Source organism: Franzmannia pantelleriensis, from assembly GCF_900102875.1.
Taxonomy (GTDB): Bacteria; Pseudomonadota; Gammaproteobacteria; order Pseudomonadales; family Halomonadaceae; genus Franzmannia; species Franzmannia pantelleriensis.
This window is the reverse complement of record NZ_FNGH01000012.1, coordinates 56,865-160,402: the sequence shown is the minus strand read 5'-3', so window position 1 is coordinate 160,402 and position 103,538 is coordinate 56,865. Positions and strand designations below refer to the sequence as shown.

At 64.3% G+C, this 103,538-nt stretch carries 107 protein-coding genes, 3 tRNA genes and 2 rRNA genes (1 of these 112 only partly in view); 72 read left to right on the top strand and 40 right to left on the bottom strand.

From position 1 onward, the window contains the following. Both BLT16_RS15795 and rrf read left to right on the top strand, forming a co-directional pair. A 23S ribosomal RNA gene (locus tag BLT16_RS15795) occupies positions 1–108 on the top strand; the annotation flags it as partial. Positions 109–189: 81 nt separating this feature from the next. Further along, positions 190–305 (top strand): 5S ribosomal RNA (gene rrf, locus BLT16_RS15790). A gap of 480 nt (positions 306–785) precedes the next feature. Here rrf and hisC read toward each other — a convergent pair. Beyond that, a complete protein-coding gene (gene hisC, locus BLT16_RS15785) occupies positions 786–1,850 on the bottom strand; it encodes a histidinol-phosphate transaminase (RefSeq protein WP_089659471.1) in 1,065 nt (354 codons plus the stop codon). A 126-nt stretch (positions 1,851–1,976) separates the two neighbouring features. Here hisC and BLT16_RS15780 point away from each other — a divergent pair, with 126 nt between their 5' ends. The 6 genes from BLT16_RS15780 to mnmH all read left to right on the top strand — a co-directional run bounded on the left by BLT16_RS15780 (position 1,977) and on the right by mnmH (position 8,296). Next, on the top strand, positions 1,977–2,861 hold the full coding sequence (locus BLT16_RS15780) for an AEC family transporter (protein WP_089659470.1): 885 nt from the start codon (positions 1,977–1,979) through the stop codon (positions 2,859–2,861). Between the two features lie 74 nt (positions 2,862–2,935). Next, positions 2,936–4,045, top strand: coding sequence for an alkene reductase (locus BLT16_RS15775; protein ID WP_089659469.1), 1,110 nt, complete (start codon positions 2,936–2,938; stop codon positions 4,043–4,045). A gap of 105 nt (positions 4,046–4,150) precedes the next feature. Further along, positions 4,151–4,600, top strand: a complete 450-nt coding sequence (locus BLT16_RS15770) for a copper resistance protein NlpE N-terminal domain-containing protein (RefSeq protein ID WP_089659468.1) — start codon at positions 4,151–4,153, stop codon at positions 4,598–4,600. A 115-nt stretch (positions 4,601–4,715) separates the two neighbouring features. Further along, on the top strand, positions 4,716–6,095 hold the full coding sequence (gene radA / locus BLT16_RS15765; RefSeq protein WP_089659467.1) for a DNA repair protein RadA: 1,380 nt from the start codon (positions 4,716–4,718) through the stop codon (positions 6,093–6,095). 45 nt (positions 6,096–6,140) lie between these two features. After that, a complete protein-coding gene (selD, locus tag BLT16_RS15760; RefSeq protein ID WP_089659466.1) occupies positions 6,141–7,178 on the top strand; it encodes a selenide, water dikinase SelD in 1,038 nt (345 codons plus the stop codon). After that, on the top strand, positions 7,175–8,296 hold the full coding sequence (gene mnmH / locus BLT16_RS15755) for a tRNA 2-selenouridine(34) synthase MnmH (RefSeq protein WP_089659465.1): 1,122 nt from the start codon (positions 7,175–7,177) through the stop codon (positions 8,294–8,296). Before selD ends, mnmH begins: the two co-directional genes overlap by 4 nt. Here the strand turns inward: mnmH and BLT16_RS15750 are convergent. Then, positions 8,249–8,941: a type 1 glutamine amidotransferase gene (locus tag BLT16_RS15750; protein ID WP_089659464.1), complete on the bottom strand. Its 693-nt coding sequence runs from the start codon at positions 8,939–8,941 to the stop codon at positions 8,249–8,251. The genes mnmH and BLT16_RS15750 overlap by 48 nt on opposite strands. Positions 8,942–9,006: 65 nt before the next feature. Here BLT16_RS15750 and BLT16_RS15745 point away from each other — a divergent pair, with 65 nt between their 5' ends. Both BLT16_RS15745 and BLT16_RS15740 read left to right on the top strand, forming a co-directional pair. Next, complete coding sequence (locus BLT16_RS15745; protein ID WP_089659463.1) at positions 9,007–9,303, top strand: MGMT family protein; 297 nt, start codon at positions 9,007–9,009, stop codon at positions 9,301–9,303. Positions 9,304–9,353: 50 nt separating this feature from the next. Next, positions 9,354–9,956 (top strand): YjaG family protein, encoded by a 603-nt coding sequence (locus BLT16_RS15740; protein WP_089659462.1) that lies wholly within the window; start codon positions 9,354–9,356, stop codon positions 9,954–9,956. On the opposite strand, the gene BLT16_RS15735 is transcribed toward BLT16_RS15740, so the two are convergent. The 5 genes from BLT16_RS15735 to hisB all read right to left on the bottom strand — a co-directional run bounded on the left by BLT16_RS15735 (position 9,953) and on the right by hisB (position 13,384). Then, positions 9,953–10,468 (bottom strand): hypothetical protein, encoded by a 516-nt coding sequence (locus BLT16_RS15735; RefSeq protein ID WP_089659480.1) that lies wholly within the window; start codon positions 10,466–10,468, stop codon positions 9,953–9,955. The genes BLT16_RS15740 and BLT16_RS15735 overlap by 4 nt on opposite strands. Positions 10,469–10,487: 19 nt before the next feature. After that, entirely contained in the window at positions 10,488–11,261 is a 774-nt protein-coding gene (gene hisF, locus BLT16_RS15730; protein ID WP_089659461.1) for an imidazole glycerol phosphate synthase subunit HisF, read from the bottom strand. A gap of 3 nt (positions 11,262–11,264) precedes the next feature. Beyond that, positions 11,265–12,023, bottom strand: a complete 759-nt coding sequence (gene hisA / locus BLT16_RS15725) for a 1-(5-phosphoribosyl)-5-[(5-phosphoribosylamino)methylideneamino]imidazole-4-carboxamide isomerase (protein WP_089659460.1) — start codon at positions 12,021–12,023, stop codon at positions 11,265–11,267. 76 nt (positions 12,024–12,099) lie between these two features. Next, the gene (gene hisH, locus BLT16_RS15720; RefSeq protein WP_089659459.1) at positions 12,100–12,741 is read right to left on the bottom strand and encodes an imidazole glycerol phosphate synthase subunit HisH; all 642 of its coding nucleotides are present in this window, start codon (positions 12,739–12,741) and stop codon (positions 12,100–12,102) included. A gap of 49 nt (positions 12,742–12,790) precedes the next feature. Continuing rightward, positions 12,791–13,384, bottom strand: coding sequence for an imidazoleglycerol-phosphate dehydratase HisB (gene hisB / locus BLT16_RS15715; protein WP_089659458.1), 594 nt, complete (start codon positions 13,382–13,384; stop codon positions 12,791–12,793). 169 nt (positions 13,385–13,553) lie between these two features. Here hisB and BLT16_RS15710 point away from each other — a divergent pair, with 169 nt between their 5' ends. From BLT16_RS15710 to BLT16_RS15680, 7 genes are all read left to right on the top strand, one after another. Continuing rightward, positions 13,554–14,009, top strand: a complete 456-nt coding sequence (locus BLT16_RS15710; protein ID WP_089659457.1) for an acetyl-CoA sensor PanZ family protein — start codon at positions 13,554–13,556, stop codon at positions 14,007–14,009. Then, positions 14,006–16,357: an AsmA family protein gene (locus BLT16_RS15705; protein WP_089659456.1), complete on the top strand. Its 2,352-nt coding sequence runs from the start codon at positions 14,006–14,008 to the stop codon at positions 16,355–16,357. The genes BLT16_RS15710 and BLT16_RS15705 overlap by 4 nt, the downstream gene beginning before the upstream one ends. Before the next feature lie 77 nt (positions 16,358–16,434). Continuing rightward, positions 16,435–17,517, top strand: a complete 1,083-nt coding sequence (gene mutY / locus BLT16_RS15700; RefSeq protein ID WP_089659455.1) for an A/G-specific adenine glycosylase — start codon at positions 16,435–16,437, stop codon at positions 17,515–17,517. A gap of 23 nt (positions 17,518–17,540) precedes the next feature. Beyond that, the gene (locus BLT16_RS15695; protein WP_089659454.1) at positions 17,541–17,813 is read left to right on the top strand and encodes an oxidative damage protection protein; all 273 of its coding nucleotides are present in this window, start codon (positions 17,541–17,543) and stop codon (positions 17,811–17,813) included. Positions 17,814–17,896: 83 nt separating this feature from the next. After that, positions 17,897–17,972 (top strand) — tRNA-Phe (locus tag BLT16_RS15690). A 6-nt stretch (positions 17,973–17,978) separates the two neighbouring features. Beyond that, positions 17,979–18,053: transfer RNA gene (locus BLT16_RS15685), tRNA-Gln, on the top strand. 58 nt (positions 18,054–18,111) lie between these two features. Further along, positions 18,112–18,187, top strand: a tRNA-Thr gene (locus BLT16_RS15680). 29 nt (positions 18,188–18,216) lie between these two features. Here the strand turns inward: BLT16_RS15680 and BLT16_RS21235 are convergent. The 3 genes from BLT16_RS21235 to BLT16_RS15665 form a co-directional block, all read right to left on the bottom strand. Continuing rightward, positions 18,217–18,435 (bottom strand): BrnA antitoxin family protein, encoded by a 219-nt coding sequence (locus BLT16_RS21235; RefSeq protein ID WP_218124462.1) that lies wholly within the window; start codon positions 18,433–18,435, stop codon positions 18,217–18,219. 149 nt (positions 18,436–18,584) lie between these two features. Next, entirely contained in the window at positions 18,585–18,902 is a 318-nt protein-coding gene (locus BLT16_RS15670; RefSeq protein WP_218124461.1) for a helix-turn-helix domain-containing protein, read from the bottom strand. Continuing rightward, positions 18,899–19,264, bottom strand: coding sequence for a type II toxin-antitoxin system RelE/ParE family toxin (locus BLT16_RS15665; protein WP_089659452.1), 366 nt, complete (start codon positions 19,262–19,264; stop codon positions 18,899–18,901). The genes BLT16_RS15670 and BLT16_RS15665 overlap by 4 nt, the downstream gene beginning before the upstream one ends. Before the next feature lie 436 nt (positions 19,265–19,700). Here BLT16_RS15665 and thpD point away from each other — a divergent pair, with 436 nt between their 5' ends. Together thpD and BLT16_RS15655 are read left to right on the top strand one after the other, a co-directional pair. Further along, the gene (gene thpD / locus BLT16_RS15660; RefSeq protein WP_089659451.1) at positions 19,701–20,642 is read left to right on the top strand and encodes an ectoine hydroxylase; all 942 of its coding nucleotides are present in this window, start codon (positions 19,701–19,703) and stop codon (positions 20,640–20,642) included. Positions 20,643–20,776: 134 nt separating this feature from the next. Continuing rightward, the gene (locus BLT16_RS15655; RefSeq protein ID WP_089659450.1) at positions 20,777–21,442 is read left to right on the top strand and encodes a fumarylacetoacetate hydrolase family protein; all 666 of its coding nucleotides are present in this window, start codon (positions 20,777–20,779) and stop codon (positions 21,440–21,442) included. Between the two features lie 79 nt (positions 21,443–21,521). Here BLT16_RS15655 and speA read toward each other — a convergent pair whose 3' ends face one another. The 3 genes from speA to BLT16_RS15640 form a co-directional block, all read right to left on the bottom strand. Then, a complete protein-coding gene (gene speA, locus BLT16_RS15650; protein WP_089659449.1) occupies positions 21,522–23,444 on the bottom strand; it encodes a biosynthetic arginine decarboxylase in 1,923 nt (640 codons plus the stop codon). Then, positions 23,441–24,403: a homoserine kinase gene (locus BLT16_RS15645; protein ID WP_089659448.1), complete on the bottom strand. Its 963-nt coding sequence runs from the start codon at positions 24,401–24,403 to the stop codon at positions 23,441–23,443. The genes speA and BLT16_RS15645 overlap by 4 nt, the downstream gene beginning before the upstream one ends. 85 nt (positions 24,404–24,488) lie before the next feature. Continuing rightward, the gene (locus BLT16_RS15640) at positions 24,489–24,785 is read right to left on the bottom strand and encodes a DUF2782 domain-containing protein (protein WP_089659447.1); all 297 of its coding nucleotides are present in this window, start codon (positions 24,783–24,785) and stop codon (positions 24,489–24,491) included. A gap of 247 nt (positions 24,786–25,032) precedes the next feature. Here BLT16_RS15640 and polA point away from each other — a divergent pair, with 247 nt between their 5' ends. Continuing rightward, positions 25,033–27,813 (top strand): DNA polymerase I, encoded by a 2,781-nt coding sequence (gene polA / locus BLT16_RS15635; protein ID WP_089659479.1) that lies wholly within the window; start codon positions 25,033–25,035, stop codon positions 27,811–27,813. A 26-nt stretch (positions 27,814–27,839) separates the two neighbouring features. Here polA and BLT16_RS15630 read toward each other — a convergent pair whose 3' ends face one another. The 3 genes from BLT16_RS15630 to BLT16_RS15620 form a co-directional block, all read right to left on the bottom strand. Then, the gene (locus tag BLT16_RS15630; RefSeq protein WP_089659446.1) at positions 27,840–28,919 is read right to left on the bottom strand and encodes an ABC transporter ATP-binding protein; all 1,080 of its coding nucleotides are present in this window, start codon (positions 28,917–28,919) and stop codon (positions 27,840–27,842) included. Then, positions 28,916–30,412: an ABC transporter permease gene (locus BLT16_RS15625; protein ID WP_218124460.1), complete on the bottom strand. Its 1,497-nt coding sequence runs from the start codon at positions 30,410–30,412 to the stop codon at positions 28,916–28,918. Before BLT16_RS15625 ends, BLT16_RS15630 begins: the two co-directional genes overlap by 4 nt. 225 nt (positions 30,413–30,637) lie before the next feature. Further along, a complete protein-coding gene (locus BLT16_RS15620; RefSeq protein WP_089659445.1) occupies positions 30,638–31,633 on the bottom strand; it encodes an iron ABC transporter substrate-binding protein in 996 nt (331 codons plus the stop codon). A gap of 184 nt (positions 31,634–31,817) precedes the next feature. Between BLT16_RS15620 and BLT16_RS15615 the strand changes: the two genes are divergently transcribed. Beyond that, positions 31,818–33,971 carry a tRNA(Met) cytidine acetyltransferase TmcA gene (locus tag BLT16_RS15615; protein WP_089659444.1) on the top strand — a complete coding sequence of 718 codons (2,154 nt, stop codon included), beginning with the start codon at positions 31,818–31,820 and terminating at the stop codon, positions 33,969–33,971. 143 nt (positions 33,972–34,114) lie between these two features. Beyond that, on the top strand, positions 34,115–35,611 hold the full coding sequence (locus BLT16_RS15610; RefSeq protein WP_089659443.1) for an aminoacyl-histidine dipeptidase: 1,497 nt from the start codon (positions 34,115–34,117) through the stop codon (positions 35,609–35,611). A 1-nt stretch (position 35,612) separates the two neighbouring features. Here BLT16_RS15610 and BLT16_RS15605 read toward each other — a convergent pair whose 3' ends face one another. The 3 genes from BLT16_RS15605 to BLT16_RS15595 all read right to left on the bottom strand — a co-directional run bounded on the left by BLT16_RS15605 (position 35,613) and on the right by BLT16_RS15595 (position 37,922). After that, positions 35,613–35,954 (bottom strand): hypothetical protein, encoded by a 342-nt coding sequence (locus BLT16_RS15605; RefSeq protein WP_089659442.1) that lies wholly within the window; start codon positions 35,952–35,954, stop codon positions 35,613–35,615. Between the two features lie 202 nt (positions 35,955–36,156). After that, a complete protein-coding gene (locus BLT16_RS15600; protein ID WP_089659441.1) occupies positions 36,157–36,630 on the bottom strand; it encodes a Dps family protein in 474 nt (157 codons plus the stop codon). 155 nt (positions 36,631–36,785) lie between these two features. Further along, positions 36,786–37,922, bottom strand: a complete 1,137-nt coding sequence (locus tag BLT16_RS15595; RefSeq protein ID WP_089659440.1) for a glycerate kinase — start codon at positions 37,920–37,922, stop codon at positions 36,786–36,788. 136 nt (positions 37,923–38,058) lie between these two features. Here BLT16_RS15595 and BLT16_RS15590 point away from each other — a divergent pair, with 136 nt between their 5' ends. From BLT16_RS15590 to BLT16_RS15575, 4 genes are read left to right on the top strand one after another with little or no spacing between them, the layout of a single operon-like run. Further along, entirely contained in the window at positions 38,059–38,649 is a 591-nt protein-coding gene (locus tag BLT16_RS15590; RefSeq protein ID WP_089659439.1) for a hypothetical protein, read from the top strand. Beyond that, the gene (locus BLT16_RS15585) at positions 38,646–39,017 is read left to right on the top strand and encodes a hypothetical protein (RefSeq protein ID WP_089659438.1); all 372 of its coding nucleotides are present in this window, start codon (positions 38,646–38,648) and stop codon (positions 39,015–39,017) included. The genes BLT16_RS15590 and BLT16_RS15585 overlap by 4 nt, the downstream gene beginning before the upstream one ends. A 51-nt stretch (positions 39,018–39,068) precedes the next feature. Continuing rightward, positions 39,069–39,746, top strand: a complete 678-nt coding sequence (locus BLT16_RS15580; protein ID WP_089659437.1) for a DUF1007 family protein — start codon at positions 39,069–39,071, stop codon at positions 39,744–39,746. Further along, positions 39,734–40,795, top strand: coding sequence for a nickel/cobalt transporter (locus BLT16_RS15575; protein WP_089659436.1), 1,062 nt, complete (start codon positions 39,734–39,736; stop codon positions 40,793–40,795). Before BLT16_RS15580 ends, BLT16_RS15575 begins: the two co-directional genes overlap by 13 nt. On the opposite strand, the gene BLT16_RS15570 is transcribed toward BLT16_RS15575, so the two are convergent. Further along, a complete protein-coding gene (locus BLT16_RS15570) occupies positions 40,792–41,217 on the bottom strand; it encodes an HIT domain-containing protein (protein ID WP_089659435.1) in 426 nt (141 codons plus the stop codon). The genes BLT16_RS15575 and BLT16_RS15570 overlap by 4 nt on opposite strands. Positions 41,218–41,258: 41 nt before the next feature. Between BLT16_RS15570 and BLT16_RS15565 the strand changes: the two genes are divergently transcribed. The 4 genes from BLT16_RS15565 to BLT16_RS15550 all read left to right on the top strand — a co-directional run bounded on the left by BLT16_RS15565 (position 41,259) and on the right by BLT16_RS15550 (position 42,394). Beyond that, entirely contained in the window at positions 41,259–41,480 is a 222-nt protein-coding gene (locus BLT16_RS15565; protein WP_089659434.1) for a hypothetical protein, read from the top strand. 97 nt (positions 41,481–41,577) lie between these two features. Beyond that, the gene (locus tag BLT16_RS15560; RefSeq protein ID WP_089659477.1) at positions 41,578–41,709 is read left to right on the top strand and encodes an entericidin A/B family lipoprotein; all 132 of its coding nucleotides are present in this window, start codon (positions 41,578–41,580) and stop codon (positions 41,707–41,709) included. A 125-nt stretch (positions 41,710–41,834) separates the two neighbouring features. Beyond that, positions 41,835–41,966, top strand: a complete 132-nt coding sequence (locus BLT16_RS15555) for an entericidin A/B family lipoprotein (protein ID WP_089659433.1) — start codon at positions 41,835–41,837, stop codon at positions 41,964–41,966. A 95-nt stretch (positions 41,967–42,061) separates the two neighbouring features. After that, positions 42,062–42,394: an I78 family peptidase inhibitor gene (locus BLT16_RS15550; RefSeq protein WP_089659432.1), complete on the top strand. Its 333-nt coding sequence runs from the start codon at positions 42,062–42,064 to the stop codon at positions 42,392–42,394. Here BLT16_RS15550 and BLT16_RS15545 read toward each other — a convergent pair. Beyond that, complete coding sequence (locus BLT16_RS15545; protein WP_089659431.1) at positions 42,391–42,996, bottom strand: LysE family translocator; 606 nt, start codon at positions 42,994–42,996, stop codon at positions 42,391–42,393. The two genes, BLT16_RS15550 and BLT16_RS15545, sit on opposite strands and share 4 nt — an antisense overlap. 95 nt (positions 42,997–43,091) lie before the next feature. On the opposite strand from BLT16_RS15545, the gene BLT16_RS15540 reads away from it, so the two are divergent. Continuing rightward, positions 43,092–44,483 (top strand): aminotransferase-like domain-containing protein, encoded by a 1,392-nt coding sequence (locus BLT16_RS15540; RefSeq protein ID WP_089659430.1) that lies wholly within the window; start codon positions 43,092–43,094, stop codon positions 44,481–44,483. Positions 44,484–44,487: 4 nt separating this feature from the next. On the opposite strand, the gene BLT16_RS15535 is transcribed toward BLT16_RS15540, so the two are convergent. Together BLT16_RS15535 and BLT16_RS15530 are read right to left on the bottom strand one after the other, a co-directional pair. Then, positions 44,488–45,483 carry an ion transporter gene (locus BLT16_RS15535; RefSeq protein ID WP_089659429.1) on the bottom strand — a complete coding sequence of 332 codons (996 nt, stop codon included), beginning with the start codon at positions 45,481–45,483 and terminating at the stop codon, positions 44,488–44,490. Positions 45,484–45,513: 30 nt separating this feature from the next. Next, positions 45,514–46,044: an acyl-CoA thioesterase gene (locus BLT16_RS15530; RefSeq protein ID WP_089659428.1), complete on the bottom strand. Its 531-nt coding sequence runs from the start codon at positions 46,042–46,044 to the stop codon at positions 45,514–45,516. A 206-nt stretch (positions 46,045–46,250) separates the two neighbouring features. Here BLT16_RS15530 and BLT16_RS15525 point away from each other — a divergent pair, with 206 nt between their 5' ends. The 10 genes from BLT16_RS15525 to BLT16_RS15480 all read left to right on the top strand — a co-directional run bounded on the left by BLT16_RS15525 (position 46,251) and on the right by BLT16_RS15480 (position 55,569). Next, the gene (locus BLT16_RS15525) at positions 46,251–47,177 is read left to right on the top strand and encodes a LysR substrate-binding domain-containing protein (protein ID WP_089659427.1); all 927 of its coding nucleotides are present in this window, start codon (positions 46,251–46,253) and stop codon (positions 47,175–47,177) included. A gap of 148 nt (positions 47,178–47,325) precedes the next feature. Further along, entirely contained in the window at positions 47,326–48,360 is a 1,035-nt protein-coding gene (locus BLT16_RS15520) for an ABC transporter substrate-binding protein (protein WP_089659426.1), read from the top strand. A gap of 81 nt (positions 48,361–48,441) precedes the next feature. Beyond that, a complete protein-coding gene (locus BLT16_RS15515) occupies positions 48,442–49,506 on the top strand; it encodes an ABC transporter ATP-binding protein (RefSeq protein WP_089659425.1) in 1,065 nt (354 codons plus the stop codon). After that, on the top strand, positions 49,499–50,401 hold the full coding sequence (locus tag BLT16_RS15510) for an ABC transporter permease (RefSeq protein WP_089659424.1): 903 nt from the start codon (positions 49,499–49,501) through the stop codon (positions 50,399–50,401). Before BLT16_RS15515 ends, BLT16_RS15510 begins: the two co-directional genes overlap by 8 nt. A gap of 14 nt (positions 50,402–50,415) precedes the next feature. After that, entirely contained in the window at positions 50,416–51,210 is a 795-nt protein-coding gene (locus BLT16_RS15505) for an ABC transporter permease (protein WP_089659423.1), read from the top strand. A gap of 9 nt (positions 51,211–51,219) precedes the next feature. Further along, positions 51,220–52,338, top strand: coding sequence for an NAD(P)/FAD-dependent oxidoreductase (locus tag BLT16_RS15500; protein ID WP_089659422.1), 1,119 nt, complete (start codon positions 51,220–51,222; stop codon positions 52,336–52,338). Continuing rightward, complete coding sequence (locus tag BLT16_RS15495) at positions 52,313–52,615, top strand: (2Fe-2S)-binding protein (protein WP_086510886.1); 303 nt, start codon at positions 52,313–52,315, stop codon at positions 52,613–52,615. The genes BLT16_RS15500 and BLT16_RS15495 overlap by 26 nt, the downstream gene beginning before the upstream one ends. Next, positions 52,615–54,009: an FAD/NAD(P)-dependent oxidoreductase gene (locus BLT16_RS15490; protein ID WP_089659421.1), complete on the top strand. Its 1,395-nt coding sequence runs from the start codon at positions 52,615–52,617 to the stop codon at positions 54,007–54,009. Before BLT16_RS15495 ends, BLT16_RS15490 begins: the two co-directional genes overlap by 1 nt. Continuing rightward, positions 54,006–55,127 (top strand): NAD(P)/FAD-dependent oxidoreductase, encoded by a 1,122-nt coding sequence (locus tag BLT16_RS15485; protein WP_089659420.1) that lies wholly within the window; start codon positions 54,006–54,008, stop codon positions 55,125–55,127. Before BLT16_RS15490 ends, BLT16_RS15485 begins: the two co-directional genes overlap by 4 nt. 97 nt (positions 55,128–55,224) lie before the next feature. Further along, positions 55,225–55,569, top strand: coding sequence for a RidA family protein (locus BLT16_RS15480; RefSeq protein WP_089659419.1), 345 nt, complete (start codon positions 55,225–55,227; stop codon positions 55,567–55,569). Positions 55,570–55,688: 119 nt separating this feature from the next. Here the strand turns inward: BLT16_RS15480 and BLT16_RS15475 are convergent, their stop codons facing one another. From BLT16_RS15475 to BLT16_RS15455, 5 genes are all read right to left on the bottom strand, one after another. Further along, on the bottom strand, positions 55,689–56,999 hold the full coding sequence (locus BLT16_RS15475; protein WP_089659418.1) for a short-chain fatty acid transporter: 1,311 nt from the start codon (positions 56,997–56,999) through the stop codon (positions 55,689–55,691). A gap of 63 nt (positions 57,000–57,062) precedes the next feature. After that, on the bottom strand, positions 57,063–58,400 hold the full coding sequence (locus tag BLT16_RS15470; protein WP_089659417.1) for an MATE family efflux transporter: 1,338 nt from the start codon (positions 58,398–58,400) through the stop codon (positions 57,063–57,065). A 37-nt stretch (positions 58,401–58,437) separates the two neighbouring features. Then, positions 58,438–58,686, bottom strand: coding sequence for a YfhL family 4Fe-4S dicluster ferredoxin (locus BLT16_RS15465; protein WP_089659416.1), 249 nt, complete (start codon positions 58,684–58,686; stop codon positions 58,438–58,440). A 44-nt stretch (positions 58,687–58,730) separates the two neighbouring features. Continuing rightward, on the bottom strand, positions 58,731–59,210 hold the full coding sequence (coaD, locus tag BLT16_RS15460; protein WP_089659415.1) for a pantetheine-phosphate adenylyltransferase: 480 nt from the start codon (positions 59,208–59,210) through the stop codon (positions 58,731–58,733). A 38-nt stretch (positions 59,211–59,248) separates the two neighbouring features. Continuing rightward, a complete protein-coding gene (locus BLT16_RS15455) occupies positions 59,249–61,129 on the bottom strand; it encodes a beta-ketoacyl synthase (RefSeq protein WP_089659414.1) in 1,881 nt (626 codons plus the stop codon). Between the two features lie 302 nt (positions 61,130–61,431). Here BLT16_RS15455 and trmB point away from each other — a divergent pair, with 302 nt between their 5' ends. The 5 genes from trmB (at position 61,432) to glnE (ending at position 67,537) form a co-directional block, all read left to right on the top strand. Next, positions 61,432–62,142: a tRNA (guanine(46)-N(7))-methyltransferase TrmB gene (gene trmB, locus BLT16_RS15450; RefSeq protein WP_089659476.1), complete on the top strand. Its 711-nt coding sequence runs from the start codon at positions 61,432–61,434 to the stop codon at positions 62,140–62,142. A 29-nt stretch (positions 62,143–62,171) separates the two neighbouring features. Then, the gene (locus tag BLT16_RS15445) at positions 62,172–62,501 is read left to right on the top strand and encodes a DMT family transporter (RefSeq protein ID WP_089659413.1); all 330 of its coding nucleotides are present in this window, start codon (positions 62,172–62,174) and stop codon (positions 62,499–62,501) included. Positions 62,502–62,517: 16 nt separating this feature from the next. Continuing rightward, positions 62,518–63,993 (top strand): D-alanyl-D-alanine carboxypeptidase/D-alanyl-D-alanine endopeptidase, encoded by a 1,476-nt coding sequence (gene dacB, locus BLT16_RS15440; RefSeq protein WP_089659412.1) that lies wholly within the window; start codon positions 62,518–62,520, stop codon positions 63,991–63,993. Between the two features lie 84 nt (positions 63,994–64,077). Next, the gene (locus BLT16_RS15435) at positions 64,078–64,449 is read left to right on the top strand and encodes a diacylglycerol kinase (protein ID WP_089659411.1); all 372 of its coding nucleotides are present in this window, start codon (positions 64,078–64,080) and stop codon (positions 64,447–64,449) included. Positions 64,450–64,543: 94 nt separating this feature from the next. After that, positions 64,544–67,537, top strand: a complete 2,994-nt coding sequence (gene glnE, locus BLT16_RS15430) for a bifunctional [glutamate--ammonia ligase]-adenylyl-L-tyrosine phosphorylase/[glutamate--ammonia-ligase] adenylyltransferase (protein WP_089659410.1) — start codon at positions 64,544–64,546, stop codon at positions 67,535–67,537. On the opposite strand, the gene BLT16_RS15425 is transcribed toward glnE, so the two are convergent. The 4 genes from BLT16_RS15425 to BLT16_RS15410 form a co-directional block, all read right to left on the bottom strand. Further along, positions 67,534–68,202 carry an HAD family hydrolase gene (locus BLT16_RS15425; RefSeq protein ID WP_089659409.1) on the bottom strand — a complete coding sequence of 223 codons (669 nt, stop codon included), beginning with the start codon at positions 68,200–68,202 and terminating at the stop codon, positions 67,534–67,536. The two genes, glnE and BLT16_RS15425, sit on opposite strands and share 4 nt — an antisense overlap. Positions 68,203–68,298: 96 nt before the next feature. Then, entirely contained in the window at positions 68,299–69,801 is a 1,503-nt protein-coding gene (locus BLT16_RS15420) for a tripartite tricarboxylate transporter permease (protein ID WP_089659408.1), read from the bottom strand. A 35-nt stretch (positions 69,802–69,836) separates the two neighbouring features. Beyond that, entirely contained in the window at positions 69,837–70,310 is a 474-nt protein-coding gene (locus tag BLT16_RS15415; RefSeq protein ID WP_089659407.1) for a tripartite tricarboxylate transporter TctB family protein, read from the bottom strand. 63 nt (positions 70,311–70,373) lie between these two features. Next, positions 70,374–71,381 (bottom strand): tripartite tricarboxylate transporter substrate binding protein, encoded by a 1,008-nt coding sequence (locus BLT16_RS15410; RefSeq protein ID WP_089659406.1) that lies wholly within the window; start codon positions 71,379–71,381, stop codon positions 70,374–70,376. A 255-nt stretch (positions 71,382–71,636) separates the two neighbouring features. On the opposite strand from BLT16_RS15410, the gene BLT16_RS15405 reads away from it, so the two are divergent. From BLT16_RS15405 to BLT16_RS15365, 9 genes are all read left to right on the top strand, one after another. Continuing rightward, positions 71,637–73,481 (top strand): bifunctional sugar phosphate isomerase/epimerase/4-hydroxyphenylpyruvate dioxygenase family protein, encoded by a 1,845-nt coding sequence (locus BLT16_RS15405; protein ID WP_089659405.1) that lies wholly within the window; start codon positions 71,637–71,639, stop codon positions 73,479–73,481. 22 nt (positions 73,482–73,503) lie between these two features. Next, positions 73,504–74,367, top strand: a complete 864-nt coding sequence (locus BLT16_RS15400; protein WP_089659404.1) for a shikimate dehydrogenase family protein — start codon at positions 73,504–73,506, stop codon at positions 74,365–74,367. Further along, entirely contained in the window at positions 74,367–74,813 is a 447-nt protein-coding gene (aroQ, locus tag BLT16_RS15395) for a type II 3-dehydroquinate dehydratase (protein ID WP_089659403.1), read from the top strand. Before BLT16_RS15400 ends, aroQ begins: the two co-directional genes overlap by 1 nt. A gap of 181 nt (positions 74,814–74,994) precedes the next feature. Beyond that, positions 74,995–75,168 (top strand): periplasmic nitrate reductase, NapE protein, encoded by a 174-nt coding sequence (napE, locus tag BLT16_RS15390; RefSeq protein ID WP_076749390.1) that lies wholly within the window; start codon positions 74,995–74,997, stop codon positions 75,166–75,168. A 12-nt stretch (positions 75,169–75,180) separates the two neighbouring features. Continuing rightward, entirely contained in the window at positions 75,181–75,699 is a 519-nt protein-coding gene (gene napF / locus BLT16_RS15385; RefSeq protein ID WP_089659402.1) for a ferredoxin-type protein NapF, read from the top strand. Further along, positions 75,696–75,977, top strand: a complete 282-nt coding sequence (locus BLT16_RS15380) for a chaperone NapD (protein ID WP_089659401.1) — start codon at positions 75,696–75,698, stop codon at positions 75,975–75,977. The genes napF and BLT16_RS15380 overlap by 4 nt, the downstream gene beginning before the upstream one ends. Further along, positions 75,974–78,478 (top strand): nitrate reductase catalytic subunit NapA, encoded by a 2,505-nt coding sequence (gene napA, locus BLT16_RS15375; protein WP_089659400.1) that lies wholly within the window; start codon positions 75,974–75,976, stop codon positions 78,476–78,478. Before BLT16_RS15380 ends, napA begins: the two co-directional genes overlap by 4 nt. Before the next feature lie 23 nt (positions 78,479–78,501). Further along, positions 78,502–78,990, top strand: a complete 489-nt coding sequence (locus BLT16_RS15370) for a nitrate reductase cytochrome c-type subunit (RefSeq protein ID WP_089659399.1) — start codon at positions 78,502–78,504, stop codon at positions 78,988–78,990. After that, complete coding sequence (locus tag BLT16_RS15365; protein ID WP_089659398.1) at positions 78,987–79,670, top strand: NapC/NirT family cytochrome c; 684 nt, start codon at positions 78,987–78,989, stop codon at positions 79,668–79,670. Before BLT16_RS15370 ends, BLT16_RS15365 begins: the two co-directional genes overlap by 4 nt. Before the next feature lie 7 nt (positions 79,671–79,677). Here BLT16_RS15365 and BLT16_RS15360 read toward each other — a convergent pair whose 3' ends face one another. From BLT16_RS15360 to BLT16_RS15345, 4 genes are all read right to left on the bottom strand, one after another. Next, positions 79,678–80,568 (bottom strand): DMT family transporter, encoded by an 891-nt coding sequence (locus BLT16_RS15360; RefSeq protein ID WP_089659397.1) that lies wholly within the window; start codon positions 80,566–80,568, stop codon positions 79,678–79,680. Between the two features lie 193 nt (positions 80,569–80,761). Further along, positions 80,762–81,712, bottom strand: coding sequence for an AEC family transporter (locus BLT16_RS15355; protein WP_089659396.1), 951 nt, complete (start codon positions 81,710–81,712; stop codon positions 80,762–80,764). A 22-nt stretch (positions 81,713–81,734) separates the two neighbouring features. Next, positions 81,735–82,514, bottom strand: a complete 780-nt coding sequence (locus tag BLT16_RS15350; protein ID WP_089659395.1) for an IclR family transcriptional regulator — start codon at positions 82,512–82,514, stop codon at positions 81,735–81,737. 34 nt (positions 82,515–82,548) lie between these two features. Then, entirely contained in the window at positions 82,549–83,340 is a 792-nt protein-coding gene (locus tag BLT16_RS15345; RefSeq protein WP_176817252.1) for an IclR family transcriptional regulator domain-containing protein, read from the bottom strand. Between the two features lie 121 nt (positions 83,341–83,461). On the opposite strand from BLT16_RS15345, the gene BLT16_RS15340 reads away from it, so the two are divergent. The 9 genes from BLT16_RS15340 to BLT16_RS20705 all read left to right on the top strand — a co-directional run bounded on the left by BLT16_RS15340 (position 83,462) and on the right by BLT16_RS20705 (position 92,453). Further along, complete coding sequence (locus BLT16_RS15340) at positions 83,462–84,790, top strand: class-II fumarase/aspartase family protein (protein ID WP_089659394.1); 1,329 nt, start codon at positions 83,462–83,464, stop codon at positions 84,788–84,790. Between the two features lie 174 nt (positions 84,791–84,964). Then, on the top strand, positions 84,965–85,783 hold the full coding sequence (locus BLT16_RS15335) for a CoA transferase subunit A (protein ID WP_089659393.1): 819 nt from the start codon (positions 84,965–84,967) through the stop codon (positions 85,781–85,783). Further along, positions 85,783–86,556 (top strand): CoA-transferase subunit beta, encoded by a 774-nt coding sequence (locus tag BLT16_RS15330; protein WP_089659392.1) that lies wholly within the window; start codon positions 85,783–85,785, stop codon positions 86,554–86,556. The genes BLT16_RS15335 and BLT16_RS15330 overlap by 1 nt, the downstream gene beginning before the upstream one ends. Positions 86,557–86,578: 22 nt before the next feature. Further along, positions 86,579–87,781 carry a 3-oxoadipyl-CoA thiolase gene (pcaF, locus tag BLT16_RS15325; RefSeq protein ID WP_089659391.1) on the top strand — a complete coding sequence of 401 codons (1,203 nt, stop codon included), beginning with the start codon at positions 86,579–86,581 and terminating at the stop codon, positions 87,779–87,781. Between the two features lie 155 nt (positions 87,782–87,936). Continuing rightward, positions 87,937–89,130 carry an alpha/beta fold hydrolase gene (locus BLT16_RS15320; protein WP_089659390.1) on the top strand — a complete coding sequence of 398 codons (1,194 nt, stop codon included), beginning with the start codon at positions 87,937–87,939 and terminating at the stop codon, positions 89,128–89,130. Between the two features lie 172 nt (positions 89,131–89,302). Beyond that, positions 89,303–89,488: a hypothetical protein gene (locus BLT16_RS15315; protein ID WP_245701708.1), complete on the top strand. Its 186-nt coding sequence runs from the start codon at positions 89,303–89,305 to the stop codon at positions 89,486–89,488. Between the two features lie 367 nt (positions 89,489–89,855). Further along, complete coding sequence (locus BLT16_RS15305) at positions 89,856–90,707, top strand: competence protein CoiA (protein WP_218124459.1); 852 nt, start codon at positions 89,856–89,858, stop codon at positions 90,705–90,707. A 284-nt stretch (positions 90,708–90,991) separates the two neighbouring features. Beyond that, complete coding sequence (locus BLT16_RS15300) at positions 90,992–91,999, top strand: DUF4238 domain-containing protein (protein WP_089659388.1); 1,008 nt, start codon at positions 90,992–90,994, stop codon at positions 91,997–91,999. A gap of 187 nt (positions 92,000–92,186) precedes the next feature. Next, positions 92,187–92,453, top strand: a complete 267-nt coding sequence (locus tag BLT16_RS20705) for a hypothetical protein (RefSeq protein WP_143025085.1) — start codon at positions 92,187–92,189, stop codon at positions 92,451–92,453. Positions 92,454–92,634: 181 nt separating this feature from the next. Here BLT16_RS20705 and BLT16_RS15295 read toward each other — a convergent pair whose 3' ends face one another. Beyond that, on the bottom strand, positions 92,635–93,024 hold the full coding sequence (locus BLT16_RS15295; protein ID WP_089659387.1) for an ester cyclase: 390 nt from the start codon (positions 93,022–93,024) through the stop codon (positions 92,635–92,637). A 190-nt stretch (positions 93,025–93,214) separates the two neighbouring features. Beyond that, on the bottom strand, positions 93,215–93,688 hold the full coding sequence (locus tag BLT16_RS15290) for an Lrp/AsnC family transcriptional regulator (protein WP_089659386.1): 474 nt from the start codon (positions 93,686–93,688) through the stop codon (positions 93,215–93,217). A gap of 179 nt (positions 93,689–93,867) precedes the next feature. Here BLT16_RS15290 and BLT16_RS15285 point away from each other — a divergent pair, with 179 nt between their 5' ends. Beyond that, complete coding sequence (locus BLT16_RS15285; RefSeq protein ID WP_089659385.1) at positions 93,868–95,091, top strand: diaminopropionate ammonia-lyase; 1,224 nt, start codon at positions 93,868–93,870, stop codon at positions 95,089–95,091. A gap of 166 nt (positions 95,092–95,257) precedes the next feature. After that, positions 95,258–95,620 (top strand): cupin domain-containing protein, encoded by a 363-nt coding sequence (locus tag BLT16_RS15280; RefSeq protein WP_245701706.1) that lies wholly within the window; start codon positions 95,258–95,260, stop codon positions 95,618–95,620. 82 nt (positions 95,621–95,702) lie between these two features. Here the strand turns inward: BLT16_RS15280 and BLT16_RS15275 are convergent, their stop codons facing one another. Both BLT16_RS15275 and BLT16_RS15270 read right to left on the bottom strand, forming a co-directional pair. Further along, the gene (locus BLT16_RS15275; protein ID WP_089659384.1) at positions 95,703–96,299 is read right to left on the bottom strand and encodes an FMN-dependent NADH-azoreductase; all 597 of its coding nucleotides are present in this window, start codon (positions 96,297–96,299) and stop codon (positions 95,703–95,705) included. Positions 96,300–96,423: 124 nt separating this feature from the next. Beyond that, positions 96,424–97,323 carry a LysR family transcriptional regulator gene (locus BLT16_RS15270; protein WP_089659383.1) on the bottom strand — a complete coding sequence of 300 codons (900 nt, stop codon included), beginning with the start codon at positions 97,321–97,323 and terminating at the stop codon, positions 96,424–96,426. A 126-nt stretch (positions 97,324–97,449) separates the two neighbouring features. On the opposite strand from BLT16_RS15270, the gene mdlC reads away from it, so the two are divergent. From mdlC to pcaH, 6 genes are all read left to right on the top strand, one after another. Next, positions 97,450–99,030 carry a benzoylformate decarboxylase gene (gene mdlC, locus BLT16_RS15265; protein WP_089659382.1) on the top strand — a complete coding sequence of 527 codons (1,581 nt, stop codon included), beginning with the start codon at positions 97,450–97,452 and terminating at the stop codon, positions 99,028–99,030. A gap of 70 nt (positions 99,031–99,100) precedes the next feature. Next, entirely contained in the window at positions 99,101–100,123 is a 1,023-nt protein-coding gene (locus tag BLT16_RS15260) for a TRAP transporter substrate-binding protein (protein WP_089659381.1), read from the top strand. Positions 100,124–100,197: 74 nt separating this feature from the next. Beyond that, positions 100,198–101,115: a pca operon transcription factor PcaQ gene (gene pcaQ / locus BLT16_RS15255; protein ID WP_089659380.1), complete on the top strand. Its 918-nt coding sequence runs from the start codon at positions 100,198–100,200 to the stop codon at positions 101,113–101,115. A 168-nt stretch (positions 101,116–101,283) separates the two neighbouring features. Further along, entirely contained in the window at positions 101,284–102,348 is a 1,065-nt protein-coding gene (locus BLT16_RS15250) for an XRE family transcriptional regulator (RefSeq protein ID WP_089659379.1), read from the top strand. Continuing rightward, positions 102,332–102,826, top strand: coding sequence for a PIN domain-containing protein (locus BLT16_RS15245; protein WP_089659378.1), 495 nt, complete (start codon positions 102,332–102,334; stop codon positions 102,824–102,826). The genes BLT16_RS15250 and BLT16_RS15245 overlap by 17 nt, the downstream gene beginning before the upstream one ends. 109 nt (positions 102,827–102,935) lie before the next feature. Continuing rightward, positions 102,936–103,538, top strand: the 5' portion of a protein-coding gene (pcaH, locus tag BLT16_RS15240; protein ID WP_089659377.1) for a protocatechuate 3,4-dioxygenase subunit beta. Its footprint extends 123 nt past the window's final position; only the first 603 of its 726 coding nucleotides appear in the window; it begins with the start codon at positions 102,936–102,938; its stop codon lies off the right edge, out of view.

Here is a 103,538-nt window from a genome sequence, read left to right as displayed (position 1 = left end):
TTGCGCCTCCTGAAGGGCCCAGCGAGACTAGCTGGTTGATAGGCACGGTGTGGAAGCACAGCAATGTGTTGAGCTAACGTGTACTAATGGCCCGTGAGGCTTGACCATATAACCCCAAGGGGTCTGTGGATTACGACGCAGTTGCGGATGCGTTGAGACGTATCGTTGGCATGATTCCTTTGTTTTTCGCCTGACGACCATAGCGTGCGGGAACCACCTGATCCCATGCCGAACTCAGCAGTGAAACCGCTCAGCGCCGATGGTAGTGTGGGGTCTCCCCATGCGAGAGTAGGTCATCGTCAGGCACTTATTTAGAAGCCCCGGCCATTGGTCGGGGCTTTGCCGTTTGAGGGTCTCCCATGGAGAGTAGCGGAGCGCCGCCCGGGTCGTCAGGCACTTATCCCGAAAAAACCCCGAGCATCCAGTGCTTGGGGTTTTTTCATGGGCATGGGGAAACCCGCTCTTTATACGTGGGGCCGCTTCGCGGGCCGGCCCCTCGCCGGCTCGGGGCGTTCGACCGCCCTCGCGGCGGTGCCGCGAAGGGCCGGGCGGTCTCACCCCCATGCGACCCGTTTGTCGGGAACAAACGGGAACCGCTTCAGCGGGCCCGAAGGGCGAGTCTCAGGATGAGACGAGTCGAGTATCGGGACGCCGACCGGGTACATCGTCAGGCACTTATTCAGAAGCCCCGATCATCATGAGATGGTCGGGGCTTCGTCGTTTGCGGGGCTCCCATCCTCATTCAACCCCCCAGCCTTCTAGAGGCTGGGGGGGCGTTTGAGGCGTCAGCTTGGTAGGCGACAAAGACCTTCGAGTGCCTCGACCAGGCTGTCCATTTCATCGTCGGTGCCGATGGAGATGCGCATGAAATCGCGCAGTGCCTCGGTATTGAAGTGGCGGACCAGAATGGCGCGTTCACGCAAACCGGCAAACAGCTGGGCCGCATCGACTTGAGGATGGTGTACGAGCAAGAAGTTGGCTTGAGAGGGCAATACCTCGAAGCCTAATTCGTTCAGACGCTGACGGGTGCGCTCGCGGGTGGTGATGACCTTCTCGCGGCACGCCTCGAAGTGTTCGACGTCCTCCAGCGCGGCAACGCCGGCGGCAGTGGCCAGGCTGTCGATAGGATAGGAGTTGAACGAGTTCTTGATGCGCTCCAGCCCCTCGATCAACTCGTGGGAACCGATTGCATAGCCGAGCCGTAGGCCGGCGAGGCTCCGCGACTTGGAGAAGGTTCCGGTCACCAGCAGGTTAGGATAGCGTGCTACCAGCGGCACGACGCTCTCGCCCCCGAAATCGACATAGGCTTCATCGACCAGCACCACGCACTCCTGGATGCGTTCGAGCAGGGCGGCGATCGCTGCGCGGGCGTGACCATGGCCGGTGGGGGCGTTGGGGTTGGCGAAAATCACCCCACCACTGTCGCTGCTGAAAGACTCCAACGGGACCTGCCATTCGTCATCGAGTGCCAGGGTGCGGTAATCGATACCGTACAGACGACAATAGACCGGGTAGAAGCTATAGGTGATGGCAGGCATCATCAGCGGCTTGTCCTGGCAGAAGAACGCCTGGAAGGCCAGTGCCAGTACCTCGTCGGAGCCATTGCCGACGAACACCTGATCGCGCTCGACACCGTGAGCCTCGGCGAGGGCCTGACGCAAGGCGCTAGCCTCGGGGTCCGGGTAAAGGCGCAGGTGGTCGGCAGGGTAGTCGCGTAGCGCCTGCTCGACACCGGGCGCCGGTGGGTAGGGGTTTTCGTTGGTGTTCAGCTTGATCAGCTGCTCACGTGGCTGCTCGCCGGGCACATAGGGGGTCAGTTCCCGTACGATCGGGCTCCAGAACTTGCTCATGGTCACTCACTAGATAGGGCGCGCGTGGGCGCTTGTGGATAGCACTTTGGTCATGGTGACGTGGCCTCTCGCGCAGCGCAAGCGTCGACCATGCTAGGCTGTGCCGCTTAGCCTAGGGATAGCTCGATGATTGCTCAAATTCTCGCCACCTTACTGCCGGTGTTCCTGATTGCCGGCTGCGGCACCCTGTATGGGCGCTTCCGAACGCCGGATATTCGCGGGCTGAACACGCTCAACATGGAGCTGTTCGTTCCGATGCTGGTGTTTGCCGTGCTGGCCGATGGTCAGGCGCCGCTCGAGGAGTATGCCGGTCTTGCCGCGGCGGCGGCCATCGTGGTGCTGGGCTCGGGGCTGCTGCTGTGGCCGTTGGTCAAATGGTTGCGCCTCGAGCCCAAGACATTCCTGCCGCCGATGATGTTCAACAACTCCGGCAACATGGGGATCCCGCTGCTGGTGCTGGCCTTCGGCGAAGCAGCGCTGCCGGCGGCGGTGGTGGTGTTCATTGTCGAGATGTTACTGCACTTCTCGGTGGGGTTGTACATGCTCAGCCCGCGTACGCCGATGTGGCGGCTGCTGCGGATGCCGATCGTGCTGGCCAGTATCGCCGGCCTGGCGGTTAACCTGAGTGGAGTGATGCTACCCGGCTGGCTGCTGGAGGCACTGCACATGCTAGGCAATGTCTGCATCCCGCTGATGCTGTTTGCCCTCGGCGTACGCATGCTCGATATCGACTTCGGTGACTGGAAGACCGGTGCCCTGGGGGCGGTGCTGTGTCCGCTGTCGGGTCTGATCATTGCCGCACCGCTGGTCTGGCTGTTCGACCTGACCGGCCTGCAGGCAGCGACGCTGTGGGTGTTTGCCGCCCTGCCGCCAGCGGTTCTCAACTATCTGGTCGCCGAACAGTATCGCCAGGAGCCGCAGAAGGTCGCATCCCTGGTGCTGATCGGTAACCTGGGTAGCCTGGTGGTGATGCCGATCGTGCTGGGGTTGGTGTTTGCCTATGGTGGTTGAGTGAACCGGGGCCTTGATTAGCCCTCTAACGATCTCCATCTACCGAGGTACGACACACATTACAGGGAATCATGATGACCTACCCCAAGTTGTTATCGCCACTGACAGTGGGCAGCGTCGCGCTGCCCAATCGCGTGATCATGGCGCCGCTGACCCGGGCACGTACCCCGGATGGCGTGCCCGGCAAGCTTCAGCAGCGCTACTATGCTCAACGCGCCAGCGCCGGGTTGATCATCAGCGAGGCGACCAATATCTCCCCCACCGCACGCGGCTATGTGTATACCCCGGGCATCTGGTGCGATGCCCAAGTGGAAGGCTGGAAAGGCGTGGTAGATGCGGTGCACAACGAGGGGGGGCGTATTGCGCTGCAGCTGTGGCATGTTGGCCGGATTTCCCACGAGTCGGTGCAACCCGACGGTCAGGCACCGGTGGCACCCAGCGCGCTGCGTGCCGAAGGCGCTAACTGCTTCATCGAGTTCGAGGATGGCAGCGCCGGACAGCATCCGACCAGCACACCGCGTGCGCTGGAGACCGACGAGCTGCCGAGCATCGTCGCCGACTATCGCCACGCGGCACAGAATGCCAAGCGGGCCGGTTTCGATATGGTCGAGGTGCATGCCGCCAACGCCTACCTATTGCAGCAATTCATGGCGACCGGCAGCAACCGCCGCAACGACCGCTATGGTGGTAGTGTCGTCAACCGCGCACGGTTGGTGCTGGAAGTGGTCGATGCGGTCTGCGAAGTGATGGGTGCCGGCCGTGTAGGGATTCGTCTGTCTCCGTTCATCGAGATATTCGGCCTCCAGGACGACGAGCCCCAGGCGATGATCGACTATCTGGCCGAGCAGCTGTCGCGCCGCGACATCGCCTACGTGCATATCAACGAACCGGACTGGACCGGCGAGGGGCCGCAGCTGACCGACGACTTCCGTCGCGGGCTGCGCGAGCGTTTCAGCGGCACACTGATCTATTGTGGTCACTATACGGCGCCGCGCGCAGAGGCGTTGATCGACGATGGGCTGGGGGATGCCGCGGCCTTCGGGCGGCCATACATTGCCAATCCCGATCTGGTCGAACGCTTTGCCGAGGGTGCCGAGCTCAACGAGCCGGATCCGGCGACCTTCTACGGTGGCGGTAGCGAAGGCTATACCGATTATCCTCAGCTCGCCGACGCTACCGCCTGAACGCGACAGGCGCGCGGAACTGTCCGCGTGCCATGCTTGTCGGTTATGCTGTGAGGTAGTGGTCGCGGTTCGCGACACTTAGGCCCAATGGTTAGGAGGACTCTCATGCGAATCAGGACGTTGCTGGCCGGTTCTGCCGTGCTTGCCGTGATGGCGGGCTGTGCCGCCGGCCCGACGGAAGGCCCCGCGCCGGACATGGCCGCAGATGGGGAAGCGGTCTATCAGGGCACGCTACCCTGCCGCAACTGTGCCGGCATTGATATCGATGTGCGGATGATGGGCGATGAGCAGAGCGCCATAGAGGATCGTACCTTTGCCCTCGAGGCCAGTTATCGCGAGCATCCCCAGGATCCGCCTAGCGAGAACTACACCGGGAACTGGGAAGTCCTCAGCGGCAGCGCCGATGACCCCAACGCCACCGTCTACGAGCTGACGCCGGAAAACGAAGGCCAGATCTACTACTTCCTGCGCGTGGATGATGCCACCCTGGAGTTGATCGATCCCGAGCGCCGGCGTTTCGAGAATAACGACATGCTACAGCTGCAGCGTCAGTAAACGACGTATGCGGTAGCACTGCGGGGCGGCCTTAGGGTCGCCCCGCTGCGTTTCGGGAGTCGGCGGTATGGTCGCTGGCTGCTAGAATGGCGCTTCGTTTGCGTAAGAGGCGGCCATGGCCAAAGCGAAGAGTGCGTTCGTATGCACCGAATGCGGTGCCGAGTACAGCAAGTGGCAGGGCCAGTGTTCAAGCTGCCGGGAGTGGAACACCCTGAGTGAGGTGCGACTGGCCTCGGCGCGGCCGGGCGCCGGTGCTGCCCCGTCGAGCACCGGTCGCAGCGGTTACGCCGGTATCGTGTCCCGCGAAGTGGTCGACCTGGCAGCGGTGGATCTCAGCGAAGTGCCGCGCTTCTCGTCGACTTTCGGCGAGTTCGATCGCGTGCTGGGGGGCGGCCTGGTGCCGGGCTCGGCAGTGCTGCTCGGCGGCCACCCCGGGGCTGGCAAGTCGACGCTGCTGCTGCAGACCGCCTGTAAGCTGGCCCAGCAGAAGTCGGCGCTGTATGTTACCGGCGAGGAGTCGCTGTCCCAGGTGGCGATGCGCGCCCACCGTCTGCAGCTGCCCACCCAGGGGCTTAAGATGCTGGCCGAGACCAGCGTCGAGACGATCCTCGCCGTCGCCGAACGTGAACGTCCTGAAGTGCTGATCATCGACTCGATCCAGACCATGCACCTTGATGACATTGCCTCGGCGCCAGGCGGTGTGGCCCAGGTGCGTGAGTCCGCCGCGGCGCTGACCCGCTTTGCCAAGCAGTCCAACACCGTGCTGCTGCTGGTCGGTCATGTCACCAAGGATGGCTCGTTGGCCGGTCCCAAGGTGCTCGAACACATGATCGACGCCTCGCTGCTGCTAGAGGGCGGCGCCGACTCGCGCTTTCGCACCTTGCGAGGCCAGAAGAATCGCTTTGGGGCAGTCAATGAGCTGGGCGTGTTCGCGATGCTCGAGCACGGGCTCAAGGAGGTCAAGAATCCCAGTGCGATCTTCCTGTCGCGCAGCGAAGAGCAGAGTTCAGGCAGTCTGGTGATGGTGGTGTGGGAAGGCACGCGGCCGATCCTGGTCGAAGTGCAGGCACTGCTCGACGACTCGGCGCTGGGCAACCCGCGCCGGGTAGCGGTAGGTCTCGATCACAATCGCCTGGCCATGCTGTTGGCGGTGCTACACCGTCACGGCGGCTTGTTTACCGGTGACCAGGATGTCTTCCTCAACGTGGTCGGCGGGGTCAAGGTGCTTGAAACCAGCGCCGACCTGGCGGTGTTGCTGGCGGTGGTGTCGAGCCTGCAGAGCCGCCCGCTGCCCCGCGAGCTGGTGGTGTTCGGGGAAGTCGGCTTATCCGGCGAGATTCGCCCGGTACCCAGTGGCCAGGAGCGCATCGTCGAGGCGGCCAAGCACGGCTTCACCCGCGCCATCGTGCCGCGCGGTAATGCTCCCAAGAGTTCTCCGCCGGGTATGCAGGTGATCGCCGTGGACAAGCTTGCCGACGCCCTGGAGGCGCTGTAGCGCCGTCAGCTAGACTTAACCAATCACTGCAGCAAGGAGAGCCCGATGAGTGCCATTCGCCTGACCCAGTACAGCCACGGTGCCGGCTGTGGGTGCAAGATCGCTCCCGATGTACTCGACGGTATTCTCGCCAAGGCCGGCCCCGGCGCCGGTCACAAGCGGTTGATCGTGGGCAACCAGGGCCGCGAGGATGCCGCCGTCTACGATCTGGGCGACGGCCGCGGGATGATCGCTACCACTGATTTCTTCATGCCGATCGTCGACGATCCCTTCGACTTCGGCCGCATCGCCGCCACCAATGCCATTAGCGATGTATACGCCATGGGCGGCACACCGGTGATGGCGCTGGGAATTCTCGGCTGGCCGCTCGACAAGCTGGGCGCCGATGTCGCCGGTGATGTGGTCGCTGGCGCCCAGGCGGTATGCCGCGAGCTTGGCCTGGCGCTGGCCGGCGGGCACTCCATCGACGCCCCTGAGCCGATCTTCGGCCTGGCCGTCAATGGCCTGGTCGAGCTCGAGCACCTCAAGCTCAACAATGCCGCCAAGCCCGGCGACCTGCTCTACCTGACCAAGCCGCTGGGCGTGGGCATGCTGACGACCGCCGAGAAGCGCGGGCTGCTCGAGGCCGGCCATCAGGGCCTGGCCCGCGAGACCATGCTTAAGGCCAACGACATCGGCGTGGCGCTGGCCAAGGTCGAGGGCGTGCATGCGATGACCGATGTCACCGGCTTTGGCCTGGCCGGTCATCTGGCCGAGGTGTGTGCTGCCAGCGGCGTCGCCGCGCGGATCAACTTCAAGCAGCTGCCGCGTCTGGCCGAGGCCGAAGCCTATCGTCGCCAGGGTGCGGTGCCGGGAGGCACCGATCGCAACCGTCAGGCGCTGGGCGAGAGCCTGCCGGCGATGGACGAAGCGCACTGGCAGTGGCTGTGTGACCCCCAGACGTCCGGTGGCCTGCTGCTCTCGGTGCATCCATCCTGGGAGGACGACGTCGAGCGCATCGGGCGTGCCTACGGCATCGAGCTGCAGCCGTTCGGCGAGGTCCTCAAGGCCGACGGGCCGGCGCTGATCCGGGTGAGTGGATGAGCCAGCTGCCGCTGGTCGAGCCAGACCTGACGCTGCTGCGCGAGGGACGCCCGCTGATAGACGTGCGCGCCCCGGTGGAGTTTGCCCAGGGGGCCTTGCCCGGCGCGGTCAATTTGCCGCTGATGGACGATGAGGAGCGCCATCGGGTAGGTATCGCCTACAAGCAGCACGGTCAGCAGGCTGCCATTGCGCTGGGGGAGCAGCTGGTCAGCGGTAGCCTCAAGACGCGTCGCGTCGAGGCCTGGCAGCGGCTGCTGGCCAGGCATCCGGACGCCATCGTCTACTGCTTCCGCGGCGGACTGCGTTCCCAGGTGGCTCAGCAGTGGCTGGCCGAGGCCGGCATCCTGCGGCCGCGCATCCGCGGTGGCTGGAAGGCCATGCGCCAGGCGCTATGTGCGCGCATCGACGCTGCAGCCGAGCAGCCGCTGCTGGTGGTCGGCGGCTTGACCGGCTGCGCCAAGACCTCGCTGATCCAGCGGCTGTCCAACGGTCTCGACCTGGAAGCTTGTGCGCGACACAAGGGGTCGGCGTTCGGTCGGCACCCGCTGCAGTCGCCGTCTCAGATCGATTTCGAGCACGACCTGGGGCGCCGACTGCTGGCGTTATCCGGTCCGCTGGTGGTTGAGGACGAGTCGCGTCATATCGGGGTGGTCAATATGCCGTTGAGCCTCTGGCAGACCATGCAGCAAGCACCGCGTATCCGCGTCGAGATGCCGCTCGACTGGAGGCTGGCGCAGATTCGCAAGGACTACATCGACGACCTGTGGGAGATCTATCGCTCACAGTTCGGCGAATGGCTGGGCTGGGCGCTGATGCGCAAGCAGCTGGCCTCGGCGCTGGCGCGGCTTGCCAAGCGGCTAGGTAGCGCCCGGCTGGCGCGCCTGCAGCGGTTGCAGCAGCTGGCCTTCCGCGAACATGCCCGCGGCGACCGCCAGGCCCATGAGGCGTGGCTGGCACCGCTGCTCACCGAGTACTATGACCCCATGTACCGCCATCAGCTGGAGAAGGGAGAGCAGCGGTTCCTCCACGTTGGCGACTGGGACAGCTGCCTGGCCGTGGCGCGTGACTGGTCAGCCCGGCACGCTGCGCAGCCAGTCGAGCAGCACGCGGTCGAGTAGCGAGGCAAGTTGGTCGAAGCGCCGCGGGTCGGCGAGGATCTCGTCGTGGGGCTGGACGAAGCGCTGATCCGCGTCGGTTAGCGCCTCGGGGGTTGCCGCGAGATATCGGCGAGTGCTGGTCTCGGTGGCCTCGAGGTGGCACTGCAGGGCCACTACCCGACCGCCGTCCCAGCTGAAGCCCTGCACCGGGCTGGCGGCGCTGGCGCCGAGCGGCAGCGCACCTTCGGGGAGGCCGAAGATATCGCGGTGGCACATGAAGGCCTCGAACTGCTCGGGCAGGTCGAAGGGGCTGTCGGCGGCGAGGGTGATGCGGTGAAAGCCAAGCTCGGGATAGGTGCCGGGCGAGACGATAGCCCCCAGGCCCTCGGCGATGAGTTCGGCGCCAAAGCCGATGCCCAGCAGCGGCTTGCCGCTCTTCAGCGCGCGCTGGATGAGCTTGCGCTCGCGGCTCAGCCAGTCGGCGTGGCTCGGTGCCAGGCTCAGCGGGGCATCGAGCACGATTAGAGCGTCGCAGTCCTCGAGACGCGGCGGCGCCTCGCCACGGTGCAGCAGGCAGCCGTTGTAGCTATGGCCCATGCCGCTCAGCCAGTCGGTGAGCCGCGCTGGGCCAAGATGGTCGGCGTGGTGAAGAAAGTAGATATGCATATCGATCCATGATGAACAAGCCGCCATGCAGGTGTCCAGCGGTGGCGAGATGATGGAGGTGGCTAGTGGCCAATGCTGCGTTGCTCGAACAGATCTATACCATCGTCGCGCAGATTCCTGCCGGTCGCGTGACCACCTATGGACGTGTTGCCAAGATGACCGAGGGTGCCACGCCGCGCATGGTAGGTTCGGCGATGCGCCACCTGCCCGACGGGCATGGCCTGCCCTGGCACCGGGTGATCAATGCTACGCGTCGAGTGACCGATCACGGCGGCGCCCAGCGCCAGCGTGACAAGCTGCGCGCCGAAGGCGTGGTATTCGACTCCAGTGAGCGGGTGCCCGCTGCACTACTCTGGCCCTGAGGTCACCCCATTTGTTCAGTGTGGCCGAGCCGCCACCTCAAGGAGATATCATGAGCGCCTCTGCCCCCGGCTTCAATCAGCGTCTGCGTCAGCTCGGCCCGCGTCAGCGTCAGGCTTTTATGGCGACGCTCTGCGAACGATTGCTGCCCAACTATGCCCTGTACGCCGAGAACAGCGGACATGGCGACGTGCGTGGCCTGCGGGTGATTCTCGATCTGGTGTGGGAATCGCTGGCGGTGCGCGAAGCGAAGATCGACTTCGAGCGCCAAGCTGACAAGCTGGCCGAACTCGAACCGCCGGCTGACGATGACAGCTTCGGCGCACGCCGCGCGCTAGAGGCCGTGGTGGCGCTGTCGGCGCTGCTAGACACCCTGCGCGGCGATGCCGAGGAGGCGGTGTTCGAGGTCAGTCTCAGCTCCCGCGGCGGGGTGCGCGCCTTCATCGAGCTGAGCGAGGGCGAAGAGGACGATGCGCGGCTGGCCGAGCTGGTACGCGGGCATCCGCTGATGGAGGACGAGCAGGCCTTTCAAGGCGAAGTGCTGGATAGCGTCGAGCGCCACCCGCTAGATCGCGACACGCTCAAGGCGCTGCGCCGGCTGGGGCGCAACGACGGTATCAGCAATCTTGGACTCTCCCTCGACGATATGGCCTAGAAGCGGACGCCGCCGGTGACCATCATGCCGGCGGTGCCGAACACGATCAGGTCACTCTCGAAGCGCCCCCACTGCACGCCGATGCTGGGCAGGGCGGCTGGGGCAATGCCGTAGTGGTTGAAGGGGATGTTGTCCTGACGTTCGTCCTTGTAGCCGCGAAGTAGTCCTGCGGTCAGTTTGGCGCGCACGGTAACGTCCTCGCTGGGACGCCACAGGGGAAATTCGCGACCGGCATAGAAGTACCAGGTCGGCTGATCGAAGGAGTTCTTGAACCAGGCGGTGCCGGCCAACCAGCGGTGTGGGTTATGCAGCTCGATGCTGATCAGATCCTGCTGGTTGGTATGATCCGGCTGGGGGTTGAAGTGGCGTGTATAGAGGCTGGTCTGCACCAGCACGTGATCGAGCTCAAGGGTCGGTGGCCAGTCCAGCCGCGGCTCCTCGGCGGATGCCGTGGCGCTGATCGACACTGCTATGCCCAACACTACTGCTAGGAAGCCCTTCCGTGGTGTCATGTGCATGCCTTTCCTCGGGTTACAGACGCATCTCGATGCCGCGATCGGCCATGTAGCGCTTGGCGTCGGGGATACTGTACTCGCCGAAGTGGAAGATACTAGCGGCGAGCACCGCATCGGCACCTCCGTCGATCACGCCGGCGACCAGATGGTCGAGATTGCCGACACCGCCCGAGGCAATTACCGGTACGCTGACCGCATCGCTGATGGCGCGAGTTACGCCGAGATCGAAGCCGGCCTTGGTACCGTCGCGGTCCATGCTGGTCAACAGCAGCTCACCGGCGCCGTATTCCACCATGCGTTTCGCCCACTCCACGGCATCCAGGCCGGTGGGGCGACGCCCGCCGTGGGTGAAAATCTCCCAGCGCGGCGTCTCGCCCTCGGCGGAGACCCGCTTGGCGTCGATGGCGACCACGATGCACTGGCTGCCGAAGCGCTCGGTGGCCTCGCGTACGAACCCTGGATTCGTGACCGCCGCGGTATTGATCGAGACCTTGTCGGCGCCGGCGTTGAGCATGGTGCGGATGTCGTCGCAGCTGCGGATGCCACCGCCCACCGTCAGAGGAATGAAGACCTCACCGGCGATGCGTTCGACCATCTCCACGGTGGTACCGCGATTCTCGTGGCTGGCGGTAATGTCGAGGAAGGTGATTTCGTCGGCGCCCTGCTGGTTGTAGCGCTTGGCGATCTCCACCGGATCACCGGCATCGCGGATGCCGACGAAATTGACGCCCTTGACCACGCGGCCGGCGTCGACGTCGAGACACGGAATGATGCGCTTGGCGAGTCCCATGAATCAGCTCCCGGCCTGGGTGAGTTGGTCGCCCAGCTCGTCACACAGACGCTGGGCTTCGGCGACATCGAGGCTGCCCTCGTAAATGGCGCGCCCGGTGATGGCGCCGAGGATGCCATCGCCGGCCACCGCGCTCAGCGCGCGGATATCGTCGAGATTGGTGACCCCGCCGGAGGCGATCACCGGCAGGCCGCCGACCCTCGCCAGCTCGGCGGTGGCCTCGACGTTGACGCCCCCCATCATGCCGTCGCGGGCGATGTCGGTGTAGACGATGCTGGAGACGCCGTCGTCGGCAAAGCGCCTGGCAAGCTCAGTGGCCTTGAGCGACGAGACCTCCGCCCAGCCGTCGGTTGCCACGTAGCCATCGCGGGCGTCCAGGCCGACGATCACATGCCCGGGAAAGGCGCGGCACATCTCGTTGACGAAGGCAGGCTCCTTGACCGCCTGGGTGCCGATGATCACATAGCTGACGCCGGCCGCCAGGTAGTGCTCGATAGTCGCCGCGGTGCGGATGCCGCCACCGATCTGGATCGGCAGGTCGGGATAGGCGCGGGCAATGGCGGTGACGGCTTCGCCGTTGACCGGCTGGCCCGCGAAGGCGCCGTTGAGGTCGACCAGGTGCAGGCGCCGCGCGCCGGCCTCGACCCAGCGCGCGGCCATGGCGACCGGGTCGTCACCGTAGCTGGTGGCGTCGTCCATGCGGCCCTGTTTGAGGCGGACGCATTGGCCGTCCTTGAGATCGATGGCGGGAATTACCAGCATGTCGTGTCCTCTTCGGCGCCGTCGCAGGCGGCCGTATCTTGGATGAGTCGTCGTGGCGTCTGCGGCGGTATCCCGCTCACGGCGCCCAGTTGACGAAGTTCTCCAGCAGGCGCAGGCCCGCTGCCGAGCTCTTCTCGGGATGGAACTGGGTGGCGAATACCGGGCCACGACCGGTTGCCACGTGGGCCTGGGTGGTACCGTAGTCGGTGGTGCCGAATAGCGTGGCGTCGTCGCTGACGTCGACATAGTAGCTGTGAACGAAATAGAACCGTTCGCCGTCGTCGATGCCCTCCCACAGCGGGTGCGACTGGTGCTGGGACACCTGATTCCAGCCCATGTGCGGCACCTTGAGGCGATTGCCGTGGGCGTCGAGCATATCCACCGGGAAACGCCTCACGCGTCCCGGCAGGAAGCCCAGACAGGCCACACCGCCGTTCTCCTCACTGTCGTCGAGCAGCATCTGCTGGCCAACACAGATACCCAGCAGTGGCTTCTCGGCCTTGGCCAGCAGCTCGAGTACCAGCCCTTTGACCTCGCTGCGCTCGAGTTCCCCCATGCAGTCGCGAATCGCCCCCTGGCCGGGTAGCACCAGCCGCGTGGCCCCGTGGATACGGCGTGGGTCGCGGGTGACGACGACGTTCTCGTGGGTGACATGCTCCAGCGCCTTGGCGACAGAGTGCAGGTTGCCCATTCCGTAGTCGATCACGGCGATGGTCATGAGGCGCTCCTTACGGGGTGACGGTGGCGGGGGCCGTGTGCATCTAGGCTCACAGGCAGCCCTTGGTCGACGGCATCTGACCGGCCATGCGCGGGTCTGCAGCGACCGCCATGCGCAGGGCACGACCGAAGGCCTTGAAGATGGTTTCGGCCTGGTGGTGGGCATTGAAACCCTTGAGGTTGTCGATATGCAGGGTCACCTGGGCATGGTTGACGAAGCCCTGGAAGAACTCCCAGAACAGTTGGGTATCCAGACGGCCGATCGCGGCGCGGGTGAACTCGACGTCCATGAACAGCCCGGCGCGTCCCGAGAAGTCTACCACCACCCGCGACAGCGCTTCGTCGAGGGGCACGTAGGCGTGGCCATAACGATAGATGCCACGCTTGTCGCCGATCGCCTGGGCAAAGGCCTGGCCGAGGGTGATACCGAGATCCTCGACGGTGTGGTGATCGTCGATGTGCAGGTCACCCTGGGCCTGGATGTCGAGATCGATCAGACCGTGACGAGCCACCTGATCGAGCATGTGGTCGAGAAAGGGCACGCCGCTCTCGCCGTTCAGCCGGCCCTGGCCGTCGAGATTCACGCTCACCGTGATCTGCGTTTCCTTGGTATCGCGAGAAACCGTGGCGGTACGCTCGGTCATGGGGCTGAGTCTCCTGCGCTGGGCGCATTGGATATGGTAAACGAAAGCGTCGCCGGGTGACGTCACGGCGGTCGAGCCATCCATTATAGAGAATCGGCCGCCCCATCCGCTACAATGCGGGGCATTGACGGACGATCCGATGTGCCGTCCCGGCCAGGGGAGATCAGATATGCCGGTAACGCTTCACAGGGTCGACCACCGCGACTGGTCAACGGATGACCAGACCGCCCTCGACCTTTCTCGTATCTATGCTGATGCGCCTGCCGAGCGTTTGCCGGCGCCCGCCGACGATTTCATTCGCGATCACCTCGAAGGTGGCGGCCTGTTCTGCTGCGCCTGTTTCAATGGCCGCCTGCTGGGGGCGGTAGCGGTGAATATCGACGCCGAAGCCTGGTGGCTGGCCTACACCTGCGTGCGCAAGACGACCCGCCGGCGCGGGGTCGGTTCGCACCTGCTGGCACTCATTGGCGACGCTGCGGCCGCTGAGCAACGGGTATTGCGGGTGGCCAGCGCCACGTTGCAGATGGGTGACCAGCTACTGCTGTCGCGGCTAGGCTATCGCGCCTCGCCCGAGGGCGATTATTTCGAATTCAATCCGAGTGGCTCCCGGGGAGGACATCAATGAGAGCGCTACTGCGAACCCTGCTGGCAGTCATCGGGGTACTGGGGCTGGTGGTGGTCGGGGCGGTGGTCTATGTCACCACCTTCTTCGATCCCAACGACCTCAAGCCGCGGCTGATCGATGTGGTTCGCGAACAGACCGGCCTCGAACTGACCCTCGACGGGCCATTGGCGTGGTCGTTCTATCCGCGCTTGGGGGTAAGCGTGGCCGACGCCGAGGCTTGGCTGCCCGAGCAGTCCGCCGACGAAGAGGTCTTCGCCGCCCTCGACAAGGCCGAGGTCAGCTTGGCATTCGCCCCGCTGCTTACCGGCGAGATTGCCATTGAGGGCCTGACCCTTAATGGCATGCGTCTCAACCTCGAGCGCGACGTCGAGGGCCAGGGTAACTGGGAGGTGCTGCTGGAGCGCCTCGACGAGCGCAGCGAAGAGGCCGCCGAAGCGCTGGCGCCGGCCTCCGCCGGTCCGGCGGTAAACGACGACGCCGGCATGCGTGTGGCGTTGAATGTCGCCAGCGTCACGCTGCGCGACAGCGAGGTGCGCTATCGTGACTGGCAGCGCGACCTGCAGCTGCGCGTCACTGGCCTCGATATCACCGGCAGCAACGTCAATCCGCAGCGCGCCTTCCCGCTCAAGAGCAGTTTCCGGCTCTCGGCCTACCCCGATGCCGCCTGGCAGGAGAGCGACGATGTCGAACCCGAGTGGGTCAGCAGCGTGCGCGGCGAGAGCCGGGTACGGCTGGGACTGCGCGATGGCCGCTATGAGCTCGAGAACCTCAATCTCGAGACCAGCACTACCCTGGCAGCGCTGGAAGACCGCAAGCAGCAGGCCAACCTGCAGCTGCGCCAGCTGGTGGCCAGCACCGAAACCAGGCGGCTGGAGATCGACGGCGGTCGCCTCGACACCAGCCTGGTGCATCCGGCGGCTGGTGACCGCGCCTTGGCACTCAGCCTTGGTTTCATTGCCGACCTTGATATTGACGAGCAGCGCTTGCACCTGCGCAGCCTGGAGTTGAGCGGCCCCGATGACCTCGACCTCAGCGGAAGCGTGACGCTGACGGAGCTGTTCGAGGCGCCGCGCTATACCGGCCTGGTCAGTCTGGCACCACTATCGCTGCGCCCTTGGCTGGCGCGCTTCGATGCCCTTCCCGAGACCGCCAGCGACGCGGCACTCGGCGACGTGGCGCTGACCAGCCCGGTGCAGGGGGATCTGGAGCGACTCAATCTCACCAATCTGACCATGGTGGTCGATGACAGCACCTTTACCGGGCGCCTCGGCGCCGGGCTCTTTGGTCAGTCGCTGAGTTTCGACCTGCAGGGCGACCACCTGGACCTCGACGCATACCTGCCGCCCGCCGAGCCCGCCGCCGAAAGCGCCATGCTGCGCCAGCTGCTGGGCCGCATGGCGTATGCCGACGAGGATCAAGAGGCGGCGCTGCCGATCGCCTGGCTGGCGCCGCTGGACCTGGCTGGCGAGTTGCGCCTGGAGCGGCTCACGGCACTGGGGCTGGTGATCCGCAATGCCGAGCTGGCTGTCGAAGGCCGTGAGGGCGTGCATCAGCTGTCGCGCTTCGAGGGGCAGCTGTTCGACGGCAGTCTGACGGCCAGCGGTGAGCTCGACCAGCGCGAGGAGACACCGCGCTGGGCCTTCGCGCCGCGCCTCGAGCGGGTGCAGGTGGTGCCCCTCTACGCTGCGCTGGCCGATCAAGAGTCGCCGCTGCGTGGGCGTCTCAGTCTCGATGGCGACCTTACCACTCGAGGCGAGACCCGCGGGTTGATGACACGGAACTTGAACGGAAACGTGGCGCTGCGCATCGATGATGGCGCGGTCTTCGACGTCAATGTCTCCCAGGAGCTGTGCGGCGTGGTAGCGGCGCTGGATGGCGAGGAGATGAGCCGTGACTGGAGCAGCGACACCCGCTTTGAGCGCGCCGAGGCGAGCTTCACCCTGCGCGACGGTATGGCCCACAACGACGATTTGGAGATCAGCATCCCCGGGATTCGACTCGGTGGTGGCGGTGAGTTCAATCTGGCCACCCAGCGTTTCGATTATAGCGCGGCGGCGCGCCTGGTGGATTCGGCGGATGCCGCCTGCCGCGTCAATCCGCGCCTCGAGCGCGTGCCGCTACCGGTACGCTGCGAGGGGCAGCTGGACGAGGATAGCAGTGAGTGGTGCCGCTTCGACCGCGCTGCGTTCCAGAGCGCGCTGGGCGAGATCCTGCGCGACGAAGCATCTTCGCGGGCCGCGCAAGAGATCGAGGAGCGTCTCGGCGGCGCCCTAGAAGGACTCGACGAGCGCCTCGGTGAGGGAGCAGGGAGGGAACTTCGTGAAGGATTGCGGGGTCTGTTCAACTGAAGGCTAGCAAGCCAGTCACCTGCGCCGACGTCACCGTCGGCGCTTTTTTATGTCACCAGTAGTGCGATGAGTCTCCAATGCCTGATATGCCTCGCCCTGTGCTCGCCCCGGATGAGTTTCAACGGCGCCTGTTGGCGTGGTTCGACGAGCACGGCCGCACGAGTTTGCCCTGGCAGCACGACAAGACCCCATATCGCGTGTGGGTCTCCGAAATCATGCTGCAGCAGACCCAGGTCGCCACGGTGATCCCCTACTATGAGCGCTTCATGGCGCGTTTTCCCACCGTCGAGCACCTGGCCGCGGCAGAGCAGGACGACGTGCTGCACCTGTGGACCGGGCTTGGCTACTATGCGCGGGGCCGCAACCTGCACAAGGCGGCGCAGCAGGTGATCGAAGAGCACGCTGGCGAGTTTCCGGTGCACAGTCTCGAGGCCATGGCCGCGCTGCCGGGTATCGGCCGCTCTACGGCAGGGGCCATCATCAGCATCAGTACCGGCCAGCGGGCAGTGATCCTCGACGGCAACGTCAAGCGCGTGCTGACCCGGCTACATGCCGAACCCGGCTGGCCTGGCCGGCCAGCGGTGGAGCGCCGGCTGTGGTCGCTGGCAGAGTACTATACGCCCACGTCACGACTGCCCGACTACAGCCAGGCGATGATGGATCTCGGAGCCACCCTGTGTCGTCGCGGTACTCCCAGTTGCCTGCTGTGCCCCTTCGAAGATGTCTGCGAGGCGCATGCTCGCGGCGAAGAGAAGCGCTACCCCGAGTCCAAGCCCAAGAAAACGTTGCCCGAGCGCAGTACCATCATGCTGCTGCTTCACGACAGCGAAGGCCGGGTGCTCCTTGAGCAGCGCCCTGGTGCCGGCCTCTGGGGCGGGCTATGGTGTTTTCCACAGTTCGACGACCCCGACGCCCTGCAGGCGTGGCTCGACGTACATGCCCCCGACGCCGACCAGGAGCCGGCCTGGCGGGGGTTTCGTCACACCTTCAGCCATTTTCACCTGTGGATTATCCCTCAGCCTGTCGCCTGCCGACCGGCGCGGGTGGTCAATGCCCCGGGGCGGCTGTGGTATCACCTCGCCGAGCCTGTCACCATTGGCTTGGCGGCACCAGTCAAGGCATTGATTGGCAGCCTCGCCCAGCATCTCGACGAAGCCTGATCGTTTATCGCAAGGAGTGACCCATGAGTCAGACCGTGTTCTGCCGCAAGTATCAGCAGGAGCTCGAAGCGCTGCCGATGCCGCCTCTGCCTGGCAAGAAGGGCCAGGAGATCCAGGCCAGTGTCTCCAAGCAGGCCTGGGAAGAGTGGCAGGCGCTGCAGACCCGGCTGATCAACGAGAAGCACCTCAACCTGCTCGACCCCGAGGCGCGCGAGTATCTGATGGAGCAGCTCGAGCGCTTCCTCGACAACCGCGAAACCGACCAGGCCGAGGGCTACATCCCCCCCAGCCAGTGAGACGGACAGGTTCGCCATCCGGTTGATCTAAAAAGTCTTGACGGGGATAAAGGATTCTAGTTAAATACGTCCCCGTTGGCAGGGGCCAGATAGCTCAGTTGGTAGAGCAGGGGATTGAAAATCCCCGTGTCGGCGGTTCGATTCCGTCTCTGGCCACCACGCTGCTGGGGTATAGCCAAGTGGTAAGGCACCGGTTTTTGGTATCGGCATTCCCAGGTTCGAATCCTGGTACCCCAGCCATCGCCAACCCAGTTTCCAGAGCATCAAGTAGATGCCGAAGGTTGCAGAGGTTGCCCGCGCCGGCATAGCTCAGTTGGTAGAGCAACTGACTTGTAATCAGTAGGTCCCGGGTTCGACTCCTGGTGCCGGCACCAAGCAAAAGCTCAGCCATATCAAGCATCTACTATATATTAAACCGCCCTAATTTGAGGCGGTTTTTTCGTATGTGTCTACAAAGTGTCAACCGAGCTTCGCAACGGGGTTCAGCTTGACGGCTTCCTCCAGATGATTCGGGGTAAGGTGAGGATAGCGCATGGTTGATTCTGGTCTGCCAGCCGGGGCCAGTACTGCAAAAAGCTTCGATCACGTCCTGGTAGTAGCAGATCTTGACGAGCCTTTGCATTCTTTGGGCTCAAGAGGTGGGCAACCACGACCACGCTTGACCAGGGTATCACCGTGGTACTGGTGGGCATGCTCGAACCATTTCTGGTCGAGTTCGGGCGCGTCGTCGGGATCAGGTTCATCTGGATGTGTGTTCATGAATCTCGCACCTCAAGCCATTTCCAGTTCGACGTGTCCTGGGGAGGAACGTCGCCGTGAGGGGCCGATGACGATTTTGACGTCTCTACCCAGTCGAGCGATGGCCTCGAGCATCTTGGCTTCGCTGATGCCGCGGAACTGCCCGCGTAGGAGGGCAGAAACCTTGGGCTGGGGAATGCCCATTAGCTCTGCCGCTTTGGTCTGCGTGAGGCGGCGGTGCTTGATGATCTCGGCGATCTTGGCGGCCAACTGGGCCTTGATCAGCATTTCCTCGGCATCTGGCATGCCCAGGTCGGCATAGACGTTGGTGGAGCCGGTTTGGATGGTCATGATGTTTCTCCCTTGGCGTGCTGTTCGGCCAGCTTGAGTCGGTCGCGGATCTTGTCCAGGTCTGGCTTGGGTGTGGCGATGCCCCTGGAGGACTTCTTTTGGAAGCAGTGAAGGACGTAGACCGCATCGCCCAGCTTGACCGTATAGACAGCGCGATAGGTGTCACGGTGGTGGTCTTCGACGACCTCGAGGACGCCAGCAGATCCGAACCCCTTGAGCGGCTTTGCCTGCGGGTGCTTGGTGCCAGCCTGGGCGAGGTGGAGGGCGAAGCCAAAGACGTCTTGGACGTCATCGGGCATGGCCAGTAGATCTTTCTTGCTGCTGGCAACCCAGTGCACGGGCTGGAGGGGCGTCGAATTCATAGTACGAGTCTATACCTATATGGTAATAGCTACAAGTATCGAAGGGGTGTCGACAGCGACATGCCAGAAGGGGCTCCAGCGAACGGAAAGATTTTCGTAAATGATTGATTTATGGCGGCGTGAGCCGCTGAAAGCCGGCGAGAAAGGGTCTTGCAATCAGTAGGTCCCGGGTTCGACTCCTGGTGCCGGCACCAAGCAAAAGCTCAGCCATATCAAGCATCTACTTCTCGAATAAGTCGCCCACCAGAGGCGGCTTTTTTGTGCGTGACGGACAGGATCAGCGGCGCAATCGGGGGCTTGAATTGAGCCGGTTCGCCCCGATGTCTCTACGTGGACCGCCAGCGACCACCGTGCCACACCCCGTGGTGCGATGTTCCCTGTCGGCTCGATATTTCTGCATCTACAACCCGATCACAAGCCTTAGGAGGTGATTTGGATGTCGGTACAGACCGCTACCCGTAACGCTCACTACCATTCTCCCGCCGCGCAGCAGCGCGATCCCTATCCCACGCGGCTGTCGCAGCCGCTCGATATGCCCTGGCTCAGGCGCCGCGAAGCGGTGGTCAAGGGCAGCGCGGAAGACGGCCCCTTGAGCCAGGCCCAGCTCGATGACTTCGAGCGCCAGGGGTTCCTGTTCGAGCCCAACTTTCTCAGCGGCGATGAGCTGGAAGCCCTGCGCGAAGAGCTCAAAGCACTGATGTCCAACCAGGACTTCGTCGGCCGTGATTTCAGCATCACCGAGCCAGGCGGCGAGGAGATCCGCTCGCTGTTTGCCGTGCACTTCCTCTCCGAGCGTTTTCGGCGCCTGGCGCAGGATTCACGTCTGATGGGGCGCGCCGAACAGATCCTTGGTGGTGAGGCGTATGTTCATCAGTCGCGGATCAACTATAAGCCCGGCTTTGAGGGCAAGGGCTTCAATTGGCACTCCGATTTCGAAACCTGGCACGCCGAGGATGGCATGCCGGCGATGCATGCGTTGAGTGCGTCGATCGTGCTCACCGACAATCACCACTTCAACGGCCCGCTGATGCTGGTGCCGGGCTCGCACAAGGTCTTCGTGCCGTGCCTCGGCGAGACACCGGATGATCACCACAAGCAGTCACTGAAAATGCAGGAGCTCGGCGTTCCCGACCGCCAGGCGCTCAGCGAGCTGATCGAGCGCCACGGCATCGAGGCGCCTACTGGTGCGGCGGGAGGACTGCTACTGTTCGACTGCAATACGCTGCACGGCTCGAACGCCAATATGTCGCCCGACCCGCGCAGTAACGCATTTTTTGTTTACAATCGATGTGATAACCGCTGCGTTGAGCCCTATGCGGCGAGGCGACCGCGGCCGTCGTTTCTGGCTCACCAGCCGGATGAGGCCTGGTCGCCGTGACGCCGCTCATGGTGACCCACAGCGCATGAAGCGGGGGCGCTGGACTGGCGCGCCCGCTGCGGTAGACTGTAATGCTTATAGTGCAAGCGGCGCCCGAGACGTCGCCTCCCTTTCATCCAGGAGAATATCCCGCCATGCGCTTTGTTCCCCGTTTCACCGATGGCCAGGAATTTCCTCACGCGCTGGGCAAGATCGTCTGCGTCGGTCGCAATTATGCCGACCACGCCAAAGAGCTGGACAATCCGATTCCCACCGAACCGCTGCTGTTCATCAAGCCGTCGACCTGTGCGGTGCCGCTCGATGAGCCGATTGACGCGCCGTTTTCCCGCGGTGACGTGCATTTCGAGACCGAGCTGGCGCTGCTGATCGGCGAGCCGCTGACCCATGCCACGTCCTCGGAAGCCGAGCGCGCGGTGGTAGGTATCGGCCTGGCGTTGGATCTGACGCTGCGCGACGTGCAGTCGCAGCTCAAGGAGAAGGGCTACCCGTGGGAAATTGCCAAGAGTTTCGACGGTGCCTGCCCGCTGTCGCCGTTTCTGGCCCTTAGCCGCGTACCCAACTGGAGTGCGCTGACCTTCAGCCTGGATATCGACGGCGAGCGAGTGCAGAGCGGTGAAGGCTCCGACATGCTGTTCCCGGTAGCGACCCTGCTGGCCGAGATGAGCCGCCACTTCACGCTGCTGCCTGGCGACGTGGTACTGACCGGTACGCCGCCGGGCGTTGGCGAGCTACCGCGCGGCGCCGAGCTGCACTTCACCCTGACCGGCGGGCTGGAAGTGGCCACTCGGGTCATCGACTAGGCGCAGCCGCGACTGGTCAAACCCAATGCGCCCCCGCAGCCAGGCTGCGGGGGCGCATTGGGTTAGCGCGTTGGCCCGATCACTCGAGGTAGGTGTAGCCCTGCAGGCCGGCGGAGAGGTCGGCGAGGAAGGCTTCACGCTCTTCAGCGCTGAGCTCGCTGGCCTCCAGCTGACTGGCCAGATGACGGCGCAGCACCTCGGCGTCGAAATTGACGTGGTCGAGGACCTGGGCCACGGTGTCGCCCTGAATGGCATGGGACAGCACCCAGTCGCCGTTAGCATCGAGGGCGGCGTCCACCGAGTCAGTATCGCCGAACAGGTTGTGCAGGTCGCCTAGGATCTCCTGATAGGCGCCGACCAGGAAGAAGCCGAGCAGCTTTTCATCACCGTCGCGCCACTCCGGTAGCGGTAAGGTGCTCTCCACGCCCTGGCCGTCGACGTAGTTGTCGATGCGGCCGTCGCTGTCGCAGGTGATGTCCTGAATCACCCCGCGGCGAGTCGGTGCTCGCTCCAGGCCGCTCAGGGGTATGACCGGAAATATCTGTTTGATGCCCCATACGTCGGGCAGCGACTGGAACAGCGAAAAGTTGACGAACAACTTGTCGGCGAGCTTCTCGGCAAGTTCGTCGAGGATCTCGCGGTGGGCGCGATTGCGCCCGTCGAGACGTGCCTTGAGTCGTGCGCAGGCGGCGAAGTAGACCGCCTCACCCTCGGCTCGGGCGAGGATGTCGGCCAGGCCCAGCACGAAGCGATCCTGCAGCTCGCCCATGGCCTGTACCAGATCGTGGTAGGCCTCGACCAGCCCGCGCGGTTCGTGCATGTCGGCCAGTCGGCCATGCACGCGCCACAGCTCGTCGATCTGCGGGTCGTCCTCGACCTGGCGCGGCGGCGCCTGGTCGTCGATGCGCTCTTCGCCGATCACGTTGGTGATCAGCACAGCGTGGTGGGCGGTCAGTGCGCGGCCCGATTCGCTGATCAGGTGAGGGTGCGGCAGTCCTTCGGCCTCGCAGGCCTGGCGGAAGGCCCACACCACGTTGCTGGCGTATTCGCGCATCGAATAGTTGATCGAGAACTCGCTGCGCGAGCGGGTGCCTTCATAGTCGATGCCCAGGCCACCGCCGACGTCGACGGTATCCACCGGCGCACCGAGTTCGCGCAGGCTCTGGTAGAAGCGCGCGCACTCACGCAGGCCGCGCTGGATATCGCGGATATTGGCGATCTGCGAGCCGAGGTGGAAGTGCACCAGCTGCAGGCTGCCCAGCGCGTCGCTGCGCTCGAGGCGCTCGACGACCCCGAGGATCTGGCCGGCGGTGAGGCCGAACTTGGACTTCTCGCCGCCGGTGTCCTGCCACTTGCCGCGACCCACCGAGGCGAGTCGGGCGCGCAGACCGATACGCGGCGTGACGCCGAGATCGGCAGCCTCCTCGAGAATGATATCGAGCTCGGAATACTTCTCCACCACCAGATAAACGCGGTGGCCAAGTTTCTCGCCCATCAGCGCCAGGCGGATGTACTCGCGGTCCTTGTAGCCGTTGCAGACGATCAGCGACGAGCCGTCGCCGGACAGCGCCAGCACCGCCAGTAGCTCGGGCTTGCTGCCGGCCTCGAGGCCGACGCGACCGTGACCGCGCTCCTGGGTGGCGAGAATCTCCTCCACCACCCGGCGCTGTTGATTGACCTTGATCGGGTAGACCGCGGTATAGCCGCTGCCGTAGCCCTCTTCGCGAATGGCGGCGTCGAAGGCCGCGCATAGCTGTTCGACGCGGTCATGCAGGATATCGGTAAAGCGCACCAGCACCGGCAGGCGCAGGCCGGCCTCGCGCAGTTGGTCGACCAGCGCATCCAGCGGCAGCGCCGGGCCATCGGTTTCGCTGCCGAGTGGGCGCACCACGGTGTGGCCGCCGTCGTCGACATCGAAGTAGCCGCTGCCCCACTGGTCGATGTTGTAGGTGTGGCGCGCCAGGCGTGAAGGCGACGGGGCGCCGGCATCGAGCAGGCTCATGCGGGGTGAATCTCCGGCAGGGCCAGCGCGCCGTTTTGCAGGCGGCTGAGCAGAATGGTCCGGAACTGCTCCGGGTCATGGGGCGTCAGGTCGTGGGCGGGCGGGTCGACGTAGACCACCAGCAGCCGCGACAACCAGTAGCGCAGCGCGGTCATGCGCAGCATCATCGGCCAAGCCGCGCGCTCGGCGTCGGTCAGCGGTCGGCGTGCCTGATAGGCGCGCAGAATGGCGTCGTGACGCGCCGCATCGAGGCTGCCGTCGGCGTGCACCGCCCAGTCGTTGATGACGATCGCCAGGTCGAACAGTAGGTCGCCGGTGCAGCCGTTGTAGAAGTCGATGATGCCGCCCAGTCGCTCGCCGTCGAACAGCGTATTGTCGCGGAACAGGTCGCCGTGTAATGCACCCTGAGGCAGGTCCGGGGCATCACCGAAGAAGGCCTGGTAAGCATCGACTTCGTCGCTCATCAGCGCCTGGTCGTCGGCGGAGAGATAGACCAGCACTCGATGGTGCATGGCCACCAGCCAGTGCAGGTCGCGGGGGTTGGGCCGATGACCGTCGAAGTGTCTCGATACCGCATGCATATGGCCCAACGTCTCTCCCAGCGCCTCGCACTGGGCGAGGTTCGGCGAGGAGGGGTGCTTGCCGGGCAGGCGCGGGAACAGCAGCGCCGGTTTGCCGGCCAGGCTCTGCAGGGCAACACCCTGGCAGTCGTGCACCGGACCGGGTACCGGCAGGCGGTGATCAGCCAGATAGTCGAGCAAGTCAACGAAGAACGGCAGCTCGTCATGCTCGCCCTGCTCGAACAGCGTCAGCACCAGTGCCTGGCGGTCGGTGGTGACGAAATAGGTGGTGTTTTCGGTGCCGCTGGGCACGCCCTCGATCTGTGTCAGCGTGCCAACGTCGAAACGTTGCAGGAACTCTGCGACCTGAGCCTGGCTCAGCGGGGTAAATACGGCCATGTGTCTCTCGCCCGGGGTTGCCAAGCGGCACATTGTACCGTCTTGCCAGTGCGATGCACGAAAAGTGTCGTCGGCCGGAACAGGCTCAGCGCGCCGTGTTGACCCAGTCGGGGATCTCTACCGCATCGCCGCTTACGCGGCTGAAATTGCCGTCACCACGGCGATCGAGCAGGTGGTAGCGGTCACCGTCGCGGGTGCGGATCTCGATGGCGTAGAGCTGTCCGTTGACGCGGAACTCGCGCAGGGTGCGGTCCGCCTCCTGGCGCTCGGTGACCTGCGGTTCGGGCGACGACTGCGCATGACCGGCGAGGCTGCCGAGCAGCAGGCTCGAGAGCAGTACGGCGGCCAGCAGCGTAGCGCGGGACAGACCTGATAGTGACATGTAACCTCCTGCCGTGAGCGGCACGGTATGCTGCCTGCTTGGACTCCGGCGGCGCGCGGGAATTCACTGCTGCAGGCGATGCGACGAGAGATAGGGCCTCCTGCCCTCGGCGGCAAGATAGCATAAATCTCGGTGGCTCCCTTGGCGAGAGACACAGGCTGATCCCGTCCCTGATAGGGGACGCCTGACGCAGCGCGGCGAGCTGCGTATCATGGAGACATTGCTCACGCTCAAGGATCGCTTCGCCATGGCTGCCAGCCCCATCGTTCTCGTCGACGGCTCCTCCTATCTGTATCGCGCCTTTCATGCCCTGCCGCCGCTGACCACCTCCCAGGGCCAGCCCACCGGTGCGGTCAAGGGCGTGCTCAACATGCTCAAGCGGCTGATCAAGGACTACCCGGACAGCCCCATGGCGGTGGTCTTCGACGCCAAGGGCAAGACCTTCCGTGACGAGCTCTACGCCGAGTACAAGGCCCAGCGGCCGCCGATGCCCGACGACCTGCGCAGCCAGGTCGAGCCGCTGCATGCCTGTGTGCGTGCCCTGGGCCTGCCGCTGCTGTGCATCGAAGGGGTCGAGGCCGACGATGTCATCGGCACCCTGGCGCGACGCGCCACCGAGGCCGGTCGCGACGCGGTGATCTCCACCGGCGACAAGGATATGGCGCAGCTGGTGAATGGCCATATCACCCTGGTCAATACCATGAAGGACGAGACGCTGGATGTGGCCGGCGTGGAGGAGAAGTTCGGCCTGCCGCCATCGCTGATCATCGACTTCCTGGCGCTGATGGGCGACAAGGTCGACAACATTCCCGGGGTGCCGGGGGTCGGTGAGAAGACCGCCCTCGGCCTGCTGCAGGGCGTCGGTGGCGGGCTCGATGCCATCTATGCCGACCTCGACAAGGTCAAGGAGCTGGATTTTCGTGGCGCCAAGACCCTGCCCAAGAAGCTCGAGCAGCACCGCGACCAGGCGTTTCTCTCCTACCAGCTGGCCACCATCAAGACCGACTGCGAGCTGCCGGTGGGGCTCGACGACCTGGATATCGCCCATCCCGACCGCGAGGCGCTGCTCGAGCTGTATCGCGAGATGGAGTTCAAGGCCTGGCTATCGGAGCTGCTCGAGGGCAAGGATGAAGGCGTCGACGACGTGGTAGGCGGCACTGCTACGCCTCAGGCCGAGGACGATGAGCCCGCGGCCAGCGGCACCCCGCGCGAGGATCAGGTGATCGTCGACCAGGCCACCCTGGATACCTGGCTCGAGCGCCTGCGCCAGGCCGAGCGCTTCTGCTTCGATCTCGAGACCACCAGTCTCAACTACATGGAGGCGGAAATCGTCGGGGTGGGGCTGGCATTGGAGCCCGGCGAGGCGGCCTATATTCCACTCGGCCACGACTACCTCGATGCCCCGGCCCAGCTCGACCGCGACGCGGTGCTGGCGGCGCTCAAGCCGCTGCTGGAAGACCCGTCCAAGGGCAAGATCGGCCAGAATCTCAAGTACGACATCTCAGTGCTGGCCAACTATCAGATCGGCGTGGTCGGGCCGCTGGCCGACACCATGCTCGCCTCCTATGTGCTCAACTCCACCGCCACCCGCCACGACATGGACTCGCTGGCACTCAAGTACCTCGGCGAGAAGACCATCAGCTTCGAGGAGATCGCCGGCAAGGGCGCCAAGCAGCTGACCTTCAACCAGATTGCCCTCGAGCAGGCCGCGCCCTACGCCTGCGAGGACGTCGACATCACCCTGCGCCTGCAGCATGAGCTACGCCCGCGCCTCGAGGCCGAAGGCCGGCTCGCCGCGGTGCTCGATGAGCTGGAGCTGCCGCTGGTGCCGGTGCTGTCGCGCATGGAGCGCACCGGGGTGGCGCTCGACGCCGAACGGCTGCACACCCAGAGCCAGGCCCTGGCCGAGCGCATCCGCGAGCTCGAGGCCGAGGCCTTCGAGCTGGCCGGACGCGAGTTCAACCTCAGCTCGCCCAAGCAGCTCGGCGAGATTCTGTTCGAGGAGCAGAAGATCCCGGTGCTCAAGAAGACCCCCAAGGGGGCGCCGTCCACCGCCGAGGCGGTCCTCGAGGAGCTGGCGCTGGACTACCCGCTGCCCAAGGTGATCATGCAGCACCGCGGCCTGGCCAAGCTCAAGTCGACCTACACCGACAAGCTGCCGCGTCTGGTCAATGCCACTACCAAGCGCCTGCATACCAGCTATCACCAGGCGGTCACCGCCACCGGGCGGCTGTCGTCGTCGGACCCCAATCTGCAGAACATTCCGATTCGCACCGAGGAGGGGCGCAAGATTCGCCAGGCGTTCGTGGCGCGTCCCGGCTACCGTATCGTCGCCGCCGACTACTCGCAGATCGAGCTGCGCATCATGGCTCACCTCTCCGAGGACAAGGGCCTGCTCGAGGCCTTCGCCGAGGGCCGCGATATCCACGCTGCCACTGCCGCCGAGGTATTCGGGGTGCCCCTCGACAAGGTCTCCGCCGACCAGCGGCGCAGCGCCAAGGCGATCAACTTCGGGCTGATCTACGGCATGAGCGCCTGGGGGCTGTCGCGGCAGCTGCACATCGAGCGCAACCAGGCTCAGACCTACATCGACCGTTACTTCGACCGCTATCCTGGCGTGGCACGCTACATGGACCGCATCCGCGCTCAGGCCGCCGACGACGGCTACGTCGAGACGGTATTCGGCCGGCGCCTCTACCTGCCCGAGATCAAGGCCCAGAACCACGCCCGCCGCCAGGCCGCCGAGCGCACCGCCATCAACGCACCGATGCAGGGCACCGCGGCGGACATCATCAAGCGCGCGATGATCGAGGTCGACGCCTGGCTACAGGGCAGCGCCAAGACGCCCTGCGAATTCGATGCCTGGATGGTGATGCAGGTCCACGATGAGCTGGTCTTCGAGGTCAAGGAGGCCGACGTCGACGGCTTTATCGACGCGGTCAAGACGCACATGCGCGATGCCGCCGAACTGCGCGTGCAGCTAATCGTCGAGGCCGAGAGTGGGAGTAACTGGGACGAAGCGCATTGATGGCGCCGGGCGCAAAGCGCCCGGCGCTAGTACTGCAGCACCGTGGCGGTACGCTGGGGCTCGAGGCTGACCTGTTCACCGATCTGCCATAGGGTGTGGCTGGGGGTGATGGCGCAGAAGCGCTGGCCGTGCTGCTCGAGCAGGTAGAAGCAGTCGTGGCCGCGGAACTCGCGCTCGACTACGGTAGCACCCTGGCCGTCCGGCGCGGTGGCCAGTGCCAGGTGCTCGGGGCGCAGCGAGACCCGTACCTGGCCGCTGGTCGCGGGAGTGATGGCCACTGGCCCCAGCGCGGTCTGGGCGATCTCACCGTCGGCATTGGCATCGAGCAGATTGGTATGGCCGAGGAATTCGGCGACGAAGGCGGTGGCCGGATGCTGGTAGACCCGCTCGGGGCGATCGACCTGAATCAGCTTGCCGGCGTGCATCACGCCGACCTGATCGGCGAAGGAGAGCGCTTCGGCCTGGTCGTGGGTGACCAGAATCACCGAGGTGCCGGCGGCCTTGAACAGCTGGCGGACCTCTTTGCGGGTCGACTCGCGCAGCGCCGCGTCGAGGTTGGAGAAGGGCTCGTCGAGCAGCACCAGCTGCGGCTCGGCAGCCAAGGTCCGGGCCAGTGCCACGCGCTGCTGCTGGCCGCCTGAGAGCTCATCGGGCATGCGTTCGGCGAGATCGGCCAGGCCGACCATATCGAGCCACTCGCGGGCACGGGCGGGGCGCTTGGCCTTGGGCAGATGGCGCATGGCGAAGGCCACGTTCTGGCCCAGGCTCATGTGCGGAAACAGCGCATAGTCCTGGAACACGATGCCGATGCGGCGCTGCTGCGGCGGCTGGTCGAGGATGCTTTTTCCACGCAGCAGGATGTCACCACTCTCGGGGTGCTCGAACCCGGCAATCATGCGCAGGGTGGTGCTTTTGCCGCAGCCGCTGGGGCCGAGCAGAGCAAGAATCTCACCGTTGCCGAGATCGAAGCCCACGTTCTCTACCGCCAGAGGGTCCTGCCGCCGGTAGCGTTTGCTCAGCCCGCTGATGCTGAGCAGTGGCGCCGGACGTTGGGTCGCCGAGGCCTGTTGGGGCTGGGGCGTAGCGTTGAGATTTAGGGTGGTCATCGCTTGCCCTCTTTGGTTAACAGGAAGCCCACCGACAAGCTCGAGAAGACCACGATGGCGGCGGCGAAGGGGGCCGCTTCGGCCAGCATGCCCTCGGAGGTTCGGGTGAACACGGTCACCGCCAGGGTGGTATAGCCGGTCGGTGCCAGCAAGAAGGTGATTGGTAGCTCTTTCATGCATAGCACGAAGACCAGTGCGATACCGGCCAGGATGCCACGGCGCAGACGCGGGAAGATCACCCACAGGAAGGTGCTAAACGGACCGTGGCCCAGCGAGTGGGCGGCCTCTTCCATGTTGGGACGGGTCTGCAGCAGGGCATTACGAATCGGCCCCAGCGCCAGGGCCAGCGAGGCCATCGCCCAGGTCACGACCAGCAGCGTCAGCGTCTGATACAGGAAGGGCGCCGTGTGAAGCGAGAAGAACACCATCGCCAGCGCCAGGGTCAGCGGCGGGATCGCGTAGCCGATATACGCCGAGCGCTCGATCAGGGTCGCTGCGGTGGAGCGGTAGCGCACCGTGAGATAGGCGACCGGCAGGGCGAAGGCCGCCGCCAGCAGGGCGGCGGGCAGCGCCGCCCCCGCCGAGCGCAGGAAGGTGCCCGGCACCCGGGCGAAGAAGCTCAGATCGGGCGGCGCGAGCACCAACCAGTAGCCGAGGATCAGCGTCGGCAGGCCCACCGATGCGCCGAATATCAGCAGCAGATAGGGGTAAGCCAGCCAGCGCAGGCGGCCCAGCCGCATGGGCTTGACGGGGCGTGCCACCCCAGTGCCGACCCTTGCCAGCCTGCGCTTGACCACCAGGCTATCGAGCATCACGAAACTCGCCGCCACCGCCAGCAGCATGATCGACAGCCAGGCGGCATAGATACGGTCGAAGGCGCCGGAGTACTGAGTGTAGATGGCGTAGCTGAAGGCCTCGTAGCGCATCAAGGCCACGGCGCCAAAGTCACCCAGTACATACAGGGTAATCACCAGCCAGCCGGCCATCAGCGAGGGGGCCAGATGGGGCAGAGTGATCTTGAGAAATATCTCTCGACTGCCGTAGCCGAGGCTCCTGGCGCTCTCCTCGAGGTTTCCATCCAGGCCGGCCAGGGTGGCTCGCAGGTTGAGAAACAGATAGGGGAAGGTATACAGCGATAGCGCCAGGGTGGCGCCGAAATAGCCCTCTATACGAGGCAACTGCACGCCGGTCAGTTGTGCCAGCACCCCATAGTTGCCGCCCAGCCCGATCAGCGCATAGGCCATCACATAGCCGGGCACTGCCAGCGGGATCACGCCGAGAATGGTCAACAAGCGTTTGAAGCGGATATCGGTGCGCACCACTAGCCAGGCCAGCGGCAGCGCCATCAACGTGGTCATGACCACCACGCCTGCGGCCAGCGATAGCGTATTGAGCAGCAGGTCGAGATTACGCTGGCGAAGTAACAGGTTGTTGAGTGTCTGCGGGTCGGCCTCGAAGGCGCGTAGCCCGAGGTAGAACAGCGGCACTAGCATTGCCCCTGCCACTAGCAGAGATGGCAGGAGAATATGCAGCGGTACGCGCCGCGCCCTGCCTCTCGGCAGAGCACGTCGGGCGGCAGGGCTTGCTAGCTCGGCGCTGTGGCTCATTGTCTCTCGCTGTTCAAGTCACGACCGATATTTGGCCACCGTTAAAACGCACGAAACCAGGGTGGCAGTGCCACCCTGGTCCCGACTCGCCTGATTGGCGACGCTTGGCCTTTACAGCAGCTCGGCGTCGCGCAGCAGGTTCAGCGTGCCTTCGAGATCTTCCAGTTCATCCAAGTCGATCTGCGGGCTGACCTCCAGCAGGCGGTCGAAATCCTCGAGTTCCGGGTTCTGGATCACGTCGCGGGTCACCGGGTACTCGTAGACATTGCCAGTGAAGTACTGCTGGGCGGCCGGCGACAGCAGGAAGCGCACGAATTCCATGGCCTCTTCCTTGTTGTCGCTGCTCTCCAGCACCGCAATGCCGGCGACATTGACCAGGTTGCCGATATCGCCTTCGGCGAAGAAGGCTTGCTCTACCGGGAAGTCTTCGTCGGTAGCCAGGAACCGCGGCAAATAATAATTGTTTACCAGGCCAAAGTCGATTTCCCCGTCGGCGATGCCTTGCACCTGAGTGGTGTTGTTGCGGAAGGTCACGGCGCCGTTGTCGCGCATGTCCTCGAGCCACTCCAGGGTACGCTCGTCGCCGTGCTCGACGCGCATCGCGGTGATGAACGACTGGAAGGAGCCGTTGGTGGGCGCCCAGCCGACGCGGCCTTCATAACGCTCATCGGTCAGGTCGAACACGCTATCGGGATATTCGTCCTCGCTGACCCGCTCCGGCGAGTAGGCGAACACTCGGGCACGGCCGCTGGCGGCGACCCAGTTGCCGGTCTCACTGGTGTAAATGCTGGGCAGTCCCTCGTAGATGTCATCCGGCAACTCGGCGAGCAGGCCAGCCTGGCTGATCGCGCCCATGGCACCGGCGTCCTGGCCCCAGTAGAGGTCGGCGGGCGAGCGCTCGCCCTCCTCCTGGAGCAGTACTGCCAACTGTGCAGTATCACCGTAGCGTACGTTGACGTTGATCCCTGTGTTGCGCTCGAACTGGGCGATGATCGGGTCGACCATCGACTCGCCGCGGCCTGAGTAGAGCGTCAGGTCAGCGGCGGCCAGGGGAGCGGCCAGCAGCGTGGAGAGCAGGGTCGCGGAAGCGATGACAGTCTTTTGCATGGCGATTTCCCGTTATGTTGCTTGGGGGATGAGAAGAGTCGCTGTACACGATAGCAAGAAACAATCTGATTGCAAATGATAATGATACGCAAAATTTTTATGCGTGTGCGCCGCACGTATGTTGCCTGGTGTAGTGAGGGTAAGGTTCATTACACTTGAGTCTTCAAGAAGATGGGAGTCGAGCATGAGCGATGCCTCCGCCGTGCAGACGCTGCAGGGATGGCGCGAGCGGCTGGCCAAGCAGCGCTGGCGGGGGCTGCTGTGGGTCACTGCTGGTCCTGAGGCGGGTCTGGCCCGGGCGCTGGCGATATGGCACCAGATGCCTGAGCGTGCACTGTGGGTCGCACCGCAGCGGCCCGCGGAAGTCGACGAATCGGCCTGGCTGCCAACCGGCAAGGCGCGCACCCGGCTTGGCGGTGAGCAGGCGCTGATCGTGTTCGATGCTGTCTCGGCGGAGGCCGGCTTCGACCCCGACGCCTTCGGTGCCCTGAGCGGTACCCTGATCGCCGGAGGGCTACTGGTGCTGCTCACCCCGCCGGGCTGGGGCGCCCATCCGGATGCCGACTATCGACGCCTGGCCGATCACCCGCATCGCCCGGCGCACCTGTCGTCGCGCTATCTGCAGCGCCTGGCGCGCCTGCTGGAAGACGCCCCCGATGTGGCCGGCTGGCGGGCCAGCGGCGAACTGGTGCTGCCCACCCTGACGGCACCTAATGAGCATGCTGCCGGCAGTTGCAAGGACCCTGCCTGCGCGACCCTGGATCAGGCCCGGGCGGTGGCGCGGCTGCTGCGGCTGCGTCGCCGGCGGCCGTTGGTGATCAGCGCCGATCGCGGACGCGGCAAGAGCGCCGCGCTGGGCATCGCCTGTGCACGCTGGCTGGCCAGTGGTGAACGCGAGATCCTGGTCACCGCGCCGCGCCCGGCGGCGGTGGAGACGCTGTTCGAGCATCTGCAACGCAACTGCCCTGACGGCCGGCGCCACGGGCTCGAGGTCATCCTGCAGGGGAGCGACCACACCCAGCGAGTGCGCTTCGTAGCCCCGGATGCGCTGGCCGAACAAGGCGGAGGCGCGGGGAGTCTGCTGCTGGTGGATGAGGCCGCCGCTATTCCCTCGGCGCTACTGGCCGACTGGCTGGCGCGCTTTCCGCGTATCGCTTTTGCCACCACCGTGCACGGCTATGAGGGGTCGGGGCGGGGCTTCGCGCTGCGCTTTCTACCGCATCTGCAACGCCGGACCCCGGACTGGCGATCCTGCACCTTGGCCGCACCGGTGCGCTGGGCCGATGGTGATCCGCTCGAGGCGCTGACCCGTCGGCTGCTACTGCTCGACGCCGAGCCCCGGGCTGCCCTGCCGGCGCCCGGCGGTGAGCCGCCTGTGCTGCGGCGCTGGAAGCGGTCGCTGCTGGCGGTGGACGAGGCGCGGCTCAGCGAGATGTTCGGGCTGCTGGTGCAGGCCCACTACCGCACCCAGCCCAGCGACTTGCGCCGCCTGCTGGACGGTCCCGGCGTGTCGATCACCACCCTCGAGCGGCACAGCAGTACCCTGGCGGTGTCGCTGTGCTGCGAAGAGGGCAGCTTTTCCAGCGAGTTGGCCGAGCGTGTGGCCCGCGGCGAACGCCGCCCGCGCGGCCATCTGCTGGCCCAGTCGCTGGCCGCCCACGCCGGCAGCCGGCATGCCTTGACCTCACGGGTACGCCGCATCATGCGCATTGCGGTACACGCCGACGCGCGTCGCCAGGGGCATGGGCAGCGGCTGCTGGCCGCCGAGGTCGAGCGCGCGCATCGCGACGGCATCGACTTGTTGGGTGCCAGTTTCGGGGCCGACCCCGAACTGATGGCGTTCTGGCATGCCGCCGGCTTTCGCGCCGTGCGCCTCGGCCTGAGTCACGAAACCTCTACGGGTGAGCATGCGCTGATGGTGGCGCTGCCGGCCAGCGAGTCGGGGCGAGCGCTGTGTGCCAGCCTCGCAGAGCGCTTTCAGCGCCTGCTTCCGACCCTGCTGGCTTTTGAGTTGAACGGCCTTGCGCCGGCGGTGGCCGTGGCGCTGCTTGCCGAGGGTCAGGCACCGCCGCTCAGTGCAGAGCAGTGCCGCGATCTCGACGATGTGACCCTGGGACGGCGTGAGCTGGCGCTGGTGCGCCCGGCGCTGCAGCAACTGGTACGTCGCGGTCTGGCCGGTGGTGCGCCTCACGATAGCGACGCCTGGCTGCTGGTGGCCTGGCTGTTCCAGGCCCGCAGCAGTGCCTGGCTGGCCGAGCGGCTGGGGCTTGCCGGGCGGCGCGAGGTGCAGGCGCGCCTGCGCGAGGCGCTGACCCGCTGGCGCGATTGGGCACGGTGACGGCCGTTATTGGAGCGAGGGACGCTGGGGACAGTCCCAAGCGGTACTCATATCCGTGACACGCTTGCCATGGAGCAGCCTAGGCTTTTCCTGGCGGCGAGTGGCCGGTAAGGTAATGCGGTTATCCCTCATGTAGACCCATCATGAACGCACATCTCGATCAGCTGGCACCGCAGGCGGTGTGGCAGCATTTCCGCACGCTGTGCAATACCCCGCGGCCATCGGGCCATGAGGCCGCGCTGGTGGCGACCCTCGAAGCCTGGGCCGCCGCCCGCGGCATCGCCCACGATCGCGACGCCTACGGCAACCTGCGTCTCAAGAAGCCGGCGTCGCCGGGCCGTGAGTCGGCCCCCGGCATTATTCTGCAGGGCCACCTCGACATGGTCGCCCAGGCCAATGCCGACCATCCCCACGATTTCACCCGCGACCCCATCGACACCTACGTCGAGGATGGCTGGCTGCGTGCTCGCGGCACCACGCTGGGCGCCGACAACGGTCTGGGCGTGGCGGCGGCGCTGGCGATTCTCGGCGACGACTCGCTGGTGCATGGCCCCCTGGAGGCGCTGTTCACCCTTGAGGAAGAGACCTCGATGGGCGGCGCGTTGCAGCTTGCCGAGGGCTGGTTGGAAGGGCAGCTGCTGCTCAACCTCGACTCCGAGGACCGCGGCGAGGTGTATATCGGCTGCGCCGGCGGCGCCGACGTGGTGGTCGAGGCGCAGCTGCCGACCAGCGCTTTGAGCGCCGATGAACGCCACTACCGTCTGGCGTTGACCGGGCTGCGCGGTGGTCACTCGGGGATCGATATCGCCCGGGGGCGCGGCAACGCCAATCGACTGATGATGCGCGTGCTACGGGCGCTTGCGCCAAGCGGGGCACGCTTGATCGACTACCAGGGCGGCACCCTGCGCAATGCGCTGCCCCGGGAAGCCTTCGCGACCCTGGCGATGGCCGCAGAGGAACTGGCGGCGGCCCAGGTGTGCCTGGCCACGCTGGAAGAGGAGCTACGGGCCGAACTGGCCGGGGTCGATGAGGGGCTGACGCTCAGTCTTTCGGCAACCGGTGACGCGGCCGGCGAGGCACTGACCCCCACCGCGAGTCATCTGCTGGTGGATGCGCTGCACGCCGCTCCCTGTGGCGTCGAGCGGATGAGTACCGAGGTGCCCGGTGTGGTCGAGACATCCAATAACCTCGGCGTGGTGTCGTTGACCAGCGGGCGTTTCCGGCTGTGCGCGCTGGTGCGCTCGCTGCGTGATAGCGCGACCCGCGACATGGCCGACCGTTTCAGCGCACTGTTTGGCCTGATCGGTGCGCGTACCCGGGTCGAGAATGCCTATCCCGGCTGGGCGCCGGCCCCCGATAGTCCCCTGTTGGAGCGTTTCAAGCACCTGCATCGTGCTCAGCTCGGCGCCGAACCGGCGGTCAAGGTGATCCATGCCGGTCTCGAGTGCGGGATCCTCGGCGGCAAGTACCCGCAGCTGGAGATGATCTCCTTCGGGCCGCAGATACTCGGTGCTCACTCGCCGGATGAGCGCGTCGAGATCGACTCGGTAGACGAGTTCTGGCAGCTGCTGCGCGGGCTGGTCGAAGACCTGGCCGCGGCCGACAGGAAACCGCCGCCCGCGGCAGGCGGCGGACGCTGAGTCAGTCGACGCGAACGCTGACAATGGGGACGTTGCCAAAACGTACCAGCGGCACACTGCTAGAGCTGCGCCGATGATAGTGGTGCTCCACGTGGCGAGGCGGTGCTGGGCGGTAGCGCGGGGCATGGTGGTGGATCACCACTGGGCGACGGTAGTGCTTGGAGCGTTTTACATGGCGCGGTGCGCGATGATGCTTGCCGCCGTGTGCCTGGGTGCCGTAGTAGTGGTGATGCACGCCGCCGTGATAGCCGCGGCGGTCGTGGTCGGCCAGTGCCGGCGTGCCGGCCATGGCCAATGCCAGACTGATGCCGAGTAGCAGGCCGATCGGTGTGATGCGTCGCATGAGGGTGTCCTCCAGTTGCGGTTGGATGCCTTACCCCGCAGTTCCCGCCTCAGTATATGCCGCCGACGATACGCTGGACGCCGGCGCAGGCGATTTCCTCGCTGCCTGCATGATTGCCGCGCGTTGACGGCAAGTGGCGACACCCTCAAACGCCAGCGGCCGCCCATGGGCGGCCGCTGGCTGTGGTCGAATGGGGCGGGGCTCAGCCGAGATAGGCGCCCAGCATCCACACGGTCTTTTCCTGCTCGCGAATATAGTCGCCGACCTGGGCGGCGGTGCCTTCGTCATCGGCGTCCGAGGCCAGCGAAAGAATCTCTCGCTGCAGCTCGATCAGCGTCTGGTAGCCGGTGAGCACGCCGCGCACGCAGGTCGTTCCGTCGTGGACGTTCTTCTCCTCCGGGATGCTAGCGGTGGCCACGTAATCGCTGTAGGCGTGGATCGGCTGATGGCCGAGGGTCAGAATGCGCTCGGCGACCTCATCGATCTTGGTCAGCAGATCGGTATAAAGCTCCTCGAACTTGGCATGCAGCTCGAAGAATTCGCGCCCCTTGACGTTCCAGTGGTAGCCGCGCACGTTCATGTAGAAGACCTGATAGTTGGCCAGCAGTGCGTTGAGTTTGTCAGCCAGCTGGCTGGCGCTGGCCTCGTGCAGGCCAATGGCGTTGGTATCGGACATGCGATGATCTCCTCTGTCCCTGATGGTGAATGCCCACGAGTCTAGTGTGCGGGGCGGGCAACCGTTAGCGAATTGTCGCCATGGCTGCTATAGCGCCAGGCAATGGCTCGCCCGGCATGTGCCTACCCGAGACATGCTGCCGCTGCGCGTGTTTTTCAACTGCTTGCGGCGCTATACAGCCGCACGATGCTCTCGGCGCGGTCGCCGAGCAACTCGGCGCAGCGCGCCAGCGCCTCGTCGAGGGGCATGGGGCCATCGGCCAGCGCGAAGGCGGCGTTGATGCCTTCGGCATGGCAGGCCTGCCAGCCCTCACCGAGGCGCCCCACCAGCGCCACGCAGGGCACGCCGCTGGCCGCGGCGCGCCGGGCAATGCCCACCGGCGTCTTGCCCGAGAGGCTCTGGTCGTCCAGCTGGCCTTCGCCGGTTATCACCAGATCGGCATCCGCCAGCCGCGCGTCGAAGTCGACCTGTTCCATGACCATGTCGATACCGGGACGCAGGCTGGCACCGAAGAAGGCGCGGGCGGCGAAGCCCATACCGCCAGCGGCACCGGCACCGGGCAGGTCGCGATGGTCGTCACCGAGTACCGCCGCGGCGCAGTCGGCGAAGTGCGCCAGCGCCGCGTCCAGGGTTGCCACGTCGGCGTCGCTGGCACCTTTCTGCGGGCCGAAGACGGCGCTGGCGCCACGCTCGCCGAGCAGCGGGTTGTCGACGTCCACGGCGGCCTCCACCCGGAGCTGGGCGAGGCGCGGATCGAGGCCGCTCAGGTCGAGCGATTGCAGGTTGGCCAATGCCGCGCCGCCGGGCGCCAGCGGTGCGCCCTCGGCATCCAGCAGACGCGCGCCCAGCGCCTCCAGCATGCCGGCGCCGGCGTCGTTGGTGGCGCTGCCGCCGAGGGTCAGCAGCAGCGTTTCGGCACCGGCATCCAGCGCCGCCAGGATCAGTTCGCCGACGCCATGAGTGGTGCTGTGCAGGGCGCTGCGCTGGTCGCGAGGGATCTGCTGCAGGCCGCTGGCTTCGGCCAGCTCGATAAAGGCGCTGCGGGTCTCGGCGTGCCAGCCCCAGGTGGCCTGGCAGGGAGCGCCGAGGGCGTCCTGAACGGTCTGCTCGCGACGTTCGGCACCGGTAGCGTCGAGCAGGGCGTCCAGGGTGCCCTCACCGCCGTCACCCATTGGGCAGTGCGTCAGCGTGGCATCAGGGGCGGCGCGTCGGATGCCGCAGGCAATGGCGTGGGCGGCATCGCTGGCGGACAGCGCATCCTTGAAGCTATCGGGGGCAATCAGAATATGCATGGGCGACTCATCGGCTGATCAAAGGAAAGAGTACTGAGCTTATCCTATCTTCTCGTGGTCATAGCAGCGGTGAGGGCGACACTGCAAGGGCGGTGTTTTCGACGTAGACTGCCCGCAGTGATGTGGAGGAGAGCCGATGCGACAAGGGGAATGGCGCTATTGGTGGTGGCTGCCGCTAGTGGCACTGGCGGGTTGCGCCACTGGGCCGGCGACGCTACCGGACCAGCGCGCCGAGGCGCCAGCGGAGTGCCGCTGGGCGCTTGGCGAGGTCGAGCGGGTAGCGGTGACGCGTGCCGCAGTAGATGTGCTGGAGCGCGAGGGCTACCGGATCACCCACACCGAGGCATCGCTTGGGATCGTCAGCGCCGAGCGCAGTCGGGTACTGCCCGGCTACGGAGCGCGCTATGATGACCGCTGGTCCCGCGGCAGCGGCGTGTTCGGCAGCATCGGTGGTGGCGTCGGCAGCGGTGGCCGTGTCTCGGTGGGCTCCGGTGTAGGTATCGGCATCGGGATCGGCGGCGGCCGTGCCGGCTATGGTGGCGGCTTTCCGGCCGACGCCACGCGGATCGAGCGCGTTTCAGTGGTCGTGCCCCGCGAGCAGGTCGTGGTGTCCCAGGATAGCCGGGTGGTCGATGCCGAAGGCGCGGTGCGTGAATCGCGCAGCGGCGATGCCAGCCTGTGCCGGGCGATCGAACAAGCCGTGGCCGCTGAACGGGGGGCGTCATGACCCACTATCTCGCCAGACGCTTGATGTTCGTCTCACTGCTGGTACTGCTCGGCGCCTGTGCCGCCGCGCCGATGGCCCCGGAGCCGCGCGCCTTCGTGCTGCCGGTGGAGCGCCAGGCGGCGCTGGCGGCGGGGATAGAAGTGCTGGCCGAGCGCGGTTACGTGATTCGCCACGCCGACGTTGAGCTGGGCCGCGCCGACGCCGTTTCGGCGGTGTGGCCGGGTTATCGACTGCGCCTCGACGTTGAAGAGAGCCCTCACGGCGCCCTGATCTCATTCAGCGGACAGCGTGGCAATCGGCCGCTGGCCCCCGAAAGCCTCGATCGGCTGCTGGTGGAGTTGCAGGCCGCATTGGGATTGGCACCATGAGCCCGATGACATTACCCACTATCGTAAATACATGAGCAAAAAGTGAAACGCATGACAGCAAGCACAGGATATTGCTGGTGGCGGCGACTGGCGTTCGGCGCCGCGCTGGCGTTGCTACCGTGTCTGGCCTGGGCGCATCCCCACGGCTGGATCGACATGAGCATGCGCGTGATCCTCGATGACGATGGCCGCGTCGAGGCGCTGCACCAGCGCTGGCGAATGGATCCCTTCTACAGTCTGGTACTGCTCGAGGAACTCAGTCGCGCCCAAGGGGAGGAGAGCCTCGAGCAGCGTCTCGACATGCTGGGCATGGAGATCCGCGACACCTTAGCGCCACAGGGCTATTTCACCGAGCTGCGGCACGCCGACGACGGCGTGGCGCTGGGCGACGTGGAGGAGTATACGGTGATGGAGCGAGACGGGCGCGTCGAGTTCGTTTTTCTGCTGCCGCTGGCGGCGCCGCTGGACCTGAACGGCGAGTCGCTGGCCTATCGCGTCTACGACCCGACCTACTATATCGAGGTGCTCCACGAGGAGGACGGTGACGGGCCCAGCGAGGCAGCACTGGTGATGGCCGGTGCCGATCAGCGCTGTCGCACCCGTATCATTCCGGCCGATCCCGATCCGGCACGTGTCGCCCAGGCGGCGCGGCTGGATATTACCGATGAGGCCCCGGACGGTCTGGGCCGCTACTTCGCCGAAACCGGAGAGATCCAATGCGACGCATGACGGGCGCGGTGTGGCTGGGGGGGCTGCTCGGCATCCTGGTCGTGGCGGGACTGATCTGGCTGTTTCAAGGCGGGGCCCAGGCGATCAGCCTGCAGGTAGTGGTCTGGCAGCGCGACCTGCATCGGGCATTGACGCTGGCGATCACCGAACTCTCCGGCACGCCGTCGCCGGCGGCCTGGGTAACGCTGCTGGGTATCAGCTTTGGCTACGGGGTCTTCCATGCCGCAGGGCCTGGACACGGCAAGGCGGTGTTGACCACCTACCTGCTTTCCCAGGGAGGCGCCCTACGCCGCGCCCTGGCGCTGTCGTGTGCGGCCTCGCTGCTGCAGGCGCTGGTGGCGATCTCGCTGGTGGCGGTGCTGGTTTACGGCTTGGGTTGGCTGACCCGCCAGGCGATGGGCTCGGTGGCATGGGTCGAGCAGGCCAGTTTCGCGATGGTCACCCTGCTCGGCCTGTGGCTGTGCTGGCGCGCCATTCGCCAGTTGCGTCGTACCCCGGCGCCGGCCAGCGCCGGCGCTGCGGCGACCCGCCAGCCCTCGGCAGGTACCGACCATCATTTTGCTCACCACCACGAGCATCATGCACACTGCGGCTGCGGCAGCGCCCATCACGTCGATCCTCGCCAGGTCGCTGATTGGCGCACGGCGCTGGCCACGGTGGTGGCGATCGGCATGCGCCCGTGCAGCGGCGGCGTGCTGCTGCTGGGCGCGGCATCCTTGCTGGGCCAGTTCTGGGTCGGCGTCAGCGCGGTGCTGGTGATGGCGGTGGGTACCGCGTTGGCGGTCTCGGCGCTGGCATTGGCCAGCGTAATGGCCCGCGGCTGGGCCGAGCGACGCCTGGCGCGGCAAGCCAGCGGTAGCCGCGTGCAGCGGATGGTGGGCTGGGCCGCGCTGGCAGGGGGGCTGACCATCGTAGTGCTCGGCGTATCGCTATCGGTGACCGGGGTCAGCTCGCCGAGAAGCGACCCGCTGCTGACTCCCGGCGTCGAGCGCAGCGGCCAGACCCAGGACGCCGAGGAGCCGGCACCGCGCACCTCTCCGTTCGGCTAGTCTTCGAAGCGCATGCCCTCGACCAGCGCCAGCACCAGGTCGCGGAGCTCGGCCAGGGCATCGAGGTCGTAGGGCTCGGCCTCGCCGTGGCCCCACACCGGGGCCGGCCATACCGCATCGTCGCGGTGGCGCACGATCACGTGGACGTGCAGCTGGGAGACGACGTTGCCGAGAGCGGCGATATTCAGCTTGTCGCCGCCCAGCGCACTCTTGAGCTCGCTGCCCAAGCGGGTGGCTTCCCGCCACAGCTGCGCCTGGTCCGCCTCGCTGAGGTCGCTGACCTCGCAGGCGCCGCTACGCCGCGGCACCAGAATCAGCCACGCGAAGCGCGTATCGTCCATCAGCAGGACCCGCGACAGCGGCAGCTCGGTGATGGGATAGGTATCGGCCTCGAGCCGCGGGTCGAGGGTCAGGTCTTGCATGGTGCGTCCTCATGCCAAGGGAGCGAGGTTAAGTCGCCGTCATGCTCGCCGCCGGTTGTGCCATGATGGGCCCCTGGGCCGCGGCGACATCGGAATATTTCATGACTCTACAGGAAGCGCTGGCGCTGGTCGCGATCGGCGGCGTGGCGGGCTTGATCAACGTGTTGTCGACGGGCGGCTCGATGCTGACCCTACCGCTGATGTTTCTCGGGCTTGCGCCGCAGGTGGCCAACGTCACCAATCGCGTTCTGCTATTAGGCTAGGCGGACGCGAATCGGCCTCACGGATGCGTGAACAACTGCTAAATTGAGGGTAGTGCGGGCTTTTCCGCCGGAGCCATCAAGGAACGAGGATATGACCATGAAACGCCTATCAGCTGTAATCTTGCTGTCGCTGTTCACCCTGTCGCTGCTGAGCGGCTGCAACACCATTCACGGTGCCGGTCAGGATATCGAGGAAGGGGGAGAGGCCATTCAGCGCTCGGCCAGCTAAGTCGGGCCGGTTGTGCAAAGTGGGGCCATGACTGTTAGTCTGATTGAGACCATCGCCTCATGGAAGGTATGGACGACACGGACCCCGATCCGGTTGTTTCTTAGCACGTGTTAAGGAGAACACAGATGAAAAAAGCGATAGCCCTCAGTTTTGCCCTGCTCATGACCGCTGGCGCCCTGGCCGGCTGTAACACCATGGAAGGCGCCGGCCAAGATGTCGAGCGCGGCGGTGAAGCCGTTCAGGATGCAGCCAACTAAGCGTTCTGCATGTGGCAGATGCGCCGATGCGGGCGGGCCGATTGGCTCGCCCGTTTTGCGTCTGGTTCCATCAATGACCACGACAAGGAGTCACCATGTTCATATTTTCCCGTTTTCTGCCGGCGCTGGCGGCGAGCCTTGCTCTGGCGGCATGTACCACTGCGGGGCCTTCCAGCGTGCCGCGTGAGCCGGCACCGGAGCCGCCCAGCGTGACCCAGCGCGGCGATACCTGCGGTGCTCGCTCGGTGCAGGACCGCGTTGGCCGCGACTACAATGAGGCGTTGCGCACTGCCATCGAGGAGGAGAGCGGTGCCGCGGCGGTGCGCGTGCTGCGCCCCGGCGATGCGGCAACCATGGACCATCGCCCCGACCGCCTCAACATCCGCCTCGACGACGACGATCGGATCGAGCAGATCACCTGCGGCTAGCGCAGGATCAGGATCACGCAGGCGGCGGTCATCGCCCCCATGGCCAGGTTGAACAGCCGCCAGGCGCGGGGCGTCTTGAGAAGGCGCCCGATGGCGGTGCCGAAGCCGGCCCACAGCGCAATGCACGGCAGTGCCACCAGCTCGGCGAAGGCGGCCAGCAGCAGCGCATTGAGGAGGGTATCGCCGCCCTGGGGCAGGAAACCCGCCATCAGCGCCAGGCCCATCACCCACGCCTTGGGGTTGGCGAACTGGAAGGCAGCGGCCTGCCAGAAGGTCAGCGGTCGGCCTTCGCCGCGCAGGCGCAGGTCCGGCGGCGGGGCGCTGGCGATCTTCCAGGCCAGGTAGAGTAGGTAAGCGCTGCCTACAAGCCGCAGCGTGGTCTGCACCATGGGGTAGCGCTCGAACAGCAGCCCCAGGCCCAGGGCGATGCCGGCAAACAGCGCGAAACAGCCGCCGAGAATGCCGAGCATATGCGGCATGGTACGCCAGAACCCGTAGTTGGCGCCCGAAGCGGTTAGCATCACGTTGTTGGGGCCAGGGGTGATGGTCATCGACATCATGTAGAGCGCCGCCGGGCCGAGAAAGGCCAATCCTTCCAGCATTATTGTATCCATTCAATTTAAAGTGATTTTCTTGATTGTCTCGGTTTTTTCAGCATAATCGGACTGAATTCAGCGTCAATGGATTTATTGTCACCATGACAATTTGGGTGCCAGAGCTTTCCTCGCAGGGACCGCGCTATCGTGCCTTGAGCGATGCCATTGCCGTGGCTATCGAGCGCGGCGAACTCGTTCCCGGTGACCGCTTGCCGCCGCAGCGTCGCCTGGCCGATGCGCTTGGCGTCACCGTGGGTACCGTGACCCGCGGCTATGCCGAGGCCGAGCGCCAGGGCTGGCTGCAGGCGCGGATCGGCAGCGGGACCTATGTGAGGGGCGGTGTCGATGCCGCAGCGGCATTTCCCCTCCCCGGTGGCGAAAGGGGTGAGGGGCTGATCGATCTCAGCCTCAGCCTGCCGCCGCCGCATCCGCTGCGCGCCGAGGCGCTGGGGCGGGCGTTGAACGCCATCGCGCGGCAGCCACGGCTGCTGCAGGCGTCGGTGGAGTATCAGGCTGCCGACGGTTTGCTCGACCAGCGTCGCCAGCTGGCCGAATGGTTGGCTAGCCTGGACATGCCCCTGCCTGCGGAGGAGCTGCTGATCACCCAGGGGGGGCAACATGGCATCAGCCTGGCGCTGACCTCGCTGCTGCGCCCCGGCGAGCGAATTGCTACCGATGCGCTGACCTACCCGGGGCTGATCGGTGCCGCCCAGCAGGCGCATCTCAAGGTAGATGGCATCGCCATGGATGCGGACGGCATGGACGTCGAGGCGCTGGCGCGGCTGTGCGCGCGCCAGGCACCGCGGCTGGTCTACGTCACCCCGGATCAGAACAACCCGACCGGGGCCAGTCTCAGCGAGGCGCGCCGTCAGCGGCTGGCGGCGCTGGCCCGCGAGTACGATTTCTGGCTGCTCGAGGATGGCGTGCAGTATCTACCAGCGCCAGCGCGGGGCACGCCGCTCTATCAGCTGGCCCCTGAGCGCACGCTGTTCGTGTTCAGCACCGCCAAGGTGCTGGCCGGCGGCCTGCGGATCGGTATCCTGCGCGCGCCTGAACGCCTACGCGAGCGGCTTGCCGCGGGACTGCGCGCCCAGAGCTGGATGGTGCCGCCGCTGATGATTGCAGCGGTCTGCCAGTGGCTGGCCAGCGGTGACGCCGAGACGCTGCTGGCCTGGCAGTGTGAAGAGCTGGCAGCACGCCAGGCGCTGGCGCGCAAGCGCCTGGCCGGATTCGAGGTCAGTGGCCAGCCGCTGGGCGCCAACCTGTGGCTGACGCTGCCCCATGGTATGCGCAGCGCGGCACTGGTCGAGGCCTTGGCGAGCCGCGACGTGCGCGTCACCAGCGCCGAGCCGTTCTGCGTGGGCAGCGAGCCCGCGCCCCAGGCGATTCGCCTGTGCTTGAGCGCGGCGGCCTCCCGCGAGGCCCTCGACCAGGCGCTACAGGTGCTGCTCGACGCCCTCGAGTCGCCCCCGTTGGCGCCGGCCACTCTCTGACGGCTCAGTCGTAGCGGTCCTTCCAGCGCTGCCTCCGCACCTGCTCCTTGAGCACCTCGAGCATATCCACCAGCACCTGCTCGGTCACCGCATCGCTGTGACTATCGACCTTCAGCCAGGCATCCAGGCCGCTGTCAGCGACGCGTTCCAGCAGCTGTTCGAACTCCGGCGAGCGCAGACCGTTGGCGGCCTCTTCCACCAGCCGGCAGGCGATATCGCTCAGGGTATCGTCCAGCGCCGCGCTCAGCTGGCGGCCCATTGGCAGTCGTCGCAGGCGCTGGATCTCTGGGCTGTTCTCGAGCGTGCGGCCGACCAGGGCGCTGACATAGCGCATCAGGTCGCCGCGGTTGCGTTGGTAGGCGCTGCCGGCCATATCTTCCAGGCGGCGGGTGATCTCATGGACCAGCGCCTGCTTGCGCGGCATCACCACCTCCTCGATCACCCGCCCCGACAGCGAGTCACTGGCCTGCACCTGCTGCTGGATATTGCCCAGCAGGCGCAGCGCGATGCGATCGGAGAGCTCCTCGAGCAGGATGTCGTAGTACTTGGCGACGAAGGCGTAGAGCCACCACTGGCGCACATCGATCAGTCCCAGGCGGTGCAGGCGCTGAACCAGCGAGATCACCCGCAGCACCCGCAGCAGCCGGAAGCCGCCTACCGGGATGCAGCCCAGCACGTCGTACCAGTGCACGAAGGGGTAGAAGAACCAGCGGTGGTAGCGGCGCTCGATGATCGCCACTGCCCAGCCGAGCAGTACGTCGGCGACGAACACCGCCACGAACAGCAGGTCGATGGCCACGAAGTTGGCGTGGATATGCTGGTCGTAGGCCTGATGGAGACCCGGTGCCAGGCGCTCGAAGCCAGCATTTAGCGGATCGAGCAGGAACAGCGCATCGACCAGCAGCAGGCTCAGGTTGGCCACCACCAGCACCATGATTAGCAGATCCCACACCAGGTGCAGTCGCTCCAGGCTGGGGCTCAGGGCTTGTCGGGTGGTCATGGCGTCTCCTTCGCCGGGACGAGGCGTGGCTCAGTCCTGCGTATCGTCTGGCTGGGGCTGAGTCGCATAGTGGTGCGCATGGGTGCGCCGGGCCTCCTCTTCGGCCTGCTTGCGTAGCTTCTTGCGCAGCGCGGCCTTGTCGAAGCGCAGCTTCTGCAGCGGCGTCTCGAGCTTGAGCGGCGGCACCAGGGCAGGTGTGCCATCCTCGTCCACCGCGACCATGGTCAGGTAGCAGCTGTTGGTGTGGCGGATCACCTTGTCGCGGATGTTCTCGGCCACCACCTTGATGCCGATTTCCATCGACGAGCGCCCGACGTGGTTGACCATGGCCAGGAAGGTGACCAGCTCGCCGACGTGGATCGGCTGCTTGAACAGCACCTGGTCCACCGACAGCGTCACCACATAGCTGCCCGAGTAGCGGCTGGCGCAGGCGTAGGCGACCTCGTCGAGCTTCTTGAGGATCGCCCCGCCGTGCACCTTGCCGCTGAAGTTGGCCATGTCCGGGGTCATCAGCACGGTCATCGAGAGCTCGTGCTGGCCGGGAAGGGTGTGTTCGTCCATCGGGCGTATCCTTGTGAGGGTCGTTTACAGCATAACGCCTAATTATGGTCCCACTGTAGGTTGATCATCCATGAATCAACAGCCTTGAGAAGTCGATTGCGTTGCGACCAGGGATGAGGGGGCGGCCAGGGGGTCGCTGGAGTGAAGTTGTATTTTTAAAACGTATATTGAGTAGGCACACCCCTTTGAATTTATAGAGGAAGAAGATGGTCAACCTTCGCCAGATCGAAGCATTCCGGGCAGTCATGGTGCATAAGACCGTGACCCGTGCTGCCCAGACGCTTCATGTCTCACAGCCTGCCGTGAGCCGGCTTATCGCCGACCTTGAATACCATGTGGGCTTTTCCTTGTTCAAGCGAGACAAGGGGCGACTAGTCCCGACGCCAGAAGCGCAGGCGCTCTATGAAGATGTCGAGCGGGCCTTCGTCGGGCTTGACAAAATCACTGAAACTGCAAAAGAAATCCGCGAATTCCGTACTGGCCGGTTGCTTGTCAGCTGCATGCCTGCATTGGCATTGAGCGCACTCCCGAGCATGGTGCATGATTTTTCTGCACGGCATCCGGGCATAACCATCTCACTTCAGTCGCATAGCTCTCAACGGGTCCTGGAGTGGGTCGGAACTCAGCAGTGCGACCTGGGATTCATCGGTATGCGCCTTGAGGATCCGGCAGTGACCATCTTGCCTCTGGCAACCGGCTACCTTCGACTGATGATGCTGCCCTCTCATCCCTTGGCTATGAAGCAGGTGGTTGATATTCAGGACTTGGAAGATCAGCCATTCGTTTCCTTGGGCCAGCTACAGGATGTTAGGCCCATCATCGATCAAGCCTTCCATTCGGCGGGTGTCAAACGACGCAGGCGCATAGAGACACAACTGTCCAGCGTTGCGTGCGAGCTGGTGAAAGCGGGGGCAGGTGTATCATTGATCGATCCCGTGACGGCAAACTTCTACTCCAAGCAGGGGTTGGTATCAAAACCCTTTCTTCCCGCGATCGAGTTTCATTACAGCGCAGTCCTTCCCGCCTATCGCCCTCCGGCACGCCTGGCAATGGAATTTCTGGAGGATGCGCAGAGCCAGCTCCAGCAGCTGATCGATGCTGAAGGCGGACCTTGCCATAACATTGACGAATAGGGGCGGTACGAAAAGGCATTGGTCTGCATGATCTGCCAATGCTAGTTTCTAAGTCGTGGTGTCGATATGGCGGTGCAGCAATTACAAACGGTTCTGACTCTGTCGATATTGACTGACCTTTACAACAACAAACTAAAGGATCTCCAGAATGAGTAGACGGGTACTCTTAACTGCATCCATGACTGGCGTGATCGGACTTGCAGCAGCATCAATACAGGCAGATACTCTATATATAGGTGCATATGGTGGCTCATCGGAATATGCGATGAAGGAGTCCATCATTCCTGCCTTTCAAGAAAAGCATGATGTCGATATCGTATACGTTGCCGGTAATTCCACTGATACACTTGCGCGACTCCAAGCCCAGGCTGGCCAGCAAGAGCTGAATGTTGTTCTGCTTGATGATGGGCCGATGTACCAAGCCGTGAATCTAGGATTTTGCGCACCAATGAACGGCTTTGAGGCGTTAGATGATGTTTATGACATTGCCCGCTTTCCTAATGACAATGCCGTAGGCGTGGGCGTGGTGGCATCTGGTTTTGCCTACAACGCAGAAATGTTTGAGCGAAACGGGTGGGAGTCACCGTCTTCGTGGCGTGACCTGGCTGACGAAAAGTTCCAAGGAAAGGTTGTCGTGCCTTCGGTTAGCAATACCTATGGCCTGCATACCTTGGTTATGGCTGCCAGATTAAACGGAGGGGGAGAGGACGATATCGATCCTGGATTCGAATACATTCAAGATTCCGTCGTTCCAAATATCCTCAGCTTCGAGACCTCTGCAGGAGGAATGTCGCAGCTTTTCCAGAATGAGGAGATTGCACTCTCGGTTTGGGGAAGCGGGCGTGTTCAGGCACTAGCAGATACCGGATTCCCAGTGAAGTTTGCTTATCCTGAAGAGGGAGCAGTTGCCTTGATGGTTGCAGGATGCATTGTCGATGGCAGTGGTGAAGACGAACTCTCCAGAGCTTTCATGGCACACCTTCTCTCTCCTGAGATCCAGGCTATCCTCGCGGACACTCAGGGCTGGGGGCCAGCAAATCGATACACCGAGCTCGATGAAGAACTGGCGGCGAGCTTGCCCTACGGTGACCGCATCGATCACCTGACCTCAGTGGATTGGGACACTATTAATCCACAGCGCATGGAATGGACAAACCGCTGGAATCGTCGCGTCGAACGTTGATTCAAGTCAACCCACCAACTCCATGACTGGTGACCCCTGCCTGCCAATAGCTGCCAGGCAGGGGGTTGGGAGAGTCCTACCATGAGCTATCTGAGCCTGACGTCATTAACCAAATGCTATGGGCCCACCACTGCCGCTGAAGATATTACTCTGGAGATCGAGAAGGGGGAGTTCGTCTCACTTCTTGGACCCTCCGGCTGCGGCAAGACTACCACCCTCCAGATGATCGCCGGATTCGTAGAGCCGACCCGGGGTCGTATCCTCATGGACGGTGAAGACATCACTCACCGCAAGCCGAATGAGAGAGGCATTGGGATCGTTTTCCAGTCCTATGCCCTTTTCCCGCATATGACGGTGGTTGAGAACGTGCGCTTCGGGCTGGAAATGCGGGGTGTCCCTACGGCGGAAAGCCGTCAGCGGGTGGGGGAGGTGCTGGAGCTAGTCCATCTCAACCAACTCAAGGATCGTTACCCTAGAGAGCTTTCCGGTGGACAGCGTCAACGCGTGGCACTTGCGCGTGCCCTCGTGATTCAACCACCGCTATTGCTGCTCGATGAGCCGCTGTCCAACCTCGATGCCAAGCTTCGTGAGGACATGCAAATAGAACTCCGAAATATTCAGCAGCAGGTCGGTACGACCACGCTTATGGTCACCCATGACCAGTCCGAAGCCCTTTCCCTCAGTGACCGTGTCGTTGTCATGAACCAAGGGCGCGTGGTGCAAGTCGATGAGCCTTTCAATGCCTATGAACGGCCTAGTGATGCCTTCGTCAGCTCATTCGTCGGCAAGACTAACCTTCTGACTGGTCTGATCGGGAAAAAGCAAGGCGACCAGACAGCCGTACGCTTGGGTGATGCGACTCTCGAGCTCATGCTGGATGGGCCGCGTACCAGCAACCAGGTGCAGATCTCGATTCGCCCTGAGAAGCTCGAGTTGACGGATTGTGCAAGTGGCAAGCTCAAGGGCCGAGTGAAGACCCGTTTGTTTCTTGGTAACCACTGGCTCTACCAGGTTGACAGCAGTGCCGGTGAATTATTCATCACCCAGCCCAACCTGGGGAAGCGAGGCGTCGCGGTAGGTGATGATGTGGGTGTCAGTTGGTCTCCCGGTGCCATTCGGCTACTCGAGGAGAAGGTCCATGGCTGAACTTGCTTCGACGCTTCCGGCGACACCACCACGGTTTTTTCCAAAGTCGCTGACTCCATGGCTATTGAGCGCTCCAGGGGCGATATTCTTCCTGATGCTGCTGGGCATGCCGTTGTTGATGACCCTGGTGCTTAGTTTCAATAATTTTGATTATGCTGAAGGAATCATTGCTACCTTTAGCCTTGCTAATTACATGGAAGTCGTTCAGGACGACTACTTCCACGAAATATTCTTTCGAACCTACGTCATTAGCATAGCGGTAGTGGTGTTGTGCATCGCCATTGGTGTGCCAGAAGCATATATACTCTCAAGAATGCGTAGCCCCTGGCGGTCACTGTTCCTTGTTGTCACCTTGACACCACTGCTTATCTCAGTGGTAGTGCGCACCTTGGGCTGGGTACTTCTCATCGGTGGTAATGGCTTGCTGGGAAAAACACTGGAAGGACTGGGCATTGCCGATGCTAGCGCGGGTAACCTTATGTATACCCATACCGGCATCATTCTGGCGCTGGTTCACGTGTTAGTACCCTTTATGGTGATCTCGGTATGGGCTGCCCTGCAGAAGCTCGACCCTTCCGTGGAACATGCGGCATTGTCGCTCGGCGCCAGTCATACCACGGTCTTTCGTCGAGTCGTAGTGCCGCAGATCATGCCCGGCATACTCTCCGGAAGTTTGATTGTATTCGCTCTGGCCGCCAGCGCCTTTGCCACTCCGGCGATACTTGGTGGACGGCGTATTAAAGTCGCAGCTACCGCAGCTTATGACGAATATCTCAATACCATGAACTGGCCCCTCGGTGCTTCCATTGCAGTGATTCTCCTGATTGCGAATGTGGTCGTGGTGATGAGTTACAACCGCATGATGGAACGGCGCTTCCGCCGGACATTGGGTTAGAAGGAAATATTTATATGCAAAACAATGGAAAACTGGCCCTGTGCTTTCACACACTGTTCGTGATCTTCCTGATGGCACCGCTTGTCGTCGTCATGCTGGTCGCTTTCACCCCTAATGGTTACATTTCGTATCCCACTGATGGCTTCTCGCTCAGGTGGTTTCGGGCCATTCTCGAGAACCGCAGCTTTGTTCAGGCATTCTGGAATAGCCTCTATCTTGGTATTGGCGCCGCCAGTGTTTCTGCTGTACTAGCTGTGCCTGCTGCCTTGGCCATCGCTCGCTACCAATTCAGGGGTCGCGAGGCGCTAGTTAGCCTGTTTCTTTCACCGCTTATGATTCCGCATGTGGTGTTGGGTGTTGCCTTTCTCAGCTTTTTCTCGCGGATCGGTGTCTATGGCAGCTTTTACGCCTTGGTAGCGGCCCACGTGATCATCATCATGCCGTACACCATGCGCCTGGTGATGGCGTCGGTATTCGGCATGGACCGACGTGTCGAACAGGCTGCGCTGTCACTGGGAGCCAGTCAATGGACGGTGTTTAGGCGTGTCACCATGCCGATTATCTTGCCTGGCGTTGCTGGCGGCTGGATTCTCGCTTTCACTACCAGCTTCGATGAACTGTCGATGACGATTTTCGTTGCGTCTCCCAGCACGGCGACGCTGCCTGTCCAGATGTACAACCATATCGCACATACTATTGACCCGCTGATTACCTCTGTCTCGACCGTGTTGATCGTTCTGACGGCCCTCTTGGTTCTAATACTGGATCGCATCTATGGGCTCGACAAAGTCCTGATTGGCAAGGGATGAAGAGATCATATGAAGACCTATGATTTTGCAGTTGTCGGGGGCGGCCTAGTAGGCAGCGCTATTGCCTATGGCCTGGCCAAGGCCGGTCACCGAGTCGCTGTACTCGATGAGGGCGATGTTGCCTACCGGGCCTCTCGAGGCAACTTCGGGCTGGTCTGGGTTCAGGGGAAGGGGCTCGAAATGCCGAGTTACTCACAGTGGAGCATGAGCTCTGCATCCCTGTGGCCCAGTCTCTCGGAAGAACTCTGGGATCTCACTGACGTGGCAACTCAGCACCAGGCGCCAGGAGGTGTGCATCTCTGCTATAGCCAGAGGGAAATGGACCTGCGGCAGGCTGATCTCACCTCGCTGGCCAAGGCGACTGGCGGGCAGTTCGATTTCGCCATGCTCGATCACCAACAGCTACGCGAGATGATTCCGGAAATCGGGGAGAGTGTCGCGGGAGCCTCTTGGTCGCGCTGGGACGGACATGCCAATCCGCTTTATCTGCTACGCGGGTTGCATGCCGGTTTTCTTCGCTGCGGCGGTACTTTCCTTCCTGGCAGTAAGGTTCATCGAGTGCATCAGCGCGGGGACAGCTTCGTGATCGAGCGTGAAGGGGAGCGAGTCCAGGCAGAGCGCGTGGTGCTCGCCGCCGGTCTCGGTAACCGCCTCCTGGCGCCTCAGGTTGGGCTGCATGCTCCACTGGTACCCAATCGAGGCGAGATCCTGGTCACTGAGCGCATGCGCCCCCTGCTGAATCTTCCGACCACGTATCTTCGCCAGACAGGGGAAGGTTCCATCTTGATGGGGGATTCCCACGAAGATGTCGGCTTTGACGAAGGTACCGAGACCCCTGTGCTATCGCATATCGCCCAACGGGCCGTGCGTGCCCTGCCAGCGCTGGCCAATACGCGGATAGTGCGTACCTGGGGTGCGCTGCGCGTGATGACGCCTGATGGCTATCCACTCTATCAGGCTTCGCTCTCCCACCCAGGCGCATTCGTGGCCTGCTGCCATAGTGGTGTGACCTTGGCTGCAGCCCATGCCAAACGCCTTGCCCCCTGGATCGCTGGTGATTCCTTGCCCAGCGAAATAGCCCCTTTCACCGCGGAGAGATTCGATGTTCAAACGGTTATCCCTGCCTGATGCACCTGCACAGAAGACAGTGATCGTGTACTTCGATGGCCGACAGGTCACTGCCCAGGATGGCGATACCATTGCAGCGGCGCTGCTCTCGGCCGGCGTCGAGGCATGTCGTACCACGCCGGTGAGCGGATCCCCGAGGGGGCCCTACTGCATGATGGGGGTCTGTTTCGAGTGTCTGGTCGAGGTGGACGACATTCCCAATGTCCAGGGTTGCCAGGTCCTTGTAAAGGACGGCATGCAGATCCGTTCGCAACACGGCGCAAGGAGACTCGGCTGATGACGACTCATGACCTGGTGATACTCGGCAGCGGGCCAGCCGGTATGGCCGCTGCCGCCACTGCCGTGGCCTATGGCATTACCGCGCTGGTGGTCGATGAGCAGCCGGCACCTGGCGGACAGATCTATCGTTCGATTGAGTCGACACCGCTCAAGGAGCGGCGGATTCTGGGTGATGACTATTGGCATGGTAAGGCGCTGGTAGATGGGCTGGATGATCCGCGCATCGACTATCGTCCTGGTACTACCCTTTGGCAGCTCACCCGGCGACTCGAGGTCGGGCTCCTCCAGGGGGGGCATGCTTCGATGGTGCAAGCCCGCCACGTCATTCTCGCCCATGGTGCCATGGAACGGCCCTTCCCGATCCCGGGCTGGACGTTGCCCGGAGTCATGACGGCCGGAAGCGGTCAGATACTGCTCAAGAGTGCTGGCTTGGCGCCCTCGGCACCGGTAGTGCTCGCTGGCTGTGGGCCACTTTTGTTGCTGCTGGCCGTGCAATATCTGCGCGCCGGGATTCCCATTGCAGCTTTGCTCGATACCACGCCGGCGGGGCAATACTGGGATGCGCTCCCGCTACTGCCCGGTGCGCTACGTAATTCACGGACCCTGCTCAAGGGTTTGGGACTATTGGCCGAACTGAGGCGTGCTGGCGTCAGGCATGTTCGGCATGTGACGGCGCTGGAAGCCGAAGGCGAAGACCGATTGGAGCGAGTCCGCTGGCAATGCGGCAACGATCCTGAGTGGCACTGCCTGACAACTCCGCTGCTGCTGTTGCATCAGGGGGTAGTGCCGAATACGCAGGTCACGCGGGCCCTCGACTGTGCCCATGACTGGGACGAGCGGCAACTGGCCTGGCAGCCGCGCAGAGACCCCTGGCTGGCGACAGATGTTGAGGGGGTCGCAGTCGCTGGAGATGCCGGCGGCATCGTGGGTGCCAAGGCCTCGGCGATGCAGGGACAGCTGGCAGGGTTGGGAGCCGCCATTGCGCTCGGCCGTGTGAGTGAAGACAAGATCCACGGGGAAGTGAAACGGCTGCGTCGTGACTTGGCGCGAGAAACGGCTATTCGTCCTTTCCTCGACGTCCTCTACCGACCGGCAGTGCATTGGCGGCTACCTGAGGACGAGACGCTGGTGTGTCGTTGCGAAGAGGTTACCGCCGGTGAAGTTCGCCGCATGGCCGAGCAGGGGTGTCGTGGCCCCAACCAGACCAAGTCCTTCACCCGGTGTGGTATGGGGCCCTGCCAGGGGCGCATGTGTGGCCTGACGGTCAGCGAGCTGTTGGCCGATGCCAACGGGCAGAGCGTTGCCGAGACGGGTTACTACCGCCTTCGCCCCCCCTTCAAACCCATTACCCTGGGGCAACTGGCAACAGCCGCTGAGGATACTTCGGGATGAGTGCCCGGATCGTCATCGTCGGGGCAGGTCTCCATGGTTGTAGTGCCGCTGTCCACCTCAGTGCCCAGGGCCATCGAGTCACGGTGATCGACAAGGAGTATGCCGGTCGGCACGCCTCGGGCGTTAATGCCGGTGGTGTGCGACGGTTAGGCAGGGATCCTGCGGAGATCCCCTTGGCCATGGCGGCTTGGGAACGCTGGCAGCGCATGGCCGAGGTGGTCGGTGACGACTGTGATTTTCGCCCGGTGGGGCAGATCAAGGTTGCCGAGAATGGCGCCGATCTGGAGACGCTGGCCGAGCGTGAGCGGCAGGTTCGTGCTCTGGGATTCGACCACGAGTATCTCATTACTCGCGACGAGCTACGTCAGCGCGTGCCGGCTCTGTCTCCCCATTGCCCAGGCGGACTTGCCTGCGATGGTGATGGTTATGCCAATCCCTATCGTACGGTGACAGCATGGCGACGCCAGGCGCAACGGCAGGGTGTGAGTTTCGTCGAAGGCGTGGCTGTCACCGGCCTGGAAGCCCATGGCAGCGGCTGGAGGGTTCAGGCGGGACGCCAGCGTTTCTCTGCCGACATCCTCATCAACTGCGCGGGTGCTTGGGCCGGTACGCTTTGCGAGTGGCTGGACGAGCCGGTACCTCTCGCCGCCGAGGCGCCGATGCTGATGATTACTGAGCGACTGAAGCCATTTCTCGGCCCGGTTATTGGAGCAACATCCAGGCCTCTCTCCTTCAAGCAGTTTGAAAACGGCACCGTGCTGATCGGCGGAGGCGTCCGGGGAGAAGTCGATTCGCGACGCCAGGTTGCCGAGACCTGTCTGGGAGGACTGGCGGACAATGCCGACACCGTATTGAGCCTGTTCCCCTTCATGCATGAGGCGCGCATTGTCCGCACCTGGGCAGGGATAGAAGCTGTCATGCCGGACCAGATCCCAGTATTGAGTCCGAGCAGTACATTCGAGAACGTAATTCATGCCTTCGGCTTCTCGGCTCACGGTTTTCAATTAAGTCCCATCTCCGGGGAGATCGTCGCCGACCTGGCTATGGGGCGGCAGCCGGCCTACCCGATCCAGCCATTTTCCATCACGCGCTTTCAGGGCTATCGCTCCGCAGACTGATGCGTTGATTTGCCACATGCCCCATCTTGCTCTCCTTTCGGCATGCCGAAAAGAGCGACACCACGCCTGTAGACAGGCAATCACAGGAGTTGATCACATGATCGAACGCAGTATCCGTACCCCCATCATGCACCGTGCCGTTGCGGCCAATGGCTTTGTGTTCTTCGGTGGCATCATCGCTGATGATCTCAGCATGGACATGGCAGGCCAGACCCAGCAGGTGTTGGACAAACTGGAGAGCTATCTCGCTGAAGCCGGAACCAACAAGGAATGCATCGTGTCGGCCACGGCTTACGTAGCTGACCTGTCTTTGAAGAAAGGGATGAATGACGTCTGGACTCAGTGGTTTGATCCAGAACACCTGCCTGCCAGGGCGACTTTGGGGGTCGCCGACCTAGGCGATAACGTACTGCTGGAGCTGGTGGTCACCGCCGCCAAGTAGCGGTTGGATGCTTTGGCATTAACCCATCACCTCGCGCTGAGTGAGGTGATGGGAGTGCCTAAGAAACATGAGACGTTTCAAGGCGCTGCTTAGTAAGCGCAAATATGCGCGCGACAGTATTAGAACCAGGTAAGCCCCACCGAGATGATCGCCCCGGTGACGAACAGCTGGATCAGGCAGAAGCCCATGATGTCCTTGGCCTTGAGGCCGGCGATGGCCAGCACCGGCAGCGCCCAGAACGGCTGCAGCAGGTTGGTCCAGGCATCGCCCCAGGCCACCGCCATGGCGATACGTGAGACATCGGCGCCCAGCGCCTCGGCGGCAGGCAGCATTACCGGCGCCTGGACCGCCCACTGGCCACCGCCGGAGGGCACGAACAGGTTGACGATGCCGGCGCTGATGAACGACCAGAACGGCAGCGAGGTCTCGGTGGCGAACGACACCAGCCCCTCAGACATGCTCTGGGCCAGGCCCGATTCGACCATGATCGCCATGATCCCGGCGTAGAAGGGGAACTGGATGACGATGCCGGCGCCGCCCTTGATCGCCTCGTGCAGGCAGTCGAGCAGGCGCCGCGGTGTGCGGTGCAGAACGATGGCCAGGAACAGAAACAGGAAGTTGACGATATTCAGGTTGAGGCTACCGCCACGCAGCAGGAAGTGGTCGGCGAGGAAGATCAGCCCGGGGATACCCACCAGCCAGGCCAGTGCCTGGCTGTTCTCGAGGCGCTCGGCGGGTCGCGTGATGCGGCTGCGTGCCGGTGGCGTATCGTCGAGCTGGGCGGCGTCGACGTAGACGCTGTCCTTGTCGTCGGGCAGCATCATGCGGTTGACCAGCGGCACGGCCACGAACAGGCACGCCACGATCGCCAGGTTGAAGAGCGAGAAGATGGTACTGCCGGTGCCGACTACGCCGATCTGCTCGACGCTGAAGTGCCCGTCGGTGGCGATGGTCAGAGGGATCGAGCCGGCCAGGCCGCCATGCCAGACGACGAAGCCCGAGTAGGCGCTGGCGATCAGCAACCGGTAGTCGACGCGAATCTGGCGTGCCAGCTCCTTGGCGAACAGTGCCCCGACAACCAGCCCGAAGCCCCAGTTGATCCAGCTGGCGGCCAGCGACACCACGGTGACTAGCAGGATCGCACCGCCGGCATTCTTGGCCTTGCCGGCCAGCCGCTCGAGCAGCCGCTTGACCGGCGGCGAGCTGGCCAGCATAAAGCCGGTGACCAGCACCAGCAGCATCTGCATCGAGAATTCCAGCAACCCCCAGAAGCCGTCGCCCCAGAAGCGCATCACCGCCAGCGGCGTCTGGCGCTCCACGGCGACCGCGGCGGTGGCGGCGATCAGGGTCAGTAGCAGCACGAAGATGTAGGGGTCGGGAAGGTAGCGCTCCACTAGCCTGACGGCAGGGCGTGACAGGAACTTGAGCATGGCAGGTTCGCTTTTATTGGTTTAGGTGGATCCAAATTAGCGTATTCAGCCTGACTTGACCGCTCAGGCCGGGTCAACGCTGGGTCTCCAACGCTGACGACGGTAGTGCAGGTAGTAGCCGCCAAGCATCGCCGAGCGCACCAGGGTGAAGGCGGTGAAAGCCAGCCACAGGCCGTGGTTGCCGAGCCCCTGGGTCAGCCACCAGAGCGGCAGGTAGGCGGCCAGGGCAATGAAGATGCTGTTGCGCATTTCACGCGTTGCGGTAGCGCCGATGAACACGCCGTCGAGCAGATAGCTCCACACCGCCAGCAGCGGCATGAAGATCATCCACGGCAGGTATTGGGCCGCCGTGGCACGTACCTCGGGGAGGTCGGTGAGCAGCGCGATCAGTGCTTGCCCGCCTAACAGGAACGCCAGTGACGCAGTACCGGCGGCGATCAGCGAGAAGCGTGCCGCGGCGCGCACTGCCGCGCCGAACTCGTCCCAGCGGCGGCGCCCCACCGAGCGGCCGACCAGCGCCTCGGCGGCGTGGGCGAAGCCGTCCAGAGCGTAGGAGGTGAGCATGATGAACTGTAGCAGCACGGCGTTGGCGGCGAGCACGGTATCGCCTTGACTGGCACCCTGGGCGGTAAAGAAGGCCATCGCGAACAGCAGCCCCAGGGTGCGCACGAACAGGTGGCTATTGACCTGGAACAGCTCGGCGTAGGCGGAGAGCACCAGCAGCCGCTGGCGCAGGAAACGCCCATCCAGCAGGCGCAGCTGGCGCAGCACTAGCCAGCCGCCGAAGGCCAGCGCAGTGTAGTCGGCGATCACCGTGGCCCAGGCCACGCCGTCGCTGGTCATGCCCAGGCCGACCACGAACAGCAGGTCGAGCACGATATTGACACTGTTGGTCAACACCAGGATAGCCAGCGTTACCCGGGCATTCTGCTGGCCCAGGAACCAGCCTAGGATGGCGTAGTTGGCGAGCACCGCCGGCGCCGAAAGAATGCGGATCTGGGCGTACTCCCGGGCCAGCTCGGTAGCCACCTCGCTGCCGTCGAGCAGCCACAGGCCGAGTTCGATCAGCGGCGTCGACAGCACGATCAGCGCCACGCCGATGCCGCCGGCCATCAGCAGCGATTGGCCCAGCAGGTTGCGCACCTCGCTGTCGTTCTCGCGGCCCACCGCCTGGGAGGTCAGGCCGGTGGTGCCCATGCGCAGGAAGCCGAAGCCCCAGTAGAGAAAGCTGAACAGGGTCGCACCGAGGGTCACCGCGGCCAGGTAGCGCGAGTCGGGAAGGTGGCCGACAACGGCGGTATCCACCAGGCCCAGCAGCGGCACGGTGATATTGGAGAGAATGATCGGCCAGGCCAGCAGCCAGATGCGGCGGTCGGGGCTGGTCGTTGAGGAGGAGCTCATCGGCGTCCTTGCGGCGGAGGGCGAGCTGCCTGACGACTCAGGCGGCGGTAATACGCTGGTACTTCTCCATCAGCTGGTCGCGGCTCTCTTCGCGCTCGGGGTCGAGGGGGATGCAGTCAACCGGACACACCTGCTGGCACTGCGGTTCATCGAAGTGACCGACGCACTCGGTGCACAGGCCGGGATCGATGATGTAGATCTCCTCCCCCTGCGAAATGGCGCCGTTGGGGCATTCGGGTTCGCAGACGTCGCAGTTGATGCACTCGTCGGTGATCATCAGAGCCATGGGGCTACCTCGGAATTGCCTGAGCGTAAATCTTAGTACGTTACTCAGGTATTGTAATGCCTGTCGAGCGCCTCGACGACCATGGGGTGCACATGCTGGGAAATATCGCCGCCAAGGCGGGCGATCTCGCGCACGATGGTCGAGGAGATATAGGAGTTCTCGACTGCCGGAGTCAGGAACACGCTCTCCACGCCGGGCGACTGGGCACGATTCATGTTGGCCAGCTGCAGCTCATACTCGAAGTCCGAGACCGCGCGCAGGCCGCGCAGGATGATCCGCGCCCCCTGCTGCTCGAGCAGCTCGGTAAGCAGGCAGGCGAAGCCAGTGACCTCGACGTTGGGCAGCGGCTTGACCACTTCGCGGGCCAGCGCCACTCGGGTGTGGAGGTCCAGGGTGGGGCGCTTGCCTGGGCTTGCCGCCACCGCGATCACCACCTTGTCGAACATCTTGGCGGCACGCTCGATAAGATCATAGTGGCCGTTGGTGATGGGGTCGAAGGTGCCGGGGTAGACCACGATATTCATGCCAGCGCTGCTTCCCTAAACGAGTGAATGGATGGCGCTCAGTCGTCGAGCGAGCCGTAGGGGTTGTCGACGTCCAGCGACACCGGCTGCGCATAGCCGGGGATCTCGATCTGCGCCGCGCTGATGGTCAGCTCCGGCCCCTCCAGCACGCCCTCACCGAAACGGTACAGCGCCCGGAAATGACCGCGATCAGCGAGCCGCTCGTAGGTGGCGCTGATCGCCAGGGTGGCTTCGCGGCGGGTGCGCCATGCATCCACGGCACTGGCGCCGTGGCGCTTGATCAGCAGCCGCTCGGTGGCGGCCGGCGACAGCACCAGGCCGGTGGCGTTGTTGCCGCCGAAGCCCTTGGCATTGACGAAGCAGGCGTCGGCCTCGAAGGCCTGGGGTTCACGCGAGAAACGCAGCCGTTCGGCATGAACGTCGTCGGCCACCGCATCCAGGGTGGGGATGCCCGGCAGCCAGCCGTAGGCAAAGCTGCCCAGCGCGCTGGCCAGTTGGTCACCGGCCGCGCTGCCCTGCGAGTGGCCGACGAAGGCCTTGACCGCCACCACTGGCCAGTCCTCGATGCCATTGGCTGCGGCGATGCGGTCGAACACGTGGGACTCGGTGACCCGGTTCTTGGGCGTGCTGGTGCCGTGGGCGTGCAGGAAGCTGCGCTCACGCACCGCCTGCTTGCCCAGCATGGCGTTGGCCAGTGCCACCGCCTTGCCCAGGGTCACATAGTTGCCGATGCCCGGCGCCGAGATCGAACGCTTCCAGCCGTCGGCGTTGACGAACACGCCGGGTACCGCGCCGAGGATCTGGGCGCCGGTCTCCAGCGCCAGGGCGTCATCCATCAACAGTACGAACTGGCTAGCCTCGGCGATAGTGAAACCGCAGTTGCGGGCAAATGGCCGGCAGGCGCGCTGATAGTCGGCGTCGGTGAGCAGCGCCAGAGCATCCAGTGCCTTGAGGCTGTCGTCGTCAGCCAGCGCGCCCATGGTGCGAAAGCCCTCGATGATCTCGGCGGTGATCGGGGCGTCGGCGGTGCCCACCATCACCACTCGGCGACGGCCGTTGGCAATGTCATCGACGCCCAGGCGCAGATTGTAGAGAAAGCTCGCACAGGCCCCCTGCACCGCGCCGGTGGCGCCGACGCTGCCCAGCACGTAGGCGTTGAGAAAGTCGGCCGGCATCTGGCCATAGCCCAGCGGCATCTGCTTGGAGGTGGCGCGATTGCCAGATACGTAGCTCTTGAGCAGCCCGCCCCAGCCCTGATCGTCGAGCTGGCCGATGGAGTTGCCGGCGTACACCGCGATGTCGTCGGGGTCGAGGCGGTCATGCAGTGACTGCCAGTCGAGGCCGCTCTGGCCGAGGCAGTCGGAGGCGCCAAAGATGCTCATCGATAGCCCGCGCGGGTGATGCACGCTGCGGTAGAAGCGACTCGGCTCGAAGCCGCTGGGCAGCTGACCGGCGGCACGTACCTGGGCCGAACGCCGCTCGGGCAGCATCACGTCGAGGGTGCCGGCGGGGACGCTGACCTCGAGCTGATGACGATCGAGCTCGCGTACCTGCCAGGTGTCGGGCAGGGCGTCAGGCAGTTGGCGGCGGCGCACGCGAAAGGTCAGCGGTGCATCAATGGCCAGTTGCGCCTGGCGGTTGGCCGGAATGCCATCCTCGTTGAAGCACGGATCCTCGATGCGCCGAATCAGGGTGTGATCCAGCACCTGTTGGCGGTAGCGGTCCACCAGCGCCGCGGCGTCCAGCGGCTCGCCGCTGGCGTCCTGCCAGGTATCGTCCTCGCTCGGCTGCGCCAGGCGCATCATCGCGGCCAGGCCGAGCAGCGTCTGTTCCTGGTCGTCCTTGTGCAGGGCAGCAAGCACCGTGCGACGATAGGCCTGATGACCCGAGGTTCTGCCGGCGGCGTTGACCCCGCCCATGCCGACAATCACCGGTAACTGTGACAAGCCGCGTTCCTCGTTGTGCTGTGGGTGTCTACGAGTCGTTTTTTATCGAATGGCGCGATGATAGCACCGGGGTCGGCGTGGCGTCATGCCGCCGCCATGAGCGGGCGCCAGCGCGATGTTAAAACAAATGTTTGAAAATGGTGCGCTGCGGCGCTAAGATGGGATGGCTGTTTGAGTCATACGAGTTGGTAGTTGGCGTGTCCTCCGGGATGCGCCGTTTTTTTGCGCGGCGGGCTGCTACCATGGCCGCTGATTCCGCCACCCCTGCTGCCGTCATGTCCCATCCGTTACAGTCCCGTCGCATTCTGTCCCGCCAGACCGGCCCTCATGATGACCTGTCGCGCCGCGTGCAGCGTGCCCTGGATCACCCCTGGCGCAAGCCGATCGCCGAGCATACCCGCATTGCCTTCGAGGCCGCTAAGGCCTGGTTGGACGATCAGGGTAGGCCACTGGTGCTGGATGCCGGCTGTGGGGTGGGGCTCTCGACCCGGCATCTCGCCGTACAACACCCTGGCCATGCGGTGTTGGGTATCGACCGCAGCGCCGATCGCCTATCGCGGGACCACGGCCCGCTGCCGGAGAATGCCTACCTGGTACGTGCCGATCTGGTCGACTTCTGGCGGCTGGCGCTGGCCGCCGGCTGGCAGCCCGCGTACCACTACCTGCTGTATCCCAACCCCTACCCCAAGTCGGTGCATCTCAAGCTGCGCTGGCAGGGCCACCCGGTGCTGCCGCATCTGCTGGCGCTGGGAGGACAGTTGGAACTGCGCTCCAACTGGGCGATCTATGTCGAGGAGTTCGGCCTGGCGCTGCGTCAGGTCACCGGCGTGGCGGCATCGATCGAGGCTTTCGATCCCGGACACGCCTACCTCACTCCGTTCGAGCGCAAGTACCACGCCAGTGGCCAGACGCTATGGCGTCTGCAGGCGTCGCTTGCCTGGCGGCCTGACCTGGTACCGCGGGACACGCCGGGCGTCGAGCGCTAGACTAGCGGGTTCATTTGCAGGAGCAGGCCATGACCTATCTGTATCTGGCGCTGGCGATCATCGCCGAAGTGATTGCTACCAGCGCCCTCAAGGCGTCCAACGAATTTACCCGGCTCTGGCCCAGTGTGCTGGTGGTGGTCGGTTATGCTACGGCGTTCTACATGCTGACGCTGGTACTGCGTACCCTGCCGGTGGGCGTTGCCTATGCCTTTTGGGCCGGGCTCGGCATCGTATTGGTCACGCTGATCGGGATCATGCTGTATGGCGAAGTGCCCGACCTGCCGGCACTGCTGGGGCTGGCCATGATCATCGGCGGAGTGGTAGTGATCCAGGTGTTTTCCAAGGTTTCGGCCCACTGAATGTCAGGAGTCGCGCATGCTGCGTCGCGTTATTGCCCCGCTGGTTATTGCCCCATTGGCGGGGCTGTTGCTGTTACTGCTGGCGCTGCCGGGATTGGCCGCGGGCTTTGCCAATCTCGAACGCATGACCGATCAGGGGTTCTTGATCAGCGCCGAGGCGCGGCTGCTGGATGGCGGCGGTGAACTGTTGGGCGCGATCGAGCCGCAGCGCCAGCTATCGCCTGCCTCGGTGTCGAAGATCTACCTGGCGGCGGCGGCGCTGGAGCGCTGGGGGCCGCAGCACCGTTTTACCAGCGAGCTCAAGAGCAGCGCGGAGATCGATGCCGACGGCGTGCTGCAGGGCGATCTGATCTTCGAGGGCGGCGGTGACCCGGCGCTGGTCTCCGAGGAGCTGTGGAAACTGGTGCAACTGCTGCGTCAGCGCGGGGTTCGCGGCATCAACGGCCAACTGGTGGTTAGCCAGTGGCGCTTCGGCCCGGTCGCATGCGTCACCCGCGACCGCTGCGATACCGTCGAACGTTCGGCCAATACCTACAGCGCGCTGCTCAGCTCGGCGGGGGTCAATTACGGCAGCTGGTGCATGAACGTACATCCCGGCGCCAGCGTCGGTGACGCGGCCAGGGTGGTGAGCTGCGATACCGTCGAGCCGGTGATCGGCATCAACAACCAAGTCACCACCGTGGCCACAGGTAACGCCACAGAGCTCAACGCCGAGCGTGTCACCGATGCCGGCGGCGATACCATGATCCTGCGTGGCCAGATCGCCGCCAACGCCCATCCCCGTGAGGTCTACCGGGCCAGCTCCAACCCGGCGGGCCAGACCGCTCAGACACTGCTGGCGCTGCTTGCCCAGGCCGGCATCGAGGTCGCCGGCGATGCCGCCGGTGTGCCCTATGTCACCTCCACGGTTGAGCCCAACGGTTCCGCTCGCCGGCTGGCGGCGGTAGACGGCAAGCCACTGCAGGAGCTGGTACTACGTACCATGAACTACTCCAACAACTTCATGGCCGATGTGCTCAACCTGGGGCTGGTACCCACGCCGCAGACCTCGCTGGAGGAGGCAGCCCAGGCGCTCGAGGCCTACGCCGCGGCGATTCCCGGTCACGGCCCGGTCACCCTGCACAGCGGTAGCGGCTTGACCACCACCAACCGCACCTCGGCGGCGGGGGTCAATGCGCTGCTCGAGCATGCCTATCATCGGCCGTCGCTGTTTCCGCACTTGCTGGCCAGCATGCAGACGCCGACCAACGGTCCGTCGCGTTTCATTCGCCGCGGGAGCGAGCGTTTCCAGAACAATGTGATGCTCAAGACCGGGACCCTCAACCAGCCCTTCGCGGTACGCTCGGTGGGCGGCTATTTTCGCACCGACAGCGGCCGCTGGGGTGTTTTCACGGCGTTGGTCAATGGCACCTCGAGCACGCCCTGGCTGAACTGGACCCAGGTACTCGAGCCGCTGGCCGAGGATCTCGATGCCATGATCCGTGACCATTGAGCTAATCTGCCGCCGGCGCGCGGCGTTGCTACTATCGTCATTCTCCCGCTGCGGCGGCTCTGATCCAATAGCAAGAGCGATACCATGAAACCTGGTCATACTGGTTGGCGCCACTTGGTGCACTCGACCCGCTATTCACTCAAGGGCCTCAAGGCCGCATTCCGCAACGAGACGGCCTTTCGTCAGGAGGTTGCACTGTGTCTGGTGCTGCTGCCGCTGGCGATCTGGATAGGCCGTACCCCGCTGGAGTGGATCCTGCTGATCGGCAGCTGCCTGCTGGTGCTGATCGTCGAGTTGCTCAACAGCGCCATCGAGAACGTGGTCGACCGTATCGGCACCGAGCACCACGAACTCTCCGGCCGTGCCAAGGACATCAGTTCGGCGGCGGTAATGCTGGCGCTGTTGTTTGCCGGAATCACCTGGCTGCTGCTGATCGGCCAGCGGTTGATGGGGTAAGCCCGCGGATTAGTCTCTAGCGATGTTATTGGGTGACCCCCGCCGCTGGCCTTCGCTATGCTGAGGGCAACTTGCCGCTGACGAAGAGATGCCCATGGCGCTGCCCGACGACTTCCTGCCCCGCGATGACCTGCCCAGGGTGCTGCATGCGCGCCTTGACCAGCTGAGCCAGCGCCTCGACGAGGCCTTGAGCCAGGCCGACAACCTGGCCGAGATGCAGCAGCAGGAGGGGCCCGGGGCCAGCTGGGTGGCGCTGTCCGAGTCGCGCCGCGCCCAGCTGGCACGGGTCCTGTGCATCTCCGACTTCGCCGCCGACACCCTGGCCCGCTACCCCGACTGGCTGATGCAGCTGGACACCGCCGACGAGCTCGACGCGGCGCCCAGCGCCGAGGACCAGGCTGCCTGGCTCGACGAACTGCTCCAGGAGGCCAACGACGAGGCGGCCATGCAGCGGGTGATCCGGCGCTTTCGCCGGGCGCGCATGCTCGGCATCGTGTGGCGCGACCTGACCCGTCCGCCGGGCATCGACATGTGGGCCACCGCGTCTAGCGTCTCGCGGCTCGCCGAGGTGTGCCTCGAGGGCGCACTGGGCTGGCTCGAGGCGCACCATGCCGAGCGCTGGGGGCTGCCGGCCGAACGCGACGGCGAGCCGCAGCGCATGGTGGTGCTGGGCATGGGCAAACTGGGTGCCGGCGAGCTCAACCTGTCGTCGGATATCGACCTGATCTTCGCCTTTCCCGACAAGGGCACCACCCAGGGCGGAAAGCGCGAACTCGACCACCAGGAGTACTTCACCAAGCTCGGCCAGAAGCTGATTGGCGCGCTGGATGCGGTGACCGCCGACGGCTTCGCCTTTCGCGTCGACATGCGGCTGCGCCCGCTGGGCGACGGCGGCCCGCTGGTCGGCAGCTTCAGCTCGTTGGCCAGCTACTACCAGGATCAGGGCCGCGAGTGGGAGCGCTACGCCATGCTCAAGGCGCGCCCCGTGGCCGGCGACCGCCAGGCCGGCGATGAGCTGCTGGCCAGCCTGCGCCCCTTCGTTTATCGCCGCTATCTCGACTTCGGTGCCATCGAGTCGCTGCGCGAAATGAAGGGCATGATCAACCGCCAGGTGCGCCGCAAGGGCATGGACGACAACATCAAGCTCGGCCGCGGCGGCATCCGTGAGGTCGAGTTCGTGGTCCAGGCCTTCCAGCTGATCCGCGGCGGCCGTGACACTGAGCTGCAGGTCACCTCGCTGCGCCAGGCGTTGCACACCCTGCCGGCACTGGATCTGCTGCCCCAGGCGGTGGTCGATGAGCTGGAGCCCGACTACGCCTTTCTGCGCGACCTGGAGCACGCTATCCAGGCACTGGAGGATCGCCAGACCCAGGCGCTGCCGGAGCATGACGAGGAGCGTGAGCGGGTCGCCCTGGCGCTGGACATGGAGGGCTGGCCGGCGCTGATCGCACGTCTCGACGAGGTCCGCGGGCGTATCCGCGGCCACTTCGACGCGGTAATCGCCGACCCCGAAGAGGAAGTGGAAGACGCCGTCGAAGGCGACGACGAACCCGACCTGGACGAATGGCGCGGCCTGTGGCGCGGCGTCATGGATGACGACGACATTCAGGCGCTGCTCGGCGGGGCGGGCTTTGCCGATGCGCCGGCCGCCGCCAGGCGCCTGACGGCACTGCGCGAGTCGCGGGCGGTGAAGAGCATGCAGCGCATCGGCTACGAACGCCTCGACGCGTTGATGCCGATGCTGCTTGCGGCCATGGCCGACAGCGACGCCCCGGATCTGGTGCTCGAGCGGGTGCTGCCGCTGATCGAGGCAGTGCTGCGGCGTACCGCCTACCTGGCACTGCTGCGCGAGAATCCCCAGGCCTTGAGTCACCTGATGCACCTCTGCGCCGCCAGCCCGTGGATCGCCGAGCAGCTGGCGCGCCACCCGATCCTGCTCGACGAGCTGCTGACCCCGGCCACGCTGTATACCCCGGCCGACAAGCAGCACCTGGCCGACGAGCTGCGCCAGGCGCTGGGGCGGATTCCGGAAGACGACGAGGAGGCACAGCTCGAGGCGCTGCGGGTGTTCAAGCACGCTCAGGTACTGCACGTGGCGGCCTCGGATATCGCTGGTGCCCGCGCACTGATGAAGGTCAGCGATTTCCTCACCTATATCGCCGAGGTGGTCCTCGAGCAGGTGCTGGCGATGGCCTGGAAGCACCTGACCCGCAAGCACGGCCGCCCGGCACGGCGCGACGGCGTGCCCGGCGACACCGACTTCATCATCGTCGGCTACGGCAAGCTAGGCGGCATCGAGCTCGGCTACGGCTCGGACCTCGACCTGGTGTTCATCCACGACGCCGCCTCCCAGGGCACCACCGATGGCCCGCGGCCGATCGACAACCCGGTGTTCTTCACCCGCCTCGGCCAGCGCATCATCCACCTGCTCACCGCGGTGACGCCGGCCGGCGCGCTGTATGAGGTCGACATGCGGCTGCGGCCGTCGGGCAACGCCGGGCTGCTGGTCACGCCGCTGGAGGCCTTCGCCGACTACCAGCGCCACCAGGCCTGGACCTGGGAGCACCAGGCGCTGGTGCGCGCCCGGGTGGTGGCCGGCGACGCCCACCTCGCTGAACGCTTCGACGCCGTGCGCAGCGAGATCCTCGGCGCAAGGCGCGACCTCGCCTCGCTGCGCGAAGAGGTGGTCAAGATGCGCTACAAGATGCGCGAGCACCTGGGCAGCAAGGCCAGCGCACGCGAGGCGGGGCGCTTCGACCTCAAGCAGGACGTCGGGGGCATGGTCGATATCGAGTTCCTGTGCCAATACGCGGTGCTGGCGATGAGCGTCGATGCCCCCGAGCTGCTGCGCTGGAGCGACAACATGCGCCTGCTCGAGACCCTCGAAGCCTGCCAGCGGCTGCCTGCCGAAGAGGCCCAGGGGCTGCGAGATGCCTACCTGGCCTACCGCCACGCCACCCACCGCGCCGCGCTGACCAAGGCCGAGCGGGTGGTCGAGGCCGACGAGGTGGCGACACACCGCGAACTGGTGCGTCGGGTCTGGCAGCGCTGGATGGGGGAGACGTCGGACGACGACGCCTCGAGTTAAGGCGACAGCCGCGCCAGAGCCGCCTCCAAACGTCGCAGATTGCGAATGGTAGCCACGTCGTCGGGGAAGGGCGAGGCGCTCGGGTCGGCGCAGACTCCCACGAAACGGGTGCCGTTACCGCGGGCGGTGCGGTAGTCGTTGTAGGAGTCGCCGATCATCACTGTGTGCGCTGCCGGGTGGCGGTAGCGCTCGAGCAGGTTGCGCATGCCGGTGACCTTGTCCGGCGGCGCGCCGATCACTGCTTCGAAGTAGCGCGCCAGGTCGCGCTGCTCGACGATCTCGCGCAGTTCATGGCCGGGTGTTGCCGATAGCAGGTAGAGCGGCAGCCGGCCGTGCCAGCGGCTGAGGAACTCGATCGCCCCGGGGATCGCCGGGGCGACGCGGATGCGCTCTGCGACCACCGCTTTGAAGCGCGCGCAGAGCGCATCGATATCCGCTGCCCGCACGTCGCGGCCGAGGATGTGCGACTCGATATGGCGGAACTTGACCTCCCGCGGCTGGCCACCACGGCGTCCCAGGTAGGCCCTGATCGCCTCCCGCTGGACGTCGGGGTAGTCGTCGTAGAGGGCGGCGAAGGCCTCGCGCTTGAGGCTCGCCGAGTCGAGGATCACCCCGTCGAAGTCGAATACCAGCGCGGCACGCGGATGGTTCAAGAGTGCAACCATGGGTGTGTCATTGTCCTCCTCGACATGGCCTGGCCATTAACGCCAATGCGCGCCCTGAGCCGGGGCGCGCATTGGTAACAGACGGCGCCGTGCCACTCAGCGCCGCGACAGGCGCTCCATCAGAAGCCGTTTGGCCGGTGTGTTGCCCAGTAGCACCAGCGTGATCACGCTTGTCAGCACCAGCGACAGCGGGTTGGCCACCAGCGCCAGCAGGAATTCGCCTAGGTTGTCGCCCACCGACGACATCGCCTGGCGGTAGGTCTCATCGAGCAATGGGCCGAGGATTACTCCGAGGATGATCGGGCCCATCTGGAAGCCGAACACCTTGAGGAAGTAGCCGAGTATGCCAAAGCCGAGCATCCAGTAGACCTCGGTCATATTGCTGTTGATCGAATAGGTACCCACCACGCACAGCACCAGGATCAGCGGGATCAGCACCGCCTTGGGCAGCTCGACGATCTTCGAGAACAGCTTGATGCCGGTGAGGCCGAACACCAGCAGGAAGATATTGGCCAGGGCCAGGTTGCCCACCGTGAACCAGAAGATATGCGGCGTCTCGACCATCAGCATCGGGCCGGGGTTGAGGCCATGGATTACCAGCGCGCCGATGATCACGGCGGTCACCGCATCGCCGGGCATGCCCAGCGTCAGCATCGGCACATAGGCACCGCCCACCGCGGCGTTGTTGGCGGTTTCCGGCGCCACCAGGCCTTCGTAGGCACCTTCGCCGAACGGCCGCGAGGGGTTCTTGACGGTGCGTTTGGCGTGGTCGTAGGCGAACAGCGAGGCGATGTCGCCGCCGGTGCCGGGCAGGGCACCGACGATTACCCCGATCACCGAGGTGCGAAGCGATAGCGGCAGGTACTTGGTGACCATGTTGAAGGAGGGCACGATCTTGTCGACCTTCTGCTTCACCGGGATCGTGTTGAGGTGGTGCAGCTGGTAGAAGGCCTCGGCGACACCGAACAAGCCGATCATCACCACCACGTAGTGGATGCCGCCCAGCAGGTTCATGCTGCCCATGGTGAAGCGGCCCTGAGCGGTCACCGGGTCCATGCCGACCAGGCCGATGACGCCACCCAGGGCCACCGCGAAGATGCCCCGTGCCAGCGACTTGCCAGACAGCGTGCTGACCAGCAGCAGGCCGAGCACGGCGATCAGGAAATAGTCACGGGGCGCGAAGCGCAGTGCCAGGTCAGAGAGCATCGGCGCGGTGGCGGCCAGGATCGCCACCCCCACGAAGCCGCCAATCACCGACATCACGGTGCTCAGGCCGATGGCGCGACCGGCTTCGCCGCGCTGGGCCAGCGGGTAGCCGTCGAACGCCGTGGTCAGCGCCGCCGGCGAGCCGGGGATATTGAGCAGGATGGCGGTACGCGAGCCGCCGTAGACCCCGCCTACGTAGATCCCCACCATCAGTGCCAGGGCGTTGTTGATGTCCCAGGAGAAGGTGAAAGAGATCAGGATCGACACCGCCATGGTCACCGACAGACCGGGAATGGCGCCGACGTAGATGCCGGCCAGGGTGCCGAGAGCGGTGAGGGCCAGCAACTGGGGGTCGAGCCAGGCCATCAGCAGATAGGAGAAGGTATCACTCATGCGATGCCTCTTTGGTCAGGGGGCTGCGCCGCCGCTCAGGGCAGGTAGACGCGGAACACCACGGTGAATAGCACATAGATCACGGCAATCGCGCCCGCCGCAGTCAGTAGCGAACCGATCGCCTTGCCGCGGCGCAGGAAGAGCATCGCCAGCACCAGAAACACGAAGGTGCTGAGGAAGAAACTGGCCGGCTCGATGGCAATCAGATAGGCCACCGCCAGCGCCGAAAATACCAGCACGTTGAGCGGAAAGTGCTGGTGCAGAAAAGCCTTTAGCTCGTCCAGCGCGCCCTGGGTATCGGGTTTCTGCTTGCGGCGGTGACCGGCCAGTATGGTGATCGATGAGGCGATCAGGATCAGCGACAGGCCGATAGGAAAGGCCCCGGCCGAGTTGATCGAGGAGAAGCCGGTGATCTGGTAGGCGTGGTAGAAGACGGCACCGCTGAACAGCAGCAGCAGCCAGTCGAAGACGCGTTCGCCGACCTGCAGCTTGTCGGGCTTATTATCCATGCGAGACTCCGACGGGCCGGCGCAGCCATGCTGCGTCGGCCCGGGTTACGGCGTATTGAGCGGTTACGGGCGCGGGATACCGAGCTCCTCGGGGGAGACTTCGATGGTTTCTGCTTCCGCGTCGTACATTGACCAGGCGGTCACCGACTGCCAGTTGTCGAGATACTCTTGGGCCTCATCGCCGGAGAGGTTGAGCGGCGCGCCGCCGAAGTCGTCGAGGAACTGCTGGAACTCATCCGAGGCCACGGCGTTGTAGTAGGCATCCTCGAGCACTGCCTTGACGTCGTCCGGTGTGTCCTGGTGGACGAATACGCCCCAGAACGGACCCCACGGCAGAAACGCGTCGATGTCCGGCAGTGCCTCGGTGATCGGTGGAACGCCGGGCAGGTCTTCGAGCTCCTGGTCGGACAGCACCGCCAGGCCCTTGAGACGTCCGCCACGGATCTGTTCGGCCACTGCCGACAGGCTCAGCGGCATGAAGTCGATATGCTCGCCGAGCAGCGCGGTGACGCCGGGGCCATCGCCGCCGAAGGTCACGTCGCGGATATCGAGTTCATCTACCGCATTGATCATGGCCAGCACGGTGCTCGGCAGGCCGCCGGCACCGGTGCCGCCCATGCGCAGCTCACCGGGGTTCTCCTTGGCGTACTCGAGCAGCTCGCCGAAGTCCTCGAAGGGGCTGTCGGGATGGGTGGCGATGACCACCAGACCCTGGCCGATGATATTGACGGTGTGCATGTCGTCGTAAGTGAAGTCGGCCAGGCCCATCAGCGGATAGAGCTGCGGGTTCTCGGCGCCGAACAGCAGGTTATAGCCGTCGGGGCGCTGGTTCATGACATGGTTCATGCCGATCACACCGGTGCCGCCGGCGCGGTTGGTGAGCACGATGGTGGTGCCGAGCTCCTCCTCGACGTGGGGCGTGAGGCTACGAATCACGTTGTCGGTGGCGCCGCCGGCGCCCCACTGGATAGTGCCCTGGATATTGCGCGTCGGGTAGTCGGCCAGGGCACTGCCGGCCACGCTCAGAGAGGTGATCGCGATGGCCAGGCTGGAGAGTGTGGGCTTGAGCATGATGTCCTCCGGGTGTGTCTGATTATTTTGCTAGTGCGTTGTTGGGTTGTTCGGTTGTCGAACTTGCGTGCTAATAGCGAACAAACTAGAATCCCTTTCCAGAACTGTCAATGCATGATCATGGCGATACGACCAAGGTCTTATAAGAGTCCTGACTCTCAGGCGACGGCCTTATATCGCCATATCAAGAGTGCCATATAAACAATTGCCGCAGGGGATGAGCCCGCCTTCACCACCCGCGGCCCGGAGGACAGCATGCGCGCCATTGCCACCGTCTGCCTTAGCGGCGACCTGAGAACCAAGCTGGAAGCGATCGCCCGCGCCGGCTTCGAAGGCGTGGAGATCTTCGAGAACGACCTGCTCTCCTTCGACGGCTCTCCCACCGAGCTTCGCGAGCTGTGTGTCTCGCTGGGGCTGGCGATCATTGCCTTCCAGCCGTTTCGCGACTTCGAAGCCATGCCCGAGCCGCAGCGCAGCCGCAACATGCAGCGAGCCGAGCGCAAGTTCGACCTGATGGAAGAACTCGGCACCGACTTCCTACTGGTCTGCAGCAACGTCTCGCCGCAGAGCCAGGACGACCTCGGCCAGGCCGCGGCCGACCTGCGCGAGCTGGCCGAGCGTGCCGCCAAGCGCGGCATCCGCATCGGTTTCGAGGCACTCGCCTGGGGGCGCCACATTTCCGACTACCGCGACGCCTGGGAGGTGGTACGCCGCGCCGATCATCCGGCGCTGGGTATCGTGCTCGACAGCTTTCATATTCTCTCCCGTGGCCACGATCTCGCGGCCATCGCGCGTATTCCCAGCGACAAGATCTTCTTCGTGCAGGTCGCCGATGCGCCCCAGCTGGACATGGACGTGCTGCAGTGGAGCCGTCACTTCCGCTGCTTCCCCGGCCAGGGCCGCCTGCCGCTGCGCGACTTCATGGCCGTGCTGGCCAAGACCGGCTACGCCGGCCCGCTATCGCTGGAGATCTTCAACGACGCCTTCCGCGCCGGACCCACCGAGGCCACCGCCCGCGACGGCTTGCGCTCGCTAATCCTGCTCGAGAACCTGGTCGAGGAGGGCCCCTGGGCCAGCCGCATCCCGCCGGCGCCGCAGTATAACGGCATTCATTTCATCGAGTTCACCCTCGACGAGGAGAGCGCCGCGCCGCTCGGCGAGTTTATCGATGCGCTGGGCTTTCGCCACGTGGGACGCCACCGCTCGAAGAACGTCGAACTGTGGAAGCAGGGCGACTTGCATCTGGTGCTCAACTTCGAGACCGACAGTTTTGCCCACACCTTTCGCCTGCTGCACGGCACCGCGGTGTGTGCGGTGGGCTTCCGGGTCGACGACGTGGAAAAGGCGCTGGCGCGGGCCAAGGCCTTTCAGGCCCAGACCTTCCGTAGTCAGGTCGGCGAAGGCGAGATGGAGATTCCCGCACTGCGTGGCATCGAGGGTAGCCTGGTGTATCTGGTCGACGACGAGGCCGCCAGCGACCTGCAGTGGCGCACCGACTTCGAGCTGTTCGACCAGGACAGCCGTGACGAGGTAGGCCTGACCCGGGTCGACCACCTCTCCTATGTGCTACCGGCGACCCAACTGCTCGGCTGGCAGCTGTTCTACCGCACCGTATTCGGCTTCGACGCCGAGACCGAGCACGAGATCGTCGACCCCCATGGGTTGATGCTCAGCCAGGCGGTGACCAGCCCCGAGGGCTCGATCCGCCTGCCGCTGACCGTCTCCCAGGCCAGCGAGACGTTGCCGGGACGCTTCCTGAGTCAGTTCCAGGGTGGCGTGCAGCAGATCGCCTTTGCCAGTCGCGACATCTTCGCCAGCGTCGATGCGCTCAAGGCGCGCGGCCTGCCGCTATTGCGCATCCCGCAGAACTACTACGACGACCTCGAGGCGCGCTATGGCCTCGATGCGGCGCTGCTCGAGGCCATGCAGTCGCGCAATATCCTCTACGACCGCAGCGACGAGGGCGAATTCTTCCACGCCTATACCGAGACCTTCTCGGGACGCTTCTTCTTCGAGATCGTCGAGCGCCGCGGCGGTTATCACCAGTTCGGTGCCGCCAATGCCGGCATCCGGCTCGCCGCCCAATCCGCCCAGCGCTAGCGCTGCCACCAGGAGATCAGCTATGAAACTGGGTTTGATCGGCAAGGCCATCATGAACTCCAGCTCGCCCGACCTGCACGTACGGCTCGGCCAGTTGACCGGGATTCCGGCCAGCTACGACCTGTTCGATGCCAACGAGCAGCCCATCGATTCCCTGGCCAGCCAGGTCGACGAGGTGCGTGCCGCTGGCTACCGCGGGGTCAACGTGACCTTTCCCTGGAAAGAGGAGGCGGTGCGCCTGGCCACTCGGCCGACTGAGGGTGCGCGTATGGTCGGCGCGGCCAATACGCTGGTCTTCGAGGCCGGCGAGATCGTCGCCGAAAATACCGACTTCACCGGTTTCATCAGCGGCTACCGCGCTACCCTCGGCGAGCGGGCCCCCGGGCGGGTGCTGCTGCTGGGCACCGGCGGGGTGGGCAAGGCGGCGGCCTTCGCGCTGGGCAAGCTCGGCGCCAGCGAGGTGATCCTGATGGACCTCGATGCGGCCAAGTCGCGCCAGCTCGCTGACGAACTCGCTGCCCAGGGCTTCACCGCCTCGACCATCGGCCGTGACGAGCTCGCCGCCACCGTGCCGCGCTGCGATGGGCTGGTTAACTGCACGCCCATCGGCCATGAGAAGAGCCCCGGCTGCCCGCTGCCCAAGGAACTGGTGGCGGCGCACCACTGGATCTTCGATGCCGTCTATGTGCCGGCGGTGACCGAGTTCGTGGCCGCGGCCCAGGCCGCCGGTGCCAGCGTGATGAGCGGCGTCAGCCTATTCGTGTTCCAGGGCGTCGACGCCTTCAAGCTGTTCTGCGAGGATGACGCCAAGCGCGGCGCCGCCGAGGAGCAGGCCGCGACCCTTTTCGCCCACTACCGGCGTGAACTGCTCAAGGAGAAGAACTGATGAGCCAAGCCAAGGTGCTGGTGCTGCACGGCCCCAACCTCAACCTGCTGGGCACCCGCGAGCCGGAGATCTACGGCCACGAGACCCTCGACGATATCAATAACCTGCTGTACGAGAAGGCCGCCTTCAACGGCTGGGAGGTCAAGGCGCTGCAGAGCAACCACGAGGGCGCGCTGATCGATGCCATCCACGCCGCCAGGCTCGACGGCACTGCGGCGATCATCATCAACCCCGCCGCATTCACCCACACCTCGGTGGCGATCCTCGATGCCCTCAACGCCTTCGACGGCAAGGTCATCGAGGTGCATCTCTCCAACGTCCACAAGCGCGAGAGCTTCCGCCACCACTCCTACGTCTCGCTGCGCGCCGACGGAGTGATTGCCGGCCTCGGCAGCCAGGGCTACCTGGCCGCGCTGGACGCCCTGATCAAGGCCGCCGACGCCTGAGTTGACCATTGCCATGATGCTCGACTGCGAGCCCGCCCTATGGCGGGCTCGCGGCGTTTCAGGCTGTCTGAAGAAACCTTGATCTCGATCAAATGCCATACCGGCACGCTTGGCTAGGCTGACAAGGGTATGCGGTGGTTTGTCACACCCAGCGAGGCCCATACCCAGCAAGGAGAGTGCCATGAGCGACCCCGACAGCGTTGCGCCGTCGGTGCGTAAGCGGCAGGAACTCAAGCTGTTTCTGTTCATCTGCGTGCTGCTGTTTCCGATCCTCGCCGTAGCGGTGGTGGGCAGCTACGGCTTCGCGGTATGGATCTACCAGATGATTGCCGGCCCGCCCGGCCCCCCGGGTTGAGTCGGTGACGCCATGACCCATAACAACAAGGCTCACCGCCAATCGGATCGCCGCCAGTTCTTCCGTACCTTGAGCGGCCGCCCCTCTGTGCGCCGCCCGCCATGGACCGCTGCTGACCTGACCCAGCGCTGCACCGGCTGCGATGCCTGCATCGAGGCCTGCCCGGAGGGCGTGCTGGTGCGCGGCGCTGGCGGTTTCCCCGAGATTCGCTTCGATACCGACGGCTGCTCGCTGTGCGGCGACTGCGCCGAGGTGTGCGAGGCGGGCGTCTTCGATACCCGCCGCGAGGCATTCCCCTGGCACGCGCAGCTCGAGGCCAACTGCCTGGCGCTGGCGCAGATCCACTGCCAGGCCTGCCAGGACGCCTGCGAGTGGCGCGCCATCCGCTTTCCACCGGCCTTCGGTCGCCCGCCGCAGCCGCAGATCGCCGCCGACGCCTGCCGCGGCTGCGGGGCCTGCCTGGCGGTATGCCCCAATGATGCCATCACCCTGGCCGACAACGGCCCTGGGCAACCCGGAGCGCGCCGATGAGCCAAGAGACGCTGCATATCGCCAGCTTTATCGTCCATGTCCGGCCGTCGCGGCTGGCGGAGGTGGCCGCCTGGCTGAATGCCGCCGGTGGCTGCGAGGTCCGTGGCGAGGACGCCACGGGCAAGCTGGTGGCGGTGGTGGAGAGCTTTCAGGAGAGCCGTGCGCTCGACCTGATCGATGCCGTACAGACACGGCCCGGCGTGCTGGGTGCGGCGCTGGTCTACCACCAACTGCTCGACCCGGCCACTGCCGATGAACCACATGAGGGGGCACAATGAAGCTGACACGCCGCGAATTCGTCAAGGCCAATGCGGCCGCCGTGGCCGCCGCCAGCGCGGGGATCGCGATCCCCGCCGGGGCCACCAACCTGATCACCAATGCCGAGCTGACCCGACTCAACTGGAACAAGGCGCCGTGCCGCTTTTGCGGAGTCGGCTGCAGCGTGATGGTCGCCACCCAGAACGACCGCATCGTCGCCACTCACGGCGATATCCACTCAGAGGTCAACCGCGGCCTCAACTGCGTCAAGGGCTACTTCCTGTCGAAGATCCTCTACGGCGAGGATCGCCTGACCCAGCCGCTGCTGCGCAAGCGCAACGGTGCCTATGCCAAGGACGGCGACTTCGAGCCGGTGTCCTGGGACGAGGCGCTGGACGTGATGGCCGACAAGTTCAAGCAGGCGATCCGCGAGCACGGCCCCGAGAGCGTGGCGATGTTCGGCTCCGGGCAGTGGACGATCTGGGAGGGCTACGCCGCCAGCAAGCTGTTCAAGGCCGGTTTCCGCTCCAACAACATCGACCCCAATGCCCGCCACTGCATGGCTTCGGCGGTGTTCGGCTTCATGCGCAGCTTCGGCTCCGACGAGCCGATGGGCGTCTACGACGACATCGAGCACGCCGATGCCTTCGTGCTGTGGGGCTCGAACATGGCCGAGATGCACCCGGTGCTGTGGACCCGGGTCACCGACCGCCGGCTCTCCTACCCGGACACCCAGGTGGCGGTGCTATCGACCTACGAGCATCGCAGCTTCGACCTGGCCGACATCCCCATGGTGATGACGCCCAACGCCGACATCGTGATCCTCAACTACATTGCCAACCACATCATCCAGAGCGGCAACGTCGATCGCGACTTCGTCGATAGCCACGTCGGCTTCGCCCGGGGGGTGGACGACATCGGCTACGGCCTGCGCGACGAGCATCCGCTGCAGCAGGCCGCGGCCAACGCCGACGACGCCAACGCCTGGTCGGAGATGAACTTCGACGAGTTCGCCGACTACGTCGCCGACTACACCCTCGCGCGCGCCGCGCGGGAGTCCGGCGTGCCGGAGCGTCGCCTGGAGCAGCTTGCCGAGCTCTACGCCGAGCCCGACACCAAGGTCATGACCTTCTGGACCATGGGCGTCAACCAGCACACCCGTGGGGTGTGGGTGAACAACCTGATCTACAACCTGCACCTGCTCACCGGCAAGATCTCCGAGCCCGGCAACAGCCCCTTCTCGCTCACCGGCCAGCCCTCGGCCTGCGGCACCGCCCGCGAGGTGGGCACCTTCGCCCACCGCCTGCCCGCCGACCGCGTGGTCACCAACCCCGAGCACCGCCGCGACGCCGAGGAGATCTGGCGGCTGCCCGAGGGCACCGTTCCCGAGCGGGTCGGCTTCCACGCCGTTGAGCAGAGCCGCAAGCTCAAGGACGGCGAGATCAAGGTCTACTGGACCCAGGTGTGCAACAACATGCATGCCGGGCCCAACACCATGGAGGAGATCCTGCCCGGCTGGCGCAACCCCGAGGCCTTCGTGATCGTCTCGGACATCTATCCCACCGCCTCGGCGCAGTCCGCCGACCTGATCCTGCCGGCCGCCAGTTGGGTCGAGAAGGAGGGCGCCTTCGGCAACTCCGAGCGGCGCACCCAGTTCTTCCACCAGCTGGTCAACGCTCCCGGGGAGGCGCGCTCCGACCTGTGGCAGACCCTGGCGCTGGCCAAGCGCATCCGCGTCGACGAGGTGTGGCCGGAGGCGCTGCTCGAGGCGGCCCCGGAGCTGCGCGACAAGACGCTGTTCGAGCTGCTCTACGCCAACGGCCAGGTCGACCGCTACCCGCTCTCCGACATGGAGGAGGGCTACGCCAACCAGGAGGCCGAGGAGCTGGGCTTCTACGTACAGAAGGGGCTGTTCGAGGAGTACGCCCGCTTCGGCCGCGGCAAGGGCAAGGACCTCGACGACTTCGACGTCTATCACCAGACCCGCGGCAAGCGCTGGCCGGTGGTCGGCGGCCAGGAGACCCTGTGGCGCTACCGCGAGGGCTACGACCCCTACGTCGAGGAGGGCCGCGGCGTGCAGTTCTACGCCAAGCCCGACGACCGCGCGCTGATCTTCGCGGTGCCCGACGAGCCGGCCCCGGAGCGCCCCGACGACGACTTCCCCTACTGGCTGTGCACCGGTCGGGTGCTGGAGCACTGGCACACCGGCTCGATGACCCGCCGGGTCCCCGAGCTGCACCGCGCGGTGCCCGAGGCGCTGCTCTACATGCACCCCGAGGACGCCCGCGCCGAGGGCGTGCGGCGCGGCAGCGAGGTCAAGGTCACCAGCCGCCGCGGCGAGATCCGCCTGCGGGTCGAGACCCGCGGCCGGGTGCGGCCGCCCCAGGGGCTGGTCTATGTGCCGTTCTTCGACGCCAACCGCCTGATCAACAAGCTGGTGCTGGATGCCACCGACCCGATCTCCAAGCAGACCGACTTCAAGAAGTGTGCGGTGCGCCTGGAACTGCTCAACCTGGCCTGAGGCCGCCAGCAAGGAGACATGCGATGAAATGGCTTACCGCTCTATGCCTTTCCACTGCGCTGGCCTGGGCTGGCATCACGCTCGCCGAGGAGCACTACCGGGCCCCGGCGCCGGACGGCCTGCGCCAGGGCGGCACCGTCGCCGACACGCTGCCGGCACCGCCGATGGCCGGCGAGTCCCGCGAGTCGGGGCGCGAGGTGCTCAACTACCCCGAGCAGCCGCCGGTGGTGCCGCACTCGATCCGCGACTATCAGGTCGACCTGCGCCACAACCAGTGCCTGACCTGCCACAGCCGCGAGAACGCGGTGCGCGCCGGAGCGCCGATGGTCAGCGTCACCCACTTCATGGACCGCCACAAGCAGGTGCTGGCGGCGGTCTCCCCCGACCGCTACTTCTGCACCCAGTGCCACGTGCCCCAGACCGACGCTACGCCGCTGGTCGAGAACCGCTTCCAGACCGTCGACCAGGTGCTTGGCGAGATGCTCCGCGAAAGCCAGGGAGGTGAGCCATGAAGCGTTGGCTGGGCCGCTACTGGCGGCTGCTCACTCGCCCCAGCGTACACTTCAGCCTGGGCTTTCTGACCCTGGGCGGCTTCATCGCCGGGATCATCTTCTGGGGCGGCTTCAATACCGCCATGGAGGCCACCAATACCCAGCAGTTCTGTGTCGCCTGCCACGAGATGGAGCGCAACCCGCTGCGTGAAATGCAGGACACCATCCACTACACCAACCGCTCCGGGGTCCGCGCGCAGTGTGCCGACTGCCATGTGCCCCACGGCTGGACCCACAAGATCGCGCGCAAGATGGAGGCCTCCAAGGAGGTGTGGGGCTGGGTATTCGGCACCATCCGCACCGAGGAGCAGTTCGAAGAGAAACGCCTGGAGCTGGCCCAGCGCGAGTGGGCGCGGCTCGAGGCCAACGACTCGCTGGAGTGCCGCAACTGTCATGAGTTCGAACACATGGACTTCACCGCCCAGAGCAGCCGCGCGGCCCGCGCCCACTCCACCTCCCTGGCCAGCGGCGAGGCGACCTGCATCGACTGTCACAAGGGCATCGCCCACGACCTGCCCGCCGGGCATCATGGCGGCTACGAGGCGGCCGCCCTGGAGGTGGGCATTCCCGATGTCGTCTCCTGGGTGACGCACCTGGGCCGCGCCGAGGCGGCCAAGCCCAGTCAACTGACAGCGCCTTAGGCTTCGCTCAAGTCCGCCGCGTAGCGAGAAATATCCCGGCGCCGATGATCAGCACGGCGCCGAGGTAGACCTGCAGCAGCGGCACGTCGCCGAATACCAGGTAGCCGAACAGCGAGGCCCATACGATCTGGGTGTAGAGGAACGGCGAGACCAGCGAGGCCGGCGCGCAGCGCATGGCCAGGATCAGCGCCAGCTGGCTGACTGCGCCTAGCAGCCCGACCATCAGGAACAGCGGCAGGTCGCCCAGCGCGATGGGCGTCCAGAACAGCGGCACCACGGCGCTGCTGACCAGGGCGCCGGCCAGGCCGGCGTAGAACAGCGAGGTCAGCGGGTGGTCGTGGCGGCCGAAGCGCCGTGTGGTCAGCTGGTAGAGCGCGAAGCACAGCGTCATGCCGAACGGCAGCAGCGCCGCCGGCTGGGCGCGCCAGTCGACCGGCCCCACGGCGATGATCACACCGATGAAACCCACCACCACCGCCGCACCCCGAGCGAGCGTCACGCGCTCCTTGAGCAGCGGAATCGCCAGCAGGGTGACCAGCAGCGGCGCACTGAAATTGACCACGTAGACCTGCAGCAGCGGCAGGTCGCGCAGCGCCAGGTAGGCGAAGGTGCTGGCGCCGAACAGCAGCAGGCCGCGCAGCACCTGCCCGAGTAGCGACTCGGTGTGCATCAGCTTGCGGCAGCGCGGCCACCCTAGCCAGGCCAGATAGCCGCCCAGCACCAGCATATGGCCGGCGTAGCGCGCCCACACCACCTGGATAGGCGAGTAGTCCTGGCCGAGCAGCTTGACGCCGGTGTCGAGCAGCACGAACAGCAGCCCAGCGGCGAGCATGAAACCGATGCCGCGCAGGGGGCGGTCGCCGGGCAGGGCAGCGGTGAGCGTGGGGGGCGTCGCCATGGGGCTCCTGAGTCGAGGTGGCTATTTAGATTAGCAGGCTATCTTTAGCGGCGCTAATCGTAGCCTGAGCGCGCTAGCGTCAAGTGACAGCCAATCGAGTTTTTAGAACGAGGTTCTATTACGTTATGGCAGTTGTGCAATGTTTGCAAGGCGCACAAAGGTTCGCATTGCGGTGATGGAGTGGTCGGGAGGGTCAGCCCGGCAGCAGGCCCGCCAGGCTAAGCAGCCAGATCGCCAGGCTGAGGGTAATGAAGGAGGCCAGGGTGGTGACCATCATCGCCGCGGCGGTGATGTCGCCGACCCCGAAGCGCTGGCCGAATAGCGGGTAGACGCTGATCATCGGCGCGCAGGCGAACAGCAGGGCGCCGGCCATCAGCATGGGGTCCATAGGCGGCAGCAGCAGGATCATCGCCAGCACCGCCAGCGGGTGCAGGATCAGCTTGCCGAGCACGATCTGGCCGATGTCGCGGCCCATGCCCTTGGGCTTGAGGCCGAAGAGGGCGCCGCCGATCACGAACAGCGCCGCCGGCGCCGCTGCGGTGGCCAGCATGTCGACCACACGATACAGCGGGCCAGGCAGCGACAGCCCGCTGGCCGAGAGCGTCACGCCCAGCGCCAGGCCGAGCAGGATCGGGTTGCGTGCCAGGCGCTGAGCGGTCTGGCGCAGCGCGGCGCCGACGCTGGCGCCGCGCTGGCTGCCCAGTTCGGCGAGGATCAGCGCGGCGGGAATCACCAGCAGGTTCTCGATCAGCATATTCAGCGCCAGGAACACCGCCGCCGGAGAGCCGAGCACCATCAGCGCCACCGGGAAGCCGATAAAGCCGCTATTGGAGGCGGTCATGCCCAGCGCATGCAGGGCGCTGGTGGTCAGCGGCTGGCGCTGCCAGCGCCACGTCAGCAGCAGCGCGAAGGCGAACACCAGCGTCGAGCCCAGGCCATAAGCGAGCAGATAGCCGAGGTGCACGACCTCCTCCAGCGGGTGCTCGGTCAGCGCGCGGATCACCAGCGCCGGCAGTGCGAAGTAGAGCACGAAGGTGCTCACCCCCTGCATCTGCTCGCGACTGGTGACGCGCAGGCGCATGGCCAGATAGCCGAGGCCGATCAGCAGGAAGATCGGTGTGGTGATACCCAGGATGGCGAGCACTCGGCCTCCTTGCCGGTGAGCGTTAAGAGAAGACGTTGGATGCCAGGCTGGTCTGCGACAGCTCCTCGGCGGCGGCGAGCAGCTTGGGCGCCAGGGCGTGCATCTGTGCCTCGGTGAGGCGCACGCTGGGGCCGGCGATGCTCAGCACGCCGATCACATGGGCGTCGCGGGGGTGGCGGACCACCGCCGCCAGCGCCGAGGTGCCGGCGCCGGCGTTGTCGACCTGCCAGCTGTAGCCGCTGGCGCGGGCGCGCTCGAGCCGCTCGAGCAGTTCGGCGTGGCTGCGGGGCGCATTGGGGCCGTAGTCGTCGCGGTTGCCGATGCCCTGGGCCTCGACCAGGGCGATGGCCTCGTCATCGGTGAGGCTGGCCAGCCAGGCATGGCCCGAGGCGGTGTAGTAGAGCGGCGCCTCGCGTCCCATGTCGGGGTCGTAGCGCAGCCCGCTGCGTGCGCCCTGGGCCTTGGCGATCCAGATCTGGCGCTGGCCCTCGATCACCCCCAGGCGCACCATCTCGCCGGACTCGGCGGCGAGGTGGTCGAGAATCGGCTGCACGATATCGCTGGTGCCGCTGATCGCCATGTAGTGAAAGCCCATCGCCATTAGCCGGGTCGACAGCAGGTAGTACTGGCTGGCCGGGTCCTGGCGGACGTAGCCGAGGCGAATCAGTTCGGCGCAGATGCGGTGGACGGCGCTCTTGGGGATATCGAGCTGTTCGGCGATGCTCTGCAGCGGCAGGCCGCGGGCATCGCGGGACAGCGTTTCCAGTACTCCCAGGGTGCGCTCGATCAGGCTGCGGGCCATGCTCTGGATCCTTCGATGACGACGGGTGAGTGGCTCAACTGACGTGGCTGCGAATCAGCTGCGCCTTCTGCTGCAGCAGCGGCAGGAAGCGTTCGGTCAGCGTGGCGAGGTCGATGCGTGCGGCGTTGGTACTGATGTTGATAGCGCCCAAGAGGCGGCCGTTGCCATCGAAGGCCGGCACCGCCAGCGAGCGCAGGCCGGAGTCCAGCTCCTGGTCGGAGACCGCATAGCCCTGCTGGCGTACCTTGAGCACGCAGGCGCGCAGCTCGTCCTTGTCGGTGACGGTCTTGTCGGTATAGCGCTCCAGCACCACCCGCTCGAGGTAGGCGTCGAGCTCGGCGTCCGGCAGCTGCGCCAGCAGCACCCGGCCCATGGAGGTATGCGCGGCGGGCAGGCGGGTGCCCACCGAGAGGGTGATCGCCATCAGCCGGTGCTTGGCCGCCGAGCGCGCCACGTAGATCACGTCCTCGCCGTCTAGCACGCCCAGCGAGGAGGACTCGCCGATCTCGGCGGTGATATCCTCGAGATACTGCTGGATCACGCTGCGGTAGTTGTTGGCCGACAGGAACGAGTAGCCGAGCTGCAGCACCTTGGGCGCCAGCTCGAAGTAGCGCTGCTGCTTGCGCACATAGCCCAAGGCGTGCAGCGTTAGCAGGAAGCGCCGCGCGCGGGCGCGGTTCATGCCGGTACGCGTGGCCACCTCGCTGAGCGTCATGCGCGGGTTGGCGCCGTCGAAGGCGAGAATGACCTCCAGGCCGCTGGCCAGCGCGGTGACGAAGTCGCGGTCGTCGGGCTGTAGCGTATCCTCTTGAATGGGTGCGTTCATGCCGTCGTTATCCTTGTCGATGTTGCTGATAGGCCATGCTTCAATCTAGCATATTGTTCGAAGTGCGAACAGTTGTTCGAATGATGCGTTAGTATCGCCGCCTTTACCAACGGAGACCGCCATGCCCGCTGCCCTGATCCAGCACCCCTTCATGAGCGCCGAGGGCCTGAGCGCCTGCCATGGCCAGGCCCTGGTCGAGGCTATGCTGGCCTTCGAGCTCGCCCTGGCCGAGGTTCAGGAGGCCGAGGGCGCATTGCCCGCCGGCACCAGCCAGCGGCTGCGCGAGTGCCTCGCGGCGCATGCCTTCGATCTCGACGCCCTGGCTGCCGGTGTGGCCAGCGGCGGCAACGTCGCCATTCCCTTCGTCAAGCAGGCCCGCGCGGCGCTGCCCGCTGACCTCAAGCGCTACTTTCACCAGGGGGCGACCAGCCAGGACGTGGTCGACAGCGCGCTGATGCTGCTGCTCAAGCCGCGCCTGGCGTGCCTCGATGCGCTACTGCTGCGCTGCCGGGCGGCGGGCATCGCACTGATGCAGGCGCACGACCAGAGCGTGATGGTGGGGCGCACCCTGATGCAGCAGGCGCTGCCGACCACCTTCGGGGTGCGGGTGGCGCAGTGGACGCTGGGCCTCGAGCAGGCGCGGCGTCGCCTGGCCGGGATTGCGCTGCCGGTGCAGTTCGGCGGCGCGGTGGGCGTACACTCCGGCTGGGACGAGCTGGGCCTGGCGTTCATGGACGGCATCGCCGAGCGCCTCGGCCTGGCCGCGCCGGTGCTGCCCTGGCACACCGACCGCCAGCCGATCCACGCCCTGGGCACGGCGCTGGATGCCGCCGCCGGAGCGGCGGAGAAGCTGGCCCTGGATGTCTCGCTGCTGACCCAGACCGAGCTCGGCGAGGTCGCCGAACCCGCCGGCGAGGGCATGGGTGAGTCGTCGTCGATGCCGCACAAGCGCAACCCGGTGCGCTGCGCGTTGATCCGCGGTGCGGCGCGCCAGGTCCACGGCCACACCACGGTGCTGCTCAACGCCGCTGCCCAGCCGCTGGAGCGCGGCCTCGGCGAGTGGCACGCCGAGTGGACGCCGTTGATCGACGGTGCCCTGCTGCTGGAGGGCGCCCTGGAGCAGGCGGCGGTACTGCTGGAAGGCCTGGAGGTGAACGCCGAGGCGATGCGCCGCAACCTGGCGGTAACCGGCGGCGCGATCATGGCCGAGCCGGTCTCGCGGCTGCTGGCGCCAGTCGTTGGCCAGGACGCCGCCAAGCGCATTGCTGCCGAGGCCGCCGAGACGGCTCGCCGCGAGGGGCGCGGCTATGCCGAGGTCTTGGCCGAACACGATGAGATCCAGGGGCAGGTCGCGGCGGAGGAATTGGCCCGCGCCTGCGACCCGGGATTATACATTGGTAGTAGTCGGCAGCAGGTCAAGCGCGCCGTACGCTGGCTTGAACAAGACTAATTCATTGTAACGCAAGTGCTTTTCGGTATTCGAAAAGGGGGAGGCCTAGGCCTCCCCCTTTTGCGTGGTTTGACCCTCCGCGGCCAAGGGATTATTTTGTTCGTATCACAAACCTAAGTTCGCAATGCGCACAGTGCAGGGCGAACCCGAGTCGAGCACCGAGAGGCAGACATCATGGCCGAGTTCCTCAGCTTGCATGACGCGGTGGCCCGCTACGTCGAAGACGGCGCCACCGTGGCCATGGAAGGCTTTACCCATCTGATTCCCTTCGCCGCGGGCCACGAAGTGATCCGCCAGGGCAAGCGCGACCTGACCCTGATCCGCCTGACCCCGGACCTGGTCTACGACCAGCTGATCGGCGCCGGCTGCGCCAAGAAGGTGATCTTCTCGTGGGGCGGCAACCCCGGGGTGGGCTCGCTGCACCGCCTGCGCGACGCCGTCGAGAAGGGCTGGCCGCACCAGATCGAGATCCTCGAGCACAGCCATGCCGCCATGGCCTGCGCCTTCGAGGCCGGCGCGGCGGGCCTGCCGCTGGCGGTGCTGCGCGGCTATGTGGGCAGCGAGCTGCCCAGCGTCAACGACCAGATCAAGTTCATCGAGTGCCCGTTCACCGGTGAACGACTGGCCGCGGTGCCCTCGGTGCGCCCGGATGTCTCCATCATCCACGCCCAGCGCGCCGACCGCGCCGGCAACGTGCTGGTGGAAGGCATCGTCGGGGTGCAGAAAGAGGCGGTGCTGGCCGCCAAGCACAGCATCGTCACCGTCGAGGAGATCGTCGACGACCTCGGCGCCACCCCCAACGCCTGCGTGATTCCGGGCTGGGCGATCAGCGCCGTGGCGGTGGCCGAGAAGGGCGCCTACCCCTCCTACACCCACGGCTACTACGACCGCGACAACCGCTTCTACAAGGAGTGGGACGCCATCGCCCGCGACCGCGAAGTCTTCACCCAGTGGCTCGACGACAACGTCTACAACGCCGGAGGCGCCGCCTGATGAGCAACGACTACACTTCCTCGGAAATGATGACCGTCACCGCGGCGCGCGCCCTGGAAAACGGCATGACCTGCTTCGTCGGCATCGGCTTGCCCTCGGAGGCGGCCAACCTGGCGCGCCTGACCCACGCCCCGGACGTGGTGCTGATCTACGAATCCGGCACCCTGCAGACCAAGCCCGAGGTGCTGCCGCTCTCCATCGGCGACGGCGAGCTGGCCGAGACCGCGCTGACCACCGTCGCGGTGCCCGAGATGTTTCGCTACTGGCTGCAGGGCGGCAAGGTCGACGTCGGCTTCCTCGGCACCGCCCAGATCGACCGCTACTGCAACCTCAACACCACCCTGATCGGCGACTACCGCGAGCCCAAGGTGCGCCTGCCGGGCGGCGGCGGGGCGCCGGAGATCGCCACCAATGCTGGAGAGGTGTTCATCACCCTCAAGCACTCCAAGCGCGCCTTCGTCGACCGCGTCGACTTCGTTACTACCCTGGGCTTCGGCCGCGACGGCAAGGGCCGCGACGGCGTGCCCAATATCGGCAAGGGCCCGACCCGGGTGATCACCGACCTGTGCGTGATGAAGCCCGACCCCGAGACCAAGGAGCTGGTGGTCGTCTCGCTGCACCCGGGGGTGAGCCGCGAGGACGTGATCGAGGCCACCGGCTGGGAGATCCGCTTCGCCGAGAGCCTCGAGAGCACGCCGCAGCCGAGTGCCAAGGAACTCGAGATCCTGCGCGATCTCAAGGACCGCACCGACCGCAAGCACGCCGGGCAGTGAGCCGAACAGGAGAACCGTACCAATGAGCGACGTCTATCTGTGTCATCCGCGGCGTAGCGCCGTAGGCCGCTTCGGCGGCACGCTTGCCAGCGTGCGCCCCGACGACCTGGCCGCCAGCATCTTCAAGGCGGTACTCGCCGAGGCCCCGCAGCTCGACCCGGCGGCCATCGAAGATGTGTTCATGGGCTGCGCCAACCAGGCCGGCGAAGACAACCGCAGCGTGGCGCGCATGTCGCTGCTGCTGGCGGGCATGCCGACCTCGATTCCCGGCACCACCCTCAACCGCCTGTGTGGCTCCGGCATGGACGCGGTGGGCACCGCCTTCCGCGCCATCAAGGCCGGCGAGATGGACCTGGCCCTGGCCGGCGGCGTGGAGTCGATGTCCCGCGCGCCCTACGTGATGGGCAAGGCCGACAGCGCCTTCTCCCGCGGCCAGAAGATCGAGGACACCACCATCGGCTGGCGCTTCATCAACCCGCTGATGAAGAAGGCCTACGGCGTCGACTCGATGCCCGAGACCGCCGAGAACGTCGCCGAGCAGTTCAACATCTCCCGCGAGGACCAGGACGCCTTCGCCCTGCGCTCCCAGCAGAAGGCCGCCGCCGCCCAGCAGGCCGGCCGCTTTGCCGAAGAGATCACCGCCATCGAGATCCCGCGGCGCAAGCAGGAGCCGCTGGTCTTCGATCAGGACGAGCACCTGCGCGCCACCACCCTGGAGAAGCTCGCCGGCCTGCCGACGCCGTTCCGCGACGGCGGCAGCGTTACCGCCGGCAACGCCTCCGGGGTCAACGACGGCGCCGCCGCCATGCTGGTCGCCAGCCAGGCCGCGGTAGACAAGCACGGCCTCAAACCGATGGCCAAGATCCTCGGCATGGCCACCGCCGGCGTCGAGCCGCGTATCATGGGCTACGGCCCGGTGCCCGCTGTCAACAAGCTGCTCGAGCGCAGCGGCGTGTCGATCGACGAGATCGACATCATCGAGCTCAACGAAGCCTTCGCCGCCCAGGCGCTGGCCTGCATGCGCGACCTGGGCATTGCCGATGACGACCCGCGGGTCAATCCCAACGGCGGCGCCATCGCCCTCGGCCACCCGCTGGGCATGTCCGGCGCACGGCTGCTGCTGACCGCCGCCCATGAGCTGCAAAAGAGTGGCAAGCGCTACGCGCTGTGTACCATGTGCGTCGGCGTGGGGCAGGGCATCGCGACCCTGATAGAGAAGGCATAAGAAATAAGAAAGTAAGAGAGAAGAAGGAAGAGAGAAGAAGGATGAATCAGGGTTTCTTCCCTCTTCCAGGTGCGAAGCACCGATCTTCCGTCTTACAGCTATTTCCAATCAGGCGCCGAGCGATAATTCGATGCCTGGGGATGGGAGAGTGTTTTATGGCATTTCTGGAGATCAACGGCCGCAGCGTGGCCTACCGCCTGCTCGGCGCCGAGGCCCACCCGCTGGTGGTGCTGGCCCATCCGCTGGGCATGACCCAGGTAGTATGGGACGACATCCTGCCCATGCTGCTGCCGCGTTACCGGGTGCTGACCTGGGACCTGCCCGGCCACGGCGCCAGCCAGGCCTGGGGCGAGGCCGCCATCACCCCGGCCGACCTGGCCGCCGAGACGCTGGCGCTGGCCGAGCACGCCCAGGCCTCGCGCTTCCACTTTGTCGGCACCTCCATCGGTGGGGTCGTCGGCCAGCAGCTGATCAGTGAGCATGCCGAACGGCTCTACTCCGCCACCCTGACCAACACCGGCGCGGTGATCGGCAACGCCGAGATGTGGAACACCCGCGCCGGCCGCGTGCGCAGCGAAGGCCTGGCGGCGATGAGCGGTGAGATCGTGCCGCGCTGGTTCGCGCCTGCCCGCATCGAGGCCAACCCGGCGTTGCAGGCCGGCTGGATGACCCAGATGGGCCGCAACGACGCCGAAGGCTACGCCAAGCTGTGCGAGATGCTCGGCAGCCACGTCTTTACCGGCAAGCTCTCTGGCCCTCTTTCACAACATCCTGGCGTAAAAGTACAGCTGCTAGGTGGCAGCGAAGACCTGGCCACGCCACCGTCGACCCTCGAGGCCCTGGCCGCCGAGCTCGACGGCGCGGCGCTGGAGATCTTTGAGGGCGTGGGCCATGTGCCCTCCGTCGAAGTGCCGGCGCAGTTTGCCGAGGCGCTGCTGAAGGCGATGGCCGTCGACCTCGGCGACGTGGCCAACCACGGCGTGGGCTACGCCACCGGCCTGGAGACCCGCAAGCAGGTGCTCGGCGAGGAGCACGTGGCGCGCTCCACCGCCAACGCCACCAGCCTCGATGCGCCCTTCCAGCAGATGATTACCCGCCTGGCCTGGGGCGAGCTGTGGAGCAACGACGACCTCACCCGGCGCGAGCGCAGCATGATCACCACCGGCATCCTCGCCGCCCTGGGCCGCGAGGAACTCACCCTGCACCTCAAGACCGCCAAGCGCATCGGCCTCAGCGAAGCCGAACTGCGCCAGGTGCTGATGCACGTGGCGATCTACGGTGGCGTGCCGGCCGCCAACCACGCCTTCAGCCTGGCCAAGCAGCTGGGCTGGGGGGATGGCGAAGGCTAGCTGCGAAGGCAACTTCTCGACAGCTCGGCCGCCACGGCCTAAAGGTTATAGGTATTACCCTTGGCGGCAGAGGTCGGGATGGCAAAACTAACCTTCATCAAACTCGATGACGAGCTGAAAAGGGCGGGTGCGGCATCTGGCCGACGCCCGCCAGCGTTCCGCACACTGGCTCATGCGTGAGGCCATCGAGCAGTATGTGGAACGCGAGGAAAGACGAGAGGCCTTCCGGCAGGGCACGCTCAACGCTTGGGAGAATTACCAGGCGACTGGCGTGCATGCGACCACTGACGAAGTCGAGCAGTGGCTGGCTAGCTGGGGAAAGGATGACGAGACACCGGCCCCAATATGCCACAAGTGATCTTTACCCCGGCAGCAGTCCATGACTTGAAGCGACTGCGTGAGTTCCAACAACCCAAGCATCCAGCAGCAGCCGAACGAGATGCCAAGGTTCCCACACACTTTTGTTGCTGATCAGCGCTAACGCCGCTTTTTCTTCGACACACATCCTCTCGTGAGACCGCGGAGCTACGCTAGCCCGTGGTCCATCCTTCCCTAAATCTCATCCTTTTGGCTTGCGTTGACTGATTTTCTGGCACGGGTCAGCAGAGGTGTATAGGCTGAAAATATACGCTTGTTTATAAGCCTAAAGTGGTGGATGCACCTTATGCCGTTGGTATTTCCGAGCGGCAAGCTTAAGCTTGGGGTCAGGAAGCATGGGAGAGATCATGGCTGCAATCGACCCACAGCGGCCATGCCGGCAAAGGCAGCATGCTCGTTCATCCATGTTGTACCCGCGCGACCGGATGCCTCAGGCCGCACTCCGGCCAATACAATACCCTATAGAAGTTGCATGGCAGCCTGATGTGCGGCTTAGTCCAACAGGCATTTATTCGCCATGCTGCGCACGGCGAATAAATGCTGAACAGTTAGGAGAGATTCGAGTGCGGTACGCGTTCGTAAATGGCTATAGGGTTGAGGCGGAAAAGGGGCTGCATGGAAAGTGCCCTTGTTGTAATAGTGATGTCATTGCGAAATGTGGAAACTTCAAAGTCCATCACTGGGCGCATAAAACCCGAGAATTATGCGATCCTTGGTGGGAAAACGAATCTGAGTGGCACAGAACGTGGAAGTCTTACTTCCCGAGCAAGAGTCAGGAACGTGTGTTTACCGATGAGAAAACGGGAGAAAGACACATTGCAGATGTCTACGTTGAGAAGAATGTGGTCATCGAGTTTCAAAGCTATTCAATCTCTGCCGAAGAGATGAGTGCCCGAGAGCGCTTCTACCAACAGATGATTTGGGTAGTAAACGGCGCTAAAAGGGACTTTGACCGAATATATTTCCATCAGAGTGTTTGTGGTGCCCATACAGACGATCCTTCCCTTCGCAAGATTAGGTGGGTTGGTCGTAGTAAGCTCCTTGCCAAATGGGAGGCTGCAACAAAACACGTATATATGGATTTTGGTACGGATCTAGTATGGCATCTCATTGAATATGACCCGAAGACCAAAAATGGTTTGGTCAGAGCTTATCCGAAGCAAAAGTTCGTGGAGTTTTTTGGTGGTATCTACTCCTAACAATCACATTCACGGCGACGTCTACTCCATTGCGGCTTCGCCTCTATTCCGCAGCCGCGCGTGCTGTTGGCGTTATGTGTAACTGGCAAAGCAATCGAGGTTTTCGTTCAATCTACAATATCGTTTCTGTTGGCAAGCGTATTTACTTTGAGTTTTTGTCTAGTCTGGAAAATCAGAATGTGCCCTACTCCTTCAATTCAACTTCAGTTTCAAGTTTTGAATTTTCGCCTGTGCTCTGCATAAATAACGCTGCTAATCGAATACACTAGTGCAACGGAGGGCGTATGGTAGAAATCACCAAGAAAAGCTTAGAAGCTACTAAGAATAATCATCACGTTTGGGCTAACTACATGAAACGGTGGTCACCTGATAACAAGCAGGTTTTCTACACAACCAAGAAAAACAAGAAAACCGCATTCGATAGCGTTAAAAACGTTGCTGTCGAGCGTGATTTCTATCGCGTTCAATACCTCACGCCTGAACACATAGATGCGATTAAAAACTTCTCGAAGAAAAGCCCGAAAGAGCTTCATGAACAGCACATGTCGTATCTAAGTGACTTTATTTTGATGCAGCAGCTTGAGGCTATGTATCGAAAAAGCAAAGTAAAAGACGACACAGCAGATAAAATGCTAGAAGCATGGAAAAGCAACGGCATTGAAAGGCTTCATTCTTCGCATGAAAAAGAAGTGCAAATCGTTCTTGCTGGACTGGCGGATCATGACTTGTCTGTGTTAGATGACAGTCAAAATATGTGCTACTTCATGCAGTTTTTTGCTCAGCAAATCACTAGAACTAAGACGTTTAGAGATACCGTCTTAACTGGCGTATCGAATAAAGCAACCACCGACGAAGAAAAGCACCTAGCCAAAATGATGAAAGAATGCTGGTGGTTCATCAGTTACATGTTCGGTATGAGCATGGGGCGTTCGATGTTTCTAGATCGACATGATGATAATCATTGCTTGCTAATCAACGATACAGATATTCCGTTCATTACTTCTGACCAGCCGATTGTGAATGTTCATCAAGCATTGACTGACGAGATTAAGCCACCATTAGACCATGAGTGTGATGTGTACTATCCGATATCACCAAGCGTTGCTTTCATGGTCAATAAGTCAAATCGCTTTCCACGCGGAAAAGTTAGAGTATCAGTTGATGTCGTGGAAGAAATGAATATCAAAATAGCTAAACGAGCAAATGTTCATATCATTGGGAATAGTGAAGAATCGCTTAAGCCATACAAGAAGTACATCGGTATAAATCTCAATGCTATTAAGACGGATTAAAATGGCTGGTCCGATATTACGGACACAAAAAATTCCGCATCTTATGGGGCATTACATTTCAATCAGATAGCTACATGCTGAATGTAATCCAAGATTCTAGCTGAACAAGTTACACATAACAAGGCGCTCTTGCGGAAACAATACAAAGAGTCGTTTGTGCCGCAAAGCTTAGCGTTAAGAGGCCGATATGAATTTGGATATAGTTGTTAAGAAAAAGGGCGCTGTTTATGAGGCCACAGCCTTTGATGAATCGGGTGAAAAAGTCGATAGTCTTGTTGCCTTCACGGCGTCAAATGCAAGACGCCTTCTTAAAGAGAAATTGGGGTTAGGCTCCGGAAATAAGCCCAAGAAAAAGAAAAAAAGGGGGCCGCGCCCTACTCTTTATGATAGCGGAAGTGTTATGAGCGGGTTACGAGGCGTAACTACGTCGAGGCCATGGAAGAAAACAAAGTGAGGCTACTTAATAGTCAGCTGTTATCGCCCCTTCGGGGACTGGGAGCTTCTTTCCGCCGCTGCATGGCTATAAGTCCGCCCTAAAGCAGGCGTTATATCAGAATCACCTGAACGTCCGTTTCTGGCCGTAAGGAGACGTTAGGCTTTAAAATCACCCAGCATTCCACTGTGTCCACGAATCGTCATATCTGCTCGGCGATTGCACTCTTGTCGATAATCGACCAGACGGTCTGAATCTTCCCATCACCATTAAATTCATAGAAGACATTCTCGTCGAATTTCACGGGTTTGCCGTTGACCGGTAGCCCGAACAGGATGCCAACGGGAGTGCAGTTGAACTGCAGGCGGCTGGCGATATGCGGGGGCTGTGAGATCAGAAGGGCAACGTTAAAGTAGAGATCCGGAATTGCTTCAAAATCGCCCTCCAGCATGGCGCGATAGCCACTCAGCCCTATGACGTTGCCATTGTGGCTGACGTCATGGCTGACATAACGCCCCAGGTTGCCCCAGTCCTGTTGGTTCAGGCATGCGATATAATCGCGATAAATGGCAGATAACTCGTCGCTGTGCATGGCATTTCCTCATTATGTGGCATTCGCTTAATTTAGTCAGGCGGAGACACTTTGTAAGCCGGCTCTCATTTTGTCTTTCGAGGCTGGATTCAACGTCATTGAAAGCATGCTCTGGCCGAAATGAGACGTCTAGTCTGTGCGGATATAGATAGCCGGACACCGACCCGAAGCGGCCATCTATAGCACCCACCTAGTGGCCTTCTGATCCGACTGGTACAGCCGTCCCGACCTTTACGTTGCTCATCGACACCAGTGTCTTGAAGCCCTTGACGTTGTTGCTCTCGAAGAACAACTCACGTGTCAGCTGTGTGTACTCCTCCATGTTCCTGACCAACATGACCAGTACGAAGTCGCACGCGCCGGCTACGTAGTAGCACTGTTGTACCTGGGGGCAGGCGAGGAAGCTACGCTTCATGGCATCCAACAGGTCCAGGCGTTCGCTCTCCACCTCCACCTCGGTGATGACCGTCAGTGCATAGCCCAAGTGCGCAGGGTCCACCAGCGCCACTGTCTTGCGGATGACGCCATGCATATTCATCTTCTTCAGGCGGCGGTTCACTGCCGCGGACGACAGGTTCACCCGAGCGCCAAGGTCCTGCTGGGAGATGGTGGCGTCTTGCTGGACGGCTTCCAGCAAGGCGAGATCGAATTGGTCGAGACGCATAGTGGGGGCCTGAATAAAGCGTTGTAGATTGGCATGAAAGCGAAATGAAATTGCATCAGATTGTCGAATATACAGGAAATTATGCGCAGAAGGGGGCGTAATATTTACCCATGCCGCCAGCAACCCATGAACGTATGTGCTGATTTGCTGTGCCTTTTTGCCCTCTGACGGAGCGACTGATGCTGATTGCGAACCCCAACGTAAAATACGAGCCGTATCCTGATGACCTGAAACGCATCATGAGCATCCAAAAGGCTCGTGAGAGTCGGGCCGCGCTTGCTGGCTGGTCGCAGTTGAACAGAAATGGAACGCCCCTCTATTCTCTGCCAGGACTGGCGGCCAAGTTGGGTGTGGCGGAGGTCCTTTTGAAGGATGAATCCCAGCGCTCTGCGCTAGGTAGTTTCAAGGCCCTTGGGGCACCGATTGCCCTAGTCCGTCTGATCCTTCGTCAATTTCCAGAGAACTGCTTCGCTGCCGAAGAGCTACTGGCAGGCAAGTACCGCTCGGCATTGGCGAGCTTTACCGTGATTAGCGCAACTGACGGCAACCATGGCCGCGCCTTGGCGGCGGCGGCCCAGAGCGTCGGCTGCCGCTGCGTGATTGTGCTGCATGCCAATGTCAGCACCGAGCGAGAAGAGCCCATCGCAGCTTATGGCGCAGAGATCGTTCGGATTAGTGGCAATTATGATGAGTCGGTGGAGACAGCCGCCGAGCTTGCAGAAAAAAACGGCTGGCTGGTGGTGTCCGATACGTCCTATGAGGGCTATGAGGAGATCCCACGGGATGTGATGCAGGGGTATGGCACTATCGCTGCCGAGATCATGGAAGCAGAGACGCTGCAACATAGCGCCGGCCCGGTATGCACCCACGTTTTTCTGCAGGGAGGGGTTGGTGGATTTGCGGCTGGCGTCGCCAGCTATCTCTGGGAGCTCTATGGTGAGCAGCGCCCGACCTTCGTTGTGGTCGAGCCGGAGCAGGCCGACTGCCTGTATCAGAGTGCCAGGGCCGGCAAGGCCGCTAAGGCCACCGGCTCTGTGGATTCGGTCATGGCAGGGCTCGCCTGCGGTGACACTTCGTGGCTGGCCTGGAAGTTCCTGCAGCCGTGCGTGGATTTTTTCATGACGATTCCAGATGACGAAGCCGTTGCTGCCATGCGTTCGCTGGCAGACAGCAGCGAGGAGGATGTGCCGGTCGTCGCGGGCGAGTCCGGGGCAGCAGGGCTGGCAGGACTTGTTCGGTTAGCCCGCGACCCCATGCAGGTCGCGCTGAACGCTGAATCGCGTGTCCTGTTGATCAATACGGAAGGGGACACTGCACCAGAGGTATACCGCGAGCTGGTAGGCGAGAGTGGGGCCTCGGTAATGGCACGCCAGGCGAACTGGTTGAAGCGCAACGCTCAATAGGGGGCGCCAGGCATGGATGCATGCATGACTGCGAGGTCTGGGTGAGCCGATGTTGGACACTGTGACGTCGCTTGATGAGCAGGGGGGCGCGAGTTGGCCCGAAAGCTTAAGCGGCACGCTAGCGCGGGCCAGGAGCTCATACTCTGATGCTCATAACGAGACACCCTTGCGTCAAACCCTCGAAGAGGAGATTGCCAGTGGTGCCTTCCTCGTCCATGCGGTTGAACAGATGCAAGGAAATATGATGACTAGACCACAGGCAAGCAGCCAGGAGCAGATCAATAACGACCAGGTCATCGTTACCCGTTGGGACTTTCCACCAGGCGCGGAAACGGGGTGGCACCGGCACGCTCACGACTATGTGATTGTGCCGATCCATGATGGCGTGATGCTGCTGGAAACGTCCGACGGGCATCGTGAAGTCACGCTTCAGGCCGGTGTGTGCTACAACCGGCTAGAGGGCACCGAACATAATGTGATCAATAACAGCGAGACCCCCTTCTCCTTTGTCGAAGTCGAGCTGAAATAGCCGCTTTGGACTGCGATAAAGGCGGCCGAGAGCGTCAGCTCTTCGGCCTCCATAACCTAGTGTGCTTGCCCGTCTTGTGGGTTTACAGGCGCTCCACCAAGCCTTCAATAGCGTGCTTGGCCTCTTCGAGGGCCGATTCTTGCTGTCTCGTGCTGAGGCCCTCGGCGAAGATGGTCTCCACCTCGGTGATGCCGATCAGGCCGAGCATCGTCTTGAGGTGTGGCAGTTGGCTATCCAGCGGGGTGCCGGCGTACTGCCCGCCGCGGGCCAGCAGCAGCACTGCCCGCTTGCCTTCCACCAGGCCCTGGGGCCCCTGCTCGGTATAGCGGAAGGTCTCTCCTGCGCGCAGGATGCGATCGAACCAGGCCTTGAGCTGCGACGGAATGCCAAGGTTGTACATGGGCACCGCCAGTACCAGTACGTCATGCTCGCGCAGCTCTGCGATCTGCTCGTCGGAGCGGGCCGCCAGTTCGCGCTGCTCGGCGGAGCGCTCCTCGGGGGCTACCTGCCAGCTGCCCAGCTCGGCCAGGCCCAGATGGGGCAATTCCTCGGCGATCAGGTCGCGGTGGGTCACCGCCAGGCCATCGCGGGCCTCCGCCAGGGTGGAAAAGTGTTCGGCCAGCGCCTGTGAGTGGCCGCCGAGAATGGATGAGGTAAGCACAAGGGTACGCGTGGTCATGGGGTTCTCCTGGTCAGTAGGGAGGAACGATGAAGGCCATGTTAGGTGAATTTTTTGCGATAAAAAGCGCAAAAAACCGCCGACCACATTCGATAAAACCGAATTTGGAAGGCGGCTCCAGGCCTCACGCGTGCTGATCGCCAATCGCCGCGACGATGCCCTCGTAGAACCAGCGCTGGGCGGGGGCGCGCTCGGCACCGGTCTGGTAGTAGAGCGCTACCTCGAAGGGAGGTACCGGGAAGGGGAGTTCGCTGACCACTAGCGATGAGCGTGCGGCGAAGTCGCTGGCGATCTGTGCCGGCAGGATCGCCAGCAGGTCGCTGCCCTGGAGGATCTGCGGTAGCACCGAGAAGTGCGGAATCTCCAGGCTGACCTTGCGCTCGATGCCGTCGCGCCGCATCACCTCGTCGGCCAGGTCATGACCGGAGGCCGAAGCCACGACCACATGCCGTCCGGCGCTGAAGCGTGCCAGGTCGAGGGGCTCGCCACCCAGCGCCTGTGGATCGCTGAGGCACACGTAGCGATCCTCGAAGAGTGCGCGTCGGTCGACGTCGGCGGCGTTCAGCGGGCGGCTGCAGATCACCGCATTGACCTTGCCGCTGGCCAGCCAGTCGCTGGCGCGGTCGATCTCCAGCGCCACCACCTCGAGCTCAATACCGGGTGCCTCTGCGTGTAGCCGCGGCAGGATCCTGGGCAGCAGCGACATCTCCCCCAGGTCGGTGAGCGCCAGGCGAAAACGCCGCGTGCAGCTGGCCGGGTTGAAGTCGCGCCCGCTGGCCAGGGTCGCCTCGAGCTGCTGCAGGCCGTCGCGTAGGGCAGGGTAGAGCTGGCGGGCGGTCACAGTGGGCTCCATGCCATTGCGGCCGCGCACGAACAGGCGGTCGTCGAACTGTTCGCGCAGCCGGCTCAGGGCGTAGCTGACGGACGGCTGGGTGACGAACAGCCGCTGGGCGGTGAGGGTCACGCTGCGGGTCTCGTAGAGCAGCACGAAGGTGCGCACCAGGTTGAGATCGGCGTGGGCCATGGGCGCTCCCCGATAAGACATGGAATAGATACATTTTATTCTAACTAGAAAAACTATCGATTTGCTCGATGAAGTGCTGGCGCCTAGCGTAAACGCAACCTTTCGTCATCCGCCTCAGGAGCCTTCATGCCGAGCGTTCACGCCGTCACCTATTCACTGCTGCGCCGCCAGGGCATCACCACTGTCTTTGGTAACCCCGGCTCCAACGAGCTGCCGTTCCTCAAGGGCTTTCCCGAGGATTTCCGCTACGTGCTGGGGCTGCATGAGGGCGTGGTGGCGGGGATGGCGGACGGCTATGCCCTGGCTAGCGGGCGGCCGGCATTCGTCAACCTGCACGCCGCGGCGGGCACCGGCAACGCCATGGGTGCGCTGACCAACGCCTGGTACTCGCATTCGCCGCTGGTGATCACCGCCGGGCAGCAGGCGCGCTCGATGATCGGCGTGGAGTCGATGCTGGCCAACGTGGAGGCACCGCAGCTGCCCAAGCCGCTGGTCAAGTGGAGCTATGAGCCGGCCTGCCCCGAGGACGTGCCGCGGGCGCTGAGCCAGGCGATCCACAGCGCCTCGCTGCCGCCGCGCGGGCCGGTCTACGTGTCGATCCCGCATGACGACTGGGACCGCGAGGCCGGCGACGACGCCGAGCTGGTGGTGGCGCGCGAGATCGAACATGCCGGGGTGCCGTCCCCCACGCAGCTCGAGCGTCTGGCCGAGCGCCTGAACGGCGCCGAGAACCCGCTGCTGGTGCTGGGGCCCGAGGTCGATGCCCGCCAGGCCAATGGGCTGGCGGTCGAGCTGGCCGAGCGCCTGCGGCTGCCGGTGTGGGTGGCGCCTTCGGCGTCGCGCTGCCCGTTTCCCACGCGGCACCCCTGCTTTCGCGGCGTGCTGCCGGCGGCGATTTCCGGTATTACCGCGCATCTCGAGGGCCACGACCTGGTCGTGGTGGTGGGAGCGCCGGTGTTCCGCTACCACAAGTACGCGCCGGGCCGCTATTTGCCGGCCGGGGCGCAGTTGGTGCATGTCACCGGCGATGCCGGTGAGGCGGCCCGGGCGCCGATGGGCGATGCCCTGGTGGGCGACGTGCACGCCACCCTCGAGGCGCTGCTGCCGCACCTCGAGCAGAGCGAGCGCGAGCTGCCCGCCGCGCTGCCGGCGCCGGCGGCCGCCGAGGATGGCGAGGGCCGGCTAGCCCCGGCCAACGTCTTCGACACCCTGGATGCCCTGGCGCCGGAAGACGCCATCTACGTCAAGGAGTCGACCTCGACGGTGGAGATCTTCTGGGAGCGTGTCGCCATGCGCCATCCCGGCAGCTACTACTTTCCCGCCGCGGGTGGGCTCGGCTTCGGCCTGCCGGCGGCGCTCGGCGTGCAGTTGGCCCAGCCGCAGCGCCAGGTCATCGGGGTGGTCGGCGACGGCTCGGCCAGCTACGCCATCACCGCGCTGTGGAGCGCCGCCCAGTATCGCATCCCGGCGGTGCTGATCATCCTCAACAACGGCACCTACGGCGCGCTGCGCGGCTTTGCCCGCCATATGGCGGTGGACGACGCCCCGGGGCTCGACGTGCCGGGCATCGACTTCTGCGCCTTGGCCCAGGGCTATGGGGTGGAGGCACGCCTGGCCGACTCCCGCGAGGCCCTGGCCAGGGCGCTGCAAGAGGGCCTGGCCATGGATCGCCCACTGCTGATCGAGGTACCGACCCTGCCCACCTGACGCCGGTCAGGGGCAGCACCACGCCACTCGCACCACGACACTCACCATAAGCACAACAGAGGTCATCACCATGAAACACGCCATCTCTCGCTGCCTGCTGGCCACTTGCGTGGCCGCCGCTGCCGCAGCCACCACCGCCCACGCCGATACCCTGCGCATGGCGCACTTCTGGCCCTCCGGCTCGGAGGTCAATCAGGAGATCTTCGAGGCCTGGGCGGCGAGCCTCGAGGAGGTCACCAACGGCGCCGTCACGGTCGAGAACTACCCCTCCCAGACCCTGGGGCCCTCGGACCAGGCCTACCAGGGCGCGGTCAACGGCATCTCGGATATCGCCATCACCATGCAGGGCTATACGTCAGGGCGCTTCCCGCTCTCGGAGATCGTCCAACTGCCGGGCGTCTCGTCTAGTTCCTCCCAGGGTTCCTGCGTGCTGCAGTCGTTGTATGACGAAGGCCTGATCAGCGACGAGTACGACGACGTCAAGGTGCTCTACATGTTCGCCACTGGGCCGGCCTACCTGCATACCCGCGGCGACGAACTACAGTCCCCCGACGACCTGCGCGGCCTGCGCATTCGCCGCCCCAGCGACGTCGCCGGCGAGATGCTCGAGCGGCTCGGCGCCCAGCCCATGGGCATGCCGGCGCCGGATATCTACACCTCGATGCAGCGCGGCGTGATGGATGGCCTGAGCTTCCCGTGGCAGGCGATGAAGACCTTCGGCATCAACGAGCTGGCCGAGTACCACCTCGAGGTGCCCTACTACACCGGGGTGGCCATGGCGGTGATGAACCTCGACAGCTATGAGCGGTTGGCCCCCGAGGTACAGGACGCCATCGACGCCCACACCGGGATGGAGTGGGCGGCGCGGGCCGGCGAGGTCTATGACCGCCTCGACCGAGAAGGGCGCGAGGAAGCCGTGGCCCAGGGCGGCACCATCCACAGCGTGGAGGATCCGCTCAACGACCCGGAGTGGGCCGAGCCGCTGCAGGAAGGCACCGAGGGTTACTTGACCCGCCTCGAGGCGCGCGGCATCGACAACGCCCGCGAGGTCCACGCTCGTGCCCTGGAGCTGGGCGAGGCGTGTCGGTCCTGAACGGCGCGTAGCGGTTCCGTTTTGGCGCCTGATCGGCGAAGGTAACGCTTTTATGCCATCGCCGGTCGTTTGCCATGCTCAATCCGCGTATCAAGCTGCGTCACTTGCAGGCCTTCCTCGAGGTCGCCAAGCGGCGCAGCTTCGCGCGTGCCGCCGACAGTCTGGCGATCACCCAGCCGGGCATCTCCAAGGCCATTCGCGAACTCGAGGAGAGCGTCGCGGCGCCGCTGTTCGAGCGTACGCCCCAGGGCGTGGCGCTGACCCAGGCCGGCCTCACCCTGCTGCGCCACGCCGGGCCGGCGCTGCGCGCGCTGGAGGAGGGCGTCGGCGCGGTGAGTGCCGCCCAGGGCAGCGGCGAGTGGCTGCGGGTCGGGGCGCTCTCCACGGTGGAGAGCCAGCTGCTGCCGCGGGCGATCCTGCGCTGGCAGGTGAGCCTCGACGCTCCTGACAGCGGCGTCAAGGTGGTCACCGGGGCCAGCGCCTACCTGCTCTCGCAGCTGCGCGCCGGCGAGCTCGACCTGGTGGTGGGGCGCATGACCGAGGCCCGCGAGATCCGCGACCTGACCTTCGAACACCTCTACTACGAGCCGCTGCTGCTGGTGGTGCGTGGCGGCCATCCGCTGGCCGGCATCGCCCCCTTGCCCGCCGAGCGCTTGAGCGAGCTGGCGTGGGTGCTGCCGCCGCCGCAGACCACCCTGCGCCAGCGGGTCGACAGCTTCTGCGTGCGCCATGGCCTGGGCCTGCCCGGCCGGCGCCTGGAGACCCTGTCGCTGCCGGTCAGCCGCCGCTACACCCTCGACAGCGACGCGCTGTGGGTCGCCCCGCGCGAGGCGGTGGCCGACGACCTCGCCGCCGGCCTACTGGCCGAGCTGGCTTTGCCGCTGGAGGAGCAGGGCGGCTCGGTGGGCTTCTGCCGTAACGCCAGCCTGCAGCCCTCGCTGGGGCTGGAGGCGTTCTGCGAGGCGCTGCGCGAGGCGGCGGCTGCGTATTAGCGCTTGTGCGATGACTCACTCGATACCCACGGGATAGGCAACGCTGGCGATGATGTTGGTTGCTTTCTAATTAGAACATTTTATGTGCTCTTTCAGTGGTGGTTTGCTAGGCTGTGTGGTTTACGTCTACCATGAGTTTATATGATTCATAAACCTTGAGAGGCCAGCATGATTGGAGAGCGAATCAAGCGTGCACGCGCGGCCGCTGGCTTATCCATGCAGGCCTTGGGGCAGCAGGTTGGCGTGAGTGCCAACATGATCAAGAAGTACGAGCATGACCAGTGCATGCCCAGCTCAGGCGTACTGATCAAGCTGTCCAAGTCACTGGGCGTACGTAGCGAATACTTCTTCCGCCCTGTACAGGTCGAACTCGGTGAGGTGGAGTATCGCAAGCGATCGACGTTGCCGGCAGGCATCCTCAAGCGTATCCATGCAGATGTGCTCGATCAGGCAGAGCGTTGGCACGAACTAACCAACCTTTGGCCGAACTTCCCGCTCGCCGACTTCAAGGAACCAGACGACTTGCCAGAGCGGGTCGAGACACTGGACGAGGTGGACGCTGTTGCCGATGGCCTACGGTCGAGCTGGCAGCTGGGACAGAATCCTATCCCAGACTTGGTCGATGAGCTCGAAGCCCGCGGTATCCTCGTGATCATGACGGACGTCGATGAGCAGTCCAAGTTTGATGGCCTGCAAGCACAGATAGCAGGATTGCCCGTCATCGTCGTATCGTCCAATTGGCCTGGGGACCGCCAGCGATTCACACTGGCTCATGAGCTTGGGCACCTATTGTTGCAGGGACGACTGGCTGCCACATTGGATGAAGAGCAAGCCTGTAACCGCTTTGCTGGCGCTTTTTTGTTGCCGGCCGGACCGATGCGTCAACAGCTCGGCCCATCACGCCAGCATCTTGAGCCGAAAGAGCTCTACCTGATGAAGATGGAGTACGGGCTGAGCATGAAGGCTTGTCTCTATCGTGCCAAGGATCTCGGTATCATCACGTCGGCTGAGCATCGTGGGATGATGATCAAGTTCTCGAAAAACCGCTGGCACAAAGTGGAGCCAGGGCACGCTTACCCTGCGGAAGTCACCCTGACATTCCAGCAACTGGTGTATCGAGCACTCGGTGAGGGGATTGTTAGCGAATCCAAGGCCGCAGAGCTGCTGGGGATTCCCCTAATGCAGTTCCACCAGGAACGAAAGCTGGAGCAGCTGGATGCAGTTGCTCATTAGCGATACCAATATTCTGATTGACCTTGAAGAAGGCAAGCTCATGGACGAGCTATTTCGGCTTCCCTATGAGTTCGCCGTTCCCGATATTCTGTTTGCAGAAGAATTGGAAGCCCAGCATAGCCACCTTCTGGATATGGGGCTGTCGCAGGGGGAGCTTACCTCGGCGACGCTCCATTATGCGGTGGCACTCATACAGCGCTGTTCCGGAGTGAGCAGAAACGACTGTTTCGCTCTGGCGCTGGCCAGGCAAGAGCAGTGCCCACTTCTGACGGGGGACCAGAGACTTCGGGCTGCTGCCGATAGGGAAGGTGTCGAAGTGATGGGGACCCTATGGATCGTTAATCAGCTCGTTTGCCATCAGATCATCACCAGGGAGGAGGCAAAGACTGCCTATGCACGGATGCGGGAAAATGGCAGACGCCTTCCTTGGCAGCTCGCCCTCAGTTCATTAGATCGCATCGATACCCATAACCCATAGGTTATGTGGGTGTCCCGAGTCGTCAATTGGCAGCCCTGCGGCGACGCGCCACACTACCGGCCAACCCGCGGCATGGCCCGCGATCCACGCCAGCAGAGGGCTTTTCGCCATGCAAGACGACAACAAGCGCTACGTCGAGCGCGACCGTAACTGGCATCCGCCGGCCTATGCGCCGGGCTACAAGACCACCGTGGCGCGCTCGCCGAACCAGGCGCTGGTCAGCCTGCAGCGGCCCAGCGTCTCCGAGCTCGGCGGCCCGGACTTCCGCGCCCTGCGCATGGGCCCCCACGACAACGACCTGCTGCTCAACTACCGCGAGGGCCAGGACGTCCTGCCCATCGGCGAGCGCATCATCATGTTCGGGCGCGTGGTCGACCAGTTCGGCAAGCCGGTGCCGCACACCCTGGTGGAGATGTGGCAGGCCAACGCCGGCGGCCGCTATCGACACAAGAAGGACGCCTACCTGGCGCCCCTCGACCCCAGTTTCGGCGGCGTCGGCCGCTGCCTCACCGACGACGACGGCTGGTACCGCTTCCGCACCATCAAGCCCGGCCCCTATCCCTGGCCCAACGGCATCAACACCTGGCGCCCGGCACATATCCACGTCTCGGTGATGGGCCCGTCGATCTCGACCCGCCTGATCACCCAGATGTACTTCGAGGGCGACCCGCTGATCCCGATCTGCCCCATCGTGCAGACGATCAACGACCCG

What these genes read in the sequence shown, in the direction of transcription:
- BLT16_RS15315 (WP_245701708.1), top strand. Translation starts at nt 89,303, where the DNA reads ATGCGTGAGGCCATCGAGCAGTATGTGGAACGCGAGGAAAGACGAGAG.
- BLT16_RS15770 (WP_089659468.1), top strand. Translation starts at nt 4,151, where the DNA reads ATGCGAATCAGGACGTTGCTGGCCGGTTCTGCCGTGCTTGCCGTGATG.
- BLT16_RS15625 (WP_218124460.1), bottom strand. Translation starts at nt 30,412, where the DNA reads ATGCTAGTGCCGCTGTTCTACCTCGGGCTACGCGCCTTCGAGGCCGAC.
- BLT16_RS21235 (WP_218124462.1), bottom strand. Translation starts at nt 18,435, where the DNA reads ATGCAAAGGCTCGTCAAGATCTGCTACTACCAGGACGTGATCGAAGCT.
- BLT16_RS15670 (WP_218124461.1), bottom strand. Translation starts at nt 18,902, where the DNA reads ATGACCATCCAAACCGGCTCCACCAACGTCTATGCCGACCTGGGCATG.
- hisB (WP_089659458.1), bottom strand. Translation starts at nt 13,384, where the DNA reads ATGACCGAGCGTACCGCCACGGTTTCTCGCGATACCAAGGAAACGCAG.
- BLT16_RS15655 (WP_089659450.1), top strand. Translation starts at nt 20,777, where the DNA reads ATGCGCTTTGTTCCCCGTTTCACCGATGGCCAGGAATTTCCTCACGCG.
- BLT16_RS15365 (WP_089659398.1), top strand. Translation starts at nt 78,987, where the DNA reads ATGAAGCGTTGGCTGGGCCGCTACTGGCGGCTGCTCACTCGCCCCAGC.
- BLT16_RS15735 (WP_089659480.1), bottom strand. Translation starts at nt 10,468, where the DNA reads ATGACACCACGGAAGGGCTTCCTAGCAGTAGTGTTGGGCATAGCAGTG.
- BLT16_RS15335 (WP_089659393.1), top strand. Translation starts at nt 84,965, where the DNA reads ATGGCCGAGTTCCTCAGCTTGCATGACGCGGTGGCCCGCTACGTCGAA.
- pcaF (WP_089659391.1), top strand. Translation starts at nt 86,579, where the DNA reads ATGAGCGACGTCTATCTGTGTCATCCGCGGCGTAGCGCCGTAGGCCGC.
- BLT16_RS15490 (WP_089659421.1), top strand. Translation starts at nt 52,615, where the DNA reads ATGACGACTCATGACCTGGTGATACTCGGCAGCGGGCCAGCCGGTATG.
- BLT16_RS15570 (WP_089659435.1), bottom strand. Translation starts at nt 41,217, where the DNA reads ATGCAAGACCTGACCCTCGACCCGCGGCTCGAGGCCGATACCTATCCC.
- BLT16_RS15480 (WP_089659419.1), top strand. Translation starts at nt 55,225, where the DNA reads ATGATCGAACGCAGTATCCGTACCCCCATCATGCACCGTGCCGTTGCG.
- BLT16_RS15300 (WP_089659388.1), top strand. Translation starts at nt 90,992, where the DNA reads ATGGTAGAAATCACCAAGAAAAGCTTAGAAGCTACTAAGAATAATCAT.
- BLT16_RS15510 (WP_089659424.1), top strand. Translation starts at nt 49,499, where the DNA reads ATGGCTGAACTTGCTTCGACGCTTCCGGCGACACCACCACGGTTTTTT.
- BLT16_RS15775 (WP_089659469.1), top strand. Translation starts at nt 2,936, where the DNA reads ATGACCTACCCCAAGTTGTTATCGCCACTGACAGTGGGCAGCGTCGCG.
- BLT16_RS15780 (WP_089659470.1), top strand. Translation starts at nt 1,977, where the DNA reads ATGATTGCTCAAATTCTCGCCACCTTACTGCCGGTGTTCCTGATTGCC.
- BLT16_RS15370 (WP_089659399.1), top strand. Translation starts at nt 78,502, where the DNA reads ATGAAATGGCTTACCGCTCTATGCCTTTCCACTGCGCTGGCCTGGGCT.
- BLT16_RS15610 (WP_089659443.1), top strand. Translation starts at nt 34,115, where the DNA reads ATGAACGCACATCTCGATCAGCTGGCACCGCAGGCGGTGTGGCAGCAT.
- selD (WP_089659466.1), top strand. Translation starts at nt 6,141, where the DNA reads ATGAGTGCCATTCGCCTGACCCAGTACAGCCACGGTGCCGGCTGTGGG.
- BLT16_RS15590 (WP_089659439.1), top strand. Translation starts at nt 38,059, where the DNA reads ATGCGACAAGGGGAATGGCGCTATTGGTGGTGGCTGCCGCTAGTGGCA.
- napE (WP_076749390.1), top strand. Translation starts at nt 74,995, where the DNA reads ATGAGCGACCCCGACAGCGTTGCGCCGTCGGTGCGTAAGCGGCAGGAA.
- BLT16_RS15330 (WP_089659392.1), top strand. Translation starts at nt 85,783, where the DNA reads ATGAGCAACGACTACACTTCCTCGGAAATGATGACCGTCACCGCGGCG.
- coaD (WP_089659415.1), bottom strand. Translation starts at nt 59,210, where the DNA reads ATGAATATCGTGGTCTACCCCGGCACCTTCGACCCCATCACCAACGGC.
- BLT16_RS15465 (WP_089659416.1), bottom strand. Translation starts at nt 58,686, where the DNA reads ATGGCTCTGATGATCACCGACGAGTGCATCAACTGCGACGTCTGCGAA.
- BLT16_RS15295 (WP_089659387.1), bottom strand. Translation starts at nt 93,024, where the DNA reads ATGCACAGCGACGAGTTATCTGCCATTTATCGCGATTATATCGCATGC.
- BLT16_RS15410 (WP_089659406.1), bottom strand. Translation starts at nt 71,381, where the DNA reads ATGCTCAAGCCCACACTCTCCAGCCTGGCCATCGCGATCACCTCTCTG.
- BLT16_RS15545 (WP_089659431.1), bottom strand. Translation starts at nt 42,996, where the DNA reads ATGCTGGAAGGATTGGCCTTTCTCGGCCCGGCGGCGCTCTACATGATG.
- BLT16_RS15340 (WP_089659394.1), top strand. Translation starts at nt 83,462, where the DNA reads ATGCCCGCTGCCCTGATCCAGCACCCCTTCATGAGCGCCGAGGGCCTG.
- BLT16_RS15485 (WP_089659420.1), top strand. Translation starts at nt 54,006, where the DNA reads ATGAGTGCCCGGATCGTCATCGTCGGGGCAGGTCTCCATGGTTGTAGT.
- BLT16_RS15705 (WP_089659456.1), top strand. Translation starts at nt 14,006, where the DNA reads ATGAGAGCGCTACTGCGAACCCTGCTGGCAGTCATCGGGGTACTGGGG.
- mdlC (WP_089659382.1), top strand. Translation starts at nt 97,450, where the DNA reads ATGCCGAGCGTTCACGCCGTCACCTATTCACTGCTGCGCCGCCAGGGC.
- BLT16_RS15555 (WP_089659433.1), top strand. Translation starts at nt 41,835, where the DNA reads ATGAAAAAAGCGATAGCCCTCAGTTTTGCCCTGCTCATGACCGCTGGC.
- radA (WP_089659467.1), top strand. Translation starts at nt 4,716, where the DNA reads ATGGCCAAAGCGAAGAGTGCGTTCGTATGCACCGAATGCGGTGCCGAG.
- BLT16_RS15595 (WP_089659440.1), bottom strand. Translation starts at nt 37,922, where the DNA reads ATGCATATTCTGATTGCCCCCGATAGCTTCAAGGATGCGCTGTCCGCC.
- dacB (WP_089659412.1), top strand. Translation starts at nt 62,518, where the DNA reads ATGCTGCGTCGCGTTATTGCCCCGCTGGTTATTGCCCCATTGGCGGGG.
- hisA (WP_089659460.1), bottom strand. Translation starts at nt 12,023, where the DNA reads ATGCTGGTAATTCCCGCCATCGATCTCAAGGACGGCCAATGCGTCCGC.
- BLT16_RS15710 (WP_089659457.1), top strand. Translation starts at nt 13,554, where the DNA reads ATGCCGGTAACGCTTCACAGGGTCGACCACCGCGACTGGTCAACGGAT.
- BLT16_RS15290 (WP_089659386.1), bottom strand. Translation starts at nt 93,688, where the DNA reads ATGCGTCTCGACCAATTCGATCTCGCCTTGCTGGAAGCCGTCCAGCAA.
- BLT16_RS15405 (WP_089659405.1), top strand. Translation starts at nt 71,637, where the DNA reads ATGCGCGCCATTGCCACCGTCTGCCTTAGCGGCGACCTGAGAACCAAG.
- BLT16_RS15525 (WP_089659427.1), top strand. Translation starts at nt 46,251, where the DNA reads ATGGTCAACCTTCGCCAGATCGAAGCATTCCGGGCAGTCATGGTGCAT.
- mnmH (WP_089659465.1), top strand. Translation starts at nt 7,175, where the DNA reads ATGAGCCAGCTGCCGCTGGTCGAGCCAGACCTGACGCTGCTGCGCGAG.
- BLT16_RS20705 (WP_143025085.1), top strand. Translation starts at nt 92,187, where the DNA reads ATGAATTTGGATATAGTTGTTAAGAAAAAGGGCGCTGTTTATGAGGCC.
- napF (WP_089659402.1), top strand. Translation starts at nt 75,181, where the DNA reads ATGACCCATAACAACAAGGCTCACCGCCAATCGGATCGCCGCCAGTTC.
- BLT16_RS15605 (WP_089659442.1), bottom strand. Translation starts at nt 35,954, where the DNA reads ATGCGACGCATCACACCGATCGGCCTGCTACTCGGCATCAGTCTGGCA.
- BLT16_RS15695 (WP_089659454.1), top strand. Translation starts at nt 17,541, where the DNA reads ATGAGTCAGACCGTGTTCTGCCGCAAGTATCAGCAGGAGCTCGAAGCG.
- BLT16_RS15645 (WP_089659448.1), bottom strand. Translation starts at nt 24,403, where the DNA reads ATGGCCGTATTTACCCCGCTGAGCCAGGCTCAGGTCGCAGAGTTCCTG.
- BLT16_RS15250 (WP_089659379.1), top strand. Translation starts at nt 101,284, where the DNA reads ATGATTGGAGAGCGAATCAAGCGTGCACGCGCGGCCGCTGGCTTATCC.
- BLT16_RS15615 (WP_089659444.1), top strand. Translation starts at nt 31,818, where the DNA reads ATGAGCGATGCCTCCGCCGTGCAGACGCTGCAGGGATGGCGCGAGCGG.
- BLT16_RS15520 (WP_089659426.1), top strand. Translation starts at nt 47,326, where the DNA reads ATGAGTAGACGGGTACTCTTAACTGCATCCATGACTGGCGTGATCGGA.
- BLT16_RS15415 (WP_089659407.1), bottom strand. Translation starts at nt 70,310, where the DNA reads ATGGATAATAAGCCCGACAAGCTGCAGGTCGGCGAACGCGTCTTCGAC.
- BLT16_RS15475 (WP_089659418.1), bottom strand. Translation starts at nt 56,999, where the DNA reads ATGCTCAAGTTCCTGTCACGCCCTGCCGTCAGGCTAGTGGAGCGCTAC.
- BLT16_RS15275 (WP_089659384.1), bottom strand. Translation starts at nt 96,299, where the DNA reads ATGACCACGCGTACCCTTGTGCTTACCTCATCCATTCTCGGCGGCCAC.
- BLT16_RS15550 (WP_089659432.1), top strand. Translation starts at nt 42,062, where the DNA reads ATGTTCATATTTTCCCGTTTTCTGCCGGCGCTGGCGGCGAGCCTTGCT.
- BLT16_RS15435 (WP_089659411.1), top strand. Translation starts at nt 64,078, where the DNA reads ATGAAACCTGGTCATACTGGTTGGCGCCACTTGGTGCACTCGACCCGC.
- trmB (WP_089659476.1), top strand. Translation starts at nt 61,432, where the DNA reads ATGTCCCATCCGTTACAGTCCCGTCGCATTCTGTCCCGCCAGACCGGC.
- BLT16_RS15495 (WP_086510886.1), top strand. Translation starts at nt 52,313, where the DNA reads ATGTTCAAACGGTTATCCCTGCCTGATGCACCTGCACAGAAGACAGTG.
- BLT16_RS15750 (WP_089659464.1), bottom strand. Translation starts at nt 8,941, where the DNA reads ATGCATATCTACTTTCTTCACCACGCCGACCATCTTGGCCCAGCGCGG.
- BLT16_RS15455 (WP_089659414.1), bottom strand. Translation starts at nt 61,129, where the DNA reads ATGGGCGGGGTCAACGCCGCCGGCAGAACCTCGGGTCATCAGGCCTAT.
- BLT16_RS15500 (WP_089659422.1), top strand. Translation starts at nt 51,220, where the DNA reads ATGAAGACCTATGATTTTGCAGTTGTCGGGGGCGGCCTAGTAGGCAGC.
- hisC (WP_089659471.1), bottom strand. Translation starts at nt 1,850, where the DNA reads ATGAGCAAGTTCTGGAGCCCGATCGTACGGGAACTGACCCCCTATGTG.
- BLT16_RS15560 (WP_089659477.1), top strand. Translation starts at nt 41,578, where the DNA reads ATGAAACGCCTATCAGCTGTAATCTTGCTGTCGCTGTTCACCCTGTCG.
- napA (WP_089659400.1), top strand. Translation starts at nt 75,974, where the DNA reads ATGAAGCTGACACGCCGCGAATTCGTCAAGGCCAATGCGGCCGCCGTG.
- BLT16_RS15575 (WP_089659436.1), top strand. Translation starts at nt 39,734, where the DNA reads ATGCGACGCATGACGGGCGCGGTGTGGCTGGGGGGGCTGCTCGGCATC.
- BLT16_RS15420 (WP_089659408.1), bottom strand. Translation starts at nt 69,801, where the DNA reads ATGAGTGATACCTTCTCCTATCTGCTGATGGCCTGGCTCGACCCCCAG.
- BLT16_RS15505 (WP_089659423.1), top strand. Translation starts at nt 50,416, where the DNA reads ATGCAAAACAATGGAAAACTGGCCCTGTGCTTTCACACACTGTTCGTG.
- BLT16_RS15245 (WP_089659378.1), top strand. Translation starts at nt 102,332, where the DNA reads ATGCAGTTGCTCATTAGCGATACCAATATTCTGATTGACCTTGAAGAA.
- hisF (WP_089659461.1), bottom strand. Translation starts at nt 11,261, where the DNA reads ATGGGACTCGCCAAGCGCATCATTCCGTGTCTCGACGTCGACGCCGGC.
- BLT16_RS15630 (WP_089659446.1), bottom strand. Translation starts at nt 28,919, where the DNA reads ATGACCACCCTAAATCTCAACGCTACGCCCCAGCCCCAACAGGCCTCG.
- BLT16_RS15285 (WP_089659385.1), top strand. Translation starts at nt 93,868, where the DNA reads ATGCTGATTGCGAACCCCAACGTAAAATACGAGCCGTATCCTGATGAC.
- BLT16_RS15540 (WP_089659430.1), top strand. Translation starts at nt 43,092, where the DNA reads ATGACAATTTGGGTGCCAGAGCTTTCCTCGCAGGGACCGCGCTATCGT.
- BLT16_RS15515 (WP_089659425.1), top strand. Translation starts at nt 48,442, where the DNA reads ATGAGCTATCTGAGCCTGACGTCATTAACCAAATGCTATGGGCCCACC.
- BLT16_RS15640 (WP_089659447.1), bottom strand. Translation starts at nt 24,785, where the DNA reads ATGTCACTATCAGGTCTGTCCCGCGCTACGCTGCTGGCCGCCGTACTG.
- BLT16_RS15270 (WP_089659383.1), bottom strand. Translation starts at nt 97,323, where the DNA reads ATGGCCCACGCCGATCTCAACCTGGTGCGCACCTTCGTGCTGCTCTAC.
- glnE (WP_089659410.1), top strand. Translation starts at nt 64,544, where the DNA reads ATGGCGCTGCCCGACGACTTCCTGCCCCGCGATGACCTGCCCAGGGTG.
- BLT16_RS15740 (WP_089659462.1), top strand. Translation starts at nt 9,354, where the DNA reads ATGAGCGCCTCTGCCCCCGGCTTCAATCAGCGTCTGCGTCAGCTCGGC.
- polA (WP_089659479.1), top strand. Translation starts at nt 25,033, where the DNA reads ATGGCTGCCAGCCCCATCGTTCTCGTCGACGGCTCCTCCTATCTGTAT.
- BLT16_RS15470 (WP_089659417.1), bottom strand. Translation starts at nt 58,400, where the DNA reads ATGAGCTCCTCCTCAACGACCAGCCCCGACCGCCGCATCTGGCTGCTG.
- BLT16_RS15360 (WP_089659397.1), bottom strand. Translation starts at nt 80,568, where the DNA reads ATGGCGACGCCCCCCACGCTCACCGCTGCCCTGCCCGGCGACCGCCCC.
- BLT16_RS15425 (WP_089659409.1), bottom strand. Translation starts at nt 68,202, where the DNA reads ATGGTTGCACTCTTGAACCATCCGCGTGCCGCGCTGGTATTCGACTTC.
- BLT16_RS15260 (WP_089659381.1), top strand. Translation starts at nt 99,101, where the DNA reads ATGAAACACGCCATCTCTCGCTGCCTGCTGGCCACTTGCGTGGCCGCC.
- BLT16_RS15535 (WP_089659429.1), bottom strand. Translation starts at nt 45,483, where the DNA reads ATGACCACCCGACAAGCCCTGAGCCCCAGCCTGGAGCGACTGCACCTG.
- hisH (WP_089659459.1), bottom strand. Translation starts at nt 12,741, where the DNA reads ATGACCATCGCCGTGATCGACTACGGAATGGGCAACCTGCACTCTGTC.
- mutY (WP_089659455.1), top strand. Translation starts at nt 16,435, where the DNA reads ATGCCTGATATGCCTCGCCCTGTGCTCGCCCCGGATGAGTTTCAACGG.
- BLT16_RS15400 (WP_089659404.1), top strand. Translation starts at nt 73,504, where the DNA reads ATGAAACTGGGTTTGATCGGCAAGGCCATCATGAACTCCAGCTCGCCC.
- thpD (WP_089659451.1), top strand. Translation starts at nt 19,701, where the DNA reads ATGTCGGTACAGACCGCTACCCGTAACGCTCACTACCATTCTCCCGCC.
- BLT16_RS15350 (WP_089659395.1), bottom strand. Translation starts at nt 82,514, where the DNA reads ATGGCCCGCAGCCTGATCGAGCGCACCCTGGGAGTACTGGAAACGCTG.
- BLT16_RS15665 (WP_089659452.1), bottom strand. Translation starts at nt 19,264, where the DNA reads ATGAATTCGACGCCCCTCCAGCCCGTGCACTGGGTTGCCAGCAGCAAG.
- BLT16_RS15320 (WP_089659390.1), top strand. Translation starts at nt 87,937, where the DNA reads ATGGCATTTCTGGAGATCAACGGCCGCAGCGTGGCCTACCGCCTGCTC.
- BLT16_RS15585 (WP_089659438.1), top strand. Translation starts at nt 38,646, where the DNA reads ATGACCCACTATCTCGCCAGACGCTTGATGTTCGTCTCACTGCTGGTA.
- BLT16_RS15565 (WP_089659434.1), top strand. Translation starts at nt 41,259, where the DNA reads ATGCTCGCCGCCGGTTGTGCCATGATGGGCCCCTGGGCCGCGGCGACA.
- speA (WP_089659449.1), bottom strand. Translation starts at nt 23,444, where the DNA reads ATGAGCCTGCTCGATGCCGGCGCCCCGTCGCCTTCACGCCTGGCGCGC.
- BLT16_RS15345 (WP_176817252.1), bottom strand. Translation starts at nt 83,340, where the DNA reads ATGAACGCACCCATTCAAGAGGATACGCTACAGCCCGACGACCGCGAC.
- aroQ (WP_089659403.1), top strand. Translation starts at nt 74,367, where the DNA reads ATGAGCCAAGCCAAGGTGCTGGTGCTGCACGGCCCCAACCTCAACCTG.
- pcaQ (WP_089659380.1), top strand. Translation starts at nt 100,198, where the DNA reads ATGCTCAATCCGCGTATCAAGCTGCGTCACTTGCAGGCCTTCCTCGAG.
- BLT16_RS15620 (WP_089659445.1), bottom strand. Translation starts at nt 31,633, where the DNA reads ATGCAAAAGACTGTCATCGCTTCCGCGACCCTGCTCTCCACGCTGCTG.
- BLT16_RS15445 (WP_089659413.1), top strand. Translation starts at nt 62,172, where the DNA reads ATGACCTATCTGTATCTGGCGCTGGCGATCATCGCCGAAGTGATTGCT.
- BLT16_RS15530 (WP_089659428.1), bottom strand. Translation starts at nt 46,044, where the DNA reads ATGGACGAACACACCCTTCCCGGCCAGCACGAGCTCTCGATGACCGTG.
- BLT16_RS15380 (WP_089659401.1), top strand. Translation starts at nt 75,696, where the DNA reads ATGAGCCAAGAGACGCTGCATATCGCCAGCTTTATCGTCCATGTCCGG.
- BLT16_RS15580 (WP_089659437.1), top strand. Translation starts at nt 39,069, where the DNA reads ATGACAGCAAGCACAGGATATTGCTGGTGGCGGCGACTGGCGTTCGGC.
- BLT16_RS15600 (WP_089659441.1), bottom strand. Translation starts at nt 36,630, where the DNA reads ATGTCCGATACCAACGCCATTGGCCTGCACGAGGCCAGCGCCAGCCAG.
- BLT16_RS15305 (WP_218124459.1), top strand. Translation starts at nt 89,856, where the DNA reads ATGGCTGCAATCGACCCACAGCGGCCATGCCGGCAAAGGCAGCATGCT.